The 113,981-nt window shown below is 64.6% G+C and carries 102 protein-coding genes (2 of these 102 only partly in view); 58 read left to right on the forward strand and 44 right to left on the reverse strand.

Annotation, left to right across the window (positions count from 1 at the left end; all coding sequences use genetic code 11):
• The 6 genes from HAP40_RS12175 to cnbZ all read left to right on the forward strand — a co-directional run.
• Positions 1-554, forward strand: partial view of an efflux RND transporter periplasmic adaptor subunit gene (locus tag HAP40_RS12175; protein ID WP_166817580.1) — the 3' portion only. It extends 640 nt beyond the left edge of the window; 554 of the gene's 1,194 nt are visible here — the last part of the coding sequence; its start codon lies off the left edge, out of view; its stop codon occupies positions 552-554.
• Between the two features lie 68 nt (positions 555-622).
• Positions 623-3,721 (forward strand): MexW/MexI family multidrug efflux RND transporter permease subunit, encoded by a 3,099-nt coding sequence (locus HAP40_RS12180; RefSeq protein WP_166819530.1) that lies wholly within the window; start codon positions 623-625, stop codon positions 3,719-3,721.
• Between the two features lie 136 nt (positions 3,722-3,857).
• Positions 3,858-5,906 carry a sensor histidine kinase gene (locus HAP40_RS12185; RefSeq protein ID WP_166817579.1) on the forward strand — a complete coding sequence of 683 codons (2,049 nt, stop codon included), beginning with the start codon at positions 3,858-3,860 and terminating at the stop codon, positions 5,904-5,906.
• Entirely contained in the window at positions 5,903-6,292 is a 390-nt protein-coding gene (locus HAP40_RS12190; RefSeq protein ID WP_166817578.1) for a response regulator, read from the forward strand. Before HAP40_RS12185 ends, HAP40_RS12190 begins: the two co-directional genes overlap by 4 nt.
• Positions 6,289-7,539: an adenylate/guanylate cyclase domain-containing protein gene (locus tag HAP40_RS12195; protein ID WP_166817577.1), complete on the forward strand. Its 1,251-nt coding sequence runs from the start codon at positions 6,289-6,291 to the stop codon at positions 7,537-7,539. The genes HAP40_RS12190 and HAP40_RS12195 overlap by 4 nt, the downstream gene beginning before the upstream one ends.
• 9 nt (positions 7,540-7,548) lie before the next feature.
• Complete coding sequence (gene cnbZ, locus HAP40_RS12200) at positions 7,549-8,295, forward strand: 2-amino-5-chloromuconate deaminase CnbZ (protein ID WP_166817576.1); 747 nt, start codon at positions 7,549-7,551, stop codon at positions 8,293-8,295.
• Between the two features lie 97 nt (positions 8,296-8,392).
• On the opposite strand, the gene HAP40_RS12205 is transcribed toward cnbZ, so the two are convergent.
• The 12 genes from HAP40_RS12205 to HAP40_RS12260 all read right to left on the reverse strand — a co-directional run bounded on the left by HAP40_RS12205 (position 8,393) and on the right by HAP40_RS12260 (position 22,432).
• Positions 8,393-9,277 carry an ABC transporter permease gene (locus HAP40_RS12205; RefSeq protein WP_166817575.1) on the reverse strand — a complete coding sequence of 295 codons (885 nt, stop codon included), beginning with the start codon at positions 9,275-9,277 and terminating at the stop codon, positions 8,393-8,395.
• Between the two features lie 2 nt (positions 9,278-9,279).
• Entirely contained in the window at positions 9,280-10,221 is a 942-nt protein-coding gene (locus tag HAP40_RS12210) for an ABC transporter permease (RefSeq protein ID WP_166817574.1), read from the reverse strand.
• 154 nt (positions 10,222-10,375) lie between these two features.
• Entirely contained in the window at positions 10,376-11,887 is a 1,512-nt protein-coding gene (locus tag HAP40_RS12215) for an ABC transporter substrate-binding protein (protein ID WP_166817573.1), read from the reverse strand.
• A gap of 23 nt (positions 11,888-11,910) precedes the next feature.
• The gene (locus HAP40_RS12220; RefSeq protein WP_166817572.1) at positions 11,911-13,014 is read right to left on the reverse strand and encodes an ABC transporter ATP-binding protein; all 1,104 of its coding nucleotides are present in this window, start codon (positions 13,012-13,014) and stop codon (positions 11,911-11,913) included.
• Positions 13,015-13,189: 175 nt separating this feature from the next.
• Positions 13,190-14,179 carry an ABC transporter ATP-binding protein gene (locus HAP40_RS12225; RefSeq protein WP_166817571.1) on the reverse strand — a complete coding sequence of 330 codons (990 nt, stop codon included), beginning with the start codon at positions 14,177-14,179 and terminating at the stop codon, positions 13,190-13,192.
• The gene (locus tag HAP40_RS12230) at positions 14,176-14,886 is read right to left on the reverse strand and encodes a DUF1028 domain-containing protein (protein WP_166817570.1); all 711 of its coding nucleotides are present in this window, start codon (positions 14,884-14,886) and stop codon (positions 14,176-14,178) included. The genes HAP40_RS12225 and HAP40_RS12230 overlap by 4 nt, the downstream gene beginning before the upstream one ends.
• 10 nt (positions 14,887-14,896) lie before the next feature.
• Positions 14,897-16,702, reverse strand: coding sequence for a gamma-glutamyltransferase family protein (locus tag HAP40_RS12235; protein WP_166817569.1), 1,806 nt, complete (start codon positions 16,700-16,702; stop codon positions 14,897-14,899).
• Positions 16,703-16,783: 81 nt separating this feature from the next.
• On the reverse strand, positions 16,784-17,773 hold the full coding sequence (locus HAP40_RS12240) for an ABC transporter ATP-binding protein (RefSeq protein ID WP_166817568.1): 990 nt from the start codon (positions 17,771-17,773) through the stop codon (positions 16,784-16,786).
• Positions 17,770-18,756 (reverse strand): ABC transporter ATP-binding protein, encoded by a 987-nt coding sequence (locus tag HAP40_RS12245; RefSeq protein WP_166817567.1) that lies wholly within the window; start codon positions 18,754-18,756, stop codon positions 17,770-17,772. Before HAP40_RS12245 ends, HAP40_RS12240 begins: the two co-directional genes overlap by 4 nt.
• Before the next feature lie 13 nt (positions 18,757-18,769).
• The gene (locus tag HAP40_RS12250; protein WP_166817566.1) at positions 18,770-19,741 is read right to left on the reverse strand and encodes an ABC transporter permease; all 972 of its coding nucleotides are present in this window, start codon (positions 19,739-19,741) and stop codon (positions 18,770-18,772) included.
• A 10-nt stretch (positions 19,742-19,751) separates the two neighbouring features.
• Entirely contained in the window at positions 19,752-20,732 is a 981-nt protein-coding gene (locus HAP40_RS12255) for an ABC transporter permease (RefSeq protein ID WP_166817565.1), read from the reverse strand.
• 104 nt (positions 20,733-20,836) lie between these two features.
• Positions 20,837-22,432 (reverse strand): ABC transporter substrate-binding protein, encoded by a 1,596-nt coding sequence (locus tag HAP40_RS12260; RefSeq protein WP_166817564.1) that lies wholly within the window; start codon positions 22,430-22,432, stop codon positions 20,837-20,839.
• A 307-nt stretch (positions 22,433-22,739) separates the two neighbouring features.
• Here HAP40_RS12260 and HAP40_RS12265 point away from each other — a divergent pair, with 307 nt between their 5' ends.
• From HAP40_RS12265 to HAP40_RS12290, 6 genes are all read left to right on the forward strand, one after another.
• Entirely contained in the window at positions 22,740-22,997 is a 258-nt protein-coding gene (locus tag HAP40_RS12265; protein ID WP_166819529.1) for a DUF6489 family protein, read from the forward strand.
• A complete protein-coding gene (locus HAP40_RS12270) occupies positions 22,997-23,797 on the forward strand; it encodes an esterase/lipase family protein (protein ID WP_166817563.1) in 801 nt (266 codons plus the stop codon). The genes HAP40_RS12265 and HAP40_RS12270 overlap by 1 nt, the downstream gene beginning before the upstream one ends.
• A 45-nt stretch (positions 23,798-23,842) precedes the next feature.
• Positions 23,843-25,393, forward strand: a complete 1,551-nt coding sequence (locus HAP40_RS12275) for a wax ester/triacylglycerol synthase domain-containing protein (protein ID WP_166817562.1) — start codon at positions 23,843-23,845, stop codon at positions 25,391-25,393.
• 21 nt (positions 25,394-25,414) lie between these two features.
• Positions 25,415-26,410 (forward strand): alpha/beta fold hydrolase, encoded by a 996-nt coding sequence (locus tag HAP40_RS12280; RefSeq protein WP_166817561.1) that lies wholly within the window; start codon positions 25,415-25,417, stop codon positions 26,408-26,410.
• 107 nt (positions 26,411-26,517) lie between these two features.
• Complete coding sequence (locus HAP40_RS12285; RefSeq protein ID WP_166817560.1) at positions 26,518-29,754, forward strand: bifunctional cytochrome P450/NADPH--P450 reductase; 3,237 nt, start codon at positions 26,518-26,520, stop codon at positions 29,752-29,754.
• Between the two features lie 30 nt (positions 29,755-29,784).
• On the forward strand, positions 29,785-30,459 hold the full coding sequence (locus HAP40_RS12290; RefSeq protein ID WP_166817559.1) for a spermidine synthase: 675 nt from the start codon (positions 29,785-29,787) through the stop codon (positions 30,457-30,459).
• Here the strand turns inward: HAP40_RS12290 and HAP40_RS12295 are convergent.
• Positions 30,456-31,370 carry an alpha/beta fold hydrolase gene (locus tag HAP40_RS12295; RefSeq protein ID WP_166817558.1) on the reverse strand — a complete coding sequence of 305 codons (915 nt, stop codon included), beginning with the start codon at positions 31,368-31,370 and terminating at the stop codon, positions 30,456-30,458. The two genes, HAP40_RS12290 and HAP40_RS12295, sit on opposite strands and share 4 nt — an antisense overlap.
• Positions 31,371-31,534: 164 nt before the next feature.
• Between HAP40_RS12295 and HAP40_RS12300 the strand changes: the two genes are divergently transcribed.
• The 16 genes from HAP40_RS12300 (at position 31,535) to HAP40_RS12375 (ending at position 45,655) form a co-directional block, all read left to right on the forward strand.
• Positions 31,535-31,918 (forward strand): hypothetical protein, encoded by a 384-nt coding sequence (locus HAP40_RS12300; protein WP_166817557.1) that lies wholly within the window; start codon positions 31,535-31,537, stop codon positions 31,916-31,918.
• A complete protein-coding gene (locus tag HAP40_RS12305) occupies positions 31,915-32,997 on the forward strand; it encodes a PHA/PHB synthase family protein (protein WP_166817556.1) in 1,083 nt (360 codons plus the stop codon). Before HAP40_RS12300 ends, HAP40_RS12305 begins: the two co-directional genes overlap by 4 nt.
• Entirely contained in the window at positions 32,994-33,587 is a 594-nt protein-coding gene (locus tag HAP40_RS12310; protein WP_166817555.1) for a GNAT family N-acetyltransferase, read from the forward strand. Before HAP40_RS12305 ends, HAP40_RS12310 begins: the two co-directional genes overlap by 4 nt.
• A 213-nt stretch (positions 33,588-33,800) precedes the next feature.
• Positions 33,801-34,256 (forward strand): phasin, encoded by a 456-nt coding sequence (locus HAP40_RS12315; protein ID WP_166817554.1) that lies wholly within the window; start codon positions 33,801-33,803, stop codon positions 34,254-34,256.
• Positions 34,257-34,460: 204 nt separating this feature from the next.
• Entirely contained in the window at positions 34,461-35,747 is a 1,287-nt protein-coding gene (locus tag HAP40_RS12320) for a DUF445 domain-containing protein (RefSeq protein WP_166817553.1), read from the forward strand.
• A gap of 202 nt (positions 35,748-35,949) precedes the next feature.
• A complete protein-coding gene (locus tag HAP40_RS12325) occupies positions 35,950-36,720 on the forward strand; it encodes an esterase/lipase family protein (RefSeq protein WP_166817552.1) in 771 nt (256 codons plus the stop codon).
• A gap of 219 nt (positions 36,721-36,939) precedes the next feature.
• Positions 36,940-37,806, forward strand: coding sequence for a phenylacetic acid degradation operon negative regulatory protein PaaX (gene paaX, locus HAP40_RS12330; RefSeq protein ID WP_166817551.1), 867 nt, complete (start codon positions 36,940-36,942; stop codon positions 37,804-37,806).
• 76 nt (positions 37,807-37,882) lie between these two features.
• Positions 37,883-38,875: a 1,2-phenylacetyl-CoA epoxidase subunit PaaA gene (gene paaA / locus HAP40_RS12335; protein ID WP_166817550.1), complete on the forward strand. Its 993-nt coding sequence runs from the start codon at positions 37,883-37,885 to the stop codon at positions 38,873-38,875.
• A gap of 10 nt (positions 38,876-38,885) precedes the next feature.
• On the forward strand, positions 38,886-39,173 hold the full coding sequence (paaB, locus tag HAP40_RS12340; RefSeq protein WP_091953618.1) for a 1,2-phenylacetyl-CoA epoxidase subunit PaaB: 288 nt from the start codon (positions 38,886-38,888) through the stop codon (positions 39,171-39,173).
• Positions 39,173-39,949 (forward strand): 1,2-phenylacetyl-CoA epoxidase subunit PaaC, encoded by a 777-nt coding sequence (gene paaC, locus HAP40_RS12345; RefSeq protein ID WP_166817549.1) that lies wholly within the window; start codon positions 39,173-39,175, stop codon positions 39,947-39,949. Before paaB ends, paaC begins: the two co-directional genes overlap by 1 nt.
• Complete coding sequence (gene paaD / locus HAP40_RS12350) at positions 39,943-40,446, forward strand: 1,2-phenylacetyl-CoA epoxidase subunit PaaD (protein WP_166817548.1); 504 nt, start codon at positions 39,943-39,945, stop codon at positions 40,444-40,446. The genes paaC and paaD overlap by 7 nt, the downstream gene beginning before the upstream one ends.
• Before the next feature lie 130 nt (positions 40,447-40,576).
• Positions 40,577-41,659: a 1,2-phenylacetyl-CoA epoxidase subunit PaaE gene (gene paaE / locus HAP40_RS12355; RefSeq protein ID WP_166817547.1), complete on the forward strand. Its 1,083-nt coding sequence runs from the start codon at positions 40,577-40,579 to the stop codon at positions 41,657-41,659.
• A gap of 55 nt (positions 41,660-41,714) precedes the next feature.
• On the forward strand, positions 41,715-42,164 hold the full coding sequence (paaI, locus tag HAP40_RS12360; protein WP_166817546.1) for a hydroxyphenylacetyl-CoA thioesterase PaaI: 450 nt from the start codon (positions 41,715-41,717) through the stop codon (positions 42,162-42,164).
• Positions 42,165-42,193: 29 nt separating this feature from the next.
• The gene (gene paaK, locus HAP40_RS12365; protein ID WP_166817545.1) at positions 42,194-43,525 is read left to right on the forward strand and encodes a phenylacetate--CoA ligase PaaK; all 1,332 of its coding nucleotides are present in this window, start codon (positions 42,194-42,196) and stop codon (positions 43,523-43,525) included.
• Positions 43,526-43,589: 64 nt separating this feature from the next.
• Positions 43,590-44,594, forward strand: a complete 1,005-nt coding sequence (locus HAP40_RS12370; RefSeq protein WP_166817544.1) for a quinone oxidoreductase family protein — start codon at positions 43,590-43,592, stop codon at positions 44,592-44,594.
• Positions 44,595-44,596: 2 nt separating this feature from the next.
• Entirely contained in the window at positions 44,597-45,655 is a 1,059-nt protein-coding gene (locus HAP40_RS12375) for a YeeE/YedE family protein (protein WP_166817543.1), read from the forward strand.
• Here the strand turns inward: HAP40_RS12375 and HAP40_RS12380 are convergent.
• A complete protein-coding gene (locus HAP40_RS12380; protein WP_166817542.1) occupies positions 45,634-46,548 on the reverse strand; it encodes a DMT family transporter in 915 nt (304 codons plus the stop codon). The two genes, HAP40_RS12375 and HAP40_RS12380, sit on opposite strands and share 22 nt — an antisense overlap.
• Before the next feature lie 83 nt (positions 46,549-46,631).
• Here HAP40_RS12380 and HAP40_RS12385 point away from each other — a divergent pair, with 83 nt between their 5' ends.
• Positions 46,632-48,080, forward strand: coding sequence for a PLP-dependent aminotransferase family protein (locus HAP40_RS12385; RefSeq protein WP_166817541.1), 1,449 nt, complete (start codon positions 46,632-46,634; stop codon positions 48,078-48,080).
• 9 nt (positions 48,081-48,089) lie between these two features.
• Here HAP40_RS12385 and HAP40_RS12390 read toward each other — a convergent pair whose 3' ends face one another.
• The 5 genes from HAP40_RS12390 to HAP40_RS12410 are packed head-to-tail and all read right to left on the reverse strand — an operon-like array spanning position 48,090 to position 52,857.
• Positions 48,090-49,322 (reverse strand): bifunctional alpha/beta hydrolase/OsmC family protein, encoded by a 1,233-nt coding sequence (locus tag HAP40_RS12390; RefSeq protein ID WP_166817540.1) that lies wholly within the window; start codon positions 49,320-49,322, stop codon positions 48,090-48,092.
• A gap of 27 nt (positions 49,323-49,349) precedes the next feature.
• Complete coding sequence (locus HAP40_RS12395) at positions 49,350-50,009, reverse strand: sulfite oxidase-like oxidoreductase (protein ID WP_166817539.1); 660 nt, start codon at positions 50,007-50,009, stop codon at positions 49,350-49,352.
• 3 nt (positions 50,010-50,012) lie between these two features.
• Positions 50,013-51,335, reverse strand: coding sequence for an MFS transporter (locus tag HAP40_RS12400; protein WP_166817538.1), 1,323 nt, complete (start codon positions 51,333-51,335; stop codon positions 50,013-50,015).
• A 32-nt stretch (positions 51,336-51,367) separates the two neighbouring features.
• Positions 51,368-52,588 (reverse strand): cytochrome P450, encoded by a 1,221-nt coding sequence (locus tag HAP40_RS12405; RefSeq protein WP_166817537.1) that lies wholly within the window; start codon positions 52,586-52,588, stop codon positions 51,368-51,370.
• A gap of 59 nt (positions 52,589-52,647) precedes the next feature.
• On the reverse strand, positions 52,648-52,857 hold the full coding sequence (locus HAP40_RS12410) for a ferredoxin (RefSeq protein WP_166817536.1): 210 nt from the start codon (positions 52,855-52,857) through the stop codon (positions 52,648-52,650).
• Between the two features lie 134 nt (positions 52,858-52,991).
• On the opposite strand from HAP40_RS12410, the gene HAP40_RS12415 reads away from it, so the two are divergent.
• Positions 52,992-53,639, forward strand: a complete 648-nt coding sequence (locus HAP40_RS12415) for a TetR/AcrR family transcriptional regulator (RefSeq protein ID WP_166817535.1) — start codon at positions 52,992-52,994, stop codon at positions 53,637-53,639.
• Here HAP40_RS12415 and HAP40_RS12420 read toward each other — a convergent pair.
• The 4 genes from HAP40_RS12420 to HAP40_RS12435 all read right to left on the reverse strand — a co-directional run bounded on the left by HAP40_RS12420 (position 53,636) and on the right by HAP40_RS12435 (position 57,587).
• A complete protein-coding gene (locus HAP40_RS12420; protein ID WP_166817534.1) occupies positions 53,636-54,274 on the reverse strand; it encodes an aspartate/glutamate racemase family protein in 639 nt (212 codons plus the stop codon). The genes HAP40_RS12415 and HAP40_RS12420 overlap by 4 nt on opposite strands.
• Before the next feature lie 61 nt (positions 54,275-54,335).
• The gene (locus HAP40_RS12425) at positions 54,336-55,349 is read right to left on the reverse strand and encodes an amino acid ABC transporter substrate-binding protein (RefSeq protein ID WP_166817533.1); all 1,014 of its coding nucleotides are present in this window, start codon (positions 55,347-55,349) and stop codon (positions 54,336-54,338) included.
• Between the two features lie 12 nt (positions 55,350-55,361).
• Positions 55,362-56,711, reverse strand: a complete 1,350-nt coding sequence (locus HAP40_RS12430) for an aspartate aminotransferase family protein (protein WP_166817532.1) — start codon at positions 56,709-56,711, stop codon at positions 55,362-55,364.
• Between the two features lie 3 nt (positions 56,712-56,714).
• A complete protein-coding gene (locus HAP40_RS12435) occupies positions 56,715-57,587 on the reverse strand; it encodes a MurR/RpiR family transcriptional regulator (protein ID WP_166817531.1) in 873 nt (290 codons plus the stop codon).
• A gap of 87 nt (positions 57,588-57,674) precedes the next feature.
• Between HAP40_RS12435 and HAP40_RS12440 the strand changes: the two genes are divergently transcribed.
• From HAP40_RS12440 to HAP40_RS12450, 3 genes are all read left to right on the forward strand, one after another.
• Positions 57,675-58,862, forward strand: a complete 1,188-nt coding sequence (locus HAP40_RS12440) for an amino acid ABC transporter permease (protein WP_166817530.1) — start codon at positions 57,675-57,677, stop codon at positions 58,860-58,862.
• 2 nt (positions 58,863-58,864) lie between these two features.
• On the forward strand, positions 58,865-59,974 hold the full coding sequence (locus tag HAP40_RS12445; RefSeq protein WP_166817529.1) for an amino acid ABC transporter permease: 1,110 nt from the start codon (positions 58,865-58,867) through the stop codon (positions 59,972-59,974).
• A 122-nt stretch (positions 59,975-60,096) separates the two neighbouring features.
• Positions 60,097-60,309 (forward strand): hypothetical protein, encoded by a 213-nt coding sequence (locus HAP40_RS12450; RefSeq protein ID WP_166817528.1) that lies wholly within the window; start codon positions 60,097-60,099, stop codon positions 60,307-60,309.
• A 107-nt stretch (positions 60,310-60,416) separates the two neighbouring features.
• Here HAP40_RS12450 and HAP40_RS12455 read toward each other — a convergent pair whose 3' ends face one another.
• Positions 60,417-61,832 (reverse strand): amidase, encoded by a 1,416-nt coding sequence (locus HAP40_RS12455; protein WP_166817527.1) that lies wholly within the window; start codon positions 61,830-61,832, stop codon positions 60,417-60,419.
• Positions 61,833-61,966: 134 nt separating this feature from the next.
• A complete protein-coding gene (locus tag HAP40_RS12460; RefSeq protein ID WP_166817526.1) occupies positions 61,967-62,743 on the reverse strand; it encodes an SDR family oxidoreductase in 777 nt (258 codons plus the stop codon).
• Between the two features lie 156 nt (positions 62,744-62,899).
• Here HAP40_RS12460 and HAP40_RS12465 point away from each other — a divergent pair, with 156 nt between their 5' ends.
• Entirely contained in the window at positions 62,900-63,973 is a 1,074-nt protein-coding gene (locus HAP40_RS12465; RefSeq protein ID WP_166817525.1) for a tartrate dehydrogenase, read from the forward strand.
• 176 nt (positions 63,974-64,149) lie between these two features.
• Here HAP40_RS12465 and HAP40_RS12470 read toward each other — a convergent pair whose 3' ends face one another.
• From HAP40_RS12470 to HAP40_RS12485, 4 genes are read right to left on the reverse strand one after another with little or no spacing between them, the layout of a single operon-like run.
• The gene (locus HAP40_RS12470) at positions 64,150-65,223 is read right to left on the reverse strand and encodes a malate/lactate/ureidoglycolate dehydrogenase (protein WP_166817524.1); all 1,074 of its coding nucleotides are present in this window, start codon (positions 65,221-65,223) and stop codon (positions 64,150-64,152) included.
• Positions 65,224-65,235: 12 nt separating this feature from the next.
• The gene (locus HAP40_RS12475; protein ID WP_166817523.1) at positions 65,236-66,147 is read right to left on the reverse strand and encodes an NAD(P)-dependent oxidoreductase; all 912 of its coding nucleotides are present in this window, start codon (positions 66,145-66,147) and stop codon (positions 65,236-65,238) included.
• A gap of 12 nt (positions 66,148-66,159) precedes the next feature.
• Complete coding sequence (locus tag HAP40_RS12480) at positions 66,160-67,410, reverse strand: Zn-dependent hydrolase (protein ID WP_166817522.1); 1,251 nt, start codon at positions 67,408-67,410, stop codon at positions 66,160-66,162.
• Positions 67,411-67,442: 32 nt separating this feature from the next.
• The gene (locus HAP40_RS12485) at positions 67,443-68,360 is read right to left on the reverse strand and encodes a LysR family transcriptional regulator (protein ID WP_166817521.1); all 918 of its coding nucleotides are present in this window, start codon (positions 68,358-68,360) and stop codon (positions 67,443-67,445) included.
• A gap of 120 nt (positions 68,361-68,480) precedes the next feature.
• Here HAP40_RS12485 and HAP40_RS12490 point away from each other — a divergent pair, with 120 nt between their 5' ends.
• The 6 genes from HAP40_RS12490 (at position 68,481) to HAP40_RS12515 (ending at position 74,102) form a co-directional block, all read left to right on the forward strand.
• Positions 68,481-69,296, forward strand: a complete 816-nt coding sequence (locus HAP40_RS12490; RefSeq protein ID WP_166817520.1) for a putative hydro-lyase — start codon at positions 68,481-68,483, stop codon at positions 69,294-69,296.
• An 88-nt stretch (positions 69,297-69,384) separates the two neighbouring features.
• Positions 69,385-70,629 carry an ABC transporter substrate-binding protein gene (locus tag HAP40_RS12495; RefSeq protein ID WP_166817519.1) on the forward strand — a complete coding sequence of 415 codons (1,245 nt, stop codon included), beginning with the start codon at positions 69,385-69,387 and terminating at the stop codon, positions 70,627-70,629.
• A gap of 240 nt (positions 70,630-70,869) precedes the next feature.
• Complete coding sequence (locus HAP40_RS12500; protein WP_246741368.1) at positions 70,870-71,703, forward strand: branched-chain amino acid ABC transporter permease; 834 nt, start codon at positions 70,870-70,872, stop codon at positions 71,701-71,703.
• Entirely contained in the window at positions 71,703-72,686 is a 984-nt protein-coding gene (locus HAP40_RS12505) for a branched-chain amino acid ABC transporter permease (RefSeq protein WP_166817517.1), read from the forward strand. Before HAP40_RS12500 ends, HAP40_RS12505 begins: the two co-directional genes overlap by 1 nt.
• On the forward strand, positions 72,683-73,414 hold the full coding sequence (locus HAP40_RS12510; RefSeq protein WP_166817516.1) for an ABC transporter ATP-binding protein: 732 nt from the start codon (positions 72,683-72,685) through the stop codon (positions 73,412-73,414). Before HAP40_RS12505 ends, HAP40_RS12510 begins: the two co-directional genes overlap by 4 nt.
• Positions 73,398-74,102 (forward strand): ABC transporter ATP-binding protein, encoded by a 705-nt coding sequence (locus tag HAP40_RS12515; protein ID WP_036004938.1) that lies wholly within the window; start codon positions 73,398-73,400, stop codon positions 74,100-74,102. Before HAP40_RS12510 ends, HAP40_RS12515 begins: the two co-directional genes overlap by 17 nt.
• A 195-nt stretch (positions 74,103-74,297) precedes the next feature.
• Here HAP40_RS12515 and HAP40_RS12520 read toward each other — a convergent pair whose 3' ends face one another.
• Entirely contained in the window at positions 74,298-74,972 is a 675-nt protein-coding gene (locus HAP40_RS12520; RefSeq protein WP_166817515.1) for an aldolase, read from the reverse strand.
• A gap of 106 nt (positions 74,973-75,078) precedes the next feature.
• Here HAP40_RS12520 and ltnD point away from each other — a divergent pair, with 106 nt between their 5' ends.
• From ltnD to HAP40_RS12550, 6 genes are all read left to right on the forward strand, one after another.
• Positions 75,079-75,999, forward strand: coding sequence for an L-threonate dehydrogenase (ltnD, locus tag HAP40_RS12525; protein WP_166817514.1), 921 nt, complete (start codon positions 75,079-75,081; stop codon positions 75,997-75,999).
• A 10-nt stretch (positions 76,000-76,009) separates the two neighbouring features.
• Positions 76,010-76,792: a 2-oxo-tetronate isomerase gene (otnI, locus tag HAP40_RS12530; RefSeq protein ID WP_166817513.1), complete on the forward strand. Its 783-nt coding sequence runs from the start codon at positions 76,010-76,012 to the stop codon at positions 76,790-76,792.
• Positions 76,789-78,066, forward strand: coding sequence for a 3-oxo-tetronate kinase (gene otnK, locus HAP40_RS12535; RefSeq protein ID WP_166817512.1), 1,278 nt, complete (start codon positions 76,789-76,791; stop codon positions 78,064-78,066). Before otnI ends, otnK begins: the two co-directional genes overlap by 4 nt.
• Positions 78,067-78,234: 168 nt before the next feature.
• Positions 78,235-79,926 (forward strand): methyl-accepting chemotaxis protein, encoded by a 1,692-nt coding sequence (locus HAP40_RS12540; RefSeq protein WP_166817511.1) that lies wholly within the window; start codon positions 78,235-78,237, stop codon positions 79,924-79,926.
• Between the two features lie 276 nt (positions 79,927-80,202).
• Positions 80,203-83,382: an efflux RND transporter permease subunit gene (locus HAP40_RS12545; protein WP_166817510.1), complete on the forward strand. Its 3,180-nt coding sequence runs from the start codon at positions 80,203-80,205 to the stop codon at positions 83,380-83,382.
• Positions 83,369-84,565, forward strand: coding sequence for an efflux RND transporter periplasmic adaptor subunit (locus HAP40_RS12550; RefSeq protein WP_166817509.1), 1,197 nt, complete (start codon positions 83,369-83,371; stop codon positions 84,563-84,565). Before HAP40_RS12545 ends, HAP40_RS12550 begins: the two co-directional genes overlap by 14 nt.
• Positions 84,566-84,717: 152 nt before the next feature.
• On the opposite strand, the gene HAP40_RS12555 is transcribed toward HAP40_RS12550, so the two are convergent.
• Both HAP40_RS12555 and HAP40_RS12560 read right to left on the reverse strand, forming a co-directional pair.
• Positions 84,718-86,235, reverse strand: coding sequence for an acetyl-CoA acetyltransferase (locus HAP40_RS12555; protein ID WP_166817508.1), 1,518 nt, complete (start codon positions 86,233-86,235; stop codon positions 84,718-84,720).
• Positions 86,236-86,344: 109 nt separating this feature from the next.
• Positions 86,345-87,478 (reverse strand): nitronate monooxygenase, encoded by a 1,134-nt coding sequence (locus tag HAP40_RS12560; protein WP_166817507.1) that lies wholly within the window; start codon positions 87,476-87,478, stop codon positions 86,345-86,347.
• 247 nt (positions 87,479-87,725) lie between these two features.
• Between HAP40_RS12560 and HAP40_RS12565 the strand changes: the two genes are divergently transcribed.
• Positions 87,726-89,384, forward strand: a complete 1,659-nt coding sequence (locus HAP40_RS12565) for a flavin-containing monooxygenase (RefSeq protein ID WP_166817506.1) — start codon at positions 87,726-87,728, stop codon at positions 89,382-89,384.
• Between the two features lie 247 nt (positions 89,385-89,631).
• A complete protein-coding gene (gene yghU / locus HAP40_RS12570) occupies positions 89,632-90,507 on the forward strand; it encodes a glutathione-dependent disulfide-bond oxidoreductase (RefSeq protein ID WP_166817505.1) in 876 nt (291 codons plus the stop codon).
• Between the two features lie 102 nt (positions 90,508-90,609).
• On the opposite strand, the gene HAP40_RS12575 is transcribed toward yghU, so the two are convergent.
• The 4 genes from HAP40_RS12575 to HAP40_RS12590 form a co-directional block, all read right to left on the reverse strand.
• Complete coding sequence (locus HAP40_RS12575; protein ID WP_166817504.1) at positions 90,610-91,227, reverse strand: flavin reductase family protein; 618 nt, start codon at positions 91,225-91,227, stop codon at positions 90,610-90,612.
• Positions 91,228-91,331: 104 nt separating this feature from the next.
• The gene (locus HAP40_RS12580) at positions 91,332-92,609 is read right to left on the reverse strand and encodes an acyl-CoA dehydrogenase family protein (protein WP_166817503.1); all 1,278 of its coding nucleotides are present in this window, start codon (positions 92,607-92,609) and stop codon (positions 91,332-91,334) included.
• A 313-nt stretch (positions 92,610-92,922) separates the two neighbouring features.
• Entirely contained in the window at positions 92,923-93,303 is a 381-nt protein-coding gene (locus tag HAP40_RS12585; RefSeq protein WP_166817502.1) for a VOC family protein, read from the reverse strand.
• A gap of 110 nt (positions 93,304-93,413) precedes the next feature.
• Complete coding sequence (locus tag HAP40_RS12590) at positions 93,414-94,193, reverse strand: SDR family NAD(P)-dependent oxidoreductase (protein ID WP_166817501.1); 780 nt, start codon at positions 94,191-94,193, stop codon at positions 93,414-93,416.
• A 213-nt stretch (positions 94,194-94,406) separates the two neighbouring features.
• Here HAP40_RS12590 and HAP40_RS12595 point away from each other — a divergent pair, with 213 nt between their 5' ends.
• Genes HAP40_RS12595 through HAP40_RS12605 form a run of 3 tightly spaced genes read left to right on the forward strand, consistent with a single transcriptional unit; the run spans position 94,407 to position 96,559 of the window.
• Positions 94,407-95,195: an enoyl-CoA hydratase/isomerase gene (locus HAP40_RS12595; protein WP_166817500.1), complete on the forward strand. Its 789-nt coding sequence runs from the start codon at positions 94,407-94,409 to the stop codon at positions 95,193-95,195.
• Complete coding sequence (locus tag HAP40_RS12600) at positions 95,192-96,178, forward strand: phosphotransferase family protein (protein ID WP_166817499.1); 987 nt, start codon at positions 95,192-95,194, stop codon at positions 96,176-96,178. Before HAP40_RS12595 ends, HAP40_RS12600 begins: the two co-directional genes overlap by 4 nt.
• 3 nt (positions 96,179-96,181) lie before the next feature.
• On the forward strand, positions 96,182-96,559 hold the full coding sequence (locus HAP40_RS12605) for a DUF6285 domain-containing protein (protein WP_166817498.1): 378 nt from the start codon (positions 96,182-96,184) through the stop codon (positions 96,557-96,559).
• A gap of 108 nt (positions 96,560-96,667) precedes the next feature.
• On the opposite strand, the gene HAP40_RS12610 is transcribed toward HAP40_RS12605, so the two are convergent.
• Positions 96,668-97,447: an enoyl-CoA hydratase-related protein gene (locus HAP40_RS12610; RefSeq protein ID WP_166817497.1), complete on the reverse strand. Its 780-nt coding sequence runs from the start codon at positions 97,445-97,447 to the stop codon at positions 96,668-96,670.
• A 212-nt stretch (positions 97,448-97,659) separates the two neighbouring features.
• Here HAP40_RS12610 and HAP40_RS12615 point away from each other — a divergent pair, with 212 nt between their 5' ends.
• Positions 97,660-98,934, forward strand: coding sequence for an acyl-CoA dehydrogenase family protein (locus tag HAP40_RS12615; RefSeq protein ID WP_166817496.1), 1,275 nt, complete (start codon positions 97,660-97,662; stop codon positions 98,932-98,934).
• Between the two features lie 165 nt (positions 98,935-99,099).
• On the opposite strand, the gene HAP40_RS12620 is transcribed toward HAP40_RS12615, so the two are convergent.
• Together HAP40_RS12620 and HAP40_RS12625 are read right to left on the reverse strand one after the other, a co-directional pair.
• On the reverse strand, positions 99,100-100,677 hold the full coding sequence (locus HAP40_RS12620) for a fatty acid--CoA ligase (RefSeq protein WP_166817495.1): 1,578 nt from the start codon (positions 100,675-100,677) through the stop codon (positions 99,100-99,102).
• A gap of 268 nt (positions 100,678-100,945) precedes the next feature.
• Complete coding sequence (locus HAP40_RS12625; protein ID WP_166817494.1) at positions 100,946-101,818, reverse strand: SDR family oxidoreductase; 873 nt, start codon at positions 101,816-101,818, stop codon at positions 100,946-100,948.
• A 105-nt stretch (positions 101,819-101,923) separates the two neighbouring features.
• On the opposite strand from HAP40_RS12625, the gene HAP40_RS12630 reads away from it, so the two are divergent.
• The 4 genes from HAP40_RS12630 to HAP40_RS12645 all read left to right on the forward strand — a co-directional run bounded on the left by HAP40_RS12630 (position 101,924) and on the right by HAP40_RS12645 (position 105,831).
• Positions 101,924-102,733 carry a crotonase/enoyl-CoA hydratase family protein gene (locus tag HAP40_RS12630; protein ID WP_166817493.1) on the forward strand — a complete coding sequence of 270 codons (810 nt, stop codon included), beginning with the start codon at positions 101,924-101,926 and terminating at the stop codon, positions 102,731-102,733.
• A gap of 157 nt (positions 102,734-102,890) precedes the next feature.
• Positions 102,891-104,435: an acyl-CoA synthetase gene (locus HAP40_RS12635; RefSeq protein ID WP_166817492.1), complete on the forward strand. Its 1,545-nt coding sequence runs from the start codon at positions 102,891-102,893 to the stop codon at positions 104,433-104,435.
• Positions 104,436-104,542: 107 nt separating this feature from the next.
• The gene (locus tag HAP40_RS12640; protein WP_166817491.1) at positions 104,543-105,346 is read left to right on the forward strand and encodes an enoyl-CoA hydratase/isomerase family protein; all 804 of its coding nucleotides are present in this window, start codon (positions 104,543-104,545) and stop codon (positions 105,344-105,346) included.
• 80 nt (positions 105,347-105,426) lie between these two features.
• The gene (locus HAP40_RS12645; RefSeq protein ID WP_166817490.1) at positions 105,427-105,831 is read left to right on the forward strand and encodes a YccF domain-containing protein; all 405 of its coding nucleotides are present in this window, start codon (positions 105,427-105,429) and stop codon (positions 105,829-105,831) included.
• 130 nt (positions 105,832-105,961) lie between these two features.
• On the opposite strand, the gene HAP40_RS12650 is transcribed toward HAP40_RS12645, so the two are convergent.
• A complete protein-coding gene (locus HAP40_RS12650) occupies positions 105,962-106,507 on the reverse strand; it encodes a cytochrome b (RefSeq protein WP_166817489.1) in 546 nt (181 codons plus the stop codon).
• Between the two features lie 8 nt (positions 106,508-106,515).
• On the reverse strand, positions 106,516-107,379 hold the full coding sequence (locus HAP40_RS12655) for an isocitrate lyase/PEP mutase family protein (RefSeq protein WP_166817488.1): 864 nt from the start codon (positions 107,377-107,379) through the stop codon (positions 106,516-106,518).
• Between the two features lie 154 nt (positions 107,380-107,533).
• Here HAP40_RS12655 and HAP40_RS12660 point away from each other — a divergent pair, with 154 nt between their 5' ends.
• Together HAP40_RS12660 and ppc are read left to right on the forward strand one after the other, a co-directional pair.
• Positions 107,534-107,998, forward strand: a complete 465-nt coding sequence (locus HAP40_RS12660) for a MarR family winged helix-turn-helix transcriptional regulator (RefSeq protein ID WP_208024783.1) — start codon at positions 107,534-107,536, stop codon at positions 107,996-107,998.
• Positions 107,999-108,190: 192 nt separating this feature from the next.
• The gene (ppc, locus tag HAP40_RS12665; RefSeq protein ID WP_166817487.1) at positions 108,191-110,992 is read left to right on the forward strand and encodes a phosphoenolpyruvate carboxylase; all 2,802 of its coding nucleotides are present in this window, start codon (positions 108,191-108,193) and stop codon (positions 110,990-110,992) included.
• A 120-nt stretch (positions 110,993-111,112) separates the two neighbouring features.
• On the opposite strand, the gene HAP40_RS12670 is transcribed toward ppc, so the two are convergent.
• The 3 genes from HAP40_RS12670 to HAP40_RS12680 all read right to left on the reverse strand — a co-directional run.
• Positions 111,113-112,225: an SMP-30/gluconolactonase/LRE family protein gene (locus HAP40_RS12670; RefSeq protein WP_166817486.1), complete on the reverse strand. Its 1,113-nt coding sequence runs from the start codon at positions 112,223-112,225 to the stop codon at positions 111,113-111,115.
• A 129-nt stretch (positions 112,226-112,354) separates the two neighbouring features.
• A complete protein-coding gene (locus tag HAP40_RS12675; RefSeq protein ID WP_166817485.1) occupies positions 112,355-113,269 on the reverse strand; it encodes an SDR family NAD(P)-dependent oxidoreductase in 915 nt (304 codons plus the stop codon).
• A 105-nt stretch (positions 113,270-113,374) separates the two neighbouring features.
• Positions 113,375-113,981, reverse strand: partial view of a thiolase C-terminal domain-containing protein gene (locus HAP40_RS12680; RefSeq protein ID WP_166817484.1) — the 3' portion only. The gene runs 533 nt beyond the window's last position; 607 of the gene's 1,140 nt are visible here — the last part of the coding sequence; its start codon lies beyond the right edge, outside the window; its stop codon occupies positions 113,375-113,377.

Here is a 113,981-nt window from a genome sequence, read left to right on the forward strand (position 1 = left end):
CCATCGTCTCGCTGACTGATCTCTCGGAGCTATGGGCCAACTTCACGGTGACGGAGAAGGACTCCGGTAACCTCAAGGTCGGCCAGACTGTCCGGCTCAGGGTCGACGCCTATCCGGGCCGCACCTTCGAAGGCAAGATCACAACGATCGAGCCGCAGATCTCGACCGACACCCGCAACATCCGCGTGCAGGCGACGATCGCCAATCCGGAGAAGATCCTGAAGCCCGGCATGTTCGTGACCACCACGGTGGTGCTGCCGGACAAGCCGGCCGTGATCACCGTGCCGGAGACCGCGGTCGACTACACGCTGTATGGCGACTCGGTGTTCGTGATCTCCGAGAAGAAGGAAGATGACGGCAAGACCAGCCTCTCCGCTGTGCGCACCTTCGTTCAGACCGGCAACCGGGTCGAAGGCCGCGTCGAAATCGTCAAGGGGTTGAAGGCAGGCGACAAGGTCGTCGCCGTCGGCCAGCTCAAGCTGCAATCCGGCGCACCGGTGTCGATCTCGACCGACCCGGCCCCGGCAATTCCGGCGCAGCCGCCGCGCTACTGACAAATACATTCAAGTGATCCGGCTCGGCCGGATCACTTTTCTTGAGACATGGAATCGAGATCGCCGCGATGGCCTTTACCGATATTTTCATCAAGCGACCGGTGCTGTCGGTCGTCGTCAGTCTGCTGATCCTGCTGATCGGTCTTCGTGCGGCGATGGTGCTGCCGATCCGGCAGTATCCGAAGCTGTCGAACACGGTCATCAACATCACGACCGTCTATCCCGGTGCGTCCGCGGACCTGATCCAGGGCTTCATCACGACGCCGATCGAGCAGGCGGTCGCGTCCGCCGAGGGCGTCGACTACATCACCTCGTCCTCGGTGCTCGGCACCTCGACCATCCAGGTCTACATCAAGCTGAACTTCGATCCGAACCAGGCGCTCACCGAGGTGCTGGCGAAGACGAATTCGGTGAAGTACCTGATCCCGAAGGAATCCAACGACCCGATCGTCACCAAGACCACCGGCCAGACCACGGCCGTGATGTATCTCGGCTTCTCCTCTGAGGAGCTGTCGGGTTCGGCGATCTCGGACTATCTGACACGCGTGGTGCAGCCGGTGCTGTCGACCGTCGACGGCGTCGCCTCGGCCGACATTCTGGGCGGCCAGACGTTTGCGATGCGGCTATGGCTCGATCCCGTGAAGATGGCCGGCCGCAACGTGTCGCCGGCCGATGTTGCCGCGGCGATTACCGCCAACAACTTCCAGTCCGCGGCGGGCCAGACCAAGGGCTATCTCATCGTCTCGAACGTGTCGACGAATACGGGCCTGACCGACGTCAATCAGTTCAAGAAGATGATCGTCAAGGCCAAGGACGGCGGCTTCGTGCGGATGGAGGACATCGCCACCGTCGAGCTTGCGGCCCAGAGCACGGACGCCAGCGTCGCCTTCAACGGCGAGCACGCGATCTTCATCGGCGTGCAGGCGACGCCGCAAGGCAACCCGCTGACGCTGGTCAAGGGTGTGCGCGCGCTGTTCCCCGAGCTCGAACGCAATCTTCCGCCCTCGATGAAGATGAAGGTCGCCTACGACTCGACCAAGTTCATCCAGTCCTCGATCGACGAGGTGCAGAAAACCCTGGGCGAAGCCGTGATCATCGTGATCGTGGTCATCTTCCTGTTCCTGGCTTCGCTCCGCTCGGTCATCATTCCCGTCGTCACCATCCCGCTGTCGATGATCGGCGTCTGCACCCTGATGCTGGCGCTGGGCTTCAGCTTCAACCTTCTGACCCTGCTCGCGATGGTGCTCGCGATCGGCCTCGTGGTCGACGACGCCATCGTCGTGGTGGAAAACATCCACCGCCATCTGGAGGAGGGCAAGACGCCGGTCCAGGCTTCGCTACAAGGCGCGCGCGAGATCGTCGGCCCGGTCATCTCCATGACCATCACGCTGGCCGCGGTGTACGCGCCGATCGGCTTCCTCGGCGGTCTCACCGGCTCGCTGTTCCGCGAATTCGCCTTCACGCTGGCGGGCTCCGTGATCGTGTCGGGCGTGATCGCGCTGACATTGTCGCCGATGATGTGCTCGGTGCTGCTGAAGAACACCGAAGAGGGCCGCTTCGCCAAGCTCGTGAACCGTGTGTTCGGCGCCATGACGCGCTGGTATGGCCGCAAGCTCGATCGCTCGCTCGACTACAAGGCCATCACCGGCCTGTTCGCCGTGACGATCCTGGGGCTCGTCGGCTTTCTCTATATGCACACTTCGAAGGAGCTGGCGCCCGAGGAGGACCAGGGCATCGTATTCGCGGTGACCAAGGCGCCGAAATACGCCAACATCGACTATGTCGATTTCTACGGCGAGAAGCTCGACAAGGAGTTCCAGAAATTCCCCGAGACCGATCTGCGTTTCGTGCTGAACGGCATCAACGGCCCGCAGGGCGGCATCGCCGGCATGCTCTTGAAGCCGTGGGACGAACGCACACGATCGTCGATTGCCTTGAAGCCGCTGGTGCAGGCCGAGCTCTCCAAGATCGAGGGCGTGCAGGCCTTCGCGTTCAACCTGCCGCCGCTGCCTGGTGGACCCGGCGGTCTGCCGATCCAGATGGTGATCAACTCCACGGCCGGCTTCCAGACTGTCTTTGAGCAGATGGAGAAGCTGAAGGACGCCGCGCGCCAGAGCGGCATGTTCATCGTCTCCGACAGCGACCTCGCCTACAACCAGCCGAACGTCGAGGTGACGATCGACCGCACCAAGGCGCAGGACCTCGGCGTCAACATGCAGAACCTCGGCGCAACGCTCGCGGTGCTGCTCGGCGGCAACTACATCAACCGCTTCAACCTCGAGGGCCGGTCTTATCAGGTGATTCCGCAGGTGCCGCGCGGCAAGCGGCTCTCGCCGGAATCGCTCGGCGGCTACTATGTGACGACCAACACCGGCCAGCAGCTTCCGCTGTCGACCGTGGTCTCGATCAGGACCAAGACCGACCCGAATTCGCTGACTCACTACAACCAGCTCAATTCGGCGACGTTCTCTGCCGTCCCGATGCCCGGCGTGACCGTCGGCGCCGCGGTCGACTTCCTCGAGGGCGAGGCCAAGAAGCTGCCGCAAGGCTTCAGCCACGACTATCTGGCCGATAGCCGGCAATACGTGCAGGAAGGCAATCAGCTCGCGATCACCTTCGGCTTCGCGCTGATCATCATCTTCCTGGTGCTGGCGGCGCAGTTCGAGAGCTTGCGCGACCCGCTGGTGATCATGATCTCGGTGCCGATGGCGATCGTCGGCGCGCTGATACCGTTGTTCTTCGGCGTTGCGACCATGAACATCTACACCCAGGTCGGTCTGCTCACCCTGGTCGGCCTGATCACCAAGCACGGCATCCTGATGGTGGAGTTCGCCAACGAGCTCCAGGTCAACGAGCGGCTCGACCGCCGCTCCGCGATCGAGATGTCGGCCCGCATCCGTCTGCGGCCAATCCTGATGACGACAGCCGCGATGGTGACGGGCCTGATCCCGCTCCTGACCGCGACCGGCGCGGGCGCGGCCAGCCGCTTCTCGATCGGTCTGGTCGTCGTGGCCGGCATGTCGATCGGCACGCTGTTCACGCTGTTCGTGCTGCCGGCGGTCTACGTGGTGCTGGCGACCGACCATCGCGCGTCGGCCGATTCGGAGCGGAACAAGCAGATTGCCGATCTCGATCTCGGCTCCGACAAGGCCCTGCGGCCGACCTGAGGCTGCAAGCGAAGCGAACCAGAGGGCGGCAGCGGTCCCCGTTGCCGCCCTTTTTCGTTGCGCCGGCGGTTCAAGCCGGCGCGCTCTCCCGCGCCTGCGAGAGACAAGGTCCGGTCTTCTTGCTAGGTTCCGGGGGATGAGCCTTTCCCTCCATCCAGACACTCCGCAAGCTAGGACGCTGCCAGCCGCGGCGCCCGATGGCGTCGCTACGGGCGCGGCGACGGGGCAGGGGATCAGGACACGGCTGTTCACCAAATATGTCGCGCTGTTCGTGGCCGTCGTCGCCATCGCGCTGCTCGTCAACGGCCTGTTCGAGGTCTTCTTCTATTATCGCGAGCACAAGGCTTCGCTGATCCGGGTCCAGCACGAGCAGGCCGAGGCGGCGGCGGCCAAGATCGGGCAGTTCGTCAAGGAGATCGAGAGCCAGCTCGGCTGGACCACGCAACTGCCCTGGTCGGGAGGCTCGATCGAGCAACGCCGGTTCGACGCGCTGCGGCTGTTGCGCCAGGTGCCCGCCATCACCGAACTCGCGCAGGTGGACTCGACGGGCAAGGAGCGATTGCGGGTCTCGCGGCTGGCGATGGACGCGATCGACAGCGGGATCGACCTGTCGGGCGATCCGAAATTCACCGAGGCGGCAGCACGCAAGGTTTATTACGGGCCGGTCTACTTCCGCAGGGACTCCGAGCCCTATATGACGCTGGCTCTGGCCGGCGCGCGCAAGGATGCCGGCGTCAGCATCGCGGAGGTTAATCTCAAGCTGATCTGGGACGTCGTGTCCCAGATCAAGGTTGGCGAGCACGGGCACGCCTACGTGGTCGGACCGGGGGGACGCCTGATCGCGCATCCCGATATCAGTCTCGTGCTGCGCAATACCGACATGTCCGGCCTCGCACAGGTGCGCGCCGCACAAGCTGCCGGCGGCACCATGCCGGACGTGATCGAGGAAGCGCGCAATATCCAGGGTCAGAAGGTCTTGGCGGCATCGGCTCCGATCCAACCGCTCGGCTGGACCATGTTCGTCGAGCTGCCGGTCGAGGAAGCCTATGCCGCGCTCTATGCCGCGCTGCAACGGCTCGCGATCGTGCTGCTGGCGGCATCGATCTTCGCGGTGCTCGCCGGGATATTCTTGGCGCGCCGCATGGTGGGCCCGATCCAGGCGCTGCGTAGCGGCGCCGAGCGGATCGGCGGCGGCGACTTCTCCCAGCGCATCTCGATCAAAACCGGTGACGAGCTCGAAGGCCTCGCCGATCAGTTCAACGACATGGGCGCGCGCTTGCAGGAATCCTATGCCGACCTCGAAAACAAGGTCGAGCAGCGCACCGCAGAGCTCCGGCAATCCCTGAACGACCTGCGCGCCGCGCAGGATCGCCTGATCCAGACCGAGAAGCTCGCGTCTCTCGGCCAGCTCACCGCCGGCATCGCCCACGAGATCAAGAACCCGCTCAACTTCGTCAATAATTTCTCCTCGGTGTCGACGGAACTGATCGACGAGCTCAACGAGACCCTGCAATCGGTTGCGCTCGACGGCAAGGCGAAGGAAGAGATCGGGGAGCTGGCCGGCATGCTCAAGGGCAATCTCGAGAAGGTGGTGCAGCACGGCAAGCGTGCCGATTCCATCGTCAGGAACATGCTGCTGCATTCGCGCGAGGGCTCCGGCGAGCATCGCGCCGTCGATATCAACGCAATCGTGGAAGAAAGCCTCAATCTGGCCTATCACGGCGCCCGCGCCGAACGGCCTGCCTTCAACGTCACGCTCCAGCGCGGCTTCGACCCCGCGGCCGGTATGGTCGACATCTATCCGCAGGAGATCACGCGCGTCTTCCTCAATCTGATCTCGAACGGATTCTATGCGGTTGCCAAGCGCAAGGAGAGCGAGGGCGATGGCTTCGAGCCTACCCTGAACGTTGCGACCAAAAATCTCGGCGGCAACGTCGAAATCCGGATCCGCGACAACGGCACCGGAATTCCGCCCGAAGTGAAGGAGAAGATGTTCAACCCCTTCTTCACCACCAAGCCGGCCGGTGAGGGCACCGGCCTCGGCCTGTCCATGAGCCATGATATCGTCGTGAAACAGCACGGCGGCACGATCGACGTGAGTACCACACCCGGTATATTCACCGAATTCATCATCACGTTGCCACGCACGATGGCGGCAGGCGGCACTACCGGAGGCAAGACTTGAACGTATACATCCTGGTCGTCGACGACGAGCCCGACGTCGAGGCGCTGTTCCGGCAGCAATTCCGGCGCGAGCTGCGCGCCGGCCGCTTCCAGATCGAATTTGCGTCCTCCGCTCCCGACGCGCTCAAGCGCGCCGCCGAGGTTCGCGATCCCTCCTTGATCCTGATCCTGTCGGACATCAACATGCCCGGCATGAGCGGGCTCGACATGTTGCCGAAGGTGCGTGCTGCGCATCCGGACGTCCCCGTCATCATGATCACGGCCTATGGCGATGCCGAGACGCGACGCAAGGCGATCGAGCGCGGCGCCGTCGGGCTGCTGACCAAGCCGATCGACTTTGCGCTGTTGCGGCAGGAGATCGACACGAGGCTCGAGCAAGCCGCATGACTGCGACCATCCTCTTCGTCGATGACGAGCCGGATCTCGAGGCGCTGATCCTGCAGAAGTTTCGCAGGCAGATTCGCGACGGACTCATCGATATCAAGTTCGCGCGCGACGGCCTCGAGGCGCTGCAATCGCTCGAGCAGAACCCGCATGTCGACATGGTGGTCTCCGACATCAACATGCCCAGGATGGACGGACTGTCGCTGCTTGCGAAGCTGCAGGAGGCTGAAGACAAGAAGTCGACCATCATCGTCTCCGCCTATGGCGACATGAGCAATATCCGTACCGCCATGAACCGCGGCGCGTTCGACTTCCTGACCAAGCCGATCGATTTCGCCGACCTGGAAGCCACGATCGACAAGACCATTCGCCACGTCGAGATGCTGCGCGAGGTGCGGCGGCGCCAGGCGGAAGCCGAGCGCGCCCACGCTGCGCTTTCGCGTCATTTCTCCCCGCAGCTCGCCAAGCGTCTCGCGGCCAGCGGCGAAGGCGAGGGGATTGAAGTGCAGTGGCGTGAGGTCGCGACCATCTTCACCGATATCACCGGCTTCACCTCGCTGGTCGAAAGCGCGCCGCCCGAGACGCTGGGCGAATTGCTGAACGAATATGTCGGCGGGATGACCGAAATCGTCTTCGCGCATGAGGGGACGGTCGCCAAGATCATCGGCGATGCGATCCAGGTCCTGTTCAATGCGCCCGGCGATCAGCCGGACTATGCGACGCGTGCGGTGGCCTGCGCCCACGATCTCGATGCCTGGGCGCAGGACTTTTGCGTGCGCCAGAAGGCCCGGGGTGTAAACTTCGGCACGACCCGCATCGGCATTCACGCCGGACCGGCACTGGTCGGGAATTTCGGTGGAAACCGCTTTTTCGATTACACCGCCTATGGAGATTCCATCAATATCGCGGCGCGGCTGGAGGCTGCCAACAAGCATCTGGGAACGCGCATTTGCGTCAGCGCCAGCGTTGCCAAGTCGGCCGAGAAGTTTCAAGGCCGGCTTATCGGTGAGCTGATGCTGCGCGGACGCAGCGAACCACTGCGCGCGTTCGAGCCTCTGCCGCAGGCCAAATTCGACGCGCCGGAAACGGCGCTGTATTCCGAGGCTTTTGCCAAGATGGAGGCCGGCGACGCAGCCGCCATGCCGGCCTTCGCCGCATTGGTCGGCATGCATGCCGACGATCCCCTGGCCGGCTTTCACCTGAAGCGTCTGCTCAATGGCGCCAAGGGCATTCGCATGCAACTGGAATAGGAGTCCGTCATGATCCGCGAGTTCTCTGCCGGCAATTATCGTTTCATTCCGTCCGTGTTCCAGTATTCGGCGGGCGCTGCCGCGGATGACGGCTACGAGATCGAGCGCGTCCGCTTCGACCGCCTGGTGCCGCTTGCGGAAGGGTTCGCGCTGGCAGCGAAGTTCATCCAGGAGGCGGGACGCCCGCTGACGGCGTTCTGCGCCTGCGAGCTGCGCTCGCCGGCGGCTTTCAGCGAGGAGGGCTTTCGTGCCTTCAACCTGCATTACGTGAAGACGCTGTCGGAATGGGGCATCTTCGACGGCACCACCAATCCGGTGGCGCGCAGCAACGTCTGTCCCGAGATCGATCCGCCGGCGGAGCCCTCGTTCTATGCGTTCTCCTTCACCCGTCCAACCCGCTCGACGACGCCGAGCTTCGTGATCGCCGGCGGCGCCGAGGCGCGCGAGGGCAGCGGGACCTATGTTGAGCGCACGGTACGCTACCGCGACCTCAGCCCGGAGGGCCTTCGCGAGAAGGTGCGCTTCACCACAACGTCGCAGATGGAGAACCGCATGACGGCCTTCGGCTTTGGCTGGAAGGACACGACAGGCGTGCAGGCTTATTCCGTGCACGACTTCCACCACACGCTGGTCGACGAACTGGTCCGTCGCGGTGCGCTGCGCTCCGGCCTGACCTGGCATTTTGCCCGGCCGCCCGTGGTCGATCTCGAATACGAGATGGATTGCCGCCGCGTGCTGCGGGAAGTGGTGATCTAAGGCGCGATGAGATTAGGATGAATCGTCATCGCGCTTTAGGCTATTGTTTGAGCATGATCTTTTCGGAAAACCGCTGCACACTTTTCCGGATCATGCTCTAACGCTGGCGCGGGTCGAGGGCGTCGCGAAGACCATCGCCGAGCAGGTTCAGCGACAGCACCACCAGGAAGATCGCAAGTCCCGGCCAGATCGCCATCCAGGGCGCCTGGGTTAGGAAACGCTGGGCCGCATTGAGCATGCTGCCCCATGACGGTGCCGGCGGTTGCTGGCCGAGGCCGAGGAAGGACAGCGCGGCTTCGGCGATGATGGCGGCTGCGATCGACAGTGTCGCCTGCACCAGCAGCGCCGGCAAGATGTTCGGCAGGATATGCGAGAACGCGATCCGCCACGGCGGATTGCCAAGCGCGCGCGCAGCCTCGACGTAATCCTCGGCCTTGACGACAAGCACCTGGCCGCGGGTCAGGCGGATGAAGATCGGGGTGGCCGAGATGCCGATTGCGATCATGGCGTTGCCGAGACTCGGACCGAGGAATGCCGCGAGCGCGATCGCCAGAATCAGGAAGGGGCAGGCCAGCATCGCATCCGTGATCCGGCTGATCAGGGCGTCGGCGAAGCCGCCTCGATAGCCGGCAAGGAGGCCGAGCGGCACGCCGATGCCGAGCGCGATCGCAACCGAGATCAGGCCCGCGAGCAGCGACGCCCGCGCGCCGTAGATGACGCGGCTCAGGATGTCGCGGCCGAGCTCGTCGGTGCCGAACCAGTGCACGGCGGTCGGCGGCTTGCGCACCAGGCTCCAGCTCGTTGCGATGGGATCGTAGGGAACGACCAACGGCGCAAGCACCGCTAGTGCGATGAACGCGATGATCACGACGAGCCCGAATACCGCAGCCTTGCGCTTGAACAGGCGCCGCCGGGCGCGGCGTGCCGGGCTGTCCAGCTCGTGAGCTTGCGTGACGGGACTGGCCAGCGCCGCGTCGGTCATGGTTACCCTCGCAGCCGCGGATTGACGAGGACATAGGCAATGTCGGCAATGAGATTCAGCGTGATGTAGACCGTGGCCGTCACCAGCACCACGCCCTGCACGACCGCGTAGTCACGGTTGAACACGGCGTCCACGATCAGCTTGCCGAAGCCGGGGATGGAGAAGATCTGCTCGGTCAGCACGGCGCCTGACAGCAGCGTGCCAAGCTCGAGCGCGCCGAGCGTGATGATGGGTGTCAGCGCATTACGCATCGCGTGCTTGAGGATGACCGAGCGCTCGGAGAGACCTTTCGCGCGGGCGGTGCGGACATAATCGCTCTCCAGCACCTGCAGCATGGCGCTGCGGGTATGCCGCATCAGGATCGCAGAGATCGCATTGCCGAGCACGAAGGCCGGCATGATGGTGGCGGCCAGGCTCGCGCGCCAGTTCTCGGTGAGCGGCACGTAGCCGGAGGCGGGCAGCCAGCCCAGGTGAATCGAAAACAGGAAGATCAGCAGAATCCCCAGCCAGAAGTTCGGCGTCGAGACACCCCAGAGCGCGAACAGGTTTGCGCCATAGTCCCAGGCCGTGCCTTTCTTGACCGCGGAGACGATGCCGGCGGGGATGCCGATGCAGAAGGCGATCAGGATCGCCATCGAGCCGAGCTGAAGCGTCACCGGCAGCTTCTGCGCGATCAGCTCGCGCACCGGCATCTTGTTGCGCAGGGACTCGCCGAAATTGCCTGTCAGCACGCCCTTGAGCCAGTAGACGTATTGCACCGGGATCGGCTGGTCGAGCTTGTATTGCTGGCGGATCTGCTCGATCACCGCGGGATCGCGCTCCTCGCCGGCCATCACCAGCGCGGGATCGCCCGGCAGCAATTGCTGCAACGAGAAAATCAGCACCGACACGAAGAACAGTGTCGGCACGATCTGCGCGATGCGGCGGGTGAGGAAGTTCAGCATGACTGGACCTGTGTCCCGCGCGCAGCGCATGCAATGTTGCGCTGCTGAACCGGGACCCATCTAACCCGACGGGATGTCGCCATGGGTCCCGGATCTGCAGTGCAGCGCTTGCGCGCTGCGCCGCGTCCGGGACACGCACGCATGGTCAACTTTGTCACTTGAACTTCAACCCGACCACGCGCACCAGGCCATCGGGCATCTGCCGGTAGCCGTCGAGCTTCTTGGTGTGGGCGATCAGGAGCGTGCGGTGGTAGATGTAGATGATCGGGAGGTCGTCCAGCAGGATCTTGGTCAGCTTTTCGTAGATTGCCTTGCGCTCATCCACATTGGACGTCATGCGTCCGTCTTCCATCAGCTTGTCGGCCTCGGGGTTCGAATATACGCCGTCGTTCTGCGGCGCCTTGCTGCGCATGAAGATGTAGGAATTGCCGTCGGGATCGATGCGGCCGCTCCAGTTGATCTGGAACACCTGGAACTCGCCGGCCTGGGCCTGCTTGAAGGTGGTCGCGAACTCGACCGCGCGGATCTTGATGTCGAAGCCGGCTTCCGCGGCCATTGACTGTACCACCTGGGCGACCGCTTCGTTCTCGGCACCCTTGGGGATCATGTAATCCACGGTCACGGGCGCGGTGACGCCGGCTTCCTTCAGCAGCGCTTTGGCCTTCGCGACGTCGCGGCCGCGGACCGGAAAGGCCTTCTGGTAATAGGGATGCTTCGGGCTGACCCATTGATTACCGGGCGTGAACTCGCCGTTGAAGACCACCTGGTTGATGGCTTCGCGGTCGATCGACAGGTCGAGCGCCTGACGGACTTTCGCCGTCTGGCTCAGCGGACCCTTGGTCTTGTCGTTGCCGATGTTGACGGTCAGGCCGAGATAGCCGAGCTCCGGCGCCGTCGACAGCACGAGGCGGGAATCGGCGCGGACATCCTTGATGTCGGTGGCGAGCACTCGCTCGATCAGATCGAGTCCGCCGGATTTCAAATTGGCGAGGCGCACGGTGGCGTCGACGATCGGCAGGAACACGACTCGGTCGATGTGGATATTGTCCTTGTTCCAGTAGTCGGCGAACTTCTCGAACACCATGCGGTCCTGCTGGACACGCTCGACGAATTTATAGGGGCCGGCGCAGACGGGATGCAGGCCGAACTTGTCGCCGGCTTCTTTCGCGGCCTTCGGCGACACCATCATGCCGGAGCGGTCGGTAAGTTGCGCGATCAGCGGCGAATAGGGCGTCTTCAGCACCAGCTTGATGGTGAGGGGATCGACTACATCGACGTGGTCGACGCTGGCAAGCTCGGATTTGCGGAACGAGGTCGGCAACGTCATGTGACGCTCGAGCGAGAATTTTGCGGCCTCCGCGTCCAGCGGCTCGCCGTCGTGGAATTTGACGCCCGGCCGCAGCTTGATCGTCATCTCCTTGCCGTCGGTCGACGTCTCGTAGGACAGCGCGAGTTGCGGCACGATGTTGAGCTTCTCGTCGATGTCGAACAACTTGTCGCAGAAGGCGGAGAACACGATGCGGCCGACATAGGTGCGGCCGATGCTGGGATCGAGGATGTCAGGATCTTCGGCGATGCCGATGCGCAGGGTAGTTTGAGCCTGGGCGGTGCCCACGAACGACGTCAGCAGGGCCGACGCCAGGATTGCCAAACGCATCAAACTCATCGCTCTCAACCTCTGTTTTGCGGCTATGCGGGATCGGTCCCCAATGGACTAACCCCGCTGCCGCGCGCTGCTTCCGGGCCGCCGCTGAAGGCGGCGACCAATTTTTCCAGGACCGGCGAGAAACCGCCGTCGGACGGGACGATCGCCGCTGAGGACGGCAGTTCCGACGTTCGGTGACAGGCCGTTGCATGTCCGATGCCATCCGCGAGCAGCTGCGGCATTTCACTGCGGCAGCGCTCGATCACATAGGGGCAGCGGGTGTGAAAGCGGCATCCCGTCGGCGGATTGAGCGCGCTGGGGATCTCCCCCTGCAACACAATGCGGCTGCTCTTTGCCCGCGGTTTAGGCACGGGGATCGCAGACAGCAGCGCGCGACTATAGGGATGGCGGGGCGCGGCGAACAGCTGGTCCGCCTCGGCGGTCTCGACGATCTGGCCGAGATTCATCACGGCGACATGGTCGGCGATGTGCTTGACCACGGCAAGGTCGTGCGAGACGAAGATATAGGCGAGCCCCAGTCGGTCCTGCAGCTCGCGCAGCAGATTGAGGATCTGCGAGCGGATCGAGACGTCGAGCGCCGAGACCGGCTCGTCGCAGATGATCAGCTTCGGTTCGACCGCGAGCGCACGGGCAATGGCAATGCGCTGGCGCTGGCCGCCGGAGAATTCGTGCGGATAGCGCTGCGCCAGCCGCGGCTCCAGCCCGACGAGCCGGAGCAGTTCGGCGACCCTCGCGCGCCGCTGCGTCGCTGGCACCAGATCGTGCAGCGCCAGCGGCTCGGTCAGGATCTGGCCGACGGTCATGCGCGGATTGAGCGAGGCGTAGGGGTCCTGGAAGATGATCTGGGCTTCGCGGCGGAAGGCGCGGAGCGCATGGGTATCAAGGGAGAGAAGATCGCGGCCGTCGAAGCGCACAGTGCCCGCGTCAGGCTCAATCAACCGCAGCACCAAACGGCTGATCGTGGATTTGCCGCAACCGGACTCGCCGACGAGAGCCAGTGTCTTGCCGGCCTCAAGGGAGAAGCTGACGCCATCGACCGCCTTGACGTGCGCCAGCGCGCGGCCGAAGAGCGAGCGTCCGGCGATGAAATGCTTGACCAGGCCTTTCACTTCGAGAAGCGCGGTCATCGTTTCTGCTCCTCGCGAACACAGATCTCGTGTCCCGGGCGCGGCGCAGCACGAAGTGGTGCGACGCTGAACCGGGACCCAGATTGTCGCCACATGGGTCCCGGTTCAGCGATGCACCACGGCGCTTCGCTTGTGCTGCACCGCGCCCGGGACACGAGAGGAGGGAGCGTGCTCATCACGACACCAGACGTTCGAGCGGCGCGCGGATGCAGCGCGAGAGGTGGCCGGCGCTGATTTCGACGAGCGGCGGCGGTGCCCTGTCGCAGGCGTCCAGCACGAACGGACAGCGCGCGGCGAACCGGCAGCCGGCGGGCGGCTGCGCCATGTTCGGCACCATGCCTTCGATCGTCGCAAGCTGCTCGGCGCGATGGTCGAGGCGCGGGATCGAGCCGAGCAGGCCGACGGTATAGGGATGCTGCGGCGCCGAGAACAATTCGTTCACCGGCGCGCGCTCGACGATCTCGCCGGCATACATCACCGCGACCTCGTCGCAGACCTCGGCGACCACGCCGAGATCGTGGGTGATCAGGATGATCGCGGCACCGCTCGCCGCCTTCAACTCCCGCATCAGCTCCAGGATCTGCGCCTGCAAGGTGACGTCGAGCGCGGTGGTCGGCTCGTCGGCGATGAGGAGCCGCGGATCGCAGGCGAGCGCCATGGCGATCATCACGCGCTGGCGCATGCCGCCGGAGAGTTTGTGCGGATACTCGTCGATACGCCGCTCGGGTGATGGGATGTGGACGCGGCGCAGGAGGTCGATCGCCCGCTCGCGCGCGCTTCTCCGCGAACCGCCGCGGTGGCGCAGGATGGTCTCGACGATCTGGTCGCCGATGGTGAAGCTCGGGTTGAGCGAGGTCATCGGCTCCTGGAAGATCATCGCGAGCCGGTTCCCGCGGAGATCGCGCAAGGTCTGGTCCGGCGTCTCCAACAAATCGAGGCCCTCGAAGCGAATCGCGCCCGATATCTCCGCGCTTCCCTTCGGCAAGAGGCCCATGATCGCCAGCGAGGTCACGCTCTTGCCGCAGCCGGATTCGCCGACGAGGCCGAGCGTCGCGCCGTTGGCGACGCTGAGGTCGACGCTGTCGACCGCGTGGGTGACGCGGCCGTCGTCGCCATGGAAGCGGATGCGCAGATCCGTGATCTCGATGAGAGGGCTCGCGCTCATGACCGTCTTGCGCGCGCTGCTGCGATGCTGGCGTCGACGACGCTGCGATCGGTGTTCCCGGCGGGGTTTTGCCGCGTCGGCATCGAGGCGCGGAAGTGCACCCAGAGCTCGTGGCTGACCTGCTCGAGCCGTTCGAGTTCGCCGAGCGGATCGGGATGATCGTCGGCGCGAATGTCCAACGCCGGCCACTCCTCCTCGCCGTGGATCAGCAGCGCGGCCGATTGCTTGCCGCGTTTGTCGCCTCCGGCGGCTTCGCCTGCGCGCATGGCCGCCAGCAGGCGGCGCGGGAAGGGCAGGCTGTCATTGGCGATGTAGGTCTTTGCGGTCTCATCGAGCGCGTCGGCACCAGTCAGCATATTGCCGGCGATGGAGAAGCCGCTACCTGCGATGTGGCCGCACCAGTCGACGCAATCGTGTCCCGTATGGGCAGCGATCTCGCCGCTGGCATCCATGATATGGATCTGGCGGCTTTCGCGACCATCATCAGTCGCGAGCAGCGTGGCGAGCACGTCGTGCGCATTGAGGCCTTCGCGCAGCAGCTTGACGCCGTCGATACCGTAATAGGGGTTGACGAAGGCCTGCGTTGCGATCGCGCCAAGGCCGGCGGCGATGTACGGGACACGCGCGCCGACGGCGAAGAAGCGCGTCGCAACGGCAATGCCGAATTGGCCGGTGGCAGGATCGCGTGCGATGATCGACCAGGTCATTGGCTGCCTATCAGCGTCCTGCCGCGTAGCCCTGCATGCCGCGCGGATTGGCGGCGGCGCGCCGGCGCGGACCTACGCGCGAGGCCGCGGTGAGGCGGCCTTCCGACCAGTCCGGCCCGACCTCGACGACATGCCCGCGCTCGCGCAGGTTCTCGATCGTCGCCTTCGGCACGCGGTTCTCGATCACGAGCACGCCCGGGCGCGCGGTGCGGGGCCAGAACGAGATCGGGAAGTGTTCGGAGTGCCAGGCCGGCGCGTCTATCGCCTCCTGGAGATTGAGGTTGCAATGGACGTGGCGCAGGAAGAACTGGGTGATCCACTGGTCCTGCTGGTCGCCACCGGGCGATCCCCAGGCCAAATACGGCTCGCCATCGCGCAGCGCCATGGTCGGCGACAGCGTGGTGCGCGGCCGCTTGCCCGGCGCGAGCGCACCGGGATGCTTTTCATCCAGCCAGAACATCTGGGCGCGACTGCCGAGGCAAAAGCCGAGCTCCGGAATAATCGGCGAGGACTGCAGCCAGCCCCCTGATGGTGTCGAGGACACCATATTGCCGGCCTTGTCGATGATGTCGAAATGCACGGTATCGCCGCGCACTTCGCCGAAGCGTCCGACTGTCGGCTCACCAGCGCCGAGCGCGCCGACCGCCTCGCGCTGTCCTTCGGCACGGCGCAGCTTGACCACGCCGCCAAAGCCTTCGATCGAACCGGGGATGAAGTCGAGTGAAGCCTTCTCCGAGATCAGCTTGCGGCGCTCGTCGTTATAGGCATCCGACAGCAGCGTCCCGATCGGGATCTCGCTGAATTTCGGATCGCCGTAGAACTTTTCGCGGTCGGCGAAGGCGAGCTTTGCGCATTCGATCTGGAGATGGATGAACTCCGGACCGGTCGGATCGAGGCCGTCCAGCGCAAAGCCCTTGAGCAGCGCGAGCTGCTGCAGCGTCACCGGGCCCTGGCTCCAGACGCCGGCCTTGCAGACCGTGTAGCGGCCGTAATCATAGGTGAGCGGCGCCTCGACCGTCGGTTCCCAGCGCGCCATGTCGTCGGCCGAAAGCACGCCACGATGCGGCGAGCCGCTGACGTCCATGACTTCCTGGGTTCGGCAAAATTTGTCGATGGCTTCCGCGACAAAGCCATGCGACCACGATTTCCGAGCGCGCTCGATCTCGGCATCGCGGCCACCGCCGCCGCTCTCAGCCTCCTTCAGAATCCGCGTGTAGGTAGCGGCGAGCGTTTTGTTGGTGAAGAGCGTGCCAGGCTTCGGCACCTCGCCATTCGGCAAATAGACCGCGGCCGAAGTCGGCCAGTGCTTCCGGAACAGCTGCTCGACGGTCTGGATCGTGGCGCAGGCGCGTTCGACCAGCGGATAGCCGTCGCGCGCGTATGAGATCGCAGGCTCCAGCACGTCGCGCACGCGTATCGTGCCGTAGTCGCGCAAGAGCATCATCCAGGATTCGAAGGTGCCGGGCACACAGGCCGCGAGCAGGCCGGTGCCGGGCACCATGTCGAGGCCTTCGCTCTTGTAATGCGCGATGGTGGCGCGCGCGGGGGCGGGGCCCTGGCCGCAGATCACCTCGGTGCGGCCACGCTTGACGTCATGGACGATGACAGGCACGTCGCCGCCGGGGCCGTTGAGATGCGGTTCGACCACCTGGAGCGTGAAGGCGGTCGCGACGCCGGCATCGAAGGCATTGCCGCCTTTTTCGAGGATGCCCATGCCGATGGCGGTCGCGATCCAGTGCGTGGTGGCGACGACCCCGAACGTGCCCTCGATCTCGGGGCGCGTCGTGAACGGGTCGGGATTGATATTGCTGGCCATGGACTACCTCATTTGCGGCGCGCGCAATTGATCACAGGGCCACGCCGCCGCCAAATGCGCAGGCTGCATGGCACGCGCGCGTCACGCCGGGACCGGCGCGGTGTTGACCGCGTGGCATGCGACGCCGTCGATCAGTTCCGGGGTCTCCTTGCGGCATAGGTCGAATGCCAGCGGACAGCGCGGGTTGAAGGCGCAGCCGGACGGCGGATGGATCGGGTTCGGGATTTCGCCCTTGACCGGAATGCGCTGGCGGCCGCTCATCGCGAGGTCGGGCACCGCACCGAGCAGCATCTTGGTGTAGGGCATCCGCGGACGGGCGAACAGCTCGCGCCCTTCCGCGATCTCGACGATGCGGCCGAGATACATCACGCCGACGCGGCTCGCCATGTGGCGGACCACGGCGAGGTTATGGCTGATGAACATGTAGGTGAGGCCGAACTTGTCCTGGAGGTCGCGCATCAGGTTGAGGATCTGTGCCTGCACGGAGACGTCGAGCGCCGAGGTCGGCTCGTCGCAGACGATGAACTCGGCGTCCGATGCGAGTGCCCGCGCGATCGCGATGCGCTGGCGCTGGCCGCCGGAAAATTCGTGCGGGAATTTCAGCCGGTCGTCCGGGTGCAGGCCGACGAGGCTGAGCAGCTCGCCGACGCGCGCCTGGATGTCACGCTCACCCTGGATGAGATCGAAGGCACGGATCGGCTCGGAGATGATGGCATCGACGCGGAAGCGCGGGTTCAGGCTCGCATACGGATCCTGGAAGATCATCTGGATGCGGCGGCGCAGCCTCCGCCGCGCCGGCGCCTGCCGCGGATCGGTCATCGACACGCCGTCAATCCGCACGTCGCCGGAGCTCGGCGGCAGCAGGCCGACGACCATCCGTGCCACTGTGGTCTTGCCGGAGCCGGATTCGCCGACCAATGCGAAGGTCTCGCCCTTCCGGATATCGAAGGTGACGTGATCGACCGCCTTGAGATATTCGAGATGTCCGCCTTCGAGCACGCGGTTGAGCCAGGGCTTCGAGACGTCGAAGACGCGGCGCAGGTCTGTCGCCTGGACGAAGGGAGCGCTCATGCCGCGCTCTCCGCAGGCACGTTGTCATAGAGATGGCAGGCGACCGACTGCGCGCCACGCGGCAGCGGCTCCGGTCGCTCGACCCGGCAGCGGTCGAAGGCGAAGGCGCAGCGCGGGTTGAACGAGCAGCCGGGCGGGATCGCGGACAGGCGCGGCATGGAGCCGGGGATCTGCACGAGACGCTCGTGGTCTCCGGCCAGTGTCGGAATCGCGCCCATCAGGCCCTTGGCGTAAGGGTGCAGCGGGTTCTTCACGACGTCCTGCACGGGTCCGATCTCGGCGATGCGGCCCGCATACATCACCGCGACGCGGTCTGACGTCTCCGCGATCACACCCATGTCATGCGTCACCAGCATCACGGCGGTGCCATGGTCGCGGCCGAGCCGCTTGATCAGCGAGATGATCTGCGCCTGCACGGAAACGTCGAGCGCCGTGGTCGGCTCGTCCGCGATGATCAGTTCCGGCTCGGCGCAGATCGCCAGCGCGATCACCACGCGCTGGCGCATGCCGCCGGAGAACTCATGCGGATAGCCGTCGATGCGCTTTTCCGGCGCGGGAATGCCGACCTCGGCCAGGAGGTCGATGGCGCGGCGGCGGGCCGCGCTCTCGGACAGATTCAAATGAGTTCGGATCGTCTCCACGATCTGGTCGCCGACCCGGTAGAGCGGATTGAGCGAGGTGAGCGGATCCTGGAAGATCATTCCGATCCGTTTGCCCCGGATACGGCGCATCTCCTCGGGCCGCAGATTGTCGATGCGCCGGCCCGCGAGATGGATCTCGCCGCCGGCGATGCGGCCGGGTGGATCGATCAGGCCGATCACCGAGAGGCCGGTGACCGACTTGCCGGCGCCGGATTCGCCGACGACGCCGAGCACCTCGCCCTTGGCGATGTCGAAGGAGACGCCGTCGATGGCGCGCAGCGTGCCGCGCCGGGAGGCGAACTCGACCTTGAGATTGCGTACCGAGAGGACGGGGACGGTCATGGCCGACGAATACTCATCGAAGCTTCGGGTTGAGCGCGTCGCGCAACCAGTCGCCGAGCAGGTTGATCGACAGGATCAGGGTGGCTAGTGCAAGACCGGGAAAGGCGACGATCCACCATTCGCCCGCGAACAGATAATTGTTGCCGATCCGGATCAGCGTGCCGAGCGAGGGCATGGTGTCGGGCAGGCCGACGCCGAGGAAGGACAGCGTGGCCTCGGTGATGATGGCCAGCGCGAGGTTGATCGTGGCGATGACGAGGATCGGGCCCATCGTGTTGGGCAGCACGTGCCGCAGCATGATCGTTGGCGCGGGCAGGCCGATCAATTGCGCGGCGGCGACATAGTCTTTGTTCTTCTCGACCATGACGGAGCTGCGCACGGTCCGGGCATAGCCCACCCAGAAACTCAGGCCGATCGAGATCACCAGCACGGCCAGCATGCTGGTGGCGTCCAGCCGGTTGCCGAGGATCGATTTCGCGATGCCGTTGACCAGCAACGCGATCAGGATGGCGGGGAAGGTGAGCTGCACGTCGGCGATCCGCATGATCACGCCGTCGACCGCGCCGCCGAAATAGCCTGCGATCAGGCCGAGCGCGATGCCGAGCGCTCCGGCGAAAATCACGCCGGCCACGCCGACGGCGAGCGAGATGCGCATGCCGTAGAGGATGGCGGAGAACACGTCGCGGCCCTGCTCGTCGGTGCCGAGCAGGAACGGGCTCTGGCCGTCCGCCGTCCACAGCGGCGAAATCCGCGAATTCATCAATTGCAGTTGTGCCGGATCGAAGGGGTTCTGCACCGCGAGCACGGATGCAAAGATCGCGAGCAGGAAAAACAAGACCGTGATGGCCGCCGCCACCATGGTGAGCTTGGAGCGCCGGAACGAATAGAAGAGGTCGCTGTCGAGCGCGCGGCTGAACCAGCCGTGGGCCGCGCGCGTCGGCTGCGCGCCCTGCTTGTCGGAGTTGGAAATGACGGCGTCGGACATGCAGGCTGCCTTATGCGGCGCGACCGACGGTCGAGCGCAGGCGCGGATCGACCACGGTGTAGAGGATGTCGACCACCAGATTGATGGTGACGAAAATCAGCGAAACCATCAGCAGGTAGGCGGCCATGATCGGGATATCGACGTTTTGCACGGCCTGCACGAACAGAAGTCCCATGCCCGGCCATTGGAACACGGTCTCCGTGATGATCGAAAAAGCAATAACCGAGCCAAACTGGAGTCCGGCCACCGTGATCACGGGAATCAGCGTGTTCTTCAGCGCATGACCGAAATGGATGGCGCGGGTGGTCAGCCCGCGGGCGCGGGCGAAGCGGATATAGTCGGTCCGCAGCACTTCCAGCATCTCCGCGCGCACCAGCCGCATGATCAGGGTCATCTGGAACAGGCCGAGCGTGATGGAGGGCATGATCAACGCCTTCAAGCCCGACAGCGTGAGCAGGCCCGTCGTCCACCAGCCGAGCTTGACCACCTCACCGCGGCCGAACGAGGGCAACCAGCCCAATGTTACCGCGAACAGATAGATCAGGAGGATGCCGATCAGGAAAGTCGGCAGCGAGATGCCGATGAGCGACACGGCCTGGAATAATTTGGCGAGCAAGGTGTCGCGCCTCAGCGCCGAATAGACGCCCATCAGGATGCCGAGCACCATTGCAAAGACGGTGGCGCAGATCGCAAGTTCCAGCGTGGCGGGCATACGCTCCATCAACAGCGCCGAGACCGGCTGGCGGAACTGATAGGAAACGCCGAACTTGAACTGCGCCGCATCGGCAAAATAGCGAACGAACTGAACCGGCACGGGATCGTCGAGGCCGAGCGACTTACGCACGGCTTCGCGCTCGGCCGCAGGCGTATCCAGCGAGACGATCTGGTTGACGGGGTCGCCGGCGAAACGGAACATCGAGAAGGCGATGATGCCGACGGCGAACATGACGCCGATGGCCTGAACGGCGCGGCGAAGAGTGAAAGCGAGCATTCCTTCCACTGTCCTTCAGTGTGTGTCTGGCCGACGCCTTTGTCAGCCGGAAAAGGAAAGGCCCCGGAAGCCTGACGCTGCCGGGACCTTCTGTTCAATTGACGCTATTCCTGCTTGGTCGCCCAATAGAGCAGAACCTGGTTGTCGGCGCGCTGCGGCAGCTTCACCTTCTTCGATACGCCCCAGGCCAGCGCCTGCTGGTGCAGCGGGATGTAGGACCAATCCTTGTTGCCGATTTCGTAGGCCTGCTTGATCAGCTGATTGCGCTTGGTCGTGTCGGCTTCGACCAGCACCTTGTCCGTGATGGCGTCGAACTCCTTGTTGCAATAGCCGCCGAGGTTGGCCTCGCCGCGCGAGGATTTCGGGTCATTGCGGCAACCCATGATGTCATAGAGCACGTTATGGGAATCCATCGTGCTCGGCGTCCAGCCCAGCATGTAGAATGAAGTCTGGTAGTTGCCTTGCTTCAGCACCTTGGCGAAATATTGCGCCTTCGGCTGCGCCAGGAGATTGATCTTGACGCCGATGCGGGCAAGCATGCCGACCACGGCCTGACAGATCGCGGCGTCGTTGACGTAGCGATCGTTCGGGCAGTCCATGGTGACTTCGAAACCATCGGGATAGCCGGCCTCCGTCAGGAGCTTCTTGGCGCCGTCTGGATCGAATTTCGGCCGCGTGAAGTCCTTGGAGAGCACAAACAATTCCGGGGCGATCATCAGCGCCGACGGCGTCGACAGCCCGCGCATCACGCGCGTCTTGATCAGCTCGACGTCGATCGCCTTGTAGAAGGCTTCCCGGACGCGGGCATCCTTGAACGGGTTCTTGCCCTTGATGTTGGAATAGAGCAGCTCGTCGCGGGTCTGGTCGAAGCCGATGAAGATCGTGCGCAGTTCCGGCCCCTTCAGCACCTGGGCATTCGGGCTCGAATCGATGCGGGCGATATCCTGGATCGGTACCGGCTCGATCACGTCGACTTCACCCGAGAGCAGCGCGGCGACACGGGTTGCGTCAGAGGCGATCGGGGTGAAGACGATCTCCTTCAAGTTACCTTCGACCTTGCCCCAATAGTTGGGGTTGGCCTTGAACACGGTCTTCACGCCAGGCTGATGGCTCTCGATCATGAACGGACCGGTGCCGTTCTCGTGGAGCGAGGCGTAGCTCGGCGAGGTCGCGGACACCGGCGTGGGCTCGACCGCCTTGTTCTCCTCGGCCCACTTCTTGTCCATGATGTACCAGACGTCCCATGCCGAATGCAGGATGGGATTGGGCGAAGGCAGGATGAAATCGACCGTGTAGTCGTCGACCTTGACGACCTTGACGTCGGCCGCGAGGCGGGTCTGCATGTTCGAGTTCTTGTTGCGGACTCGGTCCGCGGAGAACACGACGTCGTCGGCGGTGAAGGGGTCGCCGTTGTGGAATTTGACACCCTTGCGCAAATGGAAGCGCCAGCGGGTCGGCTCCGGCGTCTCCCAGCTCTCCGCCAGCGCCGGGATGATCTTGAGATCCTTGTCGCGCGCGGTCAGACCCTGATAGACGTGGCCGAGATGGGCGTGCGTCGTGGACTCGTTCAGCGAGTAGGGATCGAGCGACTTCAGGTCACCCTGGTTGGCATAGCGCAGCGTCTGGCTCGACGCCGGCGAGACCGACAACGCAAGCGCACCGGCGAGCGTCGCCGCGAACAGACTTCGACCTACTGACATTCTTGACCCTCTCCACACCGCCGTGCCGGTGATTTTTGATTTGTTCGGCCGGCCGTTCAATCCATGTTGCCCAGAGTTCTCGGCCCGTGCAAGCGCCATTCCAGCAAGGAGCGCGCCAAAGTTGCGCCGCTTTGCAGCAATGCTGATCGTGCGGCCGGGCATGGAGGACTTGCGGCTTTCGACTTTGGTTGACCATACTTGGCCGATCGCGGGGCGGGACATGTCGCGCCGGCATCAGGTCGCTTGCGTCGCACCACAACTCGCGGCGATACTGCGACAGGCCGCTCGAATCTCATCCGGAGGGGACATGAAGGTTAACATCGAAATCGACTGCACCCCTCTCGAGGCCCGGCAATTCTTTGGGTTGCCCGATGTGGCGCCGATGCAAACGGCGGTGATGGACAAGCTGCAGCAGCAAGTCCTGAGCAACATCGAGAAGGTCTCGCCGGAATCGCTGGTCCAGAGCTGGTTCACCTTCGATCCGAAGCTGGCCGAGCGGTTTCAGGACATGTTCGTCACGATGGCGGGCCTCGGCGGCACGCGTAGCGGCGACAAGAAGAAATAGTGTCGCCGAGACGGGACGGGACGCTGGAAGAAGGCCGGCTTCGTCCGCCGGCCCTCGGCCTGCTGCTTGCCGAGGCGCGCGGCCTGTTCGAGTTCAATGCGAGCCTTTTGCTGTCGCCGCTCTTGATGCGCGCGCCGCGGGGCGATGGCCATCCGGTGCTGGCGTTGCCGGGGTTCCTCGCCAGCGACCTGTCGATGGCGCCGATGCGGCGCTATCTCAGCGAGCTCGGTTATGAGGCACATGCCTGGCGGATGGGCCGTAATCTCGGCGGGCTGGCGCGAATGCGGGATTCGCTGCGCACGCGTCTGACCGAGATCCACACCGCCACGGGACGCAAGGTGAGCGTGGTCGGATGGAGCCTCGGCGGCGTCTATGCCCGGGATCTGGCGCTTTCCGCGCCCGACATGGTGCGTTACGTCCTGACGCTCGGCAGCCCCTTCGCCAACGACGTGCGAGCGACCCACGCCACGCGGCTCTACGAGGCGCTGTCCGGCGAGCGGGTCGAGGACCTGGCAGAGCTGCGCGAGGCGATCGCCGGGGACCTGCCGGTGCCGACGACGTCGATCTATTCGCGCGCTGACGGTGTCGTGAACTGGCGGACCTGTCTGCTCCGTCCCTCCGACCGTGCCGAGAACATCGAGGTGCACCTGGCGAGTCATCTCGGGCTCGGGGTGAACCCCGCGGCGCTGTGGGCCGTGGCGGACCGCTTGGCCCAACCGGAGGGGGAATTCTCGCCATTTGACCGGGCGGGGCCGTTTGCCATTGCATATGCCCCGCCGGAACAGGCAGTATCGGCCTGACGAGAAGCGCCGCCAAGGCGCCCGTCGAAATGAGCGGAGGGAACTATGGCTGACGGTAAGAAGCTGTCGTCGTTGGACGCATCGTTTCTCTATCTGGAAACGCCGGAAATGCCGATGCATGTCGGGAGCATGGCGATCTTTCGCCTGCCCGACGACTACAAAGGCGACTTCTTCGAAGACTTCAAGGCGATGATCGTCTCGCGCCTGCACATCGCGCCGATCCTGAAGGCGCGGTTGGAGAAGGCGCCGCTCGACATCGATCATCCCTCCTGGGTCGAGGACGACCAGTTCGACATCGACCGTCACATCTTCCGCGCCAGCCTGCCGCAGCCGCGCGACCGCGCCACGCTGGAGCGCATCGTCGGCTGGATGCATGCCAAGCTGTTGAACCGCGCGCGCCCGCTCTGGGAATTCTACGTGTTCGAGGGCATGAAGGACAACGAGGTTGGCCTTTACTCCAAGATGCATCATGCCGCCATCGACGGGGGCGCCGGCGCGGCGCTGACCAACATGATCTACGACATCTCCCCGATCCCGCGGAAGGTCGATCCACCGACGGCAGGGACCAAGCCCGGACAGGAGCCGCGCGACATCGCTGCAAACCTGCTCGATTCCTATCAGCAGCTGTTCAGCCAGCCGCTCGATGCTTCGGCCGCCGCGAAGAACCTGCAACTGCCGCGCACCGGCAAGAGCGACATCGGCTCGATCCTGTTCGACAATGCGATGTACCAGATCGAGAGCGCGGTGCGCTTCGCCGGCAACATCCCGACCGTGCTCAAGAGCGTCTCCGACGTGCTCGGCAAGGTCTCCGACCCCAAGTCGCGCGAGAGCCTTGCCAGCATGGTGTCGCCGCCGACCATGCTCAACAAGACGATCTCCTCGGAGCGCAGCTTCGCCGGCGTGTCGATCTCCCTCTCGCGGGCGAAGGCGTTGGCCAAGCAGGCCGGCGGCAAGCTCAACGATGTCGTGCTGGCGCTGGCCTCGGGTGTGGTCCGCCGCTATCTCCGGCAATACGGCACGCTGCCGGCGAAATCCCTGACTGCCGCCGTGCCGATCTCGCTGCGCGAGGAGGGCAACACCGAGGCCAACAACCAGGTGTTCGGCATGATCTGCGCGATCGCGACCAATGTCGACGATCCCAAGGCGCGGCTGGAAGCCATCATCGCGCAGTCGACCAAGTCCAAGGAGATGTCGCATCCGCTGCGTGCACTCATGCCGCAGGTCTCCAACATCTCGATGCTGGGTGCACCGATCATGGTGCAGATCCTGGCGCTGCTCTACAGCCGCTCGAATTTGTCGGACGTGCTGCCGCCGGCCGCCAACATCACGGTGTCCAACGTGCCGGGACCACGGCAGACGCTCTATGCAGCGGGTGCCGAGCTTCTGCATATCTTCCCGGTGTCGATCTCGACGCACGGGCAGGCGCTCAACATCACCGTGCAGAGTTATCGCGACCAGCTCGATTTCGGCTTCATCGTCGGCGCCAACATCATCCCGCACGTGCAGGTGATGTGCGACATGCTGCCGGAAGAGTTCGCCGCGCTGGAGGCGGCTTATGCGCCGCCGGCAGCCGACATCAAGGGCGCTGCGGAATAGGAACTTGCCAGGACATCTGCAATGATTGAAATGCCGCCGCTGAAGTTCGTGCAAACGAACGGAATCCGCATGGGCTATTACGAAGCTGGCCCGACCACCGACATACCGCCAATGGTGCTATGTCACGGCTGGCCCGAGCTCGCTTTCTCCTGGCGTCACCAGATCAAGGCGCTGAGCGAGGCCGGCATCCGCGTGATCGCGCCCGACCAGCGCGGCTATGGCGCGACCGACCGGCCCGAACCGGTCGAGGCCTACGACATCGAGCACCTGACCGGCGACCTCGTCGGGCTGCTCGATCATTTGAACATCGACAAGGCGATCTTCGTCGGTCACGACTGGGGTGGCTTCATTGTCTGGCAGATGCCGCTGCGGCACATCGAGCGGGTTGCGGGGGTAGTTGGCATCAATACGCCTCATACCAACCGTGCCTGGGCCGATCCGATCGAGCTCCTGCGCGCGCGCTTCGGCGACAAGATGTACATCGTGCAGTTCCAGGACCCGGCGCGTGAGCCCGACAGGATCTTTGGCAGTCGCGTCGAGCAAACCTTCGATGCGTTCATGCGCAAGCCGGTACCGCGCCCGCCCGACGCGCCGGCAGAGGAAGTGATTGCCGGCGTCGGCGCTTCGCCGCGGGTCAATCTGGCGTTTCCGCAAATGATTGCTGCCTATGATGCGAAGCACGATCCGCGTACGCCCATCCTGTCGCCGGAAGAGAAGAAGGTGTTCGTCGACAATTTCACCCGGACCGGCTTTACCGGCGGCATCAACTGGTACCGCAACATGTCGCGCAACTGGACGCGTGCCGAAGGGCTCGATCATACGGTCCGTGTACCGTCGCTGATGATCATGGCCGAGAACGACGCGGTGCTGCCGCCGTCCTCCGCCGACGGCATGGACAAGCTGATTCCCGATCTCGAGAAGTATCTGGTGAAGGACAGCGGCCATTGGACGCAGCAGGAGAAGCCGGAAGAGGTCAGCGCCAAGCTGATCGAATGGCGTAGAAGGCGGTTTGGCTGACGACGCAGTCGTCATCCCGGGGCGATGCATAGCCCGGGATCTCGAGATTCCGGGTCTGGTCTTTCGGACCATCCCGGAATGACGCAAGGCAGGGGGAAGCGCTCTTAATGTCAACCAAGAACCGACTGGACCCGATTCCGCATCCGCCGACCAAGCCGGTGGTCGGCAACATGCTGTCGCTGGATTCGGCTGCTCCCGTGCAGCACCTGACGCGGCTCGCCAAGGAGCTCGGTCCGATCTTCTGGCTCGACATGATGGGCTCGCCGATCGTCGTCGTCTCCGGCCACGATCTCGTCGACGAGCTCTCCGACGAGAAGCGGTTCGACAAGACCGTGCGCGGCGCGCTGCGGCGCGTGCGTGCGGTCGGCGGCGACGGCCTGTTCACGGCCGACACGAGGGAGCCGAACTGGAGCAAGGCGCACAACATCCTGCTCCAGCCCTTTGGCAACCGCGCCATGCAGTCCTATCACCCGAGCATGGTCGATATCGCCGAGCAGCTCGTCCACAAATGGGAGCGGCTCAACGCCGACGACGAGATCGACGTCGTCCACGACATGACGGCGCTGACGCTCGACACGATCGGCCTGTGCGGCTTCGAGTACCGCTTCAACTCGTTCTACCGGCGGGACTACCATCCCTTCGTCGAGTCGCTGGTGCGCTCGCTCGAAACCATCATGATGACGCGCGGCCTGCCGTTCGAGCAGATCTGGATGCAGAAGCGGCGCAAGACGCTCGCCGAAGATGTCGCCTTCATGAACAGGATGGTCGACGAGATCATCGCCGAGCGCCGCAAGAGCGCGGAAGGGATCGATGACAAGAAGGACATGCTCGCTGCGATGATGACCGGCGTCGACCGTGCGACCGGCGAGCAGCTCGACGACGTCAATATCCGCTACCAGATCAACACCTTCCTGATCGCGGGTCACGAGACCACCAGCGGCCTGCTGTCCTACACGCTCTATGCGCTGCTCAAGCATCCTGACATTCTCAAGAAGGCCTATGACGAGGTCGACCGCGTCTTCGGTCCCGATGTCAACGCCAAGCCGACCTACCAGCAGGTGACGCAGCTCACCTACATCACGCAGATCCTGAAAGAAGCGCTGCGGCTGTGGCCGCCGGCGCCCGCCTACGGCATCTCGCCGCTGAATGACGAGACCATCGGCGGCGGCAAGTACAAGCTCAGGAAGGGCACGTTCACCACCATCCTCGTGACCGCGCTGCATCGCGATCCCTCGGTCTGGGGGCCGAAGCCGGATGCCTTCGATCCCGAGAATTTCAGCAAGGAGGCGGAGGCCAAGCGGCCGATCAATGCCTGGAAGCCGTTCGGCAACGGCCAGCGCGCCTGCATCGGGCGCGGCTTCGCCATGCACGAGGCTGCGCTCGCGCTCGGCATGATCCTTCAGCGCTTCAAGCTGATCGATCACCAGCGCTACCAGATGCACCTGAAGGAAACGCTGACGATGAAGCCGGAAGGCTTCAAGATCAAGGTGCGCCCGCGCGCCGATCGCGAGCGCGGTGCCTATGGCGGACCGATTGCGGCTGCGGTGTCGGCGCCGAGGGCGCCGCGCCAGCCGACCGCGCGGCCGGGCCACAACACGCCGATGCTGGTGTTGTACGGCTCCAATCTCGGTACCGCCGAGGAGCTCGCGACCCGCATGGCCGATCTGGCCGAGATCAACGGCTTTGCCGTTCATCTCGGGCCGCTCGACGATTATGTCGGCAAGCTGCCGCAGGAGGGCGGCGTGCTCATCATCTGCGCCTCCTATAACGGCGCACCGCCCGACAATGCGACGCAGTTCGTCAAATGGCTCGACGACGACCGGTCGAAGGATGCCTTCGCTGGCGTGCGCTACGCCGTGTTCGGCTGCGGCAACAGCGACTGGGCCGCGACCTATCAATCGGTGCCGCGATTCATCGACGAGAAATTGTCGAAGCACGGAGCGCGGGCGGTCTATCCACGCGGCGAAGGCGACGCGCGCAGCGATCTCGACGGCCAGTTCCAGAAATGGTTCCCGGCGGCGGCCCAGGTTGCCACCAAGGAATTCGGCATCGACTGGAATTTCACCCGGACCGCGGAAGACGATCCGCTTTACGCGATCGAGCCGGTGGCGGTGACCGCCGTCAACACCATCGTGGCCCAGGGCGGCGCGGTGGCGATGAAGGTGCTGGTTAACGACGAGCTTCAGAACAAGAGTGGGACCAATCCCTCGGAGCGTTCGACACGCCACATCGAGGTGCACCTGCCGTCCAACGTGTCTTATCGCGTCGGCGATCATTTGAGCGTCGTTCCGCGCAACGATCCGACGCTGGTGGATTCCGTTGCTCGCCGCTTCGGCTTCCTGCCCGCTGACCAGATCAGGCTTCAGGTCGCTGAGGGCCGCCGTGCACAATTGCCGGTCGGCGAGGCCGTATCGGTCGGCCGTCTGCTCAGCGAGTTCGTCGAACTGCAGCAGGTCGCGACACGCAAGCAGATCCAGGTCATGGCCGAGCATACCCGCTGCCCGGTCACCAAGCCGAAGCTGCTGGCTTTCGTGGGCGAGGAGGCTGAGCCGCTCGAGCGATATCGGAGCGAGATCCTGGCCAAACGCAAATCGGTGTTCGATCTCCTGCTCGAATATCCGGCCTGCGAACTGCCGTTCCACGCTTATCTCGAAATGCTCTCGCTGCTGGCGCCGCGTTATTACTCGATCTCGTCTTCCCCGTCGGTTGATTCGGCGCGCTGCAGCGTCACGGTCGGCGTGGTCGAAGGGCCTGCGGCTTCGGGTCGTGGCGTCTACAAGGGCATCTGCTCGAACTACCTCGCCAATCGCCGCGCGAGCGATGCGATCTATGCGACCGTGCGCGAGACCAAGGCCGGCTTCCGGCTTCCCGATGATCCGTCCGTACCCATCATCATGATCGGCCCGGGGACGGGACTTGCTCCGTTCCGCGGCTTCCTTCAGGAGCGCGCCGCGCGCAAGGCCAAAGGTGCGGCTCTCGGTCCCGCCATGCTGTTCTTCGGCTGCCGCCATCCCGACCAGGATTTTCTCTACGCGGACGAGCTCAAGGCGCTGGCGGCAAGCGGTATCGCCGAGCTGTTCACGGCCTTCTCGCGCGCGGACGGGCCGAAGACCTATGTGCAGCACGTGCTCGCCGCGCAGAAGGATAAGGTCTGGCCGCTGATCGAGCAGGGCGCGATCATCTATGTCTGCGGCGACGGCAGCAAGATGGAGCCCGACGTCAAGGCGGCGCTCGTCGCGATCCACCGCGAGAAGAGCGGCAGCGATGCCGCTGTCGGTGCACGCTGGATCGAGGAGATGGGCGCGAACAACCGATATGTGCTGGACGTCTGGGCGGGCGGGTGACCGCCGGCCCAATCGTGCTAAACGTCAGGCATGATTCCCTGGGAAAAACTCGACACCGCTAAGATCCCCGGCTCCGACGAAGAGCTCCGCCTGATGCGGCGGGGCAAGGAGTTCTCGATCAAGCTCGGCACCAACGAGCTGATGAACAGCCGCCTGTCGGGCTCCGAGGCCGCGCTTGCGACGCTCGCGGCAAAGCAGATCGAGACGGTCGCAAAGCCGGTCGTCCTCATCGGCGGTCTCGGTATGGGCTTTACATTGCGCGCGGCGCTTGCCGTGCTTGGGCCTAAGGCGAAGATCGTTGTCTCCGAGCTGGTGCCGGCCGTGGTCACCTGGGCACGCGGCCCGATGGCTGAGGTTTTCGGCGACAGCCTCGATGATGTCAGGGTGGACATCCGGGAGATTGACGTGGGCGAAGTCATCCGGGCGCAACGCTCGGCCTTCGACGCCGTTCTCCTTGACGTCGACAACGGGCCGGAGGGGCTGACCCGCAAGGGCAACGACGCGCTCTACAGCGCAAGCGGACTGCAGGCGGCGAAGACGACGTTGCGGCCGGGCGGTGTGCTTGCCGTCTGGTCGTCCGGATCAAATCCCGCCTTCACCAAACGTCTTGGTCGCGCAGGTTTCGACGTCAACGAGGTCAACGTCCGCGCCACCGGCAGAGGCGGCGGCGCACGCCACGTGATCTGGATCGCAAGGAAGAGCTAGGCCGCCCGCGCCGCCGCCCCGTGCGCGTGCGTATCGATGGCGCCGATGATCTCCGGCCAGAACCGCATCGGCAGCGCGTGGCCCATGCCCTCGATCATCAGGAGCTTTGCCCCCGGAATTGACTCCGCCGTGTCCTTGCCGCCTTCGGGACGGACCAGGGGATCGACCGTGCCGTGAATGACCAGTGTCGGAATCTTCACGCTATGCAGCCGTTCCTTGCGGCTGCCGGACGCAAGCACGGCGCGGAGTTGCCGCCCGACACCCGCCGGATTGAGGCCGCGCGCGAACACCCGCTCTGCCCGGCCGACGTCCAGCGCTTCCTCCTCGGGAAAATGCCCGACGCGCAGCACCTTCCAGGTCTGGCCAAAGCGGATCATGAATTCCTCTTTGCTGCGCGGCGGCGGCGCCATCAGCATCGCGGCCGCTTCGCGTGTCGGCGGCGGCACCCGCGGATTGCCCGTGGTCGACATGATCGAGGTCAGCGAGCGCACGCGCTCGGGAAACGACAGCGTCACCTCCTGTGCGATCATGCCGCCCATGGAGGCGCCGACCAGATGCGCCGACTTGATGCCGAGCGCATCCATCAGCCCGGCCGTATCCTTGGCCATGTCGATCAGCTTGTAAGTCGCCGCGACGGGAATCCTGAGGAAGCGAAGCTTCAATAGCTCGAGCGGGCTCAGCCGCTTGCCTCCTGTGAGATGGCTCGACTTCCCGATGTCGCGATTGTCGAAGCGGATCACGCGAAAGCCGCGTGCGGCGAGCTGCTCGCAGAACGCATCGTCCCAATGGATCATCTGCGCCCCGAGCCCCATGATCAGCAGCAGCGGCTCGGCATTGTCGTTGCCGAAGATCTCGTAGCAGATGTCGATGCCGTTGGCGCGGACGGTCTGAGGCGGCTGATGGACGGTCACGGTCGCGATCCCTCGCTGCTGATCAATGCTGTATTGCACGGTTTCCCGCGGCAAAGAAGCCTGTGTGTGCCACCGGGCCGCTTGCCGGTTGACCGGCCCCTCGCAACGGTGTGGTATGGCCAAAAAAGAAGGGCATCGAAGCTCTCGATATCAGGAGGACGCCGATGACCGACAAGACCAATGACCCCGTCGCCATGTGGCAGAAGATGATGGGCGAGATGGAGAAGGGGTTCAACTCCTTCGCCAACCAGGCCATGTCGTCGCCCGAGTTTTCCCAGGCAATGAACCGCGCGGGCGGAGTTGCTGCAGGTGCTCAGAAGCAGCTGGGCGAGGTCATGGAGAAATACCTCGTCGCAATGAACCTGCCGAGCCGGGAGCAGGTGACGGGTCTTGCGGAGCGTCTGCAGTCGATCGAAGCCCAGGTCGCCGAGATGAGGTCGATGCTCGGGAAGCTGGCGGCAAGTTCGGGCATCTCGCAGGACTCCGATGGGACGCCGCGTCCGCCACGGACGAAGCGTCCACCCTCCGAAGACGGAGAGCGGCCATGAACGCGCAAACGGGACTTGATTTCGCATCTATCCCGGAGCGCATCCAGTCCGAGGTGCAGCGTGCCATCCAGCGCAGCATCAAGGGCGTCGAATATTTCTCGACCTCCGGCCCGACGCTCGGCTCGACGCCAAAGGACGTGCTGCATTCGCGCGGCACGATGAGCCTCTATCACTACCGACCGATGTCGGACGAGATCTATCGCGTGCCGGTGCTGATCGTGATGGCGACGACCAATCGCGGCTACATCCTCGATCTCGTGCCCGGCCAGAGCTTCATCGAGTTCCTGCTCAGGCGTGGCTACGACGTCTACATGCTCGACTGGAGCGCGCCGCGGCCGGAGGAGAAGAGCCTGCGGATGGAGGACTACGTCCTCGACTTCATCCCGGATTGCATCCGCCGCGTGCAAGCCGATTCCGGCGAGCAGGACGTCTCCGTCATCGGCTATTGCTTCGGCGGCGTGTTGTCGCTGCTCTACGGCTCGATCCACAAGGACGGGCCGATGAAGAATCTGATCTGCTTCACCACGCCGATCGATTTCCGCGAGATGAAGCTGTTCTCCAATTTCTCCGATCGCCGCTATTTCGACGTCGACCGCCTCGTCGACAGCGTCGGCAACGTGCCGCCGGAGATGATCCTGTCCTCGTTCGAGATGTTGCGCCCGGCTTCGCGCACGGTGAGCCAGATCCAGCTCTGGGAAAACATCTGGAACGATGAGTTCGTCAAGTCCTATCGCATGTTCGATCGTTGGGCGACCGACACGCTGCCGCTCGCGGGCGAATATTTTCGCACCATCACCAAGGACCTGATGTGGGACAACAAGCTGTTCAACGACACCATGTCGGTCGGCGGCCGCGCCGCAAAACTCGAAAATATAAGGGTGCCGATGCTGCACGCGGTCGCCGAGCACGATCACATCGTGCCTTATGACGCCGCAAAGCACCTGATCACCAAGATCGGGTCCGAGGACAAGGAAGAGGTGATGCTGAAAGGCGGTCACGTCTCGCTGGTCGCCGGCGCCAACGCCGTGAAGCGGCTGTGGCCGAAACTGGATTCCTGGTTGGGAAAGAGATCGACATGAGTGAGCAGCGTTCCTATCCGCGTCACGTCAAGACCGACGCCGGCGATATCGAGATCCGCTTGATGTCGCCCGGCGACGAAGCCGCCGTGCTCGCCTTCGGCCAACGTCTTCCGTCCCATGATCTGTTGTTCCTGCCGCGCAATATCAGCCAGCCCAAGGTACTCTCCGCCTGGGTCAAGGAGATCGAGCGCGGCGCGATCACGAGCCTGCTCGCCGTGAAGGGCGGCGACGTCGTCGGCTGCGGCACGCTGGTGCGCGATCCGCATTCATGGTCACCTCATGTCGGTGAGATCCGCATGGTGGTCTCGTCCGATGTGCGCGGGCAGGGGGTCGGCAAGGCGCTCTCGCAGGAGACCTTCGCGCTTGCGCTCGGTGCGGGGCTGGAAAAGCTCTCGGTGCAGATGACGGTCGACCAGCAGGCGGCGATCGCCTTGTTCGAAGGCCTCGGCTTCAAGGCCGAGGCCTTGCTGCGCGACCATGTCAGGGACATCGACGGCAAGACCCACGACATCGTCGTGCTCGGGCACAACATCGCTCAGGTCCAGGCCCAGATGGAGGCCTATGGATTGCCAGGCGCGGTCCAGCATTAGGGCAAAGATCGGGCCGATGCGGGCCTAATCTGGTCCAATCAGCCTTAAGAGGCATCATACCGCCTCGTGTTAAGGCTGTTCACGATCTCGTGATGTCGCGGTGCAATACGAATATTGCATCGCACAATTTGCTATGTCATATAAGCCGTGCCCCGGGCCATCGAGGACGGGGTGAGCCCATAGCTCAACCCAATGAGGATGGAGAGAACCCCAATGACCACCGAAACCAACACCGCTTTCGACGGCTTCAAGGACGCTTTCAAGAACATCCAGAACCTGGAAGTTCCCGAGGCCGCCCGCGAGTTCGTCAAGAAGACGGCCAACAACGCCAAGGACCGTGCTGCCGAGGCTTTCGCCGGCTCCGAGCGGGTGACCGCCGCCGTCGAGAACGCGGTGACCGAGTCCGTCACTGAAGCCGGCAAGATCAGCCGCAACATCCAGCAGGCGATCTATGAAGACGCCGAGGCGTTCTTCTCGGGCATCGACAAGCTCGCGTCCGCCAAGTCGATCAGCGAGGCCGTCGAGATCCAGTCGAGCCTGCTCCGCGCCCGCGGTGAAGTGTTCGTCTCGCGCGCCAAGGCGACCGCCGACTATTTCGGCAAGCTCGCCGCCAATGGCGCGAAGTCCGCTCAGGACAATTTCGCCAAGGTCTACAACAAGACCGCCTGATCCGGCGCCCTGACGAGAAACTGAATTTGAGGCCCGCTTCGGCGGGCCTTTGTTTTTTGTTTTGCGCCGCCGTCATTGCGAGGAGCCCGCGACAAAATTGCGAAGCAATTTTGCGCTGGTGCGACGAGGCGATCCCGAGGCTTTCCATGGAGACACACTGGATTGCTTCGCTTCGCCAGCAATGACGAGTACTGTGATGCCGCCATGAACGCACCTGCCACCTTCTCCTTCGACTCGCCCGGCGATGCAGAACGCGCGGCCGAGCTGCGCCGCGTTAAAGCGCTGGCGACACTGGTGTTGGCCGCGACACTGGCGCTGTTCGTGGTCGCAAAGTGGTTGCTGCCCGTGCATCCCGTGTTCGGCTTCATCGCGGCCTTCGCGGAAGCCGCGACCATCGGCGGGCTCGCCGACTGGTACGCCGTGGTTGCACTGTTCAAGCGGCCGCTGGGCCTGCCGATCCCGCATACCGCCATCATCCAGAGCAATCAGGCCCGCATCGCCGACAAGCTCGGCGAGTTCATCCAGGTGCATTTCCTCGAGGCAGGCCCGGTCGAGGCCAAGCTGAAGGAAATCGATTTCGGCTCTTTCGTCGCGGATTGGCTGCGCGACCGCAAGCGCAGTGACGATCTGGCGCGTTTTGCGCTGCGGCTGTTGCCGGAGGCCGTTTCCGCGACGGAGACCTCCGGCCTGATGACCTTCATCATCCGCCGCATGTCCTCGCAGCTCCAGGCGATCGACCTTGCACCGCTCGCCGCCGGCACGCTGCGCGGCTTCGTGGCGGAGGGGCGGCACCAGATTCTGTTCGACGATCTCCTGCGCGTGATGCACGAAACGCTGAACCAGAAGGAGACGATGGCGATGATCCGCGACAAGGTGCGCGCGGAATTGCCGACCCTGCTCAGGCTCTACCGCGCCGACAAATTCCTGGTGAACAAGATCGTCGCGTCCGCCACCGCGTTCTTCGAGGAAGTGCGCAGTGATCCCAAACATCCATTCCGCGGCGAGTTCGACCGCATGGTGCTGAGCTTCGTCGACAGGCTCGGCACCGACCAGGCCTATATCGACCGCATCGACGGATTGAAGCGCGATCTGCTTGCGCGGCCCGAGCTCGCCGACCTTGCCCGCACCGTCTGGGCCAACACGCGCTCCTTCATCGAGCGCAGCGCCAGCGGTGAGACGCAGGTGCTCCAGCATCATCTCGCCGGCATGTTCGTTGCGGCCGGTGAGGCGCTCGCCGGTGATGCCGAATTGCGTGGCGAGATCAACAAGGGCGTGGTGACCGTGCTGCGCAGCTTCGTTGCCGATCAGAAGGGCGGCGTCTCGACCTTCATCTCCGACCAGGTCAAGGCGTGGAATATGTCGCAGCTGATTTCGCTGATCGAAATCAACATCGGACGCGACCTGCAATACATCCGCTTCAACGGGTCCCTGATCGGTGGTCTCGCAGGGCTTGCGCTCTACTCCGTAGAATTCCTGCTCCGATTGCTGTGACTTTTGCGTCACGGCCGTTAGCATTAGCGCGCAGGCCTATTGTCGCCTCGCGTCTCTCCCGCTTGAATGTCGGGAACCGGCCGCCTAGCTGATTCATGTTGCGTTGCGGAACGATCAAGAAGCCGGTGCATTGGCATTCATGCCCATTTGTCGGCCTCGCAGCCGGCGGCCTTTCCAGGAATTCTTCCCAGGGGAAATATTGATGACCGCAACTGCCCAGACGCTGCGCCCGCCGTCCCGCACTTTGATGTTTCTGGAGGGGCGCGCGCTCCACGAGTTCGGCGCATTCCTCGGCGCGCTGCCGCTTCTGAGTCTTGCGCCGCGCGGCGATGGGCATCCGGTGCTGGTGCTGCCGGGCCTCGTGGCCTCGGACGCATCTACGCGAGCGTTGCGCACGTTCCTGACCAGCAAGGGCTATGTGGTGAGCGGTTGGCGTCAGGGTCGCAATTACGGCCTGCGCGAGGGCGTGCAGCATGCGATGGTCGATCTGGTTCACGAGCTCAGCGACAAGCACGGCCGCAAGGTCAGCCTGGTTGGATGGAGCCTCGGCGGCCTCTATGCGCGCCAGCTCGCCAAGATGATGCCGGAGTGCGTGCGCCAGGTGATCACGCTCGGCAGCCCATTTGCCGGCGATCCGCGCTCGACCAACGCCTGGCGCGTCTACGAATGGGCGAGTGGCCGCAAGGCCGACGAGGTCGATCCCCGTTTCGGCGGTGCGCTTTCCGTCCCGCCGCCGGTGCCGACCACCGCCATCTTCAGCCGCACCGACGGCGTCTGCGCCTGGCAGGGCTGCATGGAGAAGACAGGCGCACAGACCGAAAGCATCGAGGTCGAAAGCAGCCATTGCGGCATGGGTCATCATCCCGCCGTGGTCTATGCCGTGGCCGACCGCCTCGCGCAGAAGGAAGGTCAGTGGCAACCTTTCGATCGCAGCGGCTGGCGCAGCGTGGTCTATCCCGACCCGCATCGGTAAGCGGTCTGCATGGTTCGCCCTGCGACGCGAACCATCGTCCGGTGACCCGGCCCTGCCGCGCTCCTCACCACGAGGGTTGAGAGCAGGTGACGCCGCGGGATAGAGGGTCGACCTCATCCTGAGGGGGCGCGAAGCGCCGTCTCGAAGGATCGGGCCCGGCTCTCGCATGGTCGTTCCCGTCCATTGTCGCACCCGCACCAAACGCGCTATGCCTCGCGCATGGCGCATCCGTTGTCCCGCATTATCGACCAGCTCAAGCGCGAGCCGTCGCGCACCGGCTCCATCGTCATCACCGTGTTTGGCGATGCCATCGTGCCGCGTGGCGGTGTGGTGTGGCTCGGCACGCTGCTGGAATTCTTCGAAAGCCTGGACATCGACAGCGGCGTGGTGCGTACCGCGATGTCGCGGCTTGCGGCGGACGGCTGGCTGACGCGCGAAAAGGTCGGTCGCAACAGTTTTTATCGCCTTGCCGACAAGGGGAGGCAGACGTTTGAAGCCGCCACGCGCCACATCTATGATCCGCCGCCGTCCGACTGGACCGGGCGCTTCGAGCTGTTGTTGATCGGCAATGGCGAGGACCGGGACGCCTCGCGCGAAGCACTCCGCAACGCCGGCTTCGGCAGTCCGCTGCCCGGCGTTTGGGTCGCGCCGTCGGGCGTGCCGGTGCCGGATGAGGCCGCGGGGGTGATCCGTCTCGAAGTCTCGGCCGAGGATGACAGCGGCCGCCGCCTGCTCAGCGCGAGCTGGCCGCTGGAGCGCACCGCGGATGCCTATTTGAAATTCATGAAGACGTTCGAGCCGCTTCGCGCCGCACTCGCGCGTGGCGCGGAGCTTTCCGAAGCCGACGCCTTCACAGCGCGCATCCTGCTGATCCACTATTACCGCCGCGTCGTGCTGCGCGATCCCTTGCTGCCGGAGAGCCTGCTGCCGGCGGATTGGCCGGGCCGGGCCGCTCGCGAACTCTGCGGCGAGATCTATCGCGCGCTGCTCGTCCCATCGGAACAATGGCTCGACGGCCATGGAACCAACGAAAAGGGGCCGTTGCCGCCGGCGCGAAAGCTCCTGGAACGGAGGTTCGGCGGCTGATCAATATGTTACAGAAATATCTTGCATGAACTGATTTGTGTTATATATTGCCTCCCAACAAATCGGGAGGATGCGCATGTACACCCAGGCGCTGAACACGGCCGAGACCGATGATCGCGGTCTGGAGGACGCTGGCAGAGCTGCGCAATTCCAGGCGCGCATCGATGCCGAGGAACGCATCGAGCCGAACGACTGGATGCCCGCGGCCTATCGCAAGACGCTCACCCGCCAGATCTCCCAGCACGCCCATTCCGAGATCGTCGGCATGCTGCCCGAAGGCAACTGGATCACACGCGCGCCGACGCTGCGCCGCAAGGCCGCGCTGCTCGCCAAGGTGCAGGACGAATGCGGCCATGGGCTCTATCTCTACGCCGCCGCCGAAACGCTTGGTACCTCGCGCGAAGAGCTGGTCGACGCCATGCTGGCGGGGAAAGCCAAATATTCCTCGATCTTCAATTACCCGACGCTGACCTGGGCCGACATCGGCACCATCGGATGGCTGGTCGACGGCGCCGCGATCATGAACCAGATCCCGCTGTGCCGCTGCTCCTATGGCCCGTATGCGCGCGCAATGATCCGCGTCTGCAAGGAGGAGTCGTTTCACCAGCGTCAGGGCTACGAGATCATGCTGACGCTGTGCCGCGGCTCGGACGAGCAGAAGGCGATGGCGCAGGACGCGCTGAACCGCTGGTGGTGGCCCGTGCTGATGATGTTCGGCCCGCCGGACGCGACGAGCCAGCACAGCGACACCTCGACGAGATGGAAGATCAAGCGGTTCTCGAATGATGAGCTGCGCCAGAAATTCGTCGATGCCACCGTCCCGCAGGCGCAATATCTCGGCCTCACCATTCCCGATCCCGGCATGATTCAGGATGCCGAGGGCCACTGGCGCTACAGCGAGATCGACTGGACCGAGTTCAAGCAGGTGCTCGCCGGCAACGGCCCCTGCAATCGCGAACGCATGGCCGCGCGCCGCAAGGCGCACGAGGAAGGCGCCTGGGTACGCGAGGCGGCGGCCGCCTATGCTGCCAAGCGCGTGCAGCGCCAGGCGGCCCAAGCTGCCGAATAGGGAGGTCACGATGGCCACGCCGAACACCCCGCTGTGGGAAGTCTTCATTCGCAGCCGTAACGGGCTCGCGCACAAGCATGTCGGCTCGCTGCATGCCAGCGACGCGACGATGGCGCTGCAGGCTGCCCGCGACATCTACACCCGCCGCGGCGAGGGCCTGTCGATCTGGGTCGTGCCGTCGACCGCGATCACCGCGAGCGATCCCACGGAGAAGGGCATGATGTTCGAGCCGGCGGAATCGAAGATCTACCGGCACCCGACATTCTACGAGGTGCCGGAAGAAGTGGGGCACATGTGATGGCCGTCGCCAACATCCAGGTCTCCGAAACGCCGCTGGTGCTCTACGCGCTGCGCCGCGCCGACGATGCGCTGATCCTCGGTCACCGGCTGTCGGAATGGTGCGGGCATGCGCCGATGATGGAAGAGGACATGGCGCTGTCCAACATTGCGCTCGATCTCATCGGCCAGGCGCGCGAGCTCTACAGCTACGCCGCCAAGGTCGAGGGCAAGGACAACGACGAGGACAAGCTCGCTTACCAGCGCGATGTCAGGCAGTACCGCAACCTGCTGCTGGTCGAGCAGCCCAATGGCGATTTCGCCCAGACGCTGGTGCGGCAGTTCTTCTATTCCGCCTTCGCCGATCTTTACTGGCGGGCGATGATGACCTCGCGCGATACGACGCTTGCGGCCATTGCGGCCAAGTCGGAGAAAGAGAGCGCCTATCACCTGCGTCATGCCTCGGAATGGATCATCCGGCTCGGCGACGGCACGGACGAAAGTCATGCCCGCGCGCAAGGAGCGATTGATCATCTCTGGGCCTTTACCGGTGAGATGTTTGCCGTCGATGACGGCGAACGCGCGCTGATCCATGCCGGTATCGCCGTCGATCCCGGGAGCTTGCGCGGTCGCTGGCTGACAACGCTCACCGACATCGCCCACGAAGCAACGCTGGCGCTGCCGCAAAACGATTGGATGCAACAGGGCGGTCGTGCAGGCCGCCATAGCGAGCATCTCGGTCATCTCCTGTCCGAGCTGCAGTCGATGCAGCGTACGTTTCCGGGGCTGACATGGTGACGGTGCTCGACCACGACAGCGAGCTGCGCAAACGCGCCTGGGACGCCGCGGCGAGCGTGGTCGATCCCGAGATCCCGGTGCTGACCATCGCCGATCTCGGCGTGCTCCGCGATATCGTGCTCGACGGCGATGATGTCGAGGTCGCGATCACGCCGACTTATTCCGGCTGCCCGGCCATGAACATGATCGCGCTTGAAATCGAGCTCGCCCTGGAACGCGCAGGCTTCCATCGTCCGAAGGTGCGCACGGTGCTGTCGCCGGCCTGGACCACCGACTGGATGAGCGAGGAGGGGCGCGAGAAGCTGCGCGCCTACGGCATCGCGCCGCCGCAAGCCTCGAACTCTCGCCGCGCGCTGTTCGGCGAGCAGGCCGTCGAGTGTCCACAATGCGGCTCCGACAAGACCGAGCTCTTGTCCGAATTCGGTTCGACCTCCTGCAAGGCGCTGTGGCGCTGCAGGGTGTGCCGTGAACCCTTCGACTATTTCAAGTGTCATTGAGGCGCACGATGCCAACCCCATCGTCATTGCGAGCGAAGCAAGGCAATCCTGACTGCCTCGGCCGAAACGGTCTGGATTGCTTCGTCGCAAGGGCTCCTCGCAATGACGGCTCGAATCCGAGGTGCCCGTAATGTCCGCAGCCGCACCGCGCTTCCATCGCCTGGCCGTCAAGGATCTCCGCCGCGAGGCATCAGACGCCGTCTCGATGACCTTCACCATCCCCGGCGAACTCGCCGGCGACTACGCCTTCACGCCCGGCCAGTATCTCACGCTCCGCACCTTGCTCGAGGGCGAGGAGGTGCGCCGCTCCTATTCGATCTGTTCCGGCCCTGATGACGGAGAGATCCGCATCGCCGTGAAGAAGGTCGACGGCGGCGCGTTTTCGAGTTGGGCGGCGGACGAGTTGAAATGCGGCGACGAGCTGGATGTGATGACGCCGACGGGGCGCTTCGGCGTGATCCCGCCGACCGAGAGCGGGCGCACCCATGTCGGCTTTGCCGCGGGATCCGGCATTACGCCGATCCTGTCGATCGTCAAGGGCACGCTCGCGCGAGAGCCGGACAGCCGCTTCTTCCTGTTCTACGGCAACCGCGCCACCGACAACATCATGTTTCTCGAAGCGCTGGAGGAGCTCAAGGACCGCTTCATCGATCGCTTCTCGATCTTCCACGTCATCTCCGGCGAGGAGCAGGACATCCCGATCCTGCATGGCCGGCTCGATGGTAACAAGGTGAGGGTGCTCTTGCGCTCGCTGATCCCGGCGGCGAGCGTCGATCACGTCTTCATTTGTGGCCCAGCAGGCATGAGCGAGGACATCGAGGCGACCTGCCGCGGTCTCGGCATCGCGGAAGAGCGGATCCATGTGGAGCGCTTCGTCTCGGAGTTCGGCGGCAAGCCGCGGCCGAAGAGGGTCGTTGCGCCCGACGCGCCCCCGAAGGCGATCGCGTCCCTCATTATCGACGGCAAGCGCCGCGACGTGCCCGTCGCCGAGGACGAGGCGATCCTCGATGCCGCGCTGCGGGCCGGCGTCGATCTGCCCTTCGCCTGCAAGGGCGGCATGTGCTCGACCTGCCGTGCCAAGCTGGTCGACGGCGAGGCGCCGATGGACCTCAACTATTCGCTGGAACCCTGGGAGCTGAATGCCGGCTTTGTTCTCACCTGCCAGGCCAAGCCATCGTCGGAGCGGGTCGTGGTCGATTACGACCACGTTTGACAGCGTTGGCGTGGCAGCAGAACATCATGATCAAGAATTTCGCCGGGAGAAGCGCGTGAACGTCAAAGCCGCCCTGTCGCCTGAGGATGTTGCCCGCGCCTGCGCTGACGCGATGTGGGCGGAGGACGATGCCTCCAAGGGGCTCGGCATGGAGATCGTCGAGATCGGCCCGGGCTTTGCCACGCTGGCAATGACGGTGCGGCCGGACATGGTCAACGGCCAGCGCATCGCCCATGGCGGTTTCATCTTCACACTCGCGGATTCCGCCTTTGCCTTTGCCTGCAACTCGCACAACGAGCGCGTGGTGGCGGGGCAGGGCCAGATCACCTTCATCAAGCCGGGCAAGCTCGGCGACCGCCTCGTCGCGAGAGCGCGCGAAGTCACGCGCGGCGGCCGCTCCGGCATCTACGATGTGCGGGTCACCGCAGGCGATATCGTCATCGCGGAATTTCGCGGTCATTCGCGTGTCATTCCCGGCACGTGGCTGCCGCAGCAAGACAAATAAGAAGAACGAACCAATGTGGGGAAACGAGGATGGCTCTGACCAGACGCAAGGAAGGTGGCAGCTCCTATAGCGCCGAGATGGACGCGCAGGAGCGCGCCTCGCGCGACGAGATCATGGCACTGCAGAAGCAGCGGCTGACATGGTCGCTGAAACACGCCTATGACAACGTCGCGCATTACCGCAAGGCGTTCGACGAAGCCGGCGTGCATCCGTCGGACTTTCGCGAACTCTCCGATCTTTCGAAATTTCCGTTCACCGTGAAGACGGACTTGCGCGACAACTATCCGTTCAACATGTTCGCGGTGCCGCGCGAAAAGCTGGTGCGCGTGCACGCCTCGTCGGGCACCACAGGCAAGCCGATCGTCGTCGGCTATACGCAGGCCGACATCGACACCTGGTCCGCAGTGATGGCGCGATCGATCCGCGCCGCCGGCGGCCGCAGCGGCATGATCATCCACAATGCCTACGGTTACGGCCTCTTCACCGGCGGGCTCGGCGTACACTACGGCGCGGAAAAGCTCGGTTGCACCGTAGTGCCGATTTCCGGCGGCATGACCGAGCGGCAGGTGCAACTCATCAACGATTTCCGCCCTGACATCATCACGGTGACGCCGAGCTACATGCTGGCGATCCTCGACGAGTTCAAGCGCCAGAAGCTCGATCCGCGCCAATGCTCGCTCAAGGTCGGCATTTTCGGCGCGGAGCCCTGGACCAATGCAATGCGCGCCGAGATCGAGGACGCCTTCGACATGGACGCGACCGACATCTATGGCCTCTCCGAGGTGATTGGCCCCGGCGTCGCGCAGGAATGCATCGAGACCAAGGATGGTCTGCACATCTGGGAGGACCATTTCTATCCCGAAGTGATCGATCCCCAGACGGGCGCGGTGCTGCCCGATGGGGAGAAGGGCGAGCTTGTCTTCACGTCCCTGACCAAGGAAGCTTTTCCGGTGATCCGCTATCGCACTCGCGACCTGACGCGGCTCCTTCCCGGCACGGCACGCCCCGGCATGCGGCGCATGGAGAAGGTGACGGGGCGCTCCGACGACATGATCATCCTGCGCGGGGTCAATTTGTTTCCGACCCAGATCGAGGAGGTGCTGCTCGCGACCGATTGGTGCGGCGGGCACTTCATCCTGGAGCTGACCCGCGAAGGGCGGATGGACGAATTGACCATCATCGCCGAGGCGAGGTCGGAAAGCTGGGACGGCCGGGGGCTCGTCGATCATGCCGATCGCATCTCGACCCATATCAAGAACACGATCGGGATCAGCTCGAAGGTGAGGGTGGTCGCGCCGGCCACGCTGGAACGTTCGCTCGGCAAGGCCAAACGCCTCTACGACAAGCGGCCCAAGGACTGACTTGACGGATTGACTTGACCGGCCGCAGAGGCGACAAGGCCCGCGAGAAATCACGGGTCTTTCGATGTCGCCAGCCGATACCAAAACCATCGAAGCGCGCTGCGTGCGCCTCAATGCCAAGGCCGAAAACGCCGCCGCGCTTGCGCCGGTGGTCGAGCGTCATACGCTCACGCGCGGTTCGGACGATCTCCTGATCGAGGTGAAGGCTGCTGCCGTCAATCCATCCGACGTCAAGGCTGCGACGGGGCTGATGCCCTATGCCGTCTTCCCGCGCACCCCGGGCCGTGACTATTCCGGCGTGGTGATCGGTGGGCCGGCCGGTACGATTGGCCGTGAGGTGTTCGGCTCGTCGGGCGATCTCGGCATCCGCCGCGATGGCACTCACGCGACGCATCTCCTGGTCGAAGCCGACGCCGTGGTCGAGAAGCCGCAGACGGTGTCCTGGGAGGAGGCCGCCGGCATCGGCGTGCCCTTCGTCACGGCCATGGAAGGCTTTCGTCGGGCCGGCGTACCGAAGAGTGGCGAAACGGTGCTGGTGTTTGGCGTCAACGGCAAGGTCGGCCAGGCCGCCGTGCAGATCGCGACTTGGCAAGGCGCACGTGTCATCGGCGTGGTGCGCAAGGCGGAGGCCTATGAAGGCCACGCCAACGCACCCATCGAGGTGATCGACGCCTCCGCGGTCGACGTCGCCGCGCGTGTACGCGAAGTGACCGGCGGAAAGGGCGCCGACATTGTCTTCAACACTGTGGGCGATCCCTATTTCCAGGTGGCGCACAAATCGCTTGCGTTGCGCGGCCGCCAGATCCTGATCGCCGCGATCGACCGCATCGTGCAATTCAACATTCTCGAGTTCTACCGCGGCCAGCACACCTATGTCGGCATCGACACGCTGGGTCTGTCCTCCGCCGCAACCGGCGCGGTGCTGCGGGAGCTCGGCCCGGGCTTTGCCAGCGGGCAGCTAAGACCGTTCCCGATCAAGGCGGACGCCGTCTATCCCCTGGAACGCGCAAGGGAGGCCTATGTCGCGGTTGCTGGCTCCTCGCGCGACCGCGTGATCCTGAAGCCGTAGAAATGGACTCGTCCGTCCAACTCGTCATCCTCGCCGGCCTCGTCATCGGCCTGATCTACGGCGCAGTCGGCCTGCTCAGCGGCTTCTGCCTGATGAGCAGCATGCGTGGCTGGCTCGCGCAGGGGGACGGACGGCTGGTGCGGACCTATGCGCTGGCGATGGCCGTCGCGATCGCCGCCAGCCAATTGTTGGCGGGCAGCGGCATGGCGGACCTCGGCAAATCGATCTACCTGCAACAATCCTTCTCGGTGCCGGTGCTGTTCCTCGGCGGCCTGCTGTTCGGCTACGGCATGGTGCTGTCGAACGGCTGCGGCTCGCGGGCACTGGTGCTGCTCGGGTGCGGCAATCTCAGGTCCTTCGTCGTCGTGATCGTGCTGGCGATCGCTGCGCAGATGACGCTCAAGGGCCTGATCGCGCCAGCGCGCATTGCGCTGGTTCAGGCGTCGCAAACGACCGTCAACGCAAATTCGCTGCCGTCGCTGCTGGCAGCCTTCGGTGCCGCTGAAGCGACCTCGCGTGCGCTCGCGGCCTCGGCGATCGTCGTCGCGCTGATCCTCTTTGCATTCGCGCATCCAGCGTTCCGGCGCTCGCCGGGCCAGGCCGCGGCGGGCGTCATCGTCGGCCTCCTCGTCGCCGGTGGCTGGTTCGCCACCGGCTTCCTCGGCGCCGACGACTTCAATCCGGTGCCGGTGACCTCGCTCACCTTCGTCGCTCCGATCGCCGATAGCCTCCAATACGCCATGCTCTCGACCGGCCTGACACTGAACTTCGGCATTGCTACGGTCGCCGGTGTCTTCGCCGGGAGCCTGATCACGGCGCTCGCCACCGGCCGCTTCCATTTCGAAGGCTATTCCTCACCGCGGCACATGCTGCGTTCGGCCGGCGGCGCCGCGCTGATGGGCATCGGCGGTGTGATGGCGTTCGGCTGCTCGATCGGGCAGGGGCTGACCGGAATATCGACGCTTGCGGTGGGCTCGTTCGTGGCCGTTGCGGGCATCCTGATCGGCACCACGGCGGGCCTGCGCGGGAGCTTGCGCGTTCAGCCGCTCGCGGTGGCCTGACCGCGCAGGATCCGGTCGCCGAGCGTCGCAAGGCCGATGCCGGTGACGATCAGCGCGGCTGCGATCGCGAGGCTCATGTCGATGGGTTCGCCCAGAAGGATCGCAGCGCTGGCGATGCCGACGAGCGGTGTCCCGGTGGTGCCGAGCGACGTCGTCAAGGCTGAGATGCTCTTGTTGACCATCGACATCGCCCAATAAGCCAGCACCGTTCCGATCAGCCCCGAATAGAGAAACAACAACACCAGCCTCCACGACCACGTCACCTGCGGGAGGCCGTCCGCGGCCATTGCGCCGACCGACAGCACGATTGTTGCCACCAGCACCTGCCAGAACAACAGCTGAAGCGGGAACCCGATCCAGCGATGCGCGCGGATATAGATGATGTTCGCAGCCCAGGAGATCGCGGCCAGGATGACCATGCCGGCGCCGAGCAGGACGTTGGTGTTGGTCCAGTCGATCGAGGACGGATTGAGGATGACGGCAAGGCCGATCAGCCCGAGCAGAGCGCCGGCGAGCTTTGGCGCGGTCAGCGTGTCCTTTCCGAGCAGGGGCGCGGCGAGTGCGACCCAGAGCGGCGTGGTGTAGCCGAGCACGACGCCCTTGCTTGCAGGCAGGAAGCGAAGGCCGGCGGCAACCAGGATCGAGAACAGCGTCATGTGCAGCAGCGCCACGCTCAGGATCACGGGTATGTCGCGCCGCTCCGGAATCACCAGATTGTTGCTAGGTCCGAGGATCACGAGCAATCCGGCCAGCGCGATCCAGCTCCGGATCGCCGCGACCCACAGCGGCGGGACGAACTGCACGAGCTGCTTGGTCACCGACCAGTTCACGCCCCAAGCCAGCACCACGATGAGGAACAGGCCGACGGCCGCACGGGGTGGCAGGGAGTTCATGTCGCAGGTCCTTGAAGCAGTCCGGGCCGCCGGATAGCATCCCGATTGGCACCTGAAAAAGTGCCAGATCGGAGAAGAATAGGGTGCCAGTATCCGACACGACGATTTCCGCCCTGATCGAGCTGAGGCGGCCCGACGGCGAGGGGCTGGTGGTGCAACTGACGAGCCAGCTCCGAGGCCTGATCGCGACCGGCCGCCTCGGCAAAGGCCGCGCGCTGCCGTCGAGCCGACGGCTTGCGAGCGATCTCGGCGTTTCGCGCAACACCGTCACATACGCGTTCGAGCAGCTCGCGGCCGAGGGATATCTTGAAGCGTCCCCGGGGCGCCGTCCCGTGGTCACGATCGACGGCGGCGAACGCATCGAACAAGCGGGCGCCGTGGGAGCGGACGATCGCGCCGGCAGGCCGCGGCTCTCACCCTGGGCTGCGAAACTTCAGCAGGCCGACTGGCCGACGTCCTATCAGGGGCAGCTCAAACCGCTGCGCCCGGGGCTGGGCGATTTCAGGGAGTTTCCGAACGAGGTCTGGGCGCGATGCCTGCGCCGCAGCGCCGTGCATGCAGGCCGGCGCGAACTCGGACCCGTCAACCGGCGCCGCCTGCGCGAGGCGCTGGCGCATTATCTGGCAACCAGCAGGGACGTTCGCGCCACGGCGGACCAGATTATGATCCTGCCGAGCGCGCAGGCCGCACTGACCTTGATTGCTGCCACCGTTGTTTCGCCGGGGGATGAGGTGTGGGTCGAGGATCCCGGCTATCCCGGCGCGGCGGCGGCCTTCCACGCATCCGGTGCGCGCGTCACCGGCATCAGGCTGGACGGCCAGGGCATGCAGCGGATGCCGGGCCTCGCCGCTCCAAGACTGATCTTCATGACGCCATCGCACCAGCATCCGACAGGCCGATTGATGTCGCTGGCTCGCCGCACCGAGTTTCTCGGGGCAAGCCGGCCCGGCAAGACCTGGATCGTCGAGGACGATTACGACGGCGAATTTCACTATGACAGCCGGCCGGTGCCGGCCCTGCAGGGGCTCGATGCCCACGGCCGCGTGTTCTATGTCGGCACCTTTTCGAAGGCGATGACGTCGGACATCCGGCTCGGCTATCTCGTCGCGCCGACCGCGCTGGTCGGCACTCTGGACATCGCGCAGCGGCATATGGGACTGATCGCCTCCAGCCACATCCAGGAAGCGCTGGCCGAATTCATCACCGATGGGAACTTCCTCGCGCATCTGCGCCGGATGCGTCGGCTTTATCACGCGCGCCGCGATCACCTCGTCGAGGAACTCGAGCGGCATCTGGGTGGCATGCTCTCGGTCGAGGTGCCCCCCGGCGGTATCCAGCTCGTCGCCCGCCTCAAGCGTGGTCGGGCCGATCAGGCCGTGGTCAAGCGACTGGTCGCGGCGGGCGTCGAAACGCGAGCCTTGTCCAGCCTTGCGGTCGGCCGTCCCTGCGATCACGGCGTGCTGCTCGGTTTTGCGGCCTGGCGCGAAAGCGAGATCAGCGCGGCGGTACGGACAATGGCATCCTGCTTCTAGCGCAGGGACTTACTCCATCGCCTTCGTGACGATGCGAATCTCCGACGTCAGGGTCCGGTGCACCGGGCACTTGTCGGCGATCTCCATCAGCTTCTTGCGCTGCTCGGCGTCGAGTGCGCCCTCCATTGCAATGTCGCGCTCGATCTGATCGAGCATGCCCTCGCGCGTCTCGCATTCCGCACAGTCCTTGGCGTAGATCTTGGAATGCTTCAGCGAGACGGTGACACGGTCGAGCGGCAAGGATTTGCGGTTGGCATAGAGGCGCATGGTCATGGAGGTGCAGGCGCCGAGGCCCGCGAGCAGGAAATCATAGGGCCCTGGACCGGCATCCTCGCCGCCCGCAGCCACAGGCTCGTCCGCTGTGAGATGATGCGGCCCGACAGTGATAGCTTGGTTGAACTTGCTCTTACGGGTCTCCTGCACCACGACTCTGCGCGGCTCGTCCGCAGCATCCGCAGCATCCGCGGCTTTCGCCGGTTTTGCCGTGTCTATATAGCGGCTTGCCCAGGCCGTGATGACATCAGCCGCGTAGAGCGCGTCGGCCGGCTTGGTCAAGAGATGATCGGCATGGTCGAGCGAGACGAAACTCTTGGGGTGCTTCGCCGCCACGAAAATCTTCGTCGCACTGTCGATGCCGACGGTGTCGTCGACAGGTGAATGCATCACGAGAAGCGCCTTGTGCAGGCCGGTGATGTCCTTCATCAGCTCGTGCTCGACGATGTCGTCGAGGAATTCGCGCTTGATCCGGAACGGGCGTCCCGCGAGCGAGACTTCGACCTCGCCCTGGGCGCGGATGTTGTCGACATGCTCCCTAAAGAGGCCAGTGACGTGAGAGGGGTCGGACGGCGCCGCGATGGTCACGACAGCCTTGGCTTCGGGTATTTGTCCCGCTGCGGCGAGGATCGCGGCGCCGCCGAGGCTGTGGCCGATCAGGATCGATGGCGCCTTTCGGACGCTGCGCAGGTGATCGGCCGCGCGCACGAGATCGGCAACGTTGGAGGAGAACGTCGAATTGGCGAAATCGCCTTCGCTCGAGCCGAGCCCGGTGAAGTCGAACCGCAGCACCGCAATGCCTCTGGCGGCGAGCGCAACCGCGATGCGCTTGGCCGCCAGCGTGTCCTTGCCGCAGGTGAAGCAATGCGCGAACAGCGCGAAAGCCGCGGGCTCGCCGTCCGGCAATTCCAGGGCAGCCGAAAGCTGGTGGCCGCCTTCGCCGGTGAATTGGAAGCGCTCGGTCGGCATGGGCTTTCCCCCCGTCGTTGCTTGAAGTTAATCGCCTGAATAGCGCTGCTCGGCCCAGGGATCGCCGCGGTTATGATAGCCGCGGACCTCCCAGAAGCCCGGCGCGTCCTCGGTCAGGAACTCGATGGCCTGGAGCCATTTGGCGCTCTTCCAGAAATACAGATGCGGCACGACCAGCCGCACCGGGCCGCCATGCTCATCCGTCAGCGGCTGGCCCGACCAGCTATGGGCAAGCAGCGCATCCTCGGCGGCAAAGTCCTCGAGCGCCAGATTGGTGGTGTAACCATCGTAGGAATGCAGCACGACGAAGCGCGCGTCCTCGCGCGGTTGACAGGCCGCGAGCAGCTCGCGCGTCGCGAGGCCTTCCCACTCGTTGTCGTAGCGCGACCAGGTCGTCACGCAATGGATGTCCGAGGTGAACCGCGCCTGCTTCTGCGCGGTGAATTCGGCGAAGGTCCAGAACACGGGCGTCTCGACCGCACCATAGACGTCGAGCCGCCAGCGTTCGCGCGACACCGGCGGCACGACCCCGAGATCGAGTACCGGCCAGTCCTGGGTGAGGTGCTGGCCTGGCGGCAGCCTTTGATCTTCCGGCCGCGTGATATTCCCCGTGAGGAAGCGGCCCTCGCGCGCCCATTTCTCCTTGGTGCGCGTCAGCTTGCTGTCGGATGGCGTCTCGTCGGCCATGGTCTACTCGTGCCGATGCATTGCGGAGGCGTGCTTGGTGTCGCGCATGGTAGCATAAATGATCAGCGACAGGCAGATGATGCCGGCAAGATAGAAATAGAACCATTCCTCGTGCCCGATGCTCTTGAAATAGAGCGCGATCGCCGGTGCCGTACCGCCGAAGATCGAGACCGTGATGGCATAGGGCAGGCCGACGCCGAGCGCGCGGACGTTGGTCGGGAACAGCTCGGCCTTCACCACCGCGTTGATCGAGGTGTAGCCAGCGACGAACAGCCAGGCGGCGCAGATCAGGATGAATGCGATGAAGGGCGATTTGGTCTCCTTCAGCGTCATCAACAGCGGCACGGTGGCGAGTGTGCCGGCGACCCCGAAGAAGATCAGCAGCGGCTTGCGCCCGATCCTGTCGGAGATCGCGCCGTAGATCGGCTGGAGGATGGTTGCGAAGATCAGCGTGCCGAAGATCACGAAAGTGGTCTGGTCCTCGGTCAGCCCGACCGAAAGCTTGACGAAGGTCTGCATGTAGGTGGTGAAAGTGTAGAACGCCGCGGTGCCGCCGGCGGTGAGACCAACCACGAGCAGCAGCTCGCGCGGATAACGCAGCAGGTTGGCGATCGAGCCGGTCGGCTTCACCACCTTCTTGGCCTCCTCGAACGCCTCCGTCTCGTGCAGCCCGCGCCGCATCACTGCGGCAAAGATCGCGAGCGCAGCGCCGATCGCGAAGGGGATGCGCCAACCCCAGTCCTTCAGTTGTTCCGGGGTCAGGAAGACCTTTTGCAGGAGCAGCAGCACGATGATCGCGGTGAGCTGGCCGCCGATCAGCGTCACGTACTGAAAGCTGGAATAGAAGCCGCGGTGCTTGGGATCGGCGACTTCGCTGAGGTAAGTGGCGCTGGCGCCATATTCGCCGCCGAGGCTCAGGCCCTCGATGACGCGGGCGAGCGCCAGGATCATCGGCGCCGCGAAGCCGATCGTGGCATAGGTCGGCGTCAGCGCGATGATGAGCGAGCCGAAGCACATGAAGACGACGGACAGAGTGAGCGAGATGCGGCGGCCGAAATGGTCGGCGACATAGCCGAAGAACCAGCCGCCGAGCGGCCGCATCAGGAAGGTCGCCGCGAAGACGACGGCGACGTTCAATTGCTGGACGACGGGGTCGTCACCGGGGAAGAACGCGGGGGCGAAGTAGAGCGCAAACGCCGTGTAAGCGTAGAAATCGTACCACTCGACCAGATTGCCAATGGAGCCGATGAAGATCGCCTTGATCCGCCGCTCGGCGTCGGCAATGTCAAAATGCTCAGAGGCCGGGTGGGTTGCTTGCTCTGTCACGTCCGGCCTCTCCGCACCAATCTTGAAGAGGCCTACATCGCCTTTCCGAGCAGAAATGGCAACTGGCGGGGGCCTCTCACCGTGCCTTGCGACCAGGTCACGCTGCCTGCCGGATCAAGGGTGAAGTCTGGAATCCGCTTCAGCCATTCCTCCAGCGCAACCTGCATTTCCATGCGCGCAAGGTTGGAACCGACACAGCGGTGGATGCCGAGGCCGAAGGCGGCGTGTCGGTTCTCGCGGCGGTCGATCACGACTTTGTCAGCGTCCGGAAACATCTTCGGATCGCGGTTCGCAGCCGGGAAAGACAACAGAACCATGTTGCCCGCCTTCACGGGACAGCCCGAGATCGTGGTCTCCTTGACCACTTCGCGGGCCATCGTCACCGGCGAATAGGCACGCAGCAGCTCTTCCACGGCGGTCGGGATCAATCCGGGCTCCGCGATCAGGCGCTCACGATCGGCCGGAGTTTTCGCAAGATGCCAGAGCGAGGAGCCGATCGCGCTCCAGGTGGTATCGATGCCGGCGATCAGGAGCAGGCGCAGCGAGCCCAGCACGTGGGACTCCTCGAGTGGATTGCCTTCCTTGTCCCTGGCATTCATCAAGTAGGAGATCAGGTCATCGGTCGGCTTGGTCTTGCGTGTCTCGATGTGAGCGCTGAAATAGGCGCTCATTTCCTGGACGGCCTGGAGCAGCTTGGTCTCGTCCTTGATGCCGAGCTCCAGGATCATGTGGATCCAGTTGACGAAGAGGTCGCTGTCGCTTTCGGGAATGCCGAGCATGTGCGCGATCGCGCGCACCGGAATGTGCTTCGAGTAGCGCGCAGCCGCGTCCACGTTCTTCTCGGCGATGAACCCGTCGATCAGCTCGTTGCAGATGGCGCGGACCCGGGGCTCGAGCTTCTTCATCGCGTCCGGCGTGAACGGCGGCAGCAGCAATTGCTTGGCCGGCTTGTGCACGGGCGGGTCGGAGGTGATCGGCGGAGCCGCGTTCCTTGCGATCTCGGGACGCACGTCGCGGACGATGATGCGGCGCGAGGAGAAATGCTCGGTATCGTTCGCGATCTCGCGGACCGCCTCATAGGTGGTCGGCAGGTAGCAGCCGAGGAAGCGTTTCGTATGCACGACGGGGCTCGCGGCGCGCAGCTCGTCCCAGATCGAGAAGGGATCGTCGGTCCATTGCGGATCGGTGTGGTCGAAATCGTGGACCCAGTCGGTCACGGGCGGATGAGCGGCGGGCTGGCTGACGTCGGACATCTCGGAATCCTCAGGGGCTCGTGTTCGCTGAAGGCAACGCACAACGCGTAGATAGCGTGCTACTCCTCGATCACATCGATGGCGATTTCCGGACAATTGGACTTGGCGAGCCAGGCCTTGTCTTCCAGACCCGGCGGAACCGTGCCGTCTCCGGCTTCATGGGCGTTGCCGTATTCGTCGAGCTCGAACAGCTCCGGCGCGAGCGCCTTGCAGCGGGCGTGCCCCTGGCATTTGTCGGCATCGACATGAACCTTCAGTCGCTCTGCCATTGCGGCTTCCTCGGTCGTGTGCGCGGGGCCCGAAGGCGGCGCGGTTCCTCATCTGGGCTTTGTCTAAGTTATATCCTATTACATTCGCGGCAGGCTTTCCCTGTCAAGCGCAAACTTATAGGCTTCGCTTCAACATGCGTTCACAACTCGCTCGCAAGCCCGAGAAGACCTACCACCATGGTGATCTCCGCGATGCCTTGGTCAAGGCTGCACTGCGTGAAGCGGAACGGGGCGGCGCCGAGGCGATCAGCATCAAAGCGCTGGCCAAGCAGCTCGGCGTTTCCCAGCCGGCGCCATATCGACATTTTGCCGACCGCGAGGCCTTGCTCGCGGCGGTGACGGCCGAGGCATTCCGGCAGCTCAGCGCAATTCTGCGCGAGGCGATGGCTGGGACGGCGAAGCAATCGAAGCTGTCGCGGCTCGCGCTGGCGACGCTCGATTTCGGCCTGCGTCGCAATGGTGTCTACCGGCTGATGTTCGCCTCGCGCACCGTATCCTGTGCGGCCAAGGGCAGCGAGCTGCACGAAGCCACGCGCGAGACCTTTGCGCTCGTGATTGAGGCCCTGGAGGCTCCGGCGGTCGGATACCTGCGCGAGCGGCAGGCGCTCAAGATCTGGGCGGCCTTGCATGGCGTGGTGATGCTGGCCGAGCAGGGCCTGTTCACAGGCGAGGCGGCGCATGCCACACGCGAGGAACTGGTCGAGGACTTTGTCAGCGAAACGAAGGCCGCTCTGGCCGTTGCGATCAGGGATGCCCGCCGTCGGAAAAAGGCTGACGCTTAAGCCTTCGCCTTCAGCAGCTTCATCAGCTTGTCGACGGCACTGTCAGGCGTGGTCACGACGGGGCGGCCGGTGGCTTCGCTGACCAGCGGCGCGGTCGCGGCGATGCTGAACTGAGCAAGCGCAATGACATCGCAATCGCGCAAATCGCGCGAAGCTTCTGCGATCAGCCGGTCGTGCGTGGCGCGGTCGCCGCGATCGAGTGCCGCCAGCGCCCCCTCGGCGAGTTTCGGTACGATCTCGACGGTGGTGGGAAACTCCGGCGGCATCGAGACCAGGGTCGGCCGGAAGGTCGAGAGCAGGCCGATGCGCTTGCCCATGGTCAAGGCGCGTTCGATCATCGCCTCGTTCGGCTTCAGCACCGGCATCGGCGCATGTGCGCGCGCAACCGCCTCGATGCATGGACCGAAGGCCGAGCAGGTGAATAAGATCCCGTCCGCTCCGGTCGCTGCGGCGTAATCGCCGAGCGCGAGGAAGCGCTCGGTCATGGCGTCGGTGAGCGCGCCGTCGCGCGCGAGGTCCGCCGACAGGCTGTCGTCGAGCAGGTTCATCAGCCGCGCCTCGGGCCACGCGGTCGCGAACGCCGCCTCGATCGGCGCGACGGAGTGCTTGAGGGCGTGGATGAGGGTGATACGCATGGATATCTCTTCTCCCTCTCCCCGCAAGCGGGGAGAGGGCCAGCAGGGAGATGCAAACTCCTTACTTGAACGGAATGGCGTACATCAAGCCGCCTTTGCTCCAGAGGCCATTGAGGCCGCGATCGAGCTTGAGCGGGCTCGCCTTGCCGACATTGCGCTCGTAGATCTCGCCGTAATTGCCGGTGGCCTTGATCGCCGTGACCAGCCATTTGTTGTCGAGCCCGAGCCGCGAGCCGAGATCGCCGGAGGCCCCCAACAGCCGCTGGATCGCGGGGGTCTGCGACTTCGCCATCTCGTCGACATTGGCTTGCGTGACGCCGAGCTCTTCGGCCTCGACCAGGCCGTAATGCAGCCAGGTGATGATGTCGCTCCAGACCTCGTCGCCGTTGCGGGTGAAGGGGCCGAGCGGCTCCTTGCTGATGGTCTGCGGCAGCACGACGTAGTCGGCCGGGTTCGGTGCCGCGGTCGTCACCGCGCCGGCGAGCGCGGAGGCGTCCTGGGTCATGGCATCGCAGCGGCCGCCGAAGAAGGTCTGGTACATGGTGTCGACGCGGTCGAATACCAGCGGCTTCCAGTCGATCCCGTTGGCGCGGCCGTAATCGCCCAGCGTGACCTCATGCGTGGTACCCTGCGCGACGCAGACGGTAGCGCCCTTGAGGTCCTTCAGCTCCTTCACGCCGAGGTCCTTCTTCACGACAAAACCCTGGCCGTCGTAGAAGTTGATCGGACCCTGGCGGAGGCCCAGCGTGACGCCGCGCAAATAGGTTTGGGTCGAGTTGCGGTAGAGCACGTCGATTTCGCCGGATTGCAGCGCGGTGAAGCGGTTCTGCGCGGTCAGCGAGACGTAACGCACCTTGTTGGGATCACCGAGGACGCCGGCTGCGAGCGCGCGGCAATAGTCGACGTCGAGGCCCTTGTAATTGCCCTGCGAGTCCGGCGCAGAAAAGCCGGCAAAGCCGGCGCTCACGCCGCACACCAGCGTGCTGCGGCCCTTCACCGTGTCGAGCGTCGCGGCCGACGCGACGACCGTCGATGCCGCGAGCACGCCGGCTACGATAACCACTTTCCTCATCATGCTACTCTCCCCTCAGTGATTGACACGACGCAACACGTTGTCGACGGCCGTGCCGAGCCTGTCGACGATCAGGTCGATCTCGTCCGCGGACGCGATATAGGGCGGCGCCAGCAGCACGTGATCGCCGCGCACCCCGTCGACGGTTCCGCCGCCGGGATAGCAGCCGAGCCCGTTGGCGAGCGCCTCCGCCTTGATTTTCTGGTGTAGCTTGAGGGCCGGATCGAACGAGGTGCGGCTGGCGCGATCGGCGACGAGCTCGATGGCCCAGAACAGTCCGCGGCCCCTGATGTCGCCGACGTGGCGATGATTGCCGAAGCGTTCGGTCAGCCGTTGCTCGAGTTGCCGCCCGCGCTCCCTGACGCGATCGAGCAGACCGTCCTCGCTGATCACGTTTTGCACCGCAAGCGCGGCTGCGCAGGCGAGCGGATGCGCCAGATAGGTATGGCCGTGCTGGAACGCGCCCGAGCCGGCGCGGATGGTGTCGATGATCTTGCCGCTCGCCAGCATCGCGCCGATCGGCTGATAGCCGCCGCCGAGCCCCTTCGCGATGGCCTGGATGTCGGGCGCGACACCTTCCTGCTCCCAGGCATGCGTCGTGCCGGTGCGCCCCATGCCGGACATGACTTCGTCGAGGATGAGAAGTGCGCCATGCCGGTCGCAGACCTCGCGGACCGCCCTGAAGTAGCCGTCCGGCGCGGTCACGGCGCCGGCTGTGGCGCCGACGACGGGCTCGGCGAGGAATGCGGCGACCGTACCGGGGCCAAGCCGCTGGAACTCGGCTTCGAGCTCGGCGGCAAGCCGCGCCACGAATTGCGCGTCGGATTCACTATCGTGCTTCTCGTGATAGGCGAAAGCCGGCGTCACATGGCTGAATGCCGCGGAGAGCAGCGGCGCATAGGGCGCACGCCGCCAGGCATTGCCGCCGGCGGCCAGCGCGCCGAGCGTGTTGCCGTGATAGCTCTGCCGCCGCGCGATGAAGTGTTGCCGCTGCGGCTCGCCGCGCTCGATGAAGTATTGCCGCGCCAGCTTGATGCTGGCCTCGATTGCTTCCGATCCGCCGCTGACGAAATAGGCGTAGGCGAGGCCGCCGGGCTCGTGTCCGACCAGCGTCTCTGCCAGCGCCTCCGCCGGCTCGGAGGAGAAGAAAGCGGTATGCGCGTAAGCCAGCGTCGAGGCCTGCTTCGCCATCGCCGCGATCACGCGCGGATGCTGGTGGCCGAGGCAGGAGACCGCCGCGCCGCCGGAGGCATCGATGATGCGTCGTCCGTCCTCGGCGAAGAGATAGACGCCTTCGCCGCCGATCGCCTTGGGTGGCGTCTCGCGCAACGAACGGTGCAGCACGCGGCTGATACGGGCGGCCATGGGTCAACCTTTCTCCGGGACGTAAGTGGAGGCCGCCGCGAGCCGCGCCTCGGTATTTTCCAGCCGCTTCTTTGCCGCCACGCCGCCGAGCGAAAACGTGACCGCCGCGAGCGACTGTGCGATCGCGATCGCCCCGGTGAGGCTCGGAAAGAAGCCGGGAGAAGAGGCCGCCTCGAACAGCAGCACGTGGTCGGCGCCCTCGGCCATCGGTGCCGAGAGGCTGTCCGCGATCGCGATCAACGTTGCCCCGGCGCGATAGGCGGCCTGGGCGACGCGGACGCTCGCATGCGTGTAGGGCAGGAAGCCGATGACGATGACGGCCTCTCCGGGCTGGAACGCACCGAGATCGAGGTCATCGGGCCCGGACGTGCCGACGATTTGCACCTGTTCGGGCCGGAACAGGCGCAGCTCGTAGTTCAGCAATTCCGCGACGCTGCGGCAGCTTCGATAGCCTGCAATCCATATCCGCCTGGCGTCGTGCAGCGCGCGAGCCGCTTCCGCAATCGGTTGCGCCGGGATCCGTGGCAGGCCGGCGGCTTCTGCCTCGAGCTTGTCGGTGATGAGCGCGACATCGGCGTTCGGCCCGTGGCGACGGCCTTTCGTGCGGCCGGAGAAGGGCGCGATCTGCGACGGTCGCCGCGCCTCGGTCAGCGCCGCGCGCAATTCCTCCCAGCCGGAATAGCCGATCGCCTTGGCAAGCCGCGTGAACGCGGCTGGATCGGCACCGGCTTCCGCCGCGAGATCGCGCATCGAACGGGTGGTGGCGTCGTAGTCGTTGGCGGCGACGAAGCGCCCGACCTCCTGCAAGCGCATCGGGAGCGATGGCAATGCAATGCGTAGTTCGCTCAGCGGCGAGGTTTTCGCGGGCTCGGCCATGAAACATTTGTTGCATGAATTGGATATTGGTGCAACAGTTGACGCACGCTGCCGGAAATCGCTGCTTTTGAGAAGGGTTTTTGTGCTGTGACCTCAGATGCGCCGAGACCGCCGCCGCGCCGCCGCTTCTTCGGAGCCTTCGGGCGTCGCGAGCTGAAGGGGCTGTTCTGGCAGGTTCTGGTGGTCGGCATCGCGGTTGCGGTCGTCGCCTTCCTCTGGTCCAACACCGTCACCAATCTCTCGGCCCGCCGCATCACGACCGGCTTTGCCTTTCTGGGCCGAGAGGCCGGCATGCCCATCGCGGACAGCCTGCTCGCCTACAGTCCGAAAGACACTTATCTCTGGGCCTTCGTCGTCGGCATCGCCAACACCTTGCGCGTCGCCGTGATCGGTATCGTGCTTGCGACGATCTTGGGCACACTGATCGGCATCTCGCGCCTGTCGGCTAACTGGCTGTTGTCGCGGCTCGCAGCCGTCTATGTCGAGACGCTTCGCGACATCCCACTGCTGCTTCAGCTCCTGTTCTGGTACGTGTTGATGCAGGCGCTGCCGGCGGCACGCACCGCGTGGCGACCGGTCGAGGGCGTATTCCTGTCCAACCGCGGCCTGATCCTGCCGGCGGTCCCGGTTGGCCCGCCGCAGCTCTCAGTGCTCGGCACAGCGGCGCTGGGGTGTGTGGTGCTCTATGTCATCCGGCGATGGCTGGTCACGCAGCAGATGCGCGACGGCAGGCCGCGGCCGGCATGGCCCTTTGCGATGACGCTGCTGATTGCGCTGCCGGCGGTGGTGTCCGTGCTGCTCGGCGTATCCTGGACCATCGAGTGGCCCGAGTTGCGCGGCTTCAACTTCGTCGGCGGGCTGACGTTGGCGCCGGAATATTTTGCGCTGCTGATCGCGCTCGTCACCTACACCTCGGCCTTCATCGCCGAGATCGTGCGTAGCGGCATCCAGTCGGTGCCCCGTGGCCAGTGGGACGCCGCCAACGCGCTCGGCCTGCGCCGCAGCTTCATGCTGCGGCAGATCATCCTGCCGCAGGCGCTGCGCGTGATCGTGCCGCCGATGACGAGCCAATATCTCAATCTGACCAAGAACTCCTCGCTTGCGGTCGCGATCGGCTATCAGGACGTGGTCTCGATCGCCAACACCACGCTGAACCAGACCGGGCAGGCGATCGAGGCGATCGCGCTGATCATGGCTGTGTTTCTGACCATCAGCCTCGGCATCAGCTTCTTCATGAACTGGTACAATGCGCGGATCGCGCTGGTGGAGCGCTGAAGATGACGGCGATCACCGACATCCCTGACGCACCGCGCGCCGCCCGCCGACCGCAAATTGGCAATCCGGTGCTGCGCTGGCTGCGGACCAATCTGTTCTCGTCGATTCCGAACGGCATTCTCACGGTCGTGCTGCTGGCGGTGCTCGGGAAGGGCGTGATCAGTTTCGTGCAATGGGGCATTGCCAATGCGGTCTGGCTCACGCCCGCGAACGATTCCAGTGCCTGCCGCGCGGTGCGCGGCCTCGGCGCGTGCTGGGCGATCGTCCCCGAAAAATACCGTTTCATCCTGTTCGGCACCTATCCGTTCGACGAGCAGTGGCGACCGGCATTGTCGGTCCTGCTGTTCATCGCGTTGTTCTATCTCTCGACCCGCCGTGCCCTGTGGCGGCGCGAACTCGTTTTCCTCTGGATCGGTGCGCTCGCGCTGATCAGCGTGCTGATGTGGGGCGGGGTGCTCGGGCTCTCCTTCGTCTCGCAGGACCGCTGGGGCGGATTGCCGGTCACCCTGATCCTTGCGACCTTTGGTCTCGCGTTCGGCTTTCCCCTCGGTATCCTTGTCGCGCTCGGCCGGCGTTCAAAGTTGCCGGCAATCCGCTCGCTCAGCGTGCTCTATGTCGAGCTGATCCGCGGCGTGCCGCTGGTGAGCCTCTTGTTCATGGCGAGCGTGATGTTCCCGCTGTTCATGCCCAGCGGATTCAACATCGACAAGCTGCTGCGGGCGCAGATCGCAATCATCCTATTCGCCGGCGCCTACCTCGCCGAAGTCATCCGCGGCGGTCTCCAGGCCGTGCCCCGGGGGCAATATGAGGCGGCCGACGCGCTCGGGCTCTCGTACTGGCGCAAGAATCGCCTGATCATCCTGCCGCAGGCGATCCGGCACGTCATCCCGCCGTTGGTCAATACCTTCATCGCCTTCTTCAAGGACACCAGCCTCGTGCTGATCATCGGCATCTTCGACCTGCTGACGACGGCCAAGACGGCGATCATCGATCCCGCCTGGCAGCAGTTTTCGGTCGAGGTCTACATCTTCGTCGCCGCGATCTACTTTGTCTTTTGCTTTGCGATGTCGCGCTACAGCCGAAGCCTCGAGGCTCACTCCGGCGCGAGGTGACCCTGGACGAGGGAATGCTTATGCGGCGCTTATAACGCGCCCCCGGATCCCGACTGGGAATCCTACATTGGGAAAGCCATCTCCTATTTGCTGATGGGGCTCAACAAGAGGCACGTCGAATCATGCTGAAGTCTGTTCTCGCCGCGTCGGCCATTCTGGTCGCGCTTTGCTCCGCCGCCGCTGCCCGCGACGTGGTGCACCATCCCTATGCGAATTCGGAAACCGCCGTCCGGATGCCGGAGATCCAATCGGGCTCCATGGCCAACGCAGCCATGGTCGAAGAAGCGGGCTATGACACCCACCAATACCACGGCGGCCCGAAGGCAAACGATTAGGATCTTGCCTGGGCGGTCGGCGCCATGGTGACTCGCCGCGCACCAACTGTCTGATGGCAAGGATGCCGGCATCGGGGGCAGCCAAACTACCTCCGGTGCCGCGTACCTTATGCCTTCACCTTCGGATCAATCGGGGTCGTCCCACGCAGGCCCACAATGTCCTCAAGCACCTTCGCGCCCGCGAGCACCTGCGCGTCCCCGCGCGGCGCGCCGACGACCTGCACGCCGACGGGCAGGCCCGAGGCGGTGAAGCCGCAGGGCAGTGACAGCGACGGGCAACAGGCGAGCGTGATCGCGTAGACGATGCCGAGCCATTCGACATAGTTCTCGAATTTCTTCCCTGCGCATTCCGCGACATAGCGGTGCTCGATCGGGAAGGGCGGCACGATCGTGGTCGGCGTCAGCAACAGATCGTATGTCTTGAAGAACTCGACCGCACGCGCGGTCATGCCGACGCGCTGGGCTTCGGCGCGCTCGAGCTGCTCGACGGTGAGCTTGAGGCCCTCCTCGATGTTCCAGATCACCTCGGGCTTGAGCAGGTCGCGCTTGGTCCGCAGAAGCTGCGCCTTGCTGATCGCGAAGTCGAAGGCACGCAGCACGTGGAAGCATTCATGCGCCTCGCGCCAGTCCGGATGCGCCTCCTCGACGACGGCGCCGGCCTCGGCGAAGCGTTCAGCGGCCTTGCGCGTGATCGCCTTGACTTCGGGATCGACCGGCGTGATGCCGAGATCGGGCGAATAGGCGATCCGCTTCGGCCTCTTGCCGGACTGCGCCGCCGACAGGAACGAGGTCAGAGGGGCCGGCAGCGACAGCGGATCGGCGGCATAGTCGCCGCTCATGGCATCGAGCAGCAGCGCGAGATCCTCGACGTTGCGCGCCATCGGGCCCTGCACGCCGAGATTGCGATCGATGCCCGCTTTCGGCGTGTGCGCGACGCGGCCGATGCTTGGGCGCATGCCGACCACGCCGCAGAAGCTCGCCGGACTGCGCAGGCTGCCGCCCATGTCCGAGCCTTGCGCCAGCCAGGCCATGCCGGTGGCCAGCGCCACCGCCGCGCCGCCGGAGGAGCCGGCGGCAGATTTCGAAGTATCCCAGGGATTGAGCGTCGCGCCGAACACCTCGTTGAAGGTGTTGGCGCCGGCGCCGAATTCCGGCGTGTTGGATTTGGCGTACACCACCGCCCCGTTGGCCTCGAGGTTTTCGACCATGAGGTCGGATTTCGCGGGGATGTTATCCTTGAAGATCGGCGAGCCCTGGGTGTTCAGCACGCCCGCAACGTCAGTCAGGTCCTTGATCGGCACCGGCAGCCCGGCGAGCAGACCGCGCGCGCCGGCTGGCTTCTGCATCAGCGCCTTGGCACGATCCCGCGCGCGATCGAAGCACAGTGTCGGCAGTGCATTGACCTTGCCGTCGACGTCCTTGATGCGCTTTTCCAGCACGTCCAGAAGCTCGAGCGGTGAGACATCGCCCGACCGCAATTTGTCGGCGACGGTGCACGCAGATTCGCGGATCAGGTCAGACAAGTCTGCAACTCCTCATTGTAGTGTTCGTCATTCCGGGGCGATGCGCAGCATCGAACTATGGTGCGCTCTCGCGCACCTGAGAATCTCGAGATTCCGGATCCGCCCTTCGGGCACCCCGGAATGACTCATGTGCGCTAACCCCACCCGGCGCTGATGCCGCCGTCCACGGTGTAGATCACGCCCGACGTATAGCCGGAGCGATCCGACGCCAGGAACGCCATGAGATCCCCGATCTCGCGCGCATGTGCAGGTCGGCCGAGCGGCAGGCTCTTCTGGAATTCCTTGTAGCGGCTCTCGTCGCCGAACTGGTGCTTCGCCCTCGTCCTGAGCAGGGTGACGTGGCGGTCCGTGCCGACGGGGCCGGGGTTGATGCCGACAACGCGGATGTTGTCGGCGAGGCTCTTGCCGCCGAGCGCACGGGTGAAGGCCATCAGCGCGGCATTGCCGGCGCTGCCGCAGATGTAATTGGCATCGAATTTCTCGCCGGCCGCGCCGATGTCGTTGACGATCACGCCGCCGCCCTTCGCCTTCATCTGCGCATAGATCTGCCGCGTGAGGTTGATGTAGCCGAACACCTTCAATTCCCAGGCGTGCCGCCAGGTCGCCTCGTCGATCTTGTCGATGGAGCCGCCGGGAATGTCACCGGCATTGTTGACGAGGATGTCGATGTCGGCGGCTTCCTTCGCGAGCCGTGCCACGTCCTCCGCCTTGCGCAGGTCCACGATGCTCGTTGCGGCGTCGATCTGGTGCGCCGAGCGCAGGCGATCCGCCAACGCCTTGAGCTGGTCGCCGCTGCGCGCGGCGAGCAGGAGATGGCAGCCTTCTTCGGCAAACGCTTCGGCCGCGGCCGCGCCGATGCCCTTGGAGGCGCCCGTGATCAGGACGCGCTTGCCACGTAGATGCAGATCCATGAGGGGACTCTCGCAGGACGGGAACAGGATCAAACCAGTAGGCGCTCGGCGGCGCCATGGTCAACATTGCAGTGCAGCGTTGCACTGCCGCCGCGTTTGGTCCATTGCAGTGCGATCAAAAGGCGGCGGCTGCCGGACCAACCAAGGACGTTCTCGATGAGCAAGAAACAATACCGGATCGCGGTCATTCCCGGCGACGGCATCGGCAAGGAAGTGATGCCCGAGGGCCTTCGCGTTCTGGAGGCTGCGGCGAAGAAGCATGGGGTCGCCGTGCATTTCGACCACTTCGATTTCTCGTCCTGGGACTATTACGAGAAGCACGGCCAGATGATGCCCGACGACTGGAAGGAAAAGATCGGCAAGCACGACGCGATCTATTTCGGCGCGGTCGGCTGGCCGGCCAAGATTCCGGACCACGTCTCGCTGTGGGGCTCGCTGATCAAGTTCCGCCGCGAATTCGATCAGTATGTGAATTTGCGTCCGGTGCGGCTGATGCCCGGCGTGCCATCGCCGCTGGCGAACCGTAAGCCCGGCGATATCGATTTCTGGGTGGTGCGCGAGAACACGGAAGGTGAGTACTCCTCCGTCGGCGGCCGCATGTTCCCGGACACCGACCGCGAGTTCGTGACGCAGCAGACGGTGATGACCCGCACCGGCGTCGATCGCATCCTGAAGTTCGCCTTCGAACTCGCCCAGTCGCGGCCGAAGAAGCACCTGACCTCGGCGACGAAGTCGAACGGCATCTCCATCACCATGCCCTATTGGGATGAGCGGGTGGAGGCGATGGCGAAGAAGTTTCCGGGCGTGAAGTGGGACAAGTACCACATCGATATCCTGACGGCGAACTTCGTGCTGCATCCGGACTGGTTCGACGTCGTGGTCGGATCCAACCTGTTCGGCGACATTCTTTCCGACCTCGGCCCGGCCTGCACCGGCACCATCGGCATCGCACCGTCGGGCAACATCAATCCCGAGGGTAATTTCCCGTCGGTGTTCGAGCCGGTGCACGGCTCGGCGCCCGATATCGCGGGGCAGGGCATCGCCAACCCGATCGGCATGATCTGGTCGGGCGCGATGATGTTCGAGCATCTCGGCGAGAAGGAAGCCGGCAAATCGATCGTCGATGCGATCGAGCGCACGCTCGCCGAACGCACGCTTCGCACCAAGGATCTCGGCGGCAACGCCGACACCACCGCTTGCGGCAAGGCCGTCGCGGATATGGTGGATTAGGTCGCTGCTGCTAACCACGGCGTCGTCCCGGCGAAAGCCGGGACCCATGATCACAGGGTGTGGTTGTGGCGCGAGTTGGTAACTCCAAGTCTTCGCCAAACCACATCCTGTGGTTATAGGTCCCGGATCAGCGCTCCGCTTCGCTGCGCTTGTCCGGGACGACAGCGGTGGTGGTATCAGCTCACGATCTGCTCGATCGCCGCTTGATCCAGGCCAAACTTCTTCCCGGCCTCCAGAATCTCCTGCCAGGTCGTCGGGTCGACCGGAATGCCTTCGGCGAGGCGCTTCTTCTTGGTCTCGCGCTCGGGCTCGCCGGCGATCTTGACCTTTTCGACGCCGGGGCCGGGCGGCGAGCCGGTGTGCCAGGCGACGAAACTCTCGACCTCGCGCGCGAGGTTTTCGCCAGTGCCGAGCTTGCCCGGGTCGATGACGATCGAGAGCATGCCGTTGAGGACGTTGTACTTGCCGTCGGACGGGCCCTTGACCACCTGCCCGCCGGAGAGCGCGCCGCCGAGGATCTCGCACACCAGCGCGAGTCCCGAACCCTTGTGCTCGCCGAACGGCAGGATAGCGCCGTGCGGCGGGATCACGGTGTAGCGCGGGTTGACCGTGGGCTTGCCTTCATTGTCGATGATGGTGCCGGGCTCGAGTTCGACGCCCTTGTTGTGGGCGACGCGGGTCTTGCCCTGCGCGATCCGGCTGGTGGCGAAGTCGAGCACGATCGGGTCCTTGCCCCTGCGCGGGATGCCGATGCAGAACGGGTTGGTGCCGTGGCGCGCATCGCTGCCGCCCCAGGGCGCCACGATCGGGCGCGAGATCACGTTGACGAAGTGGATCGAGACCAGCCCGTGGTCGATGCACTGCTCGGCCCAGTGGCCGATGCGGCCGATGTGGTGCGCGTTGGAGAGGCCGACGAGACACACGCCGTTTTTCTTGGCGCGTTCGGCCGCCAGCTCCATTGCCTCATGGCCGATCACCTGGCCGTAGCCGGTGAGGCCGTCGAGGGTGAGAAGCGGGCCGGTGTCGAGCACGGCCTTGACGTGCGCGTTCACGGCGAGGCCGCCATTGACGACGCTTTGGACATAGCGCGGGATCATGCCGACGCCGTGGGAGTCGTGTCCCTTGAGATTGGCCTCGACGAGATTGGTGGACACGAGTTCGGCTTCGCGGTCCGAAGAGCCGCCCGCCTTGACGATGGCGCGGACGACATTGGTGAGCGGCTCTGCCTTGATGGTGCGGTAATCGGCCATTGTTGTTTTCTGTTATCCCTTCACGATCCGGCGGCAGTGCTCCCACGCCGCGCCAATCAGGTTCTCGCTCGCCTCCGGCGTGCGGAAGGCGGAATGTGCCGACAGCGTCACGTTCGGCAATTTCGTGAGCGGATGATCGCCCGGCAGCGGCTCGATGTTGAAGACGTCGAGGCCGGCATGGCGGATGTGGCCCGACTTCAGCGCGTCGATCATGGCGGCCTCGTCGACGATCGCGGCGCGGGCAGTGTTGATGAGGATGACGCCAGGCTTCATCGCGAAGATCTTCTCGCGCGTGATCATGCCGCGCGTCTCGTCGTTCAGCAGCAGATGCAGCGAGACGACGTCGCTCCTGGCCAGCACCGTATCGAGATCAGTGAACTCCACGCCGGGATGGCTCTTTGGCGAGCGGTTCCAGGCGATCACCTTCATGCCGCTGCCCGATGCGATGCGCGCGACCTCCGCGGCGATGCCGCCGAATCCGATCAGCCCGAGCGTCTTGCCAGTGAGCTGCATGCCGTCCTCGCGCAGCCAGTTACCGCCGCGCATCTCGCGATCCATCATCGCGATGACGCGGGCCGAGGCCCACATCAGCGCGATCGCGGATTCCGCTACCGCAGTGTCGCCGTAGCCCTTGATCAAGTGCACGGAGATGCCGAGCTCGGCGAGCTCTTCCGGATTCATGTAGCTGCGTGCGCCGGTGCCGAGGAACACGACGTGTTTCAGCCCGGTGCACTTCCTTGCGACTTCGGTCGGCAGCGCGGTGTGATCGACGATGGCGATCTCGGCGCCGTCGAGGATTTCAGGGTACTGCTCGGGCTTGATGTCGGGGTTCCTGTGGATCCGGACCTTGGGATCGCCAGGCTTCTCCAGCCGCTCCATGATCACGGCAAGCGCTTCATTGGCGTCGACGAAAACTCCGCGCATGGCTCTCTCCAGTCAGGATACGACGCCGGCGATCGCCAGCACGGTATGCATGAGAACGTTGGTGCCCGCGGCGCAGTCCGGCTGCGTGGCATCCTCCAGCTCGTTGTGGCTGATGCCGTCCTTGCAGGGCACGAACACCATCGCCGCCGGCATGACGGTGTTGAGGTTGCAGGCGTCGTGGCCGGCGCCGGAGGTGATGCGGCGAGAGGAATAGCCGAGCGTCTTTGCGGCGTTCTCGACCGCGGCGATGAGCTTGGGATCGAAATGCGTCGGCGGCTTGCGCCAGACCAGATCGACCTTGACCTCGACCTTGCGGCGGGTAGCGATCTCGGCAATGGCGGCGCGCAAATCGCGATCGAGCGCGTCCATGATGGCGCCGTCGGCGCTGCGGCAGTCCATAGTGAAGGCGATCTCGCCGGGAATGACGTTGCGCGAGGGATTGGCGATGACGGCTTCGCCGATGGTGCCGACCGCGTTCGGACCGAGCTTCTTCGCGATGGACTCCATCGCCAGCACAATCTCTGACAGCGTCGCCAGCGCGTCGCGCCGCAGCGGCATCGGGGTCGAGCCCGCATGGCTCTCGAAGCCGGAAATCTTGCCGTCGTACCAGAGCACGCCCTGGCCGGAATCGACCACGCCGATGGTCTTGCCTTCGGCCTCGAGGATTGGCCCTTGCTCGATATGCAGCTCGACGAAGCAGCCGAGCTTCTGGAAGCCGACCGGCTTGTCGCCGCGATAGCCGATGCCGTCGAGCGCCTGGCCGACGGTGGTGCCCTCGGCGTCCTTGCGCGACAAAATGTCATCGGTGGTGAAGTCGCCGACATAGGCGGCGGAGGCCATCATCGCGGGCGCGAAGCGCGAGCCTTCCTCATTGGTCCAGTTGACGACGCAGATCGGCGCCTCGGTCTCGATGCCGGCGTCGTTCAGCGTTCGGATCACTTCCAGCGCGCCGAGCGTACCCAAAATGCCGTCATACTTGCCGCCGGTGGGCTGGGTATCGAGATGCGAACCGATGCCGACGGGCGGCTTCGACATGTCGCGTCCCTTGCGCAGGCCGAACATCGAGCCGAGCGCATCAACGTGGACTTCCAGTCCGGCGTCTTCGCAGGCCTTGCGGAACCAGTCGCGCACCTGCTTGTCTTCGTTGCTCAACGTCAGCCGCCGCACGCCGCCTTTGGCCGTCGCACCGAACTTTGCGGTGTCGTGGATCGAGCCCCAGAGGCGGGCGGAATCGATTTGCAGGTTGGTGGCGGCTCGGCTCATGCGGTCGTTCTCTCTCTTGTCCGGCGCCTGTTTCAATGACGCGCCGGCGCGGGCGCGTCAACCGCGAGGCTGCTCTGCGCAATCTGCCGAGCGAGCTCGGCGACGCGCTCCACGGCGACGACGTCGGGCGAGGCGAGCCAGCTCGCGGTGAAGGTCAGCGGCGCGATCGCAAGATCGGTGTCGAGCAGTTGCAGCCGCCCGTCGGCCAACTCGCCCTCGACGATGGCATCGGGGATCACGGCGATCCCAAGCCCTTCGATCGCCATGTGGATCACGGTCGCAAGCGAGGCGGAGGCGTGCAGCCGGATCGGCGGCAGCTCCGGCCGGTCGAACACTTCGCGGACGACCTCGTAGGGCTTGGTCTTGCGCGGGAAGGTGATGATCGGAAACCGCGCCAGCTCCGCCGGCGTCAACGGGCCTTTGCCGAGGCCGAGCGAGGGGCTTGCGAGGAAGCCGATCGGGTAATCGGCCAGCACGCGATTGTGCACACCGGAAGCGGAGAGCGGCCCGACGACGAAGGCGAGCTCGATCTCCTGCGCGAGCAGGCGCGCGGTGAGGTTCGGCGTGATGTCGACCTCGATCTCCAGCGACAGGTTCGGGTAGATCTCGTTCACGCTCTTCACCAGCCGCGGCAGCCAGGTGTGCACGATGGTCTCGGCGACGCCGAGCCGCATCACGCCGCGCATTGCCGAGCGGTCTCCGACCTCGGCCATCATCTGGGCGCGCAGGCCGATCAGCTTCTCCGCATAGACCATCATCTGCCGGCCGCTCGGGGTCGGCGAGGCCACGCGATGATCGCGGTTGAGCAGCTTCACCCCCATCTCGCGTTCCAGCTGGGCGATACGCTGGGAGATCGCCGGCTGGGTCGTGTTGAGCCGTTGGGCGGCGCCGCGAAAGCTGCCGAGCTTCACAACCCAAAGGAACGTCTCGATCGACCTGAAGTCCAGCATTGGAAGGATTTTCCCAGTCGATAAAACAAATTTATCGAGTTTGATTAGAAACGACGATTAGACTTTATAGCACGCTTGGTGTTGGCTTGTCTTTGTCGAGTTTATAGGCAGGTCGATCACATGACTGTTTTGGTGGCAGCGCAGCAAACTGAAACACCCGACGCACTCCCGAGCCGCAAGGCCCGGCTCGCCTATCGTGAGGGACTAGTGGCCTCCACCGCCGGCGTCGCGCCGGGTTTTGTCCAGGGCAACCTGGCGATCCTGCCTGCCGAACATGCGAGCGCCTTTCACCGCTTCTGCCAGCTCAATCCGAAGCCGTGCCCGATCATCGGCATGTCCGATGTCGGCAGCCCTTTCATCCCCTCGCTCGGCGCCGATCTCGACATCCGCACCGACGTGCCGCGGTACCGCGTCTGGCGCGACGGCGAGGTCGTGGACGAGCCAACCGACGTGACCGGGCATTGGCGGGACGATCTCGTCACCTTCGTGCTCGGCTGCTCCTTCTCGTTCGAGGAGGCGTTGCTCGAGGAAGGCATGCCGATCCGCCACATCGAGAAGAACGTGCGCGTGCCGATGTACCGCACCAGCATCGCCTGCGGCGAGGCCGGGCCGTTCGCCGGACCCATGGTGGTGTCGATGCGTCCGTTCAAGCCGGCAGATGCCATCCGCGCGGTGCAGATCACCTCGCGTTATCCCGCGGTGCACGGTGCGCCCGTGCATCTCGGCCACCCGCATCTGATCGGCATCAAGGACATTTCGAAGCCCGACTACGGCGATCCCGTGCCGGTCGCCGATGACGAGATTCCCGTGTTCTGGGCCTGCGGCGTCACGCCCCAATCGGTGATCAACGCCGCCAGGCTGCCGTTCGCGATCACGCATTCGCCCGGCCTGATGCTGGTGACGGATCTTAAGAACAGGACCATGGCCGTGATATAGTAGGCAGCATCTGCTGCTTGTTCGGGCTTTACCGCATCCATCAATCGCTTCATTCGATCAGCCAAATTCAATGACAGGGGACTTTGCCATGACGATCACTCGCCGCGACGTATTGCTGGGTGCGACGGCCACTGCTGCGCTGGTGCCGCTGGCCGCGCGCGCACAGACTTCGGAGGTCGTGATTGGCGTGATCTATCCGTTCTCCGGCGGCAGTGCGCAGCAGGGCGTCGACGCGCAGAAGGCCTATGAGACCGCGCTCGAGGTCATCAACAAGGACACCGACTTCGATCTGCCGCTGGGCAAGGGCGAGGGCTTGCTGGGTCTCGGCGGCGCAAAAGTCCGCCTCGTGTTCGCCGACCACCAGGCCGATCCGCAGAAGGGCCGTGCCGAGGCCGAGCGCCTGATCACCCAGGAGAAGGTCTCCGCCATCATCGGCACCTATCAGAGCGCGGTTGCGGTCACCGTCAGCCAGATCTGCGAACGCTACCAGATCCCGTTCGTCTCCGCCGACAACTCCTCGCCGAGCCTGCACCGCCGCGGCCTCAAATATTACTTTCGCGCCGCCCCCCATGACGAGATGTACTCGGCCGCGATGTTCGACTTCTTCGATGCCATGAAGAAGAAGGGCACCAAGATCGAGAAGCTGTCGCTGTTCCACGAGGACACCATCTTCGGCACCGATTCCGGCAACGCCCAGGCCAAGATCGCTGGCGAGCGCGGCTACAAGATTGTCACCGACATCAAGTATCGCGCCAACTCGCCCTCGCTCTCGGCCGAGGTGCAGCAGCTCAAGAGCGCCAACGCAGACGTGCTGATGCCGTCGAGCTACACCACCGACGGCATCCTGCTGGTCAAGACCATGGCGGAGCTCGGCTACAAGCCGAACGCGATCGTGGCGCAGGACGCGGGCTTTTCGGAGAAGGCGCTCTATGATGCTGTCGGCGACAAGCTCGAAGGCGTGATCTCGCGCGGCACCTTCTCGCTCGACCTCGCGCAGAAGCGCCCGATGGTCGGCAAGATCAACGACATGTTCAAGGCCCGTTCCGGCAAGGACTTCAACGACCTCACCTCGCGCCAGTTCATGGGCTTGATCATCCTTGCGGACGCGATCAGCCGCGCCAAGTCGACCGATGGCGAGAAGATCCGCGACGCGCTGGCGGCGACGGACATTCCGGGCGAGCAGACCATCATGCCCTGGAAGCGCGTCAAGTTCGACGAGATGGGCCAGAACAACGACGCCGACCCGGTGCTGCTGCAATATGTCGGCGGCAAGTTCGTCACCATCTTCCCGCCGCAGGCCGCGATCGCCGAGGCGATCTGGCCGATGAAGTAAGCGCTGCGGGAGCAGGGGAGCAAATCGAGGTCGTCGCACGAGCCTCGTCATTTGCGAGGAGCTCGCGACAAAATTGCGGAGCAATTTTGCGCTAGCGACAAAGCAATCCAGGCTGTTTCCGCGGTCAGATTCTGGATTGCGTCGCTTCGCTCGCCATGACGGAGCAAATGATGACGTTTCGAACGGGGGACTAGAGTGACAGCCGAAGCCATTATCCAGAGTCTCGCGAGCGGCCTACTGATGGGCCTGCTCTATGGACTGATCGCGGTCGGCCTCGCGCTGATCTTCGGCCTGATGGACGTCGTGAACTTCGCCCATGGCGAGTTCCTGATGATCGCGATGTATGCGAGCTTCTTCCTGTTCGCGTTCTTCGCCATCGACCCCTTGCTGTCGGCGCCGTTGGTCGCTGCGGCACTCTTCGTGTTCGGGGCGGTGGTCTACCTGTTAATCGTGCGCTTTGCCATGCGGGCCAAGGCCAATGCCGGCATGGTGCAGATCTTCTCGACCTTCGGCCTTGCCATCGTGATGCGCGGCCTGGCTCAGTTCTTCTTCACGCCGGATTATCGCAGCATTCCGCAATCCTGGCTCGGCGGGAAGACCATTTCGGTTGGCGGCATCTTCCTGCCGGAGCCGCAGCTGATCGGCGCGCTGGTCTCGATCCTCGCCTTTGCCGGCCTCTACTTCTTCATTCATCGCACCGATTTCGGCCGTGCGCTGGAGGCGACGCGTGAAGATCCCGGCGCCGTGGCTCTCGTCGGCATCGACAAGAACCGCGTGTTCGCGCTCGGCTGGGGTTTGGGCGCGGCGCTGGTCGGCCTCGCCGGCGCGATCATGGCGGTGTTCTTCTACATCTATCCCGACGTCGGCGCGTCCTTTGCGCTGATCGCTTACGTCACGGTGGCGCTCGGCGGTTTCGGCAGCGTGTTCGGGGCCTTTGCCGGCGGCATCATCGTTGGTCTCGTCGAAGCGATCACTGCCCTGGTGCTGCCGCCCTCGCTGAAGTCGGTCGGCATCTATGCCGTCTATCTCCTGGTTGTCTTCGTCCGGCCGCGCGGCCTGTTCGGGTCGATGTGATGGACATGAATTTTGCAGCGCGGCGCCGCCGCGACCTCATCATCGCCGCCGTCCTGACCGGGATCGCAGCGCTTGCACCGCTGTTCATCAAGGACGTCTATGTCCAGAACATCCTGATCCTGACCTTGATGTATGCGGCGCTGTCGCAGAGCTGGAACATCCTTTCCGGCTATTGCGGACAGATCTCGCTCGGCCACGCGCTCTATTTCGGCATCGGCGCCTACACAACCTCGCTGCTGTTCACCAAGTTCGGCGTGCTGCCCTGGTTCGGCATGCTCGGCGGCGGCGTGATCGCCGCCCTGATCGCGATGGCGCTCGGCTATCCCTTCTTCCGCCTGCGCGGCCATTACTTCGTGATCGCGACCATCGTCATTGCCGAGATCGGGCTATTGCTGTTCCAGAACTGGGAGTGGGCGGGAGCCGCGATGGGCATCACCGTTCCGATCCGCGGCGACAGCTGGCTGAAATTCCAGTTCCTGCGCACCAAGCTGCCATATTTCTATTTCGCGCTGGCGCTGTGCTGCCTCGCCTGGTTCGTCACCTGGTGGCTGGAAGACTCCAAATGGGGCTTCTGGTGGCGCGCGGTGAAGGACAATCCGGAGGCGGCCGAAAGCCTCGGCGTCGTCGTGTTCAACTCCAAGATGGGCGCGGCAGCCGTGTCCGCCTTCCTCGTCGCCATCGGCGGCGCCTTCTACGCGCAGTTTCTCGCCTATATCGACCCTGAGAGCGTGATGGGCTTCCAGTTCTCGCTGCTGATGGCGCTGCCGGCGGTGCTTGGCGGCATCGGCACCCTCTGGGGCCCGGTGCTTGGGGCCGCCATCCTGATTCCGATGACGGAGTTGACGCGCTCCTATATCGGCGGGTCCGGACGCGGCGTCGACCTCATCGTCTACGGCACGCTGATCGTGCTGATCTCGCTGGCGCTGCCGCGGGGGCTGGTCAGCCTGTTCTCGCGTTCAAAAGCAAAGGGAGCCACGCGATGACTGCGCTCCTCGAAACCCGCGGCGTCTGGCAGCGCTTCGGCGGCCTCGTCGCCAACAGCGACGTCTCGATCTCGGTCGGCCGCGGCGAGATTGTCGGCCTGATCGGTCCGAACGGCGCCGGCAAATCGACGCTGTTCAATCTCATCGCCGGCGTCCTGCCGCCGACGCAAGGCTCGATCTGGTTCGACGGCGAGGACGTCACCCACATGCCGGCGGCCGAGCGCTGCCAGCGCGGGGTGGGCCGCACCTTCCAAGTGGTCAAGAGCTTCGAGACCATGACCGTCATCGACAACGTCATCGTCGGCGCGCTCGTGCGCAACACCGTGATGCGCGAGGCACGTCGCAAGGCGCAAGAGGTGCTGGAATTCACCGGCCTTGCCGCGCGCGCCGACGTGCTCGCGAGTGATCTCGTGCCGGCCGAGAAGCGCCGCCTCGAAGTCGCCCGTGCGCTCGCAACCGAGCCGAAGCTGCTGCTGCTCGACGAAGTCCTCACTGGCCTGACGCCGACCGAGGCGCAAACCGGTGTCGCGCTGGTGCGCAAGGTGCGCGATGCCGGCATCACCGTGCTGATGGTCGAGCATGTCATGGAGATCGTGATGCCGCTGGTGGACCGCGCCATCGTGCTCGACCTCGGCAAGGTGCTGGCGGAGGGCAAGCCTTCCGACGTCGTCCGCGATCCCAAGGTGATCAAGGCATATCTGGGAGATCGTCATGCTGTCGGTGCGTGAAGTCACGACGGCCTATCAGGGCCTGGTCGCGATCTCCGCGGTCTCGATCGAGGTCCAGAAGGGCGAGATTGTGTGTGTGGCTGGCGCGAACGGCGCGGGCAAGTCGACGCTGCTCAAATCCATCGCCGGTGCCGAGCGGCCGCGCTCCGGCACCGTGACGTTCGACGGCAAGCGCCTCGACGGCATGGCGCAGCATCACATCACCGCCACCGGTATCGCCTATGTGCCGGAGAACCGCCGCCTGTTCCCGCGCCTGTCGGTGCGCGACAATCTTCGCCTCGGCAGCTATCTCTATCGCGGCGAGGCGAACCGCGAAGAGCCGCTCGATCTCGTCTTCAAGCTGTTCCCGCGTCTCCAGGAACGTTTGGAGCAGCGCGCCGAAACGCTCAGCGGCGGCGAGCAGCAGATGCTCGCCATCGGCCGCGCGCTGATGACGCGTCCGCGGCTTCTGATGCTCGACGAGCCCTCGCAGGGCATCATGCCAAAGCTGGTGGATGAAATTTTCCAGGCGGTGAAGCTCATCCGTGACTCCGGCATGACCGTCCTCATCGTCGAGCAGCGCATGGCCGAGTGCCTGGAGATCGCCGACCGCGCCTACATCCTGCAAACCGGCCGTGTGCTGATGCAGGGCGCGGCAAGCGAGATCAAGGGCAATCCGGACGTGCGCAAGGCGTATCTGGGGCTGTAATCCAAGCGCGCTGCTGTAGCCTGATGAGCGAAGCGACATCCGGGGCAGGTGTTCCCGCATGTCGCTTCGCTCATGCGGGCTACGATCGTCGCCACATCCTCCGTCATTGCGAGCGCAGCGAAGCAATCCAGCGTCTTTCCGCGGAGGCATTCGGATTTCTTCGCTGCGCTCGCAACGACGGGGGTCGAGTCGGGCTCAATGCCCGTGCCCATGCTCCGGCAGCTTCACCCCGAACACCTTCACCAGATCTGCCACCTGCTCCGGCGACAGATACCGCGGGTTCATCCCGCGCAGCAGCAGGTACAGCTTCGCGGACTCCTCCAGCTCTTCCGTGGCGAACACCGCGGCCTCCAGCGTGTCGCCCGCGACCACCGGGCCGTGATTGGCGAGCAGCACGGATGAATACTTCCCCGCCAGCCCCTTGATCGCCTCGGCCACGGCGGGATCGCCGGGGCGGTAATAGGGCACGAGCGCAGTCGCGCCGCATTTCATCAGATAGTAGGCCGTCATCGGCGGCAGCGCGGCACGCGGATCGATCTCGGGCAGCATCGAGAGCGCGACCGAATGGGTGGAGTGCAGGTGCACGATTGCGCGCGCGCCGCCGCGCGTGTCGTACAGCGCGGTGTGCAGCGGAACTTCCTTGGTCGGGGCATCGCCCGAAACAAGCCGGCCGTGCACATCAAGCCGCGACAGCCGGGCCGGATCGAGGAAGCCGAGCGAGGCGTTGGTCGGCGTCACCAGCCAGCCGCCATCGTCCATCTTGACACTGATATTGCCGGACGAACCCGGCGTCAGCCCGCGCTCGAACAGGGACCGTCCGAAGCGGCAGATATCCTCGCGCAGCCGTGTCTCGGTGCTCATGGCCGTCATGCCTGCTTGTCTCACGCTTTGGCAGCGCGGCCAAGCCGTGTTATTCGGTTGCCAAGCTGCCGCAAAGGGCGGCTATTCGGGAAACGCTCGCAAGGGTCAGTTGCATATGTCCGTCTCCACCTCACAAAATCAGCGCATCGCCGTCGTCGGGCTCGGCTCGATGGGGTTTGGCATGGCGACCTCGCTGAAGCGCGCCGGCCATGCCGTCACCGGCTGCGACGTCTCGGCCGAGGCAGTTGCGCGTTTCGTGACGGACGGCGGCGCGGGGGCCAAGACGCCGGCCGAAGCGGCCAAGGATGCCGACATCGTCGTCAGCGTCGTGGTCAACGCCGCCCAGACCGAGACCATCCTGTTCGGCAGGGATGGTGCCGCCGAGACCATGCCGAAGGACAGCGTCTTCGTCTCCTCGGCGACCATGGATCCGGATGTGGCGCGGCGCCTCGCCAAGCAGCTGGAGGCGACCGGCCGGCACTATCTCGATGCGCCGATCTCCGGCGGGGCGCAGCGCGCCGCGCAAGGCGAACTGACGATCCTCGCCTCCGGCAGCTCCGCCGCTTTTGCCAAGGCGCGGCCCGCGCTGGATGCCATGGCTGCAAAGCTCTACGAGCTCGGTGATGCCGCAGGGCAGGGCGCCGCCTTCAAGATGATCAACCAGCTGCTCGCCGGCGTGCACATCGCCGCCGCCAGCGAAGCGATGGCGTTTGCGGCCAAGCAGGGCCTCGACATCCGCAAGGTCTATGAGGTGATCACGGCCTCTGCCGGCAATTCCTGGATGTTTGAGAACAGGATGCCGCATGTGCTCGACGGCGACTACACGCCGCGCAGCGCAGTCGAGATCTTCGTCAAGGATCTCGGCATCATCCAGGACATGGCGCGCAGTGCCAGATTCCCGGTGCCGGTCTCCGCCGCAGCGCTCCAGATGTTCCTGATGACGGCAGCTGCCGGCATGGGCCGCGACGACGACGCCTCGGTGGCGCGGATGTATGCGCAGGTCACCGGCGTCAAGCTGCCCGGCGACAAGAACTGAGAGGACCCCAATGCCCCGTTTTGCCGCCAACCTTTCGATGATGTTCACCGAGGTGCCGTTCCTCGACCGCTTCGATGCTGCCGCGCAGGCCGGCTTCACCGCCGTCGAATTTCTCTTTCCTTACGAGCATCCGGCCGAGGCGGTCGGCGAGCGGCTCAAGAGGAATGGGCTGACGCAGGCGTTGTTCAACCTGCCGCCGGGCGACTGGAACGCCGGCGAGAAGGGCTTTGCGGCGCTACCGGCGCGGTTTTCCGATCTCAAGGCCAGCCTGGAGACGGCGCTGCCCTACGCCAAGGCGACCGGCGTCAAGCGCCTGCACCTGATGGCCGGCATCGCCAATCGAGGCGAGCGCGTCGCGATCGAGGCCTTCTACAAGTCGGTGGCGTGGGCTGCGGAGTTCTTCGCACCCCATGGCATCGACATCGTGATCGAGCCGATCAATGCCCGCAACGTGCCCGGCTACTTCCTCAACGATTTCGGCTTCGCGCGCGACCTGATCCAGGAACTGCGGCTTGCGAACCTGAAGCTCCAGTTCGACATCTATCATTGCGGGATCATTCACGGCGACGTCACCATGCGCCTGCGCGAGATGATGCCGATCATCGGGCATGTCCAGATCGCCAGCATCCCCTCGCGCAATGAGCCCGACGGCGAGGAGCTGAACTATCCGTTCCTGTTCGAAGAGCTCGACAGGCTCGGCTATGCCGGCTTCGTCGGCTGCGAATACAACCCGCGCGGCAAGACCACCGACGGCCTTGCCTGGTTCAGGCCCTATGCCGGAGCGAAGCCGTGACACTTGCGTTGGGCTGCATCGCCGACGACTACACCGGCGCCTCCGACCTCGCCAACACGTTGACGCGCGCGGGTCTGCGCACCGTGCAGACCATCGGCGTGCCCGCGGACGATCTCGCGCTGCCCGAGGTGGACGCCGTGGTGGTGTCGCTGAAGAGCCGCTCGATCGAGGCCGGCCTTGCCGTGTCGCGCTCGCGTGCGGCGGAGACGTGGCTGCGCGGTCGCGGTGCGGGCCACGTGCTGTTCAAGATCTGTTCGACCTTCGATTCCACAGATGCCGGTAATATCGGTCCGGTGATGGACGCGCTCCGCGCCGATTGCGGCGAGGCGATCGTGCTGGTGACGCCGGCTTTCCCGGAGACCGGCCGAACCGTCTATCAGGGGAACCTCTTCGTCGGCGCGGTGCCGTTGAACGAGAGCCCGTTGAAGGATCATCCGCTCAATCCGATGCGGGATTCCAACCTCGTGCGCGTGCTGGCGCGCCAGAGCAAGACGCAGATCGGCCTCGTCGATCTCGCCACCGTCACGCGCGGCGCGGATGCGGTCCGGGCGCGGCTGTCCGAGCTCGCGGGCAAGGTCATCGGCGCCGCGGTCATCGACGCCGTGTTCGATCGCGACCTCGAGACCATCGGCCTCGTTGCCGCCGAGCATCGACTATCGGTCGGCGCCTCCGGCATCGGCCTTGGCCTCGCGCGGGCACTGGTGTCGACCGGGAAAGTTCGGTCGAGCGCGGCAGGCAGCGAAGCGGGCGCGGCGGTCGGTGGCCCGGCGGCTTGCCTTGCCGGGAGCTGCTCGCAGGCGACGCTTCAGCAGATCGCCAATGCCGAGCGTGTCATGCCGGTGTTGCATCTCGATCCAGAGCAGATCGTCGCCGGGGCCGGCGAGGCGCAGCGCGCGCTGGCCTGGGCGAAGCCGCTTCTGGCGAATGGCCCTGTCCTGATCGCCTCGAGCGCGACTCCGGAAGCTGTTGCGGCCGTTCAGGCCCGGCACGGCCGCGACGCCGCCGGGCATGCCATCGAGCAGGCCATGGCCGATATCGCCGAAGGCCTGGTGCAGGCGGGCGTCCGGCGCTTGATCGTCGCGGGTGGCGAGACGTCAGGTGCGGTGGTCGATCGATTGAAGATTCCCGGTTTTCTCGTTGGGGTGGAAATCGCCGCGGGAGTTCCAGTGCTGCGCGCCGTCGGTGCGCAGGCAGGCGAGATGTTGCTTGCCCTGAAATCCGGAAATTTCGGCGGCCCGGAGTTTTTCTCCGACGCGCTGGGGCTCATGCGCTGAGCGCAGGGCATTCTTAGCTGCCCATTCATTTCCTTCTGGCTTCCGTACTCGTACGGGGTCGTAGTTAACGTCTGCTCAGGTCCTCTGGTGTTGGATGTCGGCGCTGCTCCCTTTGGTTGATTCGTAATTCCCGGACACACGCCGGTTCCAGTACAAAGAGACCCGATTATGCTCGCCACTATCTCCATCCGCGCCAAGATCATCAGTGTCGTGGCGTTCCTGCTGGTTGCGATGACCGGCATGGGCTTGCTCGCCGTCATGAAAATGCGGTCCATGAACGCCAATACCACCGACATCACCACGAACTGGATGCCGAGCGTGCGGGTGTTGGGCGAGCTTCGGGCGAGCGTCATCACCTATCGCAATGTGGTCCGCCAGCACATGCTTTCCGAAACGCTGGACGAGAAGATCGCCAACGAGAAGACGGCTGTGACCGTGATCGAGGCGCTCGCCAAGATCCGCAGTCGGTACGAGGCAATGATCACTTCGCCGGATGAGCGGGCGCTCTACAACCAGTGGGCAAAGCTCTGGGACGACTACAAGAAGGGCACCGAGGAGGTGATGGCGCTGTCGCGCAAGGAAGCCGGCAAGGTCCCCCACGAAGCGCAGGAACTGAACACCAAGACGGTCAACAAGATCGGTCTTGCGTCGGATGAGGTCCTGATGAAGGACATCGAACTCAACAACAAGGGTGGCGATCAGGCCGCCCAGGATGCTGCGGACAGCTATTCCTATGCCTTCATGCTGGTTTCCGTCATCCTTGGCATCGCGGTGGTAATCGGCATCGGTCTCAGCTTCTATCTCGTCCGTGACGTCTCCAATGGCATCAATTCCATCACCGAGCCGATGCAGGCACTGGGCAAAGGCGATCTGTCGGCCGAGGTCCCTCACCGCGGCGAAAAGACGGAGATCGGCGCCATGGCCGACGTGCTCCAGATCTTCAAGGAAGCGCTGATCGCAAAGAAGGCTGCCGACGAAGCCGCAGCGGCCGATGCCGAAGCCAAGATCGAGCGCGGCCGCCGCGTCGACAACATCACCCGCGAATTCGAAACGATGATCGGCGAGATCGTCCAGACCGTGTCGTCGGCTTCGACCCAGTTGGAGGCCTCCGCCTCGACGCTGACGTCGACCGCCGACCGCTCCCAGAGGCTCGCGACCACCGTTGCCGGCGCTTCGGAGGAAGCCTCGACCAACGTGCAGTCGGTGGCCTCGGCGACCGAGGAGATGGCGTCCTCGGTCGGCGAGATCAGCCGCCAGGTGCAGGAATCGGCCCGCATGGCCGGCGATGCCGTCGGTCAGGCGCGTACCACCACCGAGCGCGTCAGCGAGCTGTCCAAGGCGGCGTCCCGCATCGGCGACGTCGTCGAGCTCATCAATACCATCGCCGGCCAGACCAACCTCTTGGCGCTGAATGCGACCATCGAGGCAGCGCGCGCCGGCGAGGCCGGCCGCGGCTTCGCCGTGGTGGCCTCCGAGGTGAAGGCGCTCGCCGAGCAGACGGCGAAGGCGACTGGCGAGATCGGCCAGCAGATCTCCGGCATCCAGGCCGCGACCAACGATTCGGTCGGCGCGATCAAGGAGATCTCCTCGACCATCGAGCGACTGTCGGAAATCTCCTCGGCGATCGCGGCGGCCGTGGAAGAGCAGGGCGCGGCGACCCAGGAGATCGCCCGCAACGTGCAGCAGGCGGCACAAGGCACCCAGCAGGTCTCCTCCAACATCACCGACGTGCAGCGCGGCGCGACCGAGACCGGCACGGCCTCCTCGCAGGTGCTGTCGGCGGCGCAGATGTTGTCGAACGACTCGAACAGGCTCAAGACCGAGGTCGGCAAGTTCCTGACCAACGTGCGCGCCGCGTAAGCCGCGCGAACAGATATCCATCGACAAACGGGCGGCGTCGCAAGCGCCGCTCGTTTTCTTTGGCTGGTCTTTAGCCCGAAGGAAGGCAGGTTCCTGAACGCTGTCGGAGGCCGCGGCCGCATGGCTGCGATGTAGATTTCGCAGTGCGGTAGCAGGGAATTGAAGGCGGGACGGCCGCCGGAGAATAGCGTTTCCCGCGGTGCTCGGGTAAAGGGGGATGGGGATCGCCGTGGGGGCGGATTCCGCATTCTCGCTTGACCTGGAATTGCCTGGCGCATGATTGCTCTGGTCCGTATTGCCCTGAGCCGGCCATATACTTTCGTCGTGCTCGCGCTCCTGCTGCTGATCATCGGACCGCTGGCGGCGCTGCGGACGCCGACTGACATCTTCCCGGATATCCGTATTCCCGTGATCGGCGTGGTCTGGCAGTACACCGGCCTGCCGCCCGACCAGATGTCAGGCCGCATCACCACGCCGTTCCAGCGCGCGCTGACGACGACGGTCAACGACATCGAGCACATCACGGCCAACTCGTACAACGGGTTCGGCATCATCAAGATCTTCTTTCAGCCGAACGTCGACATTCGCACGGCCAACGCCCAGGTCACCGCGATCTCGCAGACGCTGCTCAAGCAGATGCCGCCGGGCGCGACGCCGCCTTTGATCCTGAATTACTCGGCTTCCACCGTCCCGATCATTCAGGTCGCGCTGTCGGGTGAGGGGCTCACCGAGCAGAACCTCGCCGATATCGGTATCAACCAGTTGCGCACGCCCCTGGTCACCGTGCCCGGCGCGGCGATCCCATATCCCTTTGGCGGCAAGCAGCGCCAGGTCCAGATCGACCTCAATCCGACCGCGCTCCAGGCCCGCGGCCTCTCGGGCCAGGACGTCGCCAACGCGCTGGCCGCCCAGAACCTGATCACGCCGGTCGGCACCCAGAAGATCGGCCAATTCGAATACAACATCCAGCTCAACAACTCGCCGCTACAGATCGACGAGCTCGGCAATCTGCCGATCAAGACCGTCAACGGCGCCATGGTCTATGTCCGCGACGTCGCAACCGTGCGTGACGGCAATCCGCCGCAGACCAACATCGTCCATGTCGACGGCAACCGCTCGGTGCTGATGATGGTGCTGAAAGCGGGCGCAACCTCGACGCTCGACATCATCGCCGGCATCAAGCAGAAGGTCATCGACGTCAAGGATCAGCTGCCGGACGCGCTGAAGATCGGCTTCATCGGCGACCAGTCGGTGTTCGTCCGCGGCGCCATCCAGGGCGTCGCCGTCGAGGGCGTGATCGCGGCACTGCTCACCAGCGTGATGATCCTCCTGTTCCTCGGCAGCTGGCGCTCGACCATCATCATCGCGGTCTCCATCCCGCTGTCGGTGCTGGGCGCCATCATCATGCTGTCGGCGATCGGCGAGACGCTGAACATCATGACGCTCGGCGGCCTTGCGCTCGCTGTCGGCATCCTCGTCGACGATGCCACGGTGACGATCGAGAACATCAATTACCATCTGGAGCAGGGCAAGCCGGTCGAGCAGTCGATTCTCGACGGTGCCAACCAGATCGTGACGCCGGCCTTCGTGTCGCTGCTCTGCATCTGCATCGTGTTCGTGCCGATGTTCTTCCTCACCGGCGTCGCGCGCTTCCTGTTCGTGCCGATGGCGGAAGCCGTGATGTTCGCGATGATCTGGTCGTTCATCCTGTCGCGCACGCTGGTGCCGACCATGGCGAACTATCTGCTCAAGGCGCATGTGCATCACGAGGGCGGGCCGCCGAAGTCACGCAATCCGTTTGTCTGGTTTCAGCGCGGCTTCGAGGCGCGGTTCGAGCGCATTCGCGCCGGCTACCATAGCTTCCTCGGACTTGCGCTGGCGCATCGCGGGGTGTTCGTGATCGGCTTCCTCTGCGTCGTCGGCGCATCCTTCGCGCTGGTGCCGTTTCTCGGACGTAATTTCTTTCCGGCGGTCGATGCCGGCAACATCCTGATGCATGTCCGCACCCAGGTCGGCACCCGCGTCGAGGAGACCGCCAACCAGCTTGCCGACGTGCAGAAGGCGGTCCGCAAGCTGATCCCGGGCGAGATCGAGACCATGACCGACAATATCGGCATGCCGATCTCCGGCATCAACATGACCTACAACAACACCGGCGTGATCGGCCCGCAGGACGGCGACATCCAGATCAAGCTGAAGGAGGGCCACAAGCCGACGGAGGAGCACGTAAAGGTGCTGCGCGAGCAGCTGCCGCGTTTATTCCCCGGCGTCAGCTTCGCGTTCCTGCCGGCCGATATCGTCAGCCAGATCCTGAATTTCGGCGCGCCGGCGCCGATCGACCTGCAGATCCGTGGCGCCAATCTCGGCGCCAATTTCGCTTACGCCAACACCTTGCTGGCCAAGGTCCGCAAGATTCCCGGCGTTGCCGATGCGCGCATCCAGCAATCGCCGAACAATCCGACCTTCAACATCGACGTCGATCGCACCCGCGCGCAATATGTCGGCCTGACGGAACGCGACGTCACCAACAGCCTCGTCGTCAATCTCGCCGGCTCCTCGCAGGTGGCGCCGACCTACTACCTCAATCCTGACAACGGCGTGTCGTACTCGATCGTGATGCAGACGCCGCAATACCAGATGGACTCGCTCAGCGCGCTGCAGACGCTGCCGATCACGGCGGCCGGCAATTCGCAGTCGCCGATCCTCGGCGGCATTGCCGACATCAAGCGCTCGACCTCGAGCGCGGTGGTATCGCAATACGACATCCAGTCAATGGTGCAGATTTTCGCGACGACCTCGGGCCGCGATCTCGGCGCGGTCGCCGCCGACATCCGCCAGGTGATCGCCGACACCGCCAAGGATGTGCCGAAGGGATCTTCCGTGGTGCTGCTCGGCCAGGTGCAGACCATGAACAGCGCCTTCACCGGCCTGCTGTTCGGCCTGCTGGGTGCCGTCGTGCTGATCTACTTCCTGATCGTCGTGAACTTCCAGTCCTGGTCCGATCCGTTCGTGATCATCACGGCGCTGCCGGCCGCGCTCGCCGGCATCGTCTGGATGCTGTTCATGACGGAGACGACATTGTCGGTGCCGGCGCTGACCGGCGCCATCATGTGCATGGGCGTTGCCACCGCAAACAGCGTGCTCGTGATCTCCTTCGCCCGCGAGCGCTACGAGGAGCTCGGCGATCCCATTGCTGCCGCGCTCGAAGCCGGCTTCGTCCGGTTCCGCCCGGTGTTGATGACCGCGCTTGCCATGATCATCGGCATGGCGCCGATGGCGCTGGGTCTCGGCGAAGGCGGCGAGCAGAATGCGCCGCTCGGCCGTGCCGTGATCGGGGGCCTGATTTTTGCAACCTTCGCCACGCTGATGTTTGTGCCCGTGGTGTTCAGCATGGTACACAAGAAACAAGGCGCCAAGGCCGCCGCCCCATTGGAGACCCCGCATGTCGCCCACTGAACCCCGCTCCCCGGTGTCGCACCGGAAACTGGGCATCTTCGGCGTGGTGGCGCTGATTGCGGCAGGCCTCGTCGTCGGCACCGGCATCCGCGCTCGCGAGGAGCAGGGCTCCAAGCTGAAGGAGTGGACCGACGATCAAGCCATTCCCAGCGTTGCGGTGACCCTGCCCAACGCCAAAGCTCTCAACGCCACCATCGACCTGCCGGGCCGGCTGGAGGCCTATTATCGCGCTCCGATCTTCGCCCGCGTCCCCGGCTATCTCAAAAACTGGAGCGCCGACATCGGTGCGCGCGTGAAGGCCGGCCAGGTGATCGCCGAGATCGAGGCGCCCGACCTCGACCAGCAACTGCTTCAGGCCCGCGCCGACCTCGCCAGCCAGCAGGCCAGCGCGAGGTTGTCGGAAGCGACCCTCAACCGCCGCAAGACGCTGGTCGCGTCCAACTTCGTCTCCGCCCAGGAAATCGACGAGCGCACCGCCGATCTCTCCAACAAGAATGCGGCGGTTCGCTCGGGCCAAGCCAATGTCGAGCGGCTGGAAGCCCTCGCTGGCTACAAGAAGATCACTGCCCCGTTCGACGGCGTCGTGACGGCGCGCGACACCGACGTCGGCGCGTTGATCAATGCCGGCGGCGGTTCGGGCCCGGCAATGTTCGTGATCTCCGACATCACCAAGCTGCGCGTTTATGTCAACGTGCCCCAGAATTACGTGCCGGCGATCAAGATCGGCGCCAAGGCCACCATCGCGCTGCCGGAGTATCCGAACCGGACCTTCCAGGCGACCGTGGAGGCTTCCTCGCAGGCCGTCGACGTCGCCTCGGGCACCACGCGCATGCAGCTCGGGCTCGACAATTCCTCAGGCGAGTTGATGCCCGGCGGCTATGCCAGCGTGAAGCTGAATCTCCAGCGCGACTCCGCGCCGCTCAGCATCCCCGCCAGCGCGCTGATCTTCAACGGCAGCGGTCTGCGTGTCGCGACCGTCGGTCCCGACGACAAGGTGCTGTTCAAGTCCGTGACCATCGCCCGCGATCTCGGCCGCGAGATCGAGCTGGCCTCTGGGATCGCAGCTGACGACCGCGTCATCACCGCGCCGCCGGACGGCCTCTCGGACGGGGATGCCGTGCGCGTGGTCGGCGCCAAGGCCAAGCCAGCGACGGCATCGGAGAAGCAGGCGCCGAAGAGCTGAGACGCGGTCTCGTGCCCCGGACGCAGCGCAGCACGACGTGATGCGCTGCAGAGCCGGGGCCCATCTCGGCTGGTTGCACTGTGTTGCTTGCCGGGTCCCGGCTCTGCGGAGCGGCATTGCATGCCGCGCCGCGTCCGGGACACGAGAGCGAGCTACGCCACCCGCCACTCCGGCACGCCATCCGCGGCCATCGCGATCTCGCCGAGCGAGTCCACCGGCGTGCGATCCATGTCGAGCAGATGCGCCAGCGTGGCGGCATCGCTCGCTGGAATTCGCGCCAATGTGCGCCGGTCGTCTTGGGTGCGGAGCATCACCACGCCGTGGTCGACATCGCCGCTGCGGCCGTAGAGCACGGTAAAGCTCTCGACCTTGCCCTTGCCAGTCGCCTCCGTCGCAAACTCCGGCACCGCGCGCTTGCTGCGGTCGGCCTCGCCTTGCACGCTGGTCTCCTGTGCCAGCGCTTCGCGCGGCGGTGCCTTCGACACCACCAGCGCATGGTGCTTGGTGACGAAACCGCCCTGGCCGTAGAGCAGGCCGAGCCCGGCGCCATCGCGAACACGCCGCACCATCGCGCAGGCTGCATGCGTCATGTAGGTGTTGAGCGGTGCGCCGAAGAAGGTGAGGCCGCCGGTCACGGTCGGCTGCACGTCGGCACCCAAGCCCAGCGTTCGCCGTGCCATCTTGGGCACGCACGGAAAACAGCTGTAGAGCTCGATGGCGTCGAACTTCTTGCCGTTGCCGCCGGCGAGATCCATCACGCTCCCGAGCACCGCGTTCTGTGGATGGCTCTCATAGAACTGGTCGCGCAAGAGATAATCCCGCGGCTCCTCCGCCGAGGCGCCGCCGAGCGGAAAGACCAGTCTGTCCTCGGCAATGCCGGCGGCACGCGCCTTGGCGAGGCTGGTCAGCAGCAGTGCGCCGCCCATGTTGACGCTGGGGTTGGCCACCATCAGCTTGTTGTAGGGCCACGCGATCAGGCGGTTGTCAGCGGTCGGCGTCGTGATCTCATCAGAGGCGTAGCGACGCTTCAGCCAGGCATTAGGATTTTGCGCAGCGGCCTCGGAATAACGCGACCAGAGCGTGCCTGATTCAGCCATCGCGTCGCGTGGCGTCTGGCCCCAATGCGCCGAGGAGGCGGCCTCGTAGAACGGATAGACGGTGACGGGGCGAAACACGCCGAGCTTGACCGCCAGCGGCTTCTGGAACGCCGCGCCGCGCTTGGGCTCTTCGACGTCGTGGGCGAACGGCGTCCATGGCAGCTTGACGCCCGCGCGCTCCGCCTTGGTCGCGGTCGACTGCGCCTCGGCGCCGCAGACCGCGGCCACGGTACATTCGCCGCGCGCGATGCGCTTTGCGGCCTCGTGGATGTAGCGGATCGGGCTCTCGCCGCCGACCGGGCCGTAATAGCAATGCGCCGGCGAGATGCCGAGGCGTTGCGCCAGAAGCTGCTCCGGATCGCGATAGCGCCAGCTCAGGAAGTTGACGACGTCGAGCGATTGCACCTCGCCGAGCAGCCTTGCGCCGGCGTCAGCCTCGGCCCGCCGCAGCGCTTGTTCGAGCAGGTCAAGCGGCTCGAGGCCTTCGGTGATCTCTTTCGGGCGGTCGACGATCTCGCCGATGCCGACGATGACGGGGATGCGGTCTTCAGGGATGTTGGTCTTGTCGGTCATGGCCTCAAATCACGGTATCAGTTGTTTCGTCATTGCGAGCAAGGCGAAGCAATCCAGACTGCCTCCGCTGAAAGATTCTGGATCGCTGCACTCGCAACGACGACGGGGACTACTCCGTCACCAGCTTATTCATGTGCTCGACGGCTTCGGCGAACTCTTCCTTGAACTCCTGCACCACGGCGCCCGCGGACTTCACGCTGTCGATCAGCCCGACGCCCTGGCCGACGAAATAGCTGACGAGATCGCGCGCCTGTGCGTTGCCGCTCGCGGCCGCGCGGTCGATCGAGTTGAAGGCGTCGCGGCTGATGATGCTTTGCAGCGGCATCGGCAGCGCGCCCGGGCTGTCCGGCGCGCGATCCCAGGCATCGGTCCAGACCGAGCGGAGTTGCCGGGCTGGCTTGCCGGTGCGGCCCTTCGAGCGCACGGCGTCGCGCGAGGAGGCCGCGATCATCTTCTCGCGAAAGATCTCCGTGGTCTCGGCCTCTACCGTGGCGAGCCACACCGAGCCGGTCCAGGCGCCGGCCGCCCCCATGGCCATGCAGGCCGCCATCTGCCGCCCCGTCATGATGCCGCCGGCGGCCAACACCGGCACGTCGCGGATCTTCTTGGTCGCCTTGATCACCTCCGGCACCAGCACCATGGTCGAGACCTCGCCGCAATGGCCGCCGGCTTCCGTGCCCTGCACCACGAGGATGTCGACACCGGCTGCGACCTGGCGCAGCGCATGCTCCTTGGCGCCGACGAGGGCTGCGACCGGTACGCCGTGTTTCTTGCCCATCTCGATCATGGCTTTCGGCGGCACGCCGAGGGCATTGGCGATCAGGCGGATCGGATGATTGAAAGAGACTTCGAGCAGCTCCAGTGCCGTCTTTCCGTCGAACGGCTGCGGCTGGTCGGCCGCGACCTCCGTGGTGGTGAGCTCGATGCCGTATTTCTTCAGGAGATCGCGCGTGTAGTTGCGATGCGCCTGCGGCACGCGCGCTTCCAGACTCTTCCAGGTGACGTCCTTCTCGCCCGCGGTCGAGATGTTTTCGGGAATCAGCACGTCGATGCCGTAGGGCTTGCCGTCGACGTGATCGTCGATCCATTTCAGCTCGCGTTCGAGCGTATCCGGCGTGTGGACGGTGGCGCCAAGCACGCCGAAGCCGCCGGCGCGGCTGACGGCGGCGACGACGTCGCGGCAATGGCTGAAGGCGAGCAGCGGGAACTCGATTCCCAGCATGTCGCAGATCGGCGATTTCATGACTCTCTCCCGGCGGCTTCGCGTTCTCGTTGCCTTGGTGGGCGAAGCGAAACGACGCTAGCCGATCGTCGCGCACGATGCCATGCCGGATTCGGCGGAGCATCTTGCGTGCAGGCGTCGCGCGATGCGCCAGCCATTCCGTCGCGCAAAATAAGCAGGGCAGGAGGCTTCGATAAGCCTCTTGCGCTTTTGCAGCGGTGAGCGAATGCTGGCTCACAACAACAGAATAACGAGGGAGCGCCAACCGATGTCGTCAGCGCAATCGAGCCCCGCCCGCGCAAGCGAGGCCTACGACGTGGTCGTCGTCGGCGCGGGCTTTGCCGGCATGTACATGCTGCATCGTCTGCGCGGGCTCGGCTTCTCGGCGCGCGTCTTCGAGCAGGGCGGCGGCGTCGGCGGCACCTGGTACTGGAACCGCTATCCCGGGGCGCGCTGCGACGTCGAGAGCATGCAATATTCCTACTCGTTCTCGGAAGAGCTCCAGCAGGAATGGGACTGGAGTGAACGCTACGCGCCGCAAGCAGAGATCCTGAAATACGCCAACCACGTCGCCGACCGTTTCGACCTGCGCCGCGACATCCAGTTCGACACCCGCGTCGAGCGCGCCGTATTCGACGAGCGCGCAAAGCGCTGGTCGGTCACGATCTCCGGCGGCAGGACGGTTCAAGCGCAGTTCGTCGTGCTCGCCACCGGTTGCCTCTCGAACGCGCGCAAGCCCGACATCAAGGGTCTCGAGAACTTCGAAGGCCCTGTCTATCACACCGGCAACTGGCCACACGAGGACGTCGATTTCACGGGCTTGCGGGTCGGCCTGATCGGCACGGGATCGTCAGGCATCCAGTCGACGCCTGTCATCGCCGAGCAGGCCAAACATCTCACCGTGTTTCAGCGCACGGCGAATTTCTCGATTCCCGCGCGCAATTCCGCGCTGACCGACGAGGAACGCGGCACGTTCCGCAAGAACTATCCGGAGATTCGCCGGTTTGCCCGTGAAGTCGCGCGCAACGGTATCTATGCCGAGCAGCCGGATCGCGGTGCGCTCGACGACAGTGACGAGATCAGGACCGGCAAATACGCGGCGCGCTGGGAGCGGGGCGGGCTGACCTTCATGTATGTCTACAACAATCTCGGCCTCGAGCGATCCGCGAACGACACCGCGGCGAACTTCGTGCGCGGCAAGATTGCCGAGATCGTGAAGGATCCGGAGACCGCGAAGCTGCTCCAGCCGAACAGCCATCCGATCGGCACCAAGCGGATCTGCATCGACACGGATTACTTCGCGACCTTCAACCGGCCGAACGTCTCGCTGGTGGACATCAAGGCCAACCCGATCGAGGAGATCACCGCGAACGCGGTTCGCGTCGCAGGCAAGGATCATGAGGTCGACGCACTGGTGATGGCGACGGGCTTCGACGCCATGACCGGATCGGTCGCGAAGATCGACATCAGGGGCCGGGGCGGTCAGACGCTGAATCAGAAATGGGCGGAAGGCCCGAAGACCTATCTGGGGCTGATGAGCGCGGGCTTTCCGAACCTCTTCATCATCACTGGCCCCGGCAGCCCGTCGGTGCTCTCGAACATGATCGTGTCGATCGAGCAGCACGTCGACTGGATTGCCGAAAGCCTCGTCCACATGCGCAAGCAGAGCCTCGTCACGATGGAGGCGGAGAGGGAAGCCGAGGAGAAATGGGTCGCTCACGTCAACGAGGTCGCCCACGGCACGCTCTATCCGCAGGCCAATTCCTGGTATATGGGCGCCAACATCCCGGGCAAGCCGCGCATCTTCATGCCCTATATCGGCGGCATCGGCGTCTACCGGCGGATCTGCGACGATCTCGCGGCAAAGGGGTATGACGGATTTGCGATGGCGCGGGCGGAGCAGGGGCTGACTGCGGCCGTGTTTTGAGCCCGGCTCTTTCGGTCCGTCATTCCGGGGTGCCGCGGAGCGGCGAGCCCGGGATCCATTTCTCCGAGCATGCGTGACGCCTGATGGATGCCGGGCTCACCCTTCGGGTGCCCCGGAATGCCATGGGGAGAGAGGCGGCCATTCCAAAACGGCGAGGGTCCTCGGCCATTCCTGCATTCCGGTGGCCTTGTCATTGGCCATTTGCGGGCTAATTAATGCAAGCGCATCTTTCCGCCGGAGCCACAGCATGACCGACACCCCCGCCTACGTGCCGCCCAAAGTCTGGACCTGGGACAAGGAGAATGGCGGGCAGTTCGCCAACATCAACCGTCCCATTGCCGGTCCCACCCACGACAAGGAGCTGCCGGTCGGCAAACACCCCTTCCAGCTCTATTCGCTGGCGACGCCGAACGGGGTGAAGGTCACGGTGATGCTGGAGGAGTTGCTGGCGCTCGGCCACAAGGGCGCCGAATATGATGCCTGGCTGATCAGGATCGGCAATGGCGACCAGTTCGGCAGCGGCTTTGTCGACATCAATCCGAATTCCAAGATTCCGGCGCTGATGGACCGCTCCGGTCCCGAGCCGATCCGGATCTTCGAGTCCGGCTCGATCCTGTTCTACCTCGCCGAAAAATTCGGCGCCTTCCTACCGAAGGACATCAAGGCCCGCACTGAAGCGATGTCCTGGCTGTTCTGGCAGATGGGCAGCGCGCCCTATCTCGGCGGCGGCTTCGGCCATTTCTACGCCTATGCGCCGTTCAAGATCGAATACGCCATCGATCGCTTCGCGATGGAGGTCAAGCGCCAGCTCGACGTGCTCGACCGGCGGCTGGCCGACAACGAATATCTCGCAGGGAACGAGTACACCATCGCCGACATGGCGGTGTGGCCCTGGTACGGTGCGCTCGCCAAAGGACTTGTTTATGGCGCCGGCGAATTCCTCTCGGTGCAGGATTACAAGAACGTGCAGCGCTGGACCGACCAGATCGCCAAGCGTCCGGCCGTGAAGCGCGGCCGCATGGTCAATCGCGTCTCCGGCGATCCCGCCAGCCAGCTCCACGAGCGCCACGACGCCAGCGATTTCGAGACCAAGACGCAGGACAAGCTCGCGCCGGCGACGTAGGTACGTCGGGTGGATTGGTTGTCGGGCTGCGCGAAGCGCAGTCCGCTGGCGTAGTCCATCGCCTGTTCGCGCATTCGGCGGATTACGCTTCGCTAATCCGCCCTACGGCGTCTTCACACCTTCGGCCGCGGGAAACACCACGCGGTCGTCGGTGCGGCAGTAGCGGTCGGCGAACATGCGGCCGATCGGGTGATAGCGGTCCATATGCACCCGCATCGCCTTGTCGTCCCAGAGCTCGTCTCGGATGTGGAAGTGGATGCCTTCGCCCATGATCAGGCGACGATCGTCGTTGACGTCGATCAGCTTCCAGAGCTTGCACTCCATCGCCCAGGGTGTTTCGGCCAGCCGCGGCACCGCGATCCTGGTCGAGGGCGCGAGCTTCAGGCCGAGATAGTCGGGCTCGCCGATGTCAGGCGGAAAATCGCCGCTGCTCTCGTGCATCGCCTTCGCCAGCGGTTCGTCGGCGATATTGACCACGAATTCGCCGGTACGCTGGATGTTGAGAAACGTGTCCTTGTCCTCTCCGTTCGGCTTGCGGTTTGCCGCGAACATGCAGAGCGGCGGATCCTCGCAAAACGCGTTGAAGAAGCTGAACGGCGCGGCGTTGACCACGCCTGTCGGTCCGAGCGTGGTCACCCACGCGATCGGCCGCGGCAGGATGAAGGAGGTCAGCACCTTGTAGCGCTCGCGTGGCGTGAGGTCGCTGGCGGCGTAGTCCATGGGGGAGCTCCGGGCAAATCGTCATTGCCGGGCTTGACCCGGCAATCCATCGATTTTGAAGAAGGATGGATGCGCGGGTCAAGCCCGCGCATGACGATCTGAGCTTACGCCATGCTCAGCTCGTGGCGGCCGACCACCATCCAGTGCACCTCGTCCGGACCGTCGGCGAAGCGGAGGTGGCGGACGTCCTGGTACATCTCGGCCAGCGGCGTCCAGTGCGAGATGCCGGTCGCGCCGTGCATCTGGATCGCCTGGTCGATGATCTTGCAGGCCCGCTCGGGCACCATGGCCTTAACCATGGAGACCCAGACGCGGGCCTCCTTGTTGCCGAGCACGTCCATCGCCTTGGCGGCCTTCAGCACCATCAGCCGCATCGCCTCGATCTCGCAGCGCGCCTGCGCGATGATCTGCATGTTGCCGCCGAGATGGGCGATCTTCTTGCCGAAGGCCTCGCGGGTGAGGCCGCGCTGCACCATCAGGTCGAGCGCCTTCTCGGCCTTGCCGATGGTGCGCATGCAGTGATGGATACGGCCGGGGCCGAGGCGGAGCTGCGAGATCTCGAAGCCGCGGCCTTCGCCGAGCAGCATGTTCTCCTTCGGCACGCGGACATTGTTAAAGCGCATGTGCATGTGGCCGCGCGGCGCATGATCCTGGCCGAACACGTACATGGGCCCGAGCACCTCGACGCCGGGCGTGTCGCGCGGCACCAGGATTTGCGACTGCTGCTTGCTCGGCGCGGCATCCGGATTGGTCTTCACCATGACGATGAGGATCTTGCAGCGGGGATCGCCGAGACCCGAGATGTAGTACTTCTCGCCGTTGATGACCCATTCGTCGCCGACGAGCTTGGCCGTGGTCGAGATGTTCTTGGCGTCGGAGGAGGCGACGTTCGGCTCGGTCATGACATAGGCCGAACGGATCTCGCCGTTGAGCAGCGGCTTCAGCCACTTCTCCTTCTGCTCCTTGGTGCCGACGCGCTCCAGCACCTCCATGTTGCCGGTGTCGGGCGCCGAGCAGTTCATGCTCTCCGATGCCAGCGGGCTCTTGCCGAGCTCGGAGGCGATATAGGCGTAGTCGAGATTCTTCAGGCCCTGGCCGGTCTCGTCGTCGGGCAGGAAAAAGTTCCAGAGGCCTTCCTTCTTCGCCTTGTTCTTGGCGACCTCCAGCACCTCGAGCTGCTTCGGCGTGAAGCTCCAGCGGTCTTCCTTGCCTTCGCCGGCCTTGGCGAACTCGATCGACATCGGCTCGACGGTGTCGCGGATGAACTTCCTGACGTGGTCGTAGAGCGGCCGGACCTGGTCCGACATCCGGAGGTCGTTGAGCTCGTCGCCAGGATTGAGAGTGTAGTTGGTGGTGCGGGGAATGTAGGTGTGTTTTGTCATTGTTCCTCCCGTGTCGCTGAGATCGTGCTGGCGGCGAGAATAGTCGCAGTGCCTCGAAAGTGCGAGCGCGCATTTTCATGCGCAGGCATGCCATGCGATGGAATTCGCGAGAACGTTTGAAATGTTGTTTGAATGGGGTGAAGGGAGGCGGTCACCTCGCTCGGTGTCGTCCCGGACAAGCGAAGCGCAGATCCGGCACCCACAGCCACAGGGAGCAGTTTGGCGAAGACTCGAAGTTACGAGTTTGCGGTACAATGCCGCCTGTGGTTATGGGTCCCGGCTTTCGCCGGGACGACACCGAGTATGTTGTCGGCTAGTTCGGCAGCCGATGCATCGCGCAGATCTTGTTGCCGTCGAGATCCCGGAGGTAAGCCAGATACAGCTTGCCGCCCGGGCCCTGGCGGACGCCCGGCGGATCCTCAATCGATTTTGCACCGGCCGCGATGCCGGCTGCGTGCCATTGCTCGACCTGCTCCGGCGAGTTGCATGCGAAACCGATTGTGGCGCCATTCGCGCAGGTCGCCGCTTCGCCGTTGATCGGCTTCGACACCGAGAACACGCCGGTCTTGGTTATGTAGAAAATGCGATGCCCGTCGACCATCGCTGGCCGCACCTCGAGCGTGCCGAGCAGCTTGTCGTAGAACCCCTTGGCCTTGTCGAGGTCGTTGGTGCCGATCATGACGTGTGAGAACATTTGCGCATTCCCTCAGAGTTTGTGGCCCGGATGGAGCGGAGCGAAATCCGGGTCTGTTTTGCTTTGGCCGTCCCGGATCGCGCTTCGCTCCGTCCGGGTTACTCGAAAGATCAGAACGCTGTATAGCCGCCGTCGATCACGAACGTATCGGCAGTGTGATACGACGATGCCTTGCTCATCAGGTACACCGCGATGCCGCCGAAATCGGATGCTTCGCCGAAGCGTCGCATCGGGATGCGCGGCATCACGTTGGCGACGAATTTGTCGTTGGCCATGATCCCGGCCGTCATGTCGCTCTTGATCCAGCCGGGCAGGATCGCGTTTGCGGTGACGCCGTGGCGTGCCAGCTCGACGCCGAGCGCGCGCACCAGCGCGTTGATGGCGGCCTTGGTCGCGGCATAATGCTCGTTGCGCGCGGTACCGAAGATCGAGGCGAGGCTCGAGGTCGCAACCAGCCGGCCGAACGGGTCGCCGGCATTGGCCCGCTCGGTCATGTGCTTCGCGGCCGCCTGGAACGCGTGGAACACGCCGTCGAGATTGGTGGCGAACATCGTGCGCCATTCCTCTTCGGTGCGCTCGATGAAGGCGCGCCGGCCGCCGCCGCCGATGCCTGCATTGGCGAAGCAGCCATCGACCCGACCGAAGGAATCGAGCGTCGCCTTCATCGCGGCATTGACCGATGCCGGATCGGTGACGTCGCAGACGCGGGTCTCGACCTTGCCTGACAGCCCCGCCATGCTCGCGGCGGCAGCCTTGTTCTTTTCAGGATTGCGACCCCAGATCGAGACGTTGCAGCCCTGGGCGGCCAGCGCCTGCGCGATGCCGAGTCCGATGCCGCCATTGCCGCCGGTGATCACGGCGACGCGGCCGGAGAGGTCGAAAAGGTTCATGGCGCGTTTCCTGTTCTTGGCCAGTTCTCGGCAAGTCTTTCAGTCGCCCTGGCAAGTCTTCCCTGGCATGCCGCGCATCAGCCGCTGCGCGCAAGATTGCTCGCCATGCCCTGATCACCATGGACAAGACCGCGCCAAAAATCAAATATGCGCCCCGGCAAAACAAATTCCGGTCTGCGAAACTGACGCAGGCCGGCAACTGACGAGGAAACCATGCAGTTCAAACATGTCACGCTCGAATTCGATGGCTCGGTCGCCATCCTCAAGCTCGACCATCAGGAGGTGATGAACGCGGTCTCCGTGGACATGCTGGGCGGACTTGCCGACGCGCTCGATGCGATCGAGGAGAAGAAGGACGAGGTGCGCTGCGTCGTCTTGACCGGCGCGGGGCGGGCATTCTGCACCGGCGCGAACCTCCAGGGTCGGAACAACCAGTCGAAGAAGACCAAGGCCGGCCTGACGCTGGAGACCGGCTTTCATCCGTTCCTGCGCCGCATCCGCAACCTGCATTGCCCGATCGTGACCGCGGTCAACGGACCGGCGGCCGGCGCCGGCATGAGCTTCGCGCTGCTCGGCGACATGATCCTCTGCGCGCGCTCCTCCTATTTCCTGCAGGCCTTCCGCCGGATCGGCCTCGTGCCGGATTGCGGTTCGACCTGGCTGCTGCCGCGCCTGGTCGGCCGGGCGCGCTCGATCGAATTGTCGCTGATGGGCGAGCGGCTGCCGGCCGAGAAGGCGCTGGAATGGGGCCTCGTTAACCGCGTCTACGATGACGGCGCGCTGATGGAGGAGGCGATGAAGCTCGCGCGCGATCTCGCCAGCGGCCCGACGGTCGCGCTGTCGCTGATCCGCAAGCTCTATTGGGACAGCCCGGAAAACTCCTTCGAAGATCAACTCAACCTCGAATTCCAGTGCCAGCTCCGCGCCGGTGACACCCAGGATTTTCGCGAGGGCGTCGGCGCGTTCCTGGAGAAGCGGCCCGCGCAGTTCAAAGGCAAATGATCGAGGCGGAGCTCTCGCGCAGCGTCGCGCGCTGGCACCCGGGCGCGAGCGGCGTCACAGGCGCCGCAAAGCTGTCCGGCGGCGCCAGTCAGGAAACCTGGCGTTTCGACATCGTGCATCCCGATGGGCCGATCGGCGCGATCCTGCGCCGCTCGCCGAAGGGCTATGGCGCCGCGCCGACGCGCGCGGCGGGTCTTGCCGCTGAAGCGCAGCTGATGCAGCTCGCTTATGAAGCCGGCGTGCCGTCGCCGCGCGTGATGCATGTGCTCGTGCCGGAGGACGATCTCGGCACCGGCTTCATCATGCAGCGGGTGGAAGGCGAGACCATCGCGCGCAAGATCCTGCGCGATGAGGAGTACGCAACGGCGCGGCCGCATCTGGCACGGCAGATCGGCGGCGTGCTCGCCGGGCTGCACAGGCTGCCCCAGGACAAATTGCCCGAGCTGCGCAGCAGGTCGGCGACACAGGAGATCGCCGAGTTCGAGCGTGACTATCACAGCCTCAACTGGCCCAAGCCCGTGTTCGAGCTGGCGCTGCGCTGGCTCTGTGACAACGACCCCGGCCCCTCGGCCGAGACGACGCTGGTGCATGGCGACTTCCGCAACGGCAACCTCATCATCGGCGCCGACGGCGTCCGGGCGGTGCTGGACTGGGAGCTCGCCCATCTCGGCGATCCCATGGAGGATCTTGGTTGGGTCTGCGTCAATTCCTGGCGCTTCGGCGAGATCGACAAGCCGGTCGGCGGCTTTGGCTCGCGTGAGGAGCTGTTCGCGGGCTATGAAGCTGCCGGCCGCAAGGTCGATCCGGCGCGCGTGAAATTCTGGGAGGTGATGGGCACGCTGCGCTGGGGCATCATGTGTGGCGGCATGATGCAGCGCTTTCGTGAGGGGCCGGACCATTCCATGGAGCGCGCCATGATCGGCCGCCGCGCCTCCGAGACCGAGATCGATCTGTTGCGGCTCTTGGCGCCGCGCGGGAGCTGACCCATGCAGGACGAACCCACCCCGATCGAGCTGACCAAATCGGTCGCCGATTTTCTCCGCAACGACATCACGCCGCTGATCTCCGGCCACCAGGCCTTCAAGCTCCGCGTCGCCATCAACATCCTCGACCTTGTGACGCGGCAGCTGACGCAGGAGGAGGGGAGTGATGCCGCGGAAGTAGAGCGGCTGCGCGCGCTGCTCGGCACGGACGGCTCGGTGACAGAGCTCAACCGCGCCCTTGCCGATCGCATCGCCCAAGGCGAGATCGACCTTGCGACGCCGGGCCTCGCCGAGCATCTCTGGGCGACCACGATGGACAAGCTCGCGGTCGATCAGCCGAACTATGCGTCGTACAAGCGCGAGCTGAGGCGGGAAGGGTAGACGGCGCTCCATCCACCGTCATTGCGAGCGCAGCGAAGCAATCCAGAATCCGTCCACGGCGGCAGTCTGGATTGCTTCGTCGCAAGGGCTCCTCGCAATTGAGACCTTCTACTTCCCCACCCATTTCGGCGGCCGCTTCTCCGAAAACGCCTTCGGGCCCTCGATATAGTCCTGCGAGGCCACCATTGCCTTCACCGCCGGGTACTCTCGCTGCTCCTCGATCGCCTGTTCCAGCGACACGCCAAGCCCCTTCTGGATCGCCTGCTTCGAGGCCCGGATCGACATCGGCGAGTTCTTGGTGATCATCTCCGCCCAGCGCAGTGCGGCCGACAGCGCCTCGCCCTGCGGTACCACCTCGTTGACGAAACCAAGCTCGAGGCCTTCCTTGGCGCTGACATGCCGCGCGGTGAGGATCATGCCCATGGCGCGCTTGAGGCCGATCTGCCGGGGCAGCCGGTGCAGGCCGCCGGCGAGTGCGGCCAGCCCGACGCGCGGCTCGGGCAGGGCGAAGGTCGCGTTCTCCGAGGCGATGATGAGGTCGCAGGCCAGCGCGATCTCGAAGCCGCCGCCCATCGCGACGCCGTTCACGGCGGCAATGATCGGCTTGTCGCAGTCGAAGCGCGAAGTCAGGCCGGCAAAGCCGCCCTTGTCCCAGCCGCGCTTGCCGCCTGCTGCCTGCCACTTCAGATCGTTGCCGGCGCAGAACGCCTTGTCGCCGCTGCCGGTGACGATCGCGATCCACTGCTCGGGATCGGCGGAGAAATCGTCGAACACCTTTTGCAGCTCGAAATGCGCGTCGGTATGCAGCGCGTTGTAGACCTCGGGCCGCGACAACGTCACGATCGTGATCGGTCCCTTGCGTTCCACCTTCGAAAATTTCAGCTCCATCACGCGCTCCCGCATTTTCTCGTCGAGGAATATTGACGGCATAGTAGCGCGCGTGCGCGGTTCAACACCATCGAATTGCGCGGACGCGCCTTGCGCGTTCGGCACGCCCGCCTCGCTTGACTTGAGTGAGCTCTTCTCCGCTTAATCATGCGAAGCAAGAATGCGCCTAGCGCCTTAACGCAAAACGACAAAATCACTCCGGGAGAGACCCCTTGGATTTCTCATTGCCTGCCGATCTCGTCGCCTATCTCGCAGAGCTCGATCGTTTCATCGCGCGCGAGATCAAGCCGCTCGAAGAGGCCGACGACAACATCCGCTTCTTCGATCATCGCCGCGAATGGGCGCGCACCGATTTCGAGAATGGCGGCCTGCCGCGCCATGAATGGGAAGCGCTGCTTCGCAAGGCGAAGGATCTCGCCGATGCCGCGGGCCATCTCCGCTTTCCGGTCCCGAGGCAATATGGCGGCAAGGACGGCTCCAATCTCTGGATGGCGGTGATCCGCGAGCATTTTGCCGCCAAGGGCCTGGGCCTGCACAACGACCTCCAGAACGAGCATTCCATCGTCGGTAATTTTCCCGTCGTCACCATGCTCGACCGCTACGGCCGCGACGACCAGAAGGCGATGATCGATGGCTCGATCAAGGGCAAGTACCGTATCACCTTCGGCCTGACCGAGCCGCATCACGGCTCGGACGCAACTCACATGGAGACGCGCGCGGTGCCGGCCACCCGCGACAACGTCAAGGGCTGGATCATCAACGGCGAGAAGATGTGGACGACCGGCATGCACGTCGCCACGCATTGCGCGCTGTTCGCGCGCACCAGCGGCAATGACGGCGATGCCCGCGGCATCACCTGCTTCCTGGTTCCGGCCAAGAGCCACGGCGTCAAGGTCGAAGAGTACATGTGGACCTTCAACATGCCGACCGATCACCCCCGCGTGAGCTTCACCGACGTGTTCGTGCCAGAGGATGCGCTGTTCGGCGAGGTCGGCCGCGGCCTGTCGCTGGCGCAATGCTTCGTGCATCAGAACCGCATCCGCCAAGCCGCGAGCTCGCTCGGCGCGGCCGTCTACTGCATCAACGAGAGCGTCAAATACGCGCGCGAGCGAAAGCCGTTCGGCAGGGCGCTGGCCGAGAACCAGGCGATCCAGTTCCCGCTCGTGGAGCTCGCCACCCAAGCCGAGATGCTGCGTCTCCTGATCCGCAAGACCGCCTGGGAGATGGACCAGCTCACCGAGGAGCAGATCGAGCGCACGCTCTCCGATCGCGTCTCCATGTGCAACTACTGGGCAAACCGCCTGTGCTGCGAATCCGCCGATCGCGCGATGCAGGTCCATGGCGGCATGGGCTACTCACGCCACAAGCCATTCGAGCACATCTACCGCCACCACCGCCGTTACCGGATTACGGAAGGCAGCGAGGAGATCCAGATGCGCAAGGTGGCGGGGTTCCTGTTCGGCTACATGGGGCCGGGGAAGCATTAGCTTCCTGCGGCGCTCTCTGTCCGCGTCGTCCCGGCGAAGGCCGGGACCCATAACCCCAGGGAGAAGTCGTTGAGCGCGATGACAGCTCCGAATCTTCGCCAAACTACACTCGGTGGGTATGGGTCCCGGCCTTCGCCGGGACGACGGTGTGGAGAGAGCCAGGGGCTAATTCACACGTCGATCCTTCCCCGCCCAATACGGCTCGCGCAATTGCCGCCGCAAGATCTTGCCTGACGGATTTCTCGGCAGCGCCGGCAAGAACTCCACGCTCTTCGGCGTCTTGTAGCCGGCGATGCGCTCGCGGGTGAAGTTGATGATGTCGCTGGCGGTCGCTTCCTTGCCCGGCTTCATGACCACGACGGCCTTCACCGCCTCGCCCCATTTGTCGTCGGGCACGCCGATCACGGCGGCTTCCGCGACATCGGGATGATCGCACAGCGCGCTCTCGACCTCGGCGGGATAGATGTTCTCGCCGCCGGAGATGATCATGTCCTTGATGCGGTCGTGGATGTAGAGGTAGCCGTCCTCGTCCATGTAGCCCGCATCGCCGGTGCGCAGCCAGCCGTCGCCGCGCAGCGTCGCGGCAGTCGCCTCGGGCAGGTTCCAGTAGCCCGCCATGTTGGAGCCCGACCGCGTCGCGATCTCGCCGACTTCACGCGGCGGCAGCGGCTTGCCCTCGACGTCCAGGATCGCAATCTCGACGCCGGGCAGCGCCTTGCCGGCCGAGCGCATCCGCTCCAACCCCTCGACATGGTCTTCCGGCGGCAGCGCGACGATGGTGCCGGTCGTCTCGGTCATGCCGTACATCTGCACGAAGCCGCATTTGAAGATTTCGATGCACTCCTTCAGCAGCGCCGCCGGAATAGGCGAGGCGCCGTACAGCATGTATTTGAGCCGCGAGAAATCCACCGTCTTCGCGCGCGGCTGCCGCACCACGAACTGCATTGCCGCCGGCACCATGAACAGCTTTGTGATGCCCGACTGCTCGAAGAAGTCGAGCACCCTGGTCGGATCGAACTCGCGCGCGATGACGCCGCGGGCGCCGTGATAGAGCCCCATCACGCCCCAGCCGGAGCCGCCGATGTGGAAGATCGGCATCGCGACCAGCGAGACGTCGTCGGTCGACCACCGGTTCCATTCCGGCTTGTCCTCGGCATTGCCCGTTTGCACCAGGTTGAGGAAGTTCGCGTGGCTCAGCATCGCGCCCTTCGGCTTGCCTGTCGTGCCCGACGTGTAGAGCTGGATCGCGATGTCCCTGCTGTCGATCGGCACTCTGGGATCATCACCGCTTTGCGCCTCGCGCCACGCGGTAAAGTCTTGCCATTCCGGCGCACCGCCCTCGGTGGTGATGATTGTGCGCACGCCGGGTAGCTTGTCCTTGATCTGGTGGACGAGCGTCATGAACTCCGGCCCGACGAACAGCACCGGCGCCTTGCAATCTTCGACGATGAAGGCGACCTCGGGCCCCGCGAGCCGCCAGTTTACGGGCGCCATCACCACGCCGGCCTTCATCGCGCCCATCAGCAGCTCGAAATAGAGATCGCTGTTCTTGCCGAGATAGGCGATGCGGTCGCCCTTGTTCACGCCCATCGCGATCAGCGCATTGGCGACCTTGTTCGTCTTGACGTCGAATTCGGCAAAGCTGGTGAGGCGCCCCTCGAACTCGTAGGCAACGGCATGACCGCGGCTCGTCGCGCGTTCGCGCACCATGTCGGCGAGATTCGCCAGTGGCTGTGTGGACATGTTTCTCCCGTGGGTGTTTTTTTATGCCGTGGAGTGTGGCGTCATCCGCGGGTGAAGACAAGATGGGGGAGCCCCGCTGTCGTCCCGGACAAGCGCAGCGAAGCGGAGCGCAGATCCGGGACCCATAACCACTAAACGCAATTTGGCGAAGACTAGTCATGACCAGTCTTCGCCAAACAGGGCTCGGTGGTAATGGGTCCTGGCTTTCGCCAGGACGACGGCTGAGTGTGGAGCGACGTCTTCGCACCTCTCACAGCGGAGAGCAGTGTTACCCCCGCTTCGCGCGGTCCTTCTCGTTCTGCGCCATGATGCTTTCGCGCGCGGCTTGCCAGTCGCCGTCGCTCCAGTCGCGGAGCTGGTAGAAATTGCCGCCCATCGCCAATGCCTGCGCGCCGTCCATGGCGATGGTCTCGCCATTGATCCAGTCGCAGCCGCCGGAGATCAGGAACGTCGCGACGTTCTGCAATTCCTCCATCGTGCCGACGCGGCCCATCGGGTTCATCGCCTTGGTGCGCGCGCCGGCCTCGTCACCGGGCTTGATGCGCTTGCTCATACCCTCGGTCGGGATCTCGCCCGGGGCGATGGTGTTGAGGCGGATGCCGTGCCGGCCCCATTCGGTGGCAAGCGACATCGTCATGGCGTGGATCGCCGACTTGCTCATTGCCGACGGCACCACGTAAGGCGAGCCGTTGCGCACCCAAGTCGTGGTGATCGAGACGACGTTGCCGGGCTGCTTCAAGGCGATCCAGCGCTTGCCGACCGCATGTGTCACGTAGAACGTGCCGTGCATGACGATGTTGGCAACCGCATCGAAGCCGCGCGGCGAGAGCTCCTCGGTGCGCGAGATGAAATTGCCGGCCGCATTGTTGATGAGGTCGGTGAGGGGACCATCGCGGAAGATGGTCTCGATCATCTCCTCGACCGCGAGCGCGTTGCGGATGTCGACACCGTGACTGGTGACCCGGCCGCCATACTCGGCCATCAGCTCGGTCGCGGTCTCGTCGCAGACGATCTTGCGCCGGCCGCAGATATGCAGCTCGGCGCCGAGCTGGAGGAAGCGCGCCGCCATCGACTTGCCGAGCCCAGTACCGCCGCCGGTCACGAGAATGCGCCGTCCGGCCAGAAGATTTTCCTTGAACATGGCTGTTTCTCCCGTACGGATTGTCAGTTAATTGGTCGATTGACTAAATCTGGCCGCCAGCTTCCTGTAAAGCGGCACTGAACAAGAACAGGGGAGAATTGATCCATGGAAGAGCGCGTCTCGATCTCGATCTCGGAAGGCGTTGCCGATGTGCGGCTGGTGCGCGCGGACAAGATGAACGCGCTGGATCAGGCCATGTTCGAGGCGCTTGTCGCCGCGACTGAGCGGCTTTCGAACGACAAGAGCGTGCGCGCCGTGGTCCTCTCCGGCGAGGGCCGCGCCTTCTGCGCTGGTCTCGACATGGGGCGTTTTGCCGCCATGAAAGAGAAGGGCGGTAACGGAATTCCGGGTGGCGAAAATCGTGACCTCACCAAGCGCACCCATGGCCAGGCGAACTTTCCGCAGCAGGCGGTATGGGGCTGGCGCCAGCTTCCGGTTCCGGTAATCGCGGCCGTGCACGGCGTCGCCTTCGGCGGCGGCTTCCAGCTTTCGCTCGGTGCCGACATGCGGTTTCTCTCTGCCGACGCGCGGATGTCGGTGATGGAGATCAAATGGGGCCTCGTCCCTGACATGGCGGGCACGCCGATCCTGGCCTCGCTGGTGCGCGACGATATCTTGCGCGATCTCACCTATACGGGGCGCATCTTCTCCGCGCAGGAGGCGATGACCTACGGCCTCGCAACGCGCATCTGCGACGACCCGCGCGCGAGCGCGCTGGAAGTCGCGCGCGAGATCGCGGGCAAGAGCCCCGATGCGATCCGCGCGGCCAAGCGTCTGCTCAACAATCTCTCGGTCGATCCGGGCCCCGCGCTGCTCGCGGAATCCGTTGAGCAGCAGAAGCTGATCGGCAGCCCGAACCAGACTGAAGCGGTGCGCTCGAACCTGGAGAAGCGCGCGGCGAAGTATGCGGACTAGCGTTCCGTCATTCCGGGGCGCCGCGCAAGCGGCGAGCCCGGAATCCATAACCCCGGCTCGTGGTTATGGATTCCGGGCCTGCGCCTACGGCGCATCCCGGAATGACGAGTCTGGTTGTGACTAAAATTTCAACCCGACGAAAGATCGGAAAACAAAAATGAGCGAGACATCCAACTTCCTCGGCATCGTCTCCGGCGAGCGCAGTCGGTCCCACGCCGACGTCGCATCCCGCGCCGACCGCATCGCCTCGGGCCTCGCCAGGATCGGCGTCAAGCCGGGTGATTGCGTCTGCATGCTGATGCGCAACGACATCGCTTTCCTCGAAGCCGCCTACGCCGCGATGCGGCTGGGGGCCTATGGCGTGCCGATCAACTGGCACTTCAAGCCGGAGGAGATCAGCTACATCCTCGGCGATACCGGCACGTCCGTGCTGATCGGACATGCCGACATGCTGCATGCCCTGCGCGATGCGATTCCGAACGGCGTCACCGTCCTCAGCGTGCCGACGCCGCCGGAGATCCTGTCGAACTACAAGATCGATCCCGACCATCTGAAGACGCCGGACTTCGCGGTCGATTTCGAAGCCTGGCTGGCGCAGCACCAGCCTTATGACGGCCCGGTCGTGCCGCAGCCGATGAACATGATCTACACCTCCGGCACGACGGGCCATCCCAAGGGCGTTCGGCGCAACGCGCCGACGCCGGAGCAGCAGGCGGCCGGCGAGCGCATGCGCGCGATGATCTATGGGCTGAAGCCCGGTGCCCGCGCGCTGCTGCCGGGACCGCTCTATCATTCCGCGCCGAACTCGTTCGGCATCCGCGCCGGCAAGCTCGGCGGTGCGCTGGTTCTCATGCCACGCTTCGAGGCAGAAGAGTTTCTGGAGCTGATCGAGCGCTACAAGATCGACACCATCTTCATGGTGCCGACCATGTTCATCCGCCTGATGAAGCTGCCGGAAGAGGTCCGCAAGAAGTACGATGTTTCCTCGCTGCGCCACATCATCCATGCGGCTGCGCCATGCCCGGCTGACGTCAAGCGCGCCATGATCGAATGGTGGGGGCCGGTGATCTACGAGTTCTACGGCTCGACCGAGTCCAGCGCCGTCACCTTCGCCACCTCCGAGGATGCGCTGAAGAAGCCCGGCACCGTCGGCAGGATCTCGCCCGGCGCCGAGCTGCGCTTCATTGGCGAGGACGGCCGCATGCTGGGCGTGGGCGAGATCGGCGAGATCTATTCCCGCATGGCGGAGCTGGCCGATTTCACCTACCACAACAAGCCGGAGAAGCGCGCCGAGATCGATCGCAACGGTTTCATCACATCCGGCGATGTCGGCTACATCGACGAAGACGGCTACGTCTTCATCTGCGACCGCAAGCGCGACATGGTGATCTCGGGCGGCGTCAACATCTATCCTGCCGAGATCGAATCCGTGCTGCACGCGGTGCCCGGCGTGCATGATTGCGCGGTGTTCGGCATTCCCGATGCGGAGTTCGGCGAGGCGCTGATGGCGGTCGTAGAGCCGCAAGCCGGTGTCGCGCTCGATGCCACCGATGTCCGCGCGCAGCTAAAGACCTCGCTCGCCGACTACAAGGTGCCGAAGCACATCGAGATTCGCAGCGGCCTGCCGCGCGAGGACTCCGGAAAAATCTTCAAGCGCCGCCTGCGCGATCCCTATTGGGAGCAGGCGGGCCGGAAGATTTGAGAATGCGTAGCCCGGGTGAGCGAAGCGACACCCGGGATATTGAGAGCTAGGACCCGGATGTCGCTTCGCTCATCCGGGCTACAAGAATCGGCAAGGGAGAGACTTCCATGAGCGACGCGGCAGGTACGACCAACGAAGTCCTCTACACGGTCGCCGATCACATCGCGACCATCACCCTGAACGCGCCCGAGCGGATGAACACGATCTCCGGCCCGATGCTGAACGATCTGGCGCGGCTGCTGACCGAGGCCAACGAGGACAGGAACGTCCGCGTCGTGATCCTCACCGGCAAGGGGCGGGCGTTCTGCGCCGGGCTCGACCTGCGCAAGGAGCGCGACGGCAACGGCCTCAGCGCTGCGTCCTCGCCGACCACGATCAACTTGCGCAATACGCCGCCGACGGTGCTCCAGGCGATGGACAAGCCGACCATCTGCGCCGTCAATGGCGGCGCGGCCGGCTACGGCATGGACACCGCGCTCGGCTGCGACATCCGCATCATGGCGGAGTCCTCGAAGCTTGCCGCCGCCTTCGTCAAGCGCGGTGTGGTGCCGGAATCCGGCGGCACCTGGCTGCTGCCGCGCATGCTGGGCTGGGCCAAGGCCTCCGAGCTGATCTTCACCGGCCGCACGCTGAGCGCGCGCGAGTGCCTGGAATGGGGGCTCGCCAACGAGGTCGTGCCGGACGCCGAGCTGATGAACCGCGCCACCGCGATCGCCCGCGAGATCGCCGCCAATGCGCCGCTCGCGGTGCAGGCCTCCAAGCGCATGATGCGGATGGGCCTCAACGAGAATTTCTCGGACCACGTCCACCACGTCTATCTCCAGCTCCTGCCGCTGTTCAAAACCCAGGACATGGCCGAGGGCATGAAGGCCTTCATGGAGAAGCGCGAGCCGAAGTTCGAGGGGCGGTAGTCGGTTGCCCCGTCGGACCGTCCTGGCAGGGGCAGATTTCAATCCTATATAGACGGGGTCATCGTCTTCTGGATCATGTCATGGCCCCCGTTTCCATCCTGCTCAACCTGCTCTGGATCCTCATCGGCGGCGCCTGGATGGCGTTCGGCTGGGTCGTTGCGGCCGTCATCATGGCCATCACCATCATCGGCCTGCCCTGGGCGCGGGCGGCGTTCAACATCGCCGTCTACACGCTGCTGCCGTTCGGCTCGCGGGCGGTCAACCGCTACGACGTCACCGGCGTCGAGGATATCGGCACCGGTCCGCTCGGGGTGCTCGGCAACATCATCTGGTTCGTGCTCGCCGGCTGGTGGCTGGCGCTCGGCCACCTCCTGACCGCCCTGGTCCTCGCGGTCACCATCATCGGCATTCCCTTTGCCTGGGCTCACTTGAAGCTCGCGGGCATCGCGCTCTGGCCGATCGGGAAGGTGATCGTGCCGGCTTAGGCGTAGGCTCATCAATATCGAACTCCGGCAGCAGAGCAGACGTCGCTCAGCGTGCGGAGCGTCGGCGCCGATGACCCATGGCTGACGTCCAGTGCCTTTGGCCGAGGCCGGTCGCGAAGGAGGCGGACTCTCATCGCTCAGTCAGGGTTGGCCACATCCTGCGCAAAACACCGTCCTTGACCACATAGCGATGGAAAAGCGCGGCCGCGGAATGAAGCAGGACCACAGCGACGATGATATTTGCGATCAATCCGTGCCACGCATTGACGCTGCGCATGAATTCGTCACTGCCGAGTTTCGGGAAGTGCAGAATGTTGAACAGTGGGAAACCGTGCGCAAACACATTGGTGATGCCCAGTACGACCATGCTCACGAGCAGTAGATCGAGCAACCGGTGCATTGCCACTGCCGCCACGTGGAGGACGCCGCGGTTGATCGGCGGCAATCGACGGCCGCGCGTGGCGCGCCACAACAGTCCTACGATCACCACGCCTGCGAACGCAAAACCAAGCAGGACATGCACGGACCAGATGTCGACCCGAAGCGGGCCACGCTGCAGAAGGTTGGTTGTCCTGCCGATCAGAAATTGGATCGCAACGAGAATTGCGGTGGCCCAGTGCAGGGTGATCGTCGTGCGGTCATAGACTTCCGGCTGACTTCCAGATGTGTCGGTCACGTCCCGGCTCAATCCGATTCCAGCGAGGCATACTTCTTTTCGAAAGCCCAGACCTCCTCAAACCCGATCAACGAGCTGAATGCGTTGAAGTCGTAGAGCGGCTCCTGCACCGGCTTGTCTTCGGCCAGCGCACTATAAACGTTGTTCAGGGCATGAGCGGTCGCAAGCAGGCCCGCCGTCGGATAGATCGCCATCCGGTAACCGATTTCCCTCAGTTTATCCTGGCTGAGAATGGGGGTCCGGCCCCCGTGTAGTTGGTTCGAGACCAGCGGCACGTCCAAGGCCGCTCCGATCTTTCGCATCTCTGCTTCCGATTCCGGGCTCTCGATGAAAATAATGTCGGCCCCGGCCTTGGCATAGGCTTCGCCACGCCGGATCGCCTCATCGATACCGAGTTGGGTGCGAGCATCCGTGCGGGCGATGATCAGGAAATCTTTCGACGAGCGCGCATCGTTCGCGACGGTCAACTTGTTGACCATCTCCTTGACAGATATCACGTGCCGGTTCGGCGTGTGCCCGCATTTCTTGGGGCTCTGCTGATCTTCAAGCTGGATCGCTGCGGCTCCCGCCTTCTCGTAACCGCGGACCGTATGATGAACATTCAGCAGACCACCGTAACCGGTATCGCCATCGGCGATCAGCGGCTTGCGCACGGTTTGGGCGATAGCTTGGACGCGATCCAGCATCTGCGAATAGGTCGCCAGGCCCGCATCAGGCAGTCCGAGGTAGGACGCCACGACCCCATAGCCCGTCATGTAAAGCGCGTCGGCCTTGGTGCGATCGGCGAGCTTCGCGGAAACCAGGTCGAAGACGCCGGGACAGCTGACAAAAGGCTTTTCCTCGAGCAGCTTTTTCAGGGTTTTGGATGTCATCGCGATCTCCTCAACTTGTTTTGGATGATGAGGTGGCTGCGATCGTCACGATTGCCCGGAGGTGGCCAGCGCAGCGGTCCTTCCGCACGGAAGCATCAACAGATTGCTCATGGGCTCTATTGCTATCCGTAAATAGCTACTTGATAGTAGCAATATGAGAATTCAACGTCGAAACCGCGACATCACGCAATTGCGAAGGCAGTTGATGGATGCCTCTCGCCGGCTACGCCAAGAAGCCTCCGCGAACGATCGATCCTGGGCGAGGTTGCTGGTGCTGGGTGCGATCGACCGCCACGGTGGATCGGCCACACCTTCGGTGCTCGCGGCCGACGAAGGCATGCGCTCTTCGAATCTCGCCGCAGCTCTGCGCTCCCTCGAAGCGCGCAAGCTGATCGTGCGTACGCCGGACACCAAGGACCGGCGCAAGGTCAGGCTCCGGCTGAGTTCAGCCGGGCAGCGATTTCTCGATGACCACCGCGTCCGCGGCGAGCGCTGGCTCACCGAAGCCATGGATGCATGCCTCACAGCCGGCGAGCGCTCGGACCTGATCAAAGCCGGGGCCTTGCTCGACCGCATCACGGCTTATTCCAAAGCGGCAATGCGGCGAAACCGACGGTGAAACCGGCAGCAAAGCTTCGGGCGCCGGCGCCGCGAGACCGGAGACGGGCGTGCGCCGCCGCTCTGCGAGACCAACCTGCCATGGTCAGCCATGTTTCCGCACCGCCCCCAACTTCATCTTGCACTGCGGTAGAAAAATATCGCACACTCCTCCGGACCGGGCCGCCCAAGGGCGCTAGCAGGGGAGCGAGCCATGTCCCTCCAGACCATACCATCCGACGCCACCGAGCATCGCCCCAACCGTCCCGAGGACGTTCAGGCCACGGAAGCGGAGACGCGGCTGCGGGACGACATCCGCCTGCTCGGGCGTATCCTCGGCGACACCGTGCGCGACCAGGAGGGCGCCGATGTCTTTGACCTGGTCGAGCGCATCCGCCAGACCTCGATCCGGTTCCACCGCGACGAGGACCGGCTCGCCCGCCGCGAGCTCGAGCAGATCCTCGACAGCATGTCGACCTCCGAGACGGTGCGGATCGTCCGCGCCTTCAGCTATTTCTCCCACCTCGCCAACATCGCCGAGGACCAGAACAACATCCGCCAGATGCGCGCCCGCGGCGCCGCCCAGAGTGGCGGCGCTTCCGGCGTGCTGGCGGAAACGCTTGCCCACGCCAAGGCGGCGGGCATCGGCGCCGACGCACTTCGCACCTTCTTCAAGTCCGCGATGGTCAGCCCGGTGCTGACCGCACACCCGACCGAGGTCCGCCGCAAGAGCACCATGGACCGCGAGATGGAGGTCGCAGCCCTGCTCGACCGCCGCGAGCGGGTCGCGCTGACAGCGGAGGAGGCCGCCGCGAGCGACGAGCAGCTTCGCCGCGAGGTGCTGACGCTGTGGCAGACCAACCTCCTGCGCCGGACCAAGCTCACCGTGCTCGACGAGGTCTCCAACGGCCTGGCCTTCTACGACTACACCTTCCTGCGCGAGGTGCCGCGGCTGGTCAACGCGCTGGAAGACCGGCTGGAAGAAGGCGGCGAGGCGGCGGCGGGCGAGCTCGCCTCGTTCCTGCGCATGGGAAGCTGGATCGGCGGCGATCGCGACGGCAATCCCTTCGTCACCGCCGACGTCATGCGCGGCACGCTGCGGCTGCAGTCGAGCCGCGTCATGCAGTTCTATCTGAACGAGCTGCACGTGCTCGGCTCCGAGCTGTCGATCGCGGCCCATCTCGCCGACGTCTCCGAGGAGCTGCGCACGTTGGCGGAGCGCTCGCCGGACACTTCGCCGCATCGAAGCGGCGAGCCCTATCGCCTGGCGGTCTCCGGCATCTATGCGCGCCTCACCGCGACGGCCGAAAAGCTCGAGGTCGAGATCACCCGACGGCCGGTCGGCAAGGGCAAGCCTTATGAGAGCGTCAGGGAGCTGCAGGCCGATCTCGACGTGCTGCACCGGTCGCTGATCTCCAACAATGCCCGCGTCATCGCCCGCGGCCGGCTGCGGCTGCTTCGCCGTGCGGTGGACTGCTTCGGCTTCCACCTCGCGCGGCTCGACATCCGCCAGAATTCGGCCGTGCACGAGCGCACCATCGCCGAGCTGATGGACGCCGCGAACCCCGGCATGTCCTATCTCGCGCTCGGCGAGGACGCCCGCATCTCGCTGCTCACCAACGAGCTGCGCTCGACGCGCGCGCTGGTGTCGCCCTTCGTCAAATACAGCGACGAGACCATGGGCGAGCTCAACGTCTTCCATGCCGCAGCCGAAGCGCATGCGAAATTCGGCTCGGACGCCATCCCTCAATGCATCATCTCGATGTGCAAGGGCATGTCCGACATGCTCGAGGTCGCGGTGCTCTTGAAGGAGGTCGGCCTCGTCCATCCCTCCGGGCGCGGCGCCATCAACATCGTGCCGCTGTTCGAGACCATCGAGGATCTGCAGGCATCATCCGGCATCATGGACCGCATGCTCTCGCTGCACGATTACCGCCGCCTCGTCGACAGCCGCGGCAGCGTGCAGGAGGTCATGCTCGGCTATTCCGACTCGAACAAGGACGGCGGTTTCGTCACCTCGGGCTGGGAGCTCTACAAGGCCGAGATCGGCCTCGTCGACGTGTTCGAGCGCCACGGCGTGCGGCTGCGCCTGTTCCACGGCCGCGGCGGCTCCGTGGGCCGCGGCGGCGGCCCGAGCTATGACGCCATCATCGCCCAGCCCGGCGGCGCCGTGAACGGCCAGATCCGTATCACCGAGCAGGGCGAGATCATCTCGTCGAAATATTCCAACGCCGAGGTCGGCCGCAACAATCTGGAGATCCTCGCCGCCGCAACGCTCGAAGCAAGTCTCCTGCATCCGCGGCAGAGCGCGCCGCGCCGCGAATATCTGAGCGCGATGGACGAATTGTCGAACCTCGCCTTCAAGGCCTATCGCGGCCTGGTCTACGAGACCGACGGCTTCGTCGATTATTTCTGGTCGTCGACCGTCATCAACGAGATCGCGACGCTCAACATCGGCAGCCGCCCGGCCTCGCGCAAGAAGACGCGTGCGATCGAGGATCTTCGCGCGATTCCCTGGGTGTTCTCCTGGGCGCAATGCCGATTGATGTTGCCGGGCTGGTACGGCTTCGGCAGCGCGGTCGAGCAGTGGATCGCGGAGCATCCGCAACAGGGCATGCCGTTCCTGAAAGAGCTCTACAGGGAATGGCCGTTCTTCCGCATGCTGCTGTCGAACATGGACATGGTGCTGGCCAAAAGCTCGATCGCGATCGCCTCGCGCTATGCCGAGCTCGTGCCGGACGAAGCCCTGCGCGAGCAAATCTTCGGCCGCATCCGGCGCGAATGGCATTCCTGCATCGAGACGCTGCTCGACATCATGGGCCAGGACCGGTTGCTTCAGGGCAACCCGCTGCTGGAGCGGTCCGTGCGCCACCGCTTCCCCTATCTCGACCCGCTCAACCACGTGCAGGTCGAGCTCTTGAAGGAGCATCGCGCGCAGAACCCGGACGAGCAGGTGCTGCGCGGGATTCAGCTCACGATCAACGGGATTTCGGCAGGGTTGAGGAATACGGGGTAAGAACTACTCCCTCGGTCGTCATGGCCGGGCTTGACCCGGCCATCCACGCGCTTCAGCAATCGCAGATGGACGTGGATGCCCGGGTCAAGCCCGGGCATGACGAGGAGAGAGCGTGGGTGCTCAACAGAAATGCGCGCCCTGCGTCTCCACATAGACCGCATACAGCGACTGGCTCGCGGTCATGAACAGGCGGTTGCGCTTCTTGCCGCCGAAGCAGACATTGGCGCACGTCTCCGGCAGCAGGATCTGGCCGATGCGCGCGCCGTCGTCCGGCGCGAACACCTGCACGCCGTCATAGCCGGGACCGACCCAGCCGGCGCCGACCCAGATGTTGCCTTCGGTGTCGACGCGCAGGCCGTCGGGGAAGCCTGATTTGCCGTTGAGCGTCATGTCGATGAGCTTCTTCGGGTTCGACAGCTTCGCCCCGTCGATGTCATAGGACCACACCACGTTCTTGGCTTCCGGATAATGCGTGATGCCGGTGTCGCAGACATAGAGCTTCTTGTAGTCGTGGCTGAAGGCGAGGCCGTTCGGCTTGAACGGCTCGTCCGCGACCTTCGCGACTTGCCCGGTCTGGGTGTCCAGGCGATAGACGGCTTCCTTTTGATGCGGCTGCAGCGAGCCGGTCTTGGCGAGCTTGCCTTCATAGATGCTGATCGCGCCATAGCCAGGGTCGGTGAACCAGATCGCCTTGTCGTTGGGATGCACGACCATGTCGTTCGGGCCGTTGAGCGGCTTGCCATTGGCTTGCTCTGCCAGCGTCGTCACCGAGCCGTCGTGCTCGTAGCGGACGAGGCGCGTGCGTTCGGCGGACAGCTGGCGTCCTTCGGTGTCGAAGGAATTGCCGTTGGCTTCGTTCGACGGCTTGTGGAATTGCTCGGAGATGTGGCCGTCATCGTCGAGATAGCGCAACTGCCGGTTGGCGGGGATGTCGCTCCAGACGAGATATTGTCCCTGCGCATTCCAAGCAGGCCCCTCCGCCCACAAGCAGCCGGTGTAGAGCCGCTTGATCGCGGTGTTGCCGACCTTGGCCTTGAAGCGCTTGGGGTCGATGGCAACGATGTCGGGATCGGGATAGCGCTGCGGCTCGGCATTGGCACCGAAGTCGCGGGCATTGGCCCGTGACGCCAGGACACTGGCGGCGGCGAGCGCCGCCGTGCCCTTGAGGAGTGTACGGCGCCCAAGGCCGTTGCTTGCAGAGGTGTCGTCGTGGTTGGTCAGTATTCTTGCCATGGTTTCCTCCCAAAGTTTCGTTGGGAGGCCACCGTCTGCCTGCAATCGGGCATAAAACAGAGCAATCTCCGGCCAAGACAACCGGAGATCGCAGGGCAGGGATGCCGGAAACGCGGCTAGACGAAATCCTTACACGGGATCCCAGGTGAAGATGTCGGCGGAGCGGTCGAGCTTGTAGAACGAGCCTTTCAGCGCCGGCATGCCGTGCTCCGCGATCGACTGCGGCGTCCAGCCTTCGTTCCGCTGCACCGAGCGGATCGGACGGTTCTGGCTGAACAGGAAGATCTCGTTCATGCGCACGCCGAAGATCTGTCCGGTGACGTCCTTGGCGGAATCGCCGAGCAGGTAGCCGCAGAGCGGAGCGATCTTCTCAGGTCCCATCTGCTTGATCTTCTCGACGCGCGCCTTCTCGGCTTCGGTCTCGGTCGGGATGGTGCCGATCATGCGGGTCCAGGCGAACGGCGAGACGCAGTTGGAGCGGACGTTGAAGCGGCCCATGTCGAGCGCAATGGATTTGGAGAGCCCGACGATGCCGAGCTTGGCGGCGGCGTAATTGGCCTGGCCGAAATTGCCGATCAGGCCCGAGGTCGAGGTGAAGTGCACGAAGGAGCCCGACTCCTGCTCGCGGAAAATCCGCGCCGCGGCGTGGCTGACGTAGAACGAGCCCATCAAATGCACCTTGATGACGGCTTCGAAGGCTTCCACGCTCATCTTGTGGAAGATCATGTCGCGCAGGATGCCGGCATTGTTGACCACGCCGTCGAGCCGGCCGAAATGATCGGTCGCGGTCTTCACGATCTTGCTGGCGGGGATCGCCTCCGCCACCGATTCGAAGTTCGCGACCGCCGTGCCACCGCGCTTCTTGATCTCCTCGACCACCTCCTCGGCGGGCGCTGCGTTCGCGCCGGCGCCGTCGGCAGCGCCACCGGGATCGTTGACGACGACCTTGGCGCCTTCGGCCGCGCAGAGCAGCGCGATCTCGCGCCCGATGCCGCGGCCTGCGCCGGTGACGATGATGACCTTGTCTTGCAGTGATTTTGTCATGTGGGTTCTCCTGTTGTGTCCGTCATTCCGGGATGGTGCGAAGCGCCAGACCCGGAATCTCGAGATTCCGGGTTCGCGCTGCGCACGCCCCGGAATGACGGGCTGCTACCTCTCGTTCGTAAACACGATCGTTCCCGACGCCGCGAACATGCCGCCGACGCCGTGGCACACCGAAATCTTGGCATTCGGCACTTGCGCCGGCGCGATGCCGCGCATCTGGCGCACGCTTTCCTGGAGTGCGTACATGCCGTACATGCCGGAGTGCATATAGCTCAATCCGCCGCCATTGGTGTTGAGTGGCAGCTTGGCCCCGGGCCGCGTGTTGCCGTCGGCGATGAATCGGCCGGTCTCTTCGTAAGGCATGAAGCCGAGGTCACCGAGGCCGAACAGCGGCAGATGCGCGAAGGCGTCGTAGATCATGAGATGATCAACGTCCTTGTGCGCGATGCCGGCCTCCTTGAAGGCGAGAGGGCCGGCGGTCTTGAACGCGCGCGAGGAATTGAAGGTCTCCATCTGGCTGACCATCGGCGTCTCCACGCTTTCGCCAGTGCCCATGATGTAGACGGGCTTCCTGGGAAAATCCTTGGCACGGTCCGCCGAGGTCAGGATCAGCGCGCCGCCGCCGTCGGTGACGAGGCAGCACTGCAGGAGGCGGAATGGATAGGCGATCATGCGCGAGTTGAGCACGTCGGCGACCGTGATTGGGTCCTTC

Origin of the sequence: Bradyrhizobium sp. 1(2017), from assembly GCF_011602485.2 — a bacterium.
In the GTDB taxonomy this organism is placed as follows: domain Bacteria; phylum Pseudomonadota; class Alphaproteobacteria; order Rhizobiales; family Xanthobacteraceae; genus Bradyrhizobium.

Excerpts from the sequence above, each read along its gene's own strand:
- HAP40_RS12180 (WP_166819530.1), top strand. The coding sequence starts at position 623 with ATGGCCTTTACCGATATTTTCATCAAGCGACCGGTGCTGTCGGTCGTC.
- HAP40_RS12185 (WP_166817579.1), top strand. The coding sequence starts at position 3,858 with ATGAGCCTTTCCCTCCATCCAGACACTCCGCAAGCTAGGACGCTGCCA.
- HAP40_RS12195 (WP_166817577.1), top strand. The coding sequence starts at position 6,289 with ATGACTGCGACCATCCTCTTCGTCGATGACGAGCCGGATCTCGAGGCG.
- cnbZ (WP_166817576.1), top strand. The coding sequence starts at position 7,549 with ATGATCCGCGAGTTCTCTGCCGGCAATTATCGTTTCATTCCGTCCGTG.
- HAP40_RS12205 (WP_166817575.1), bottom strand. The coding sequence starts at position 9,277 with ATGACCGACGCGGCGCTGGCCAGTCCCGTCACGCAAGCTCACGAGCTG.
- HAP40_RS12210 (WP_166817574.1), bottom strand. The coding sequence starts at position 10,221 with ATGCTGAACTTCCTCACCCGCCGCATCGCGCAGATCGTGCCGACACTG.
- HAP40_RS12215 (WP_166817573.1), bottom strand. The coding sequence starts at position 11,887 with ATGAGTTTGATGCGTTTGGCAATCCTGGCGTCGGCCCTGCTGACGTCG.
- HAP40_RS12220 (WP_166817572.1), bottom strand. The coding sequence starts at position 13,014 with ATGACCGCGCTTCTCGAAGTGAAAGGCCTGGTCAAGCATTTCATCGCC.
- HAP40_RS12225 (WP_166817571.1), bottom strand. The coding sequence starts at position 14,179 with ATGAGCGCGAGCCCTCTCATCGAGATCACGGATCTGCGCATCCGCTTC.
- HAP40_RS12230 (WP_166817570.1), bottom strand. The coding sequence starts at position 14,886 with ATGACCTGGTCGATCATCGCACGCGATCCTGCCACCGGCCAATTCGGC.
- HAP40_RS12235 (WP_166817569.1), bottom strand. The coding sequence starts at position 16,702 with ATGGCCAGCAATATCAATCCCGACCCGTTCACGACGCGCCCCGAGATC.
- HAP40_RS12240 (WP_166817568.1), bottom strand. The coding sequence starts at position 17,773 with ATGAGCGCTCCCTTCGTCCAGGCGACAGACCTGCGCCGCGTCTTCGAC.
- HAP40_RS12245 (WP_166817567.1), bottom strand. The coding sequence starts at position 18,756 with ATGACCGTCCCCGTCCTCTCGGTACGCAATCTCAAGGTCGAGTTCGCC.
- HAP40_RS12250 (WP_166817566.1), bottom strand. The coding sequence starts at position 19,741 with ATGTCCGACGCCGTCATTTCCAACTCCGACAAGCAGGGCGCGCAGCCG.
- HAP40_RS12255 (WP_166817565.1), bottom strand. The coding sequence starts at position 20,732 with ATGCTCGCTTTCACTCTTCGCCGCGCCGTTCAGGCCATCGGCGTCATG.
- HAP40_RS12260 (WP_166817564.1), bottom strand. The coding sequence starts at position 22,432 with ATGTCAGTAGGTCGAAGTCTGTTCGCGGCGACGCTCGCCGGTGCGCTT.
- HAP40_RS12265 (WP_166819529.1), top strand. The coding sequence starts at position 22,740 with ATGAAGGTTAACATCGAAATCGACTGCACCCCTCTCGAGGCCCGGCAA.
- HAP40_RS12275 (WP_166817562.1), top strand. The coding sequence starts at position 23,843 with ATGGCTGACGGTAAGAAGCTGTCGTCGTTGGACGCATCGTTTCTCTAT.
- HAP40_RS12280 (WP_166817561.1), top strand. The coding sequence starts at position 25,415 with ATGATTGAAATGCCGCCGCTGAAGTTCGTGCAAACGAACGGAATCCGC.
- HAP40_RS12285 (WP_166817560.1), top strand. The coding sequence starts at position 26,518 with ATGTCAACCAAGAACCGACTGGACCCGATTCCGCATCCGCCGACCAAG.
- HAP40_RS12290 (WP_166817559.1), top strand. The coding sequence starts at position 29,785 with ATGATTCCCTGGGAAAAACTCGACACCGCTAAGATCCCCGGCTCCGAC.
- HAP40_RS12300 (WP_166817557.1), top strand. The coding sequence starts at position 31,535 with ATGACCGACAAGACCAATGACCCCGTCGCCATGTGGCAGAAGATGATG.
- HAP40_RS12305 (WP_166817556.1), top strand. The coding sequence starts at position 31,915 with ATGAACGCGCAAACGGGACTTGATTTCGCATCTATCCCGGAGCGCATC.
- HAP40_RS12310 (WP_166817555.1), top strand. The coding sequence starts at position 32,994 with ATGAGTGAGCAGCGTTCCTATCCGCGTCACGTCAAGACCGACGCCGGC.
- HAP40_RS12315 (WP_166817554.1), top strand. The coding sequence starts at position 33,801 with ATGACCACCGAAACCAACACCGCTTTCGACGGCTTCAAGGACGCTTTC.
- HAP40_RS12320 (WP_166817553.1), top strand. The coding sequence starts at position 34,461 with ATGAACGCACCTGCCACCTTCTCCTTCGACTCGCCCGGCGATGCAGAA.
- HAP40_RS12325 (WP_166817552.1), top strand. The coding sequence starts at position 35,950 with ATGACCGCAACTGCCCAGACGCTGCGCCCGCCGTCCCGCACTTTGATG.
- paaX (WP_166817551.1), top strand. The coding sequence starts at position 36,940 with ATGGCGCATCCGTTGTCCCGCATTATCGACCAGCTCAAGCGCGAGCCG.
- paaA (WP_166817550.1), top strand. The coding sequence starts at position 37,883 with ATGTACACCCAGGCGCTGAACACGGCCGAGACCGATGATCGCGGTCTG.
- paaB (WP_091953618.1), top strand. The coding sequence starts at position 38,886 with ATGGCCACGCCGAACACCCCGCTGTGGGAAGTCTTCATTCGCAGCCGT.
- paaC (WP_166817549.1), top strand. The coding sequence starts at position 39,173 with ATGGCCGTCGCCAACATCCAGGTCTCCGAAACGCCGCTGGTGCTCTAC.
- paaD (WP_166817548.1), top strand. The coding sequence starts at position 39,943 with ATGGTGACGGTGCTCGACCACGACAGCGAGCTGCGCAAACGCGCCTGG.
- paaE (WP_166817547.1), top strand. The coding sequence starts at position 40,577 with ATGTCCGCAGCCGCACCGCGCTTCCATCGCCTGGCCGTCAAGGATCTC.
- paaK (WP_166817545.1), top strand. The coding sequence starts at position 42,194 with ATGGCTCTGACCAGACGCAAGGAAGGTGGCAGCTCCTATAGCGCCGAG.
- HAP40_RS12370 (WP_166817544.1), top strand. The coding sequence starts at position 43,590 with ATGTCGCCAGCCGATACCAAAACCATCGAAGCGCGCTGCGTGCGCCTC.
- HAP40_RS12375 (WP_166817543.1), top strand. The coding sequence starts at position 44,597 with ATGGACTCGTCCGTCCAACTCGTCATCCTCGCCGGCCTCGTCATCGGC.
- HAP40_RS12380 (WP_166817542.1), bottom strand. The coding sequence starts at position 46,548 with ATGAACTCCCTGCCACCCCGTGCGGCCGTCGGCCTGTTCCTCATCGTG.
- HAP40_RS12390 (WP_166817540.1), bottom strand. The coding sequence starts at position 49,322 with ATGCCGACCGAGCGCTTCCAATTCACCGGCGAAGGCGGCCACCAGCTT.
- HAP40_RS12395 (WP_166817539.1), bottom strand. The coding sequence starts at position 50,009 with ATGGCCGACGAGACGCCATCCGACAGCAAGCTGACGCGCACCAAGGAG.
- HAP40_RS12405 (WP_166817537.1), bottom strand. The coding sequence starts at position 52,588 with ATGTCCGACGTCAGCCAGCCCGCCGCTCATCCGCCCGTGACCGACTGG.
- HAP40_RS12410 (WP_166817536.1), bottom strand. The coding sequence starts at position 52,857 with ATGGCAGAGCGACTGAAGGTTCATGTCGATGCCGACAAATGCCAGGGG.
- HAP40_RS12415 (WP_166817535.1), top strand. The coding sequence starts at position 52,992 with ATGCGTTCACAACTCGCTCGCAAGCCCGAGAAGACCTACCACCATGGT.
- HAP40_RS12420 (WP_166817534.1), bottom strand. The coding sequence starts at position 54,274 with ATGCGTATCACCCTCATCCACGCCCTCAAGCACTCCGTCGCGCCGATC.
- HAP40_RS12425 (WP_166817533.1), bottom strand. The coding sequence starts at position 55,349 with ATGATGAGGAAAGTGGTTATCGTAGCCGGCGTGCTCGCGGCATCGACG.
- HAP40_RS12430 (WP_166817532.1), bottom strand. The coding sequence starts at position 56,711 with ATGGCCGCCCGTATCAGCCGCGTGCTGCACCGTTCGTTGCGCGAGACG.
- HAP40_RS12435 (WP_166817531.1), bottom strand. The coding sequence starts at position 57,587 with ATGGCCGAGCCCGCGAAAACCTCGCCGCTGAGCGAACTACGCATTGCA.
- HAP40_RS12445 (WP_166817529.1), top strand. The coding sequence starts at position 58,865 with ATGACGGCGATCACCGACATCCCTGACGCACCGCGCGCCGCCCGCCGA.
- HAP40_RS12450 (WP_166817528.1), top strand. The coding sequence starts at position 60,097 with ATGCTGAAGTCTGTTCTCGCCGCGTCGGCCATTCTGGTCGCGCTTTGC.
- HAP40_RS12460 (WP_166817526.1), bottom strand. The coding sequence starts at position 62,743 with ATGGATCTGCATCTACGTGGCAAGCGCGTCCTGATCACGGGCGCCTCC.
- HAP40_RS12465 (WP_166817525.1), top strand. The coding sequence starts at position 62,900 with ATGAGCAAGAAACAATACCGGATCGCGGTCATTCCCGGCGACGGCATC.
- HAP40_RS12470 (WP_166817524.1), bottom strand. The coding sequence starts at position 65,223 with ATGGCCGATTACCGCACCATCAAGGCAGAGCCGCTCACCAATGTCGTC.
- HAP40_RS12475 (WP_166817523.1), bottom strand. The coding sequence starts at position 66,147 with ATGCGCGGAGTTTTCGTCGACGCCAATGAAGCGCTTGCCGTGATCATG.
- HAP40_RS12480 (WP_166817522.1), bottom strand. The coding sequence starts at position 67,410 with ATGAGCCGAGCCGCCACCAACCTGCAAATCGATTCCGCCCGCCTCTGG.
- HAP40_RS12485 (WP_166817521.1), bottom strand. The coding sequence starts at position 68,360 with ATGCTGGACTTCAGGTCGATCGAGACGTTCCTTTGGGTTGTGAAGCTC.
- HAP40_RS12490 (WP_166817520.1), top strand. The coding sequence starts at position 68,481 with ATGACTGTTTTGGTGGCAGCGCAGCAAACTGAAACACCCGACGCACTC.
- HAP40_RS12495 (WP_166817519.1), top strand. The coding sequence starts at position 69,385 with ATGACGATCACTCGCCGCGACGTATTGCTGGGTGCGACGGCCACTGCT.
- HAP40_RS12500 (WP_246741368.1), top strand. The coding sequence starts at position 70,870 with ATGGGCCTGCTCTATGGACTGATCGCGGTCGGCCTCGCGCTGATCTTC.
- HAP40_RS12505 (WP_166817517.1), top strand. The coding sequence starts at position 71,703 with ATGGACATGAATTTTGCAGCGCGGCGCCGCCGCGACCTCATCATCGCC.
- HAP40_RS12510 (WP_166817516.1), top strand. The coding sequence starts at position 72,683 with ATGACTGCGCTCCTCGAAACCCGCGGCGTCTGGCAGCGCTTCGGCGGC.
- HAP40_RS12515 (WP_036004938.1), top strand. The coding sequence starts at position 73,398 with ATGCTGTCGGTGCGTGAAGTCACGACGGCCTATCAGGGCCTGGTCGCG.
- HAP40_RS12520 (WP_166817515.1), bottom strand. The coding sequence starts at position 74,972 with ATGACGGCCATGAGCACCGAGACACGGCTGCGCGAGGATATCTGCCGC.
- ltnD (WP_166817514.1), top strand. The coding sequence starts at position 75,079 with ATGTCCGTCTCCACCTCACAAAATCAGCGCATCGCCGTCGTCGGGCTC.
- otnI (WP_166817513.1), top strand. The coding sequence starts at position 76,010 with ATGCCCCGTTTTGCCGCCAACCTTTCGATGATGTTCACCGAGGTGCCG.
- HAP40_RS12540 (WP_166817511.1), top strand. The coding sequence starts at position 78,235 with ATGCTCGCCACTATCTCCATCCGCGCCAAGATCATCAGTGTCGTGGCG.
- HAP40_RS12545 (WP_166817510.1), top strand. The coding sequence starts at position 80,203 with ATGATTGCTCTGGTCCGTATTGCCCTGAGCCGGCCATATACTTTCGTC.
- HAP40_RS12550 (WP_166817509.1), top strand. The coding sequence starts at position 83,369 with ATGTCGCCCACTGAACCCCGCTCCCCGGTGTCGCACCGGAAACTGGGC.
- HAP40_RS12555 (WP_166817508.1), bottom strand. The coding sequence starts at position 86,235 with ATGACCGACAAGACCAACATCCCTGAAGACCGCATCCCCGTCATCGTC.
- HAP40_RS12560 (WP_166817507.1), bottom strand. The coding sequence starts at position 87,478 with ATGAAATCGCCGATCTGCGACATGCTGGGAATCGAGTTCCCGCTGCTC.
- HAP40_RS12565 (WP_166817506.1), top strand. The coding sequence starts at position 87,726 with ATGTCGTCAGCGCAATCGAGCCCCGCCCGCGCAAGCGAGGCCTACGAC.
- yghU (WP_166817505.1), top strand. The coding sequence starts at position 89,632 with ATGACCGACACCCCCGCCTACGTGCCGCCCAAAGTCTGGACCTGGGAC.
- HAP40_RS12575 (WP_166817504.1), bottom strand. The coding sequence starts at position 91,227 with ATGGACTACGCCGCCAGCGACCTCACGCCACGCGAGCGCTACAAGGTG.
- HAP40_RS12580 (WP_166817503.1), bottom strand. The coding sequence starts at position 92,609 with ATGACAAAACACACCTACATTCCCCGCACCACCAACTACACTCTCAAT.
- HAP40_RS12585 (WP_166817502.1), bottom strand. The coding sequence starts at position 93,303 with ATGTTCTCACACGTCATGATCGGCACCAACGACCTCGACAAGGCCAAG.
- HAP40_RS12590 (WP_166817501.1), bottom strand. The coding sequence starts at position 94,193 with ATGAACCTTTTCGACCTCTCCGGCCGCGTCGCCGTGATCACCGGCGGC.
- HAP40_RS12595 (WP_166817500.1), top strand. The coding sequence starts at position 94,407 with ATGCAGTTCAAACATGTCACGCTCGAATTCGATGGCTCGGTCGCCATC.
- HAP40_RS12600 (WP_166817499.1), top strand. The coding sequence starts at position 95,192 with ATGATCGAGGCGGAGCTCTCGCGCAGCGTCGCGCGCTGGCACCCGGGC.
- HAP40_RS12605 (WP_166817498.1), top strand. The coding sequence starts at position 96,182 with ATGCAGGACGAACCCACCCCGATCGAGCTGACCAAATCGGTCGCCGAT.
- HAP40_RS12610 (WP_166817497.1), bottom strand. The coding sequence starts at position 97,447 with ATGGAGCTGAAATTTTCGAAGGTGGAACGCAAGGGACCGATCACGATC.
- HAP40_RS12620 (WP_166817495.1), bottom strand. The coding sequence starts at position 100,677 with ATGTCCACACAGCCACTGGCGAATCTCGCCGACATGGTGCGCGAACGC.
- HAP40_RS12625 (WP_166817494.1), bottom strand. The coding sequence starts at position 101,818 with ATGTTCAAGGAAAATCTTCTGGCCGGACGGCGCATTCTCGTGACCGGC.
- HAP40_RS12630 (WP_166817493.1), top strand. The coding sequence starts at position 101,924 with ATGGAAGAGCGCGTCTCGATCTCGATCTCGGAAGGCGTTGCCGATGTG.
- HAP40_RS12635 (WP_166817492.1), top strand. The coding sequence starts at position 102,891 with ATGAGCGAGACATCCAACTTCCTCGGCATCGTCTCCGGCGAGCGCAGT.
- HAP40_RS12640 (WP_166817491.1), top strand. The coding sequence starts at position 104,543 with ATGAGCGACGCGGCAGGTACGACCAACGAAGTCCTCTACACGGTCGCC.
- HAP40_RS12645 (WP_166817490.1), top strand. The coding sequence starts at position 105,427 with ATGGCCCCCGTTTCCATCCTGCTCAACCTGCTCTGGATCCTCATCGGC.
- HAP40_RS12655 (WP_166817488.1), bottom strand. The coding sequence starts at position 107,379 with ATGACATCCAAAACCCTGAAAAAGCTGCTCGAGGAAAAGCCTTTTGTC.
- HAP40_RS12660 (WP_208024783.1), top strand. The coding sequence starts at position 107,534 with ATGAGAATTCAACGTCGAAACCGCGACATCACGCAATTGCGAAGGCAG.
- ppc (WP_166817487.1), top strand. The coding sequence starts at position 108,191 with ATGTCCCTCCAGACCATACCATCCGACGCCACCGAGCATCGCCCCAAC.
- HAP40_RS12670 (WP_166817486.1), bottom strand. The coding sequence starts at position 112,225 with ATGGCAAGAATACTGACCAACCACGACGACACCTCTGCAAGCAACGGC.
- HAP40_RS12675 (WP_166817485.1), bottom strand. The coding sequence starts at position 113,269 with ATGACAAAATCACTGCAAGACAAGGTCATCATCGTCACCGGCGCAGGC.